The organism is Vibrio sp. 661, from assembly GCF_033339315.1.
Classification (GTDB): Bacteria; Pseudomonadota; Gammaproteobacteria; order Enterobacterales; family Vibrionaceae; genus Vibrio; species Vibrio alginolyticus.
Genome location: NZ_JAWOUJ010000001.1, coordinates 478,049 through 593,391, shown reverse-complemented (window position 1 = coordinate 593,391; position 115,343 = coordinate 478,049). Strand labels below are relative to the sequence as shown.

At 44.3% G+C, this 115,343-nt stretch carries 105 protein-coding genes and 1 pseudogene (1 of these 106 cut by a window edge); 55 read left to right on the top strand and 51 right to left on the bottom strand.

Annotated elements, in window-relative coordinates; genetic code table 11:
* The 6 genes from R7P69_RS02740 to ltnD form a co-directional block, all read right to left on the bottom strand.
* Nucleotides 1-1,303, bottom strand: partial view of a GntP family permease gene (locus R7P69_RS02740; RefSeq protein ID WP_005375369.1) — the 5' portion only. Its footprint begins 191 nt before the window's first position; the window shows 1,303 of its 1,494 coding nt (coding positions 1-1,303); it begins with the start codon at nucleotides 1,301-1,303; its stop codon lies beyond the left edge, outside the window.
* Nucleotides 1,303-2,262, bottom strand: a complete 960-nt coding sequence (gene denD / locus R7P69_RS02735) for a D-erythronate dehydrogenase (RefSeq protein ID WP_005375367.1) — start codon at nucleotides 2,260-2,262, stop codon at nucleotides 1,303-1,305. Before denD ends, R7P69_RS02740 begins: the two co-directional genes overlap by 1 nt.
* Nucleotides 2,263-2,323: 61 nt before the next feature.
* On the bottom strand, nucleotides 2,324-3,100 hold the full coding sequence (gene otnI, locus R7P69_RS02730; protein ID WP_238952527.1) for a 2-oxo-tetronate isomerase: 777 nt from the start codon (nucleotides 3,098-3,100) through the stop codon (nucleotides 2,324-2,326).
* Entirely contained in the window at nucleotides 3,100-3,747 is a 648-nt protein-coding gene (locus tag R7P69_RS02725) for an aldolase (RefSeq protein ID WP_005385078.1), read from the bottom strand. The genes otnI and R7P69_RS02725 overlap by 1 nt, the downstream gene beginning before the upstream one ends.
* Nucleotides 3,748-3,758: 11 nt before the next feature.
* Nucleotides 3,759-5,015 (bottom strand): 3-oxo-tetronate kinase, encoded by a 1,257-nt coding sequence (gene otnK / locus R7P69_RS02720; protein ID WP_031777204.1) that lies wholly within the window; start codon nucleotides 5,013-5,015, stop codon nucleotides 3,759-3,761.
* A 25-nt stretch (nucleotides 5,016-5,040) separates the two neighbouring features.
* Nucleotides 5,041-5,949 (bottom strand): L-threonate dehydrogenase, encoded by a 909-nt coding sequence (gene ltnD, locus R7P69_RS02715; RefSeq protein WP_238952525.1) that lies wholly within the window; start codon nucleotides 5,947-5,949, stop codon nucleotides 5,041-5,043.
* A gap of 274 nt (nucleotides 5,950-6,223) precedes the next feature.
* Between ltnD and R7P69_RS02710 the strand changes: the two genes are divergently transcribed.
* Nucleotides 6,224-6,982: a DeoR/GlpR family DNA-binding transcription regulator gene (locus R7P69_RS02710; RefSeq protein WP_005375354.1), complete on the top strand. Its 759-nt coding sequence runs from the start codon at nucleotides 6,224-6,226 to the stop codon at nucleotides 6,980-6,982.
* Between the two features lie 178 nt (nucleotides 6,983-7,160).
* Here the strand turns inward: R7P69_RS02710 and R7P69_RS02705 are convergent, their stop codons facing one another.
* From R7P69_RS02705 to ppiC, 6 genes are all read right to left on the bottom strand, one after another.
* The gene (locus R7P69_RS02705; protein WP_005375352.1) at nucleotides 7,161-8,915 is read right to left on the bottom strand and encodes an ABC transporter permease subunit; all 1,755 of its coding nucleotides are present in this window, start codon (nucleotides 8,913-8,915) and stop codon (nucleotides 7,161-7,163) included.
* Between the two features lie 4 nt (nucleotides 8,916-8,919).
* Nucleotides 8,920-10,434 (bottom strand): ABC transporter substrate-binding protein, encoded by a 1,515-nt coding sequence (locus tag R7P69_RS02700; RefSeq protein WP_238952524.1) that lies wholly within the window; start codon nucleotides 10,432-10,434, stop codon nucleotides 8,920-8,922.
* On the bottom strand, nucleotides 10,424-11,272 hold the full coding sequence (locus tag R7P69_RS02695; RefSeq protein ID WP_054701280.1) for an ABC transporter ATP-binding protein: 849 nt from the start codon (nucleotides 11,270-11,272) through the stop codon (nucleotides 10,424-10,426). The genes R7P69_RS02700 and R7P69_RS02695 overlap by 11 nt, the downstream gene beginning before the upstream one ends.
* Before the next feature lie 20 nt (nucleotides 11,273-11,292).
* Nucleotides 11,293-12,054 (bottom strand): ATP-binding cassette domain-containing protein, encoded by a 762-nt coding sequence (locus R7P69_RS02690; protein WP_104976471.1) that lies wholly within the window; start codon nucleotides 12,052-12,054, stop codon nucleotides 11,293-11,295.
* A 171-nt stretch (nucleotides 12,055-12,225) separates the two neighbouring features.
* On the bottom strand, nucleotides 12,226-13,530 hold the full coding sequence (locus R7P69_RS02685; protein WP_238952523.1) for an MATE family efflux transporter: 1,305 nt from the start codon (nucleotides 13,528-13,530) through the stop codon (nucleotides 12,226-12,228).
* A 343-nt stretch (nucleotides 13,531-13,873) separates the two neighbouring features.
* Entirely contained in the window at nucleotides 13,874-14,215 is a 342-nt protein-coding gene (gene ppiC, locus R7P69_RS02680; protein WP_080276970.1) for a peptidylprolyl isomerase PpiC, read from the bottom strand.
* Nucleotides 14,216-14,429: 214 nt separating this feature from the next.
* Here ppiC and R7P69_RS02675 point away from each other — a divergent pair, with 214 nt between their 5' ends.
* The gene (locus R7P69_RS02675) at nucleotides 14,430-15,344 is read left to right on the top strand and encodes a chemotaxis protein (RefSeq protein ID WP_005385059.1); all 915 of its coding nucleotides are present in this window, start codon (nucleotides 14,430-14,432) and stop codon (nucleotides 15,342-15,344) included.
* Between the two features lie 80 nt (nucleotides 15,345-15,424).
* Here the strand turns inward: R7P69_RS02675 and R7P69_RS02670 are convergent, their stop codons facing one another.
* The 4 genes from R7P69_RS02670 to hutW all read right to left on the bottom strand — a co-directional run bounded on the left by R7P69_RS02670 (nucleotide 15,425) and on the right by hutW (nucleotide 18,552).
* Complete coding sequence (locus R7P69_RS02670) at nucleotides 15,425-15,961, bottom strand: ATP:cob(I)alamin adenosyltransferase (RefSeq protein WP_005375333.1); 537 nt, start codon at nucleotides 15,959-15,961, stop codon at nucleotides 15,425-15,427.
* 97 nt (nucleotides 15,962-16,058) lie between these two features.
* A complete protein-coding gene (gene hutZ, locus R7P69_RS02665; RefSeq protein WP_005375331.1) occupies nucleotides 16,059-16,589 on the bottom strand; it encodes a heme utilization protein HutZ in 531 nt (176 codons plus the stop codon).
* A 56-nt stretch (nucleotides 16,590-16,645) separates the two neighbouring features.
* The gene (gene hutX, locus R7P69_RS02660) at nucleotides 16,646-17,149 is read right to left on the bottom strand and encodes a heme utilization cystosolic carrier protein HutX (protein ID WP_238952522.1); all 504 of its coding nucleotides are present in this window, start codon (nucleotides 17,147-17,149) and stop codon (nucleotides 16,646-16,648) included.
* Between the two features lie 32 nt (nucleotides 17,150-17,181).
* Nucleotides 17,182-18,552, bottom strand: coding sequence for a heme anaerobic degradation radical SAM methyltransferase ChuW/HutW (gene hutW, locus R7P69_RS02655; RefSeq protein ID WP_238952521.1), 1,371 nt, complete (start codon nucleotides 18,550-18,552; stop codon nucleotides 17,182-17,184).
* A gap of 160 nt (nucleotides 18,553-18,712) precedes the next feature.
* Here hutW and R7P69_RS02650 point away from each other — a divergent pair, with 160 nt between their 5' ends.
* From R7P69_RS02650 to R7P69_RS02625, 6 genes are read left to right on the top strand one after another with little or no spacing between them, the layout of a single operon-like run.
* A complete protein-coding gene (locus R7P69_RS02650; protein WP_064354554.1) occupies nucleotides 18,713-19,459 on the top strand; it encodes an energy transducer TonB in 747 nt (248 codons plus the stop codon).
* Nucleotides 19,459-20,157 (top strand): MotA/TolQ/ExbB proton channel family protein, encoded by a 699-nt coding sequence (locus R7P69_RS02645; RefSeq protein WP_005385044.1) that lies wholly within the window; start codon nucleotides 19,459-19,461, stop codon nucleotides 20,155-20,157. Before R7P69_RS02650 ends, R7P69_RS02645 begins: the two co-directional genes overlap by 1 nt.
* Nucleotides 20,154-20,567 carry an ExbD/TolR family protein gene (locus tag R7P69_RS02640; protein ID WP_047101737.1) on the top strand — a complete coding sequence of 138 codons (414 nt, stop codon included), beginning with the start codon at nucleotides 20,154-20,156 and terminating at the stop codon, nucleotides 20,565-20,567. Before R7P69_RS02645 ends, R7P69_RS02640 begins: the two co-directional genes overlap by 4 nt.
* Nucleotides 20,568-20,595: 28 nt before the next feature.
* Nucleotides 20,596-21,465 (top strand): heme/hemin ABC transporter substrate-binding protein, encoded by an 870-nt coding sequence (locus tag R7P69_RS02635; protein WP_085569330.1) that lies wholly within the window; start codon nucleotides 20,596-20,598, stop codon nucleotides 21,463-21,465.
* Nucleotides 21,466-21,474: 9 nt separating this feature from the next.
* Nucleotides 21,475-22,512 (top strand): FecCD family ABC transporter permease, encoded by a 1,038-nt coding sequence (locus R7P69_RS02630; RefSeq protein WP_047101741.1) that lies wholly within the window; start codon nucleotides 21,475-21,477, stop codon nucleotides 22,510-22,512.
* Nucleotides 22,512-23,294 carry a heme ABC transporter ATP-binding protein gene (locus R7P69_RS02625; RefSeq protein WP_005385036.1) on the top strand — a complete coding sequence of 261 codons (783 nt, stop codon included), beginning with the start codon at nucleotides 22,512-22,514 and terminating at the stop codon, nucleotides 23,292-23,294. Before R7P69_RS02630 ends, R7P69_RS02625 begins: the two co-directional genes overlap by 1 nt.
* 112 nt (nucleotides 23,295-23,406) lie before the next feature.
* Here R7P69_RS02625 and R7P69_RS02620 read toward each other — a convergent pair whose 3' ends face one another.
* Nucleotides 23,407-23,868, bottom strand: a complete 462-nt coding sequence (locus tag R7P69_RS02620; protein ID WP_005385033.1) for a TetR/AcrR family transcriptional regulator — start codon at nucleotides 23,866-23,868, stop codon at nucleotides 23,407-23,409.
* A 607-nt stretch (nucleotides 23,869-24,475) separates the two neighbouring features.
* Here R7P69_RS02620 and R7P69_RS02615 point away from each other — a divergent pair.
* Nucleotides 24,476-24,775, top strand: coding sequence for a YfcZ/YiiS family protein (locus tag R7P69_RS02615; RefSeq protein WP_238952519.1), 300 nt, complete (start codon nucleotides 24,476-24,478; stop codon nucleotides 24,773-24,775).
* An 88-nt stretch (nucleotides 24,776-24,863) separates the two neighbouring features.
* Here R7P69_RS02615 and R7P69_RS02610 read toward each other — a convergent pair whose 3' ends face one another.
* Complete coding sequence (locus R7P69_RS02610; RefSeq protein ID WP_005375306.1) at nucleotides 24,864-25,136, bottom strand: YnjH family protein; 273 nt, start codon at nucleotides 25,134-25,136, stop codon at nucleotides 24,864-24,866.
* Between the two features lie 319 nt (nucleotides 25,137-25,455).
* On the opposite strand from R7P69_RS02610, the gene R7P69_RS02605 reads away from it, so the two are divergent.
* Nucleotides 25,456-26,055, top strand: coding sequence for a hypothetical protein (locus R7P69_RS02605; protein ID WP_017821237.1), 600 nt, complete (start codon nucleotides 25,456-25,458; stop codon nucleotides 26,053-26,055).
* A 74-nt stretch (nucleotides 26,056-26,129) separates the two neighbouring features.
* On the opposite strand, the gene R7P69_RS02600 is transcribed toward R7P69_RS02605, so the two are convergent.
* Nucleotides 26,130-27,239, bottom strand: coding sequence for a 1-acyl-sn-glycerol-3-phosphate acyltransferase (locus R7P69_RS02600; protein WP_053350090.1), 1,110 nt, complete (start codon nucleotides 27,237-27,239; stop codon nucleotides 26,130-26,132).
* 191 nt (nucleotides 27,240-27,430) lie between these two features.
* On the opposite strand from R7P69_RS02600, the gene R7P69_RS02595 reads away from it, so the two are divergent.
* Nucleotides 27,431-28,039 carry a hypothetical protein gene (locus R7P69_RS02595; protein ID WP_005375302.1) on the top strand — a complete coding sequence of 203 codons (609 nt, stop codon included), beginning with the start codon at nucleotides 27,431-27,433 and terminating at the stop codon, nucleotides 28,037-28,039.
* Between the two features lie 109 nt (nucleotides 28,040-28,148).
* Here R7P69_RS02595 and R7P69_RS02590 read toward each other — a convergent pair whose 3' ends face one another.
* Nucleotides 28,149-28,631, bottom strand: a complete 483-nt coding sequence (locus R7P69_RS02590) for a hypothetical protein (protein ID WP_017635276.1) — start codon at nucleotides 28,629-28,631, stop codon at nucleotides 28,149-28,151.
* A 14-nt stretch (nucleotides 28,632-28,645) separates the two neighbouring features.
* Nucleotides 28,646-29,179 (bottom strand): nicotinate-nicotinamide nucleotide adenylyltransferase, encoded by a 534-nt coding sequence (locus R7P69_RS02585; RefSeq protein ID WP_005375300.1) that lies wholly within the window; start codon nucleotides 29,177-29,179, stop codon nucleotides 28,646-28,648.
* Between the two features lie 178 nt (nucleotides 29,180-29,357).
* Between R7P69_RS02585 and nadE the strand changes: the two genes are divergently transcribed.
* On the top strand, nucleotides 29,358-30,188 hold the full coding sequence (nadE, locus tag R7P69_RS02580; protein ID WP_005375299.1) for an ammonia-dependent NAD(+) synthetase: 831 nt from the start codon (nucleotides 29,358-29,360) through the stop codon (nucleotides 30,186-30,188).
* A gap of 100 nt (nucleotides 30,189-30,288) precedes the next feature.
* Here nadE and R7P69_RS02575 read toward each other — a convergent pair whose 3' ends face one another.
* Nucleotides 30,289-32,106: a hybrid-cluster NAD(P)-dependent oxidoreductase gene (locus tag R7P69_RS02575; protein WP_054574459.1), complete on the bottom strand. Its 1,818-nt coding sequence runs from the start codon at nucleotides 32,104-32,106 to the stop codon at nucleotides 30,289-30,291.
* A 267-nt stretch (nucleotides 32,107-32,373) separates the two neighbouring features.
* Between R7P69_RS02575 and R7P69_RS02570 the strand changes: the two genes are divergently transcribed.
* Both R7P69_RS02570 and pyrC read left to right on the top strand, forming a co-directional pair.
* On the top strand, nucleotides 32,374-32,538 hold the full coding sequence (locus R7P69_RS02570) for a YqaE/Pmp3 family membrane protein (protein ID WP_005375297.1): 165 nt from the start codon (nucleotides 32,374-32,376) through the stop codon (nucleotides 32,536-32,538).
* Between the two features lie 155 nt (nucleotides 32,539-32,693).
* The gene (gene pyrC / locus R7P69_RS02565) at nucleotides 32,694-33,722 is read left to right on the top strand and encodes a dihydroorotase (protein WP_238952517.1); all 1,029 of its coding nucleotides are present in this window, start codon (nucleotides 32,694-32,696) and stop codon (nucleotides 33,720-33,722) included.
* Between the two features lie 95 nt (nucleotides 33,723-33,817).
* On the opposite strand, the gene R7P69_RS02560 is transcribed toward pyrC, so the two are convergent.
* Entirely contained in the window at nucleotides 33,818-34,723 is a 906-nt protein-coding gene (locus R7P69_RS02560) for a DUF808 domain-containing protein (RefSeq protein ID WP_062730918.1), read from the bottom strand.
* A 172-nt stretch (nucleotides 34,724-34,895) separates the two neighbouring features.
* Between R7P69_RS02560 and R7P69_RS02555 the strand changes: the two genes are divergently transcribed.
* The 7 genes from R7P69_RS02555 to R7P69_RS02525 all read left to right on the top strand — a co-directional run bounded on the left by R7P69_RS02555 (nucleotide 34,896) and on the right by R7P69_RS02525 (nucleotide 45,332).
* Nucleotides 34,896-35,816 carry a M14 family metallocarboxypeptidase gene (locus tag R7P69_RS02555; RefSeq protein WP_238952515.1) on the top strand — a complete coding sequence of 307 codons (921 nt, stop codon included), beginning with the start codon at nucleotides 34,896-34,898 and terminating at the stop codon, nucleotides 35,814-35,816.
* Nucleotides 35,817-36,577: 761 nt separating this feature from the next.
* Nucleotides 36,578-37,522: an ABC transporter permease gene (locus tag R7P69_RS02550; protein WP_033906772.1), complete on the top strand. Its 945-nt coding sequence runs from the start codon at nucleotides 36,578-36,580 to the stop codon at nucleotides 37,520-37,522.
* Nucleotides 37,519-38,472, top strand: a complete 954-nt coding sequence (locus R7P69_RS02545) for an iron chelate uptake ABC transporter family permease subunit (protein ID WP_275269524.1) — start codon at nucleotides 37,519-37,521, stop codon at nucleotides 38,470-38,472. The genes R7P69_RS02550 and R7P69_RS02545 overlap by 4 nt, the downstream gene beginning before the upstream one ends.
* A gap of 53 nt (nucleotides 38,473-38,525) precedes the next feature.
* Nucleotides 38,526-39,494, top strand: a complete 969-nt coding sequence (locus R7P69_RS02540) for a siderophore ABC transporter substrate-binding protein (protein WP_054701806.1) — start codon at nucleotides 38,526-38,528, stop codon at nucleotides 39,492-39,494.
* A gap of 94 nt (nucleotides 39,495-39,588) precedes the next feature.
* On the top strand, nucleotides 39,589-41,769 hold the full coding sequence (locus R7P69_RS02535; protein WP_132936315.1) for a TonB-dependent receptor: 2,181 nt from the start codon (nucleotides 39,589-39,591) through the stop codon (nucleotides 41,767-41,769).
* Between the two features lie 264 nt (nucleotides 41,770-42,033).
* Complete coding sequence (locus R7P69_RS02530) at nucleotides 42,034-43,644, top strand: ATP-binding cassette domain-containing protein (RefSeq protein ID WP_005375287.1); 1,611 nt, start codon at nucleotides 42,034-42,036, stop codon at nucleotides 43,642-43,644.
* Nucleotides 43,641-45,332, top strand: coding sequence for an ABC transporter ATP-binding protein (locus R7P69_RS02525; RefSeq protein WP_033906768.1), 1,692 nt, complete (start codon nucleotides 43,641-43,643; stop codon nucleotides 45,330-45,332). Before R7P69_RS02530 ends, R7P69_RS02525 begins: the two co-directional genes overlap by 4 nt.
* Before the next feature lie 203 nt (nucleotides 45,333-45,535).
* Here R7P69_RS02525 and R7P69_RS02520 read toward each other — a convergent pair whose 3' ends face one another.
* Nucleotides 45,536-46,324: an AraC family transcriptional regulator gene (locus R7P69_RS02520; protein WP_047101782.1), complete on the bottom strand. Its 789-nt coding sequence runs from the start codon at nucleotides 46,322-46,324 to the stop codon at nucleotides 45,536-45,538.
* A gap of 98 nt (nucleotides 46,325-46,422) precedes the next feature.
* Between R7P69_RS02520 and R7P69_RS02515 the strand changes: the two genes are divergently transcribed.
* From R7P69_RS02515 to R7P69_RS02505, 3 genes are all read left to right on the top strand, one after another.
* On the top strand, nucleotides 46,423-47,328 hold the full coding sequence (locus R7P69_RS02515) for a DMT family transporter (RefSeq protein WP_054574462.1): 906 nt from the start codon (nucleotides 46,423-46,425) through the stop codon (nucleotides 47,326-47,328).
* 145 nt (nucleotides 47,329-47,473) lie between these two features.
* The gene (locus R7P69_RS02510) at nucleotides 47,474-47,959 is read left to right on the top strand and encodes an acyl-CoA thioesterase (RefSeq protein WP_005375279.1); all 486 of its coding nucleotides are present in this window, start codon (nucleotides 47,474-47,476) and stop codon (nucleotides 47,957-47,959) included.
* Nucleotides 47,960-48,130: 171 nt separating this feature from the next.
* On the top strand, nucleotides 48,131-48,376 hold the full coding sequence (locus R7P69_RS02505) for a hypothetical protein (protein ID WP_005375277.1): 246 nt from the start codon (nucleotides 48,131-48,133) through the stop codon (nucleotides 48,374-48,376).
* Nucleotides 48,377-48,743: 367 nt separating this feature from the next.
* Here R7P69_RS02505 and malG read toward each other — a convergent pair whose 3' ends face one another.
* From malG to malE, 3 genes are all read right to left on the bottom strand, one after another.
* A complete protein-coding gene (gene malG, locus R7P69_RS02500; RefSeq protein WP_005375275.1) occupies nucleotides 48,744-49,634 on the bottom strand; it encodes a maltose ABC transporter permease MalG in 891 nt (296 codons plus the stop codon).
* 12 nt (nucleotides 49,635-49,646) lie between these two features.
* Nucleotides 49,647-51,221 carry a maltose ABC transporter permease MalF gene (gene malF, locus R7P69_RS02495; protein WP_005375273.1) on the bottom strand — a complete coding sequence of 525 codons (1,575 nt, stop codon included), beginning with the start codon at nucleotides 51,219-51,221 and terminating at the stop codon, nucleotides 49,647-49,649.
* A gap of 79 nt (nucleotides 51,222-51,300) precedes the next feature.
* The gene (gene malE, locus R7P69_RS02490; RefSeq protein ID WP_005375272.1) at nucleotides 51,301-52,479 is read right to left on the bottom strand and encodes a maltose/maltodextrin ABC transporter substrate-binding protein MalE; all 1,179 of its coding nucleotides are present in this window, start codon (nucleotides 52,477-52,479) and stop codon (nucleotides 51,301-51,303) included.
* A 672-nt stretch (nucleotides 52,480-53,151) separates the two neighbouring features.
* Here malE and malK point away from each other — a divergent pair.
* From malK to R7P69_RS02405, 17 genes are all read left to right on the top strand, one after another.
* Nucleotides 53,152-54,270, top strand: a complete 1,119-nt coding sequence (gene malK, locus R7P69_RS02485; protein WP_005375271.1) for a maltose/maltodextrin ABC transporter ATP-binding protein MalK — start codon at nucleotides 53,152-53,154, stop codon at nucleotides 54,268-54,270.
* Between the two features lie 422 nt (nucleotides 54,271-54,692).
* The gene (locus tag R7P69_RS02480) at nucleotides 54,693-56,093 is read left to right on the top strand and encodes an undecaprenyl-phosphate glucose phosphotransferase (RefSeq protein ID WP_033906767.1); all 1,401 of its coding nucleotides are present in this window, start codon (nucleotides 54,693-54,695) and stop codon (nucleotides 56,091-56,093) included.
* Nucleotides 56,094-56,103: 10 nt separating this feature from the next.
* Nucleotides 56,104-57,309 carry an outer membrane beta-barrel protein gene (locus R7P69_RS02475; protein ID WP_238952514.1) on the top strand — a complete coding sequence of 402 codons (1,206 nt, stop codon included), beginning with the start codon at nucleotides 56,104-56,106 and terminating at the stop codon, nucleotides 57,307-57,309.
* 12 nt (nucleotides 57,310-57,321) lie between these two features.
* Nucleotides 57,322-57,855 carry a polysaccharide biosynthesis/export family protein gene (locus tag R7P69_RS02470; RefSeq protein WP_005375265.1) on the top strand — a complete coding sequence of 178 codons (534 nt, stop codon included), beginning with the start codon at nucleotides 57,322-57,324 and terminating at the stop codon, nucleotides 57,853-57,855.
* A gap of 15 nt (nucleotides 57,856-57,870) precedes the next feature.
* On the top strand, nucleotides 57,871-60,051 hold the full coding sequence (locus tag R7P69_RS02465; RefSeq protein WP_238952512.1) for a GumC family protein: 2,181 nt from the start codon (nucleotides 57,871-57,873) through the stop codon (nucleotides 60,049-60,051).
* Nucleotides 60,029-60,838 (top strand): putative capsular polysaccharide synthesis family protein, encoded by an 810-nt coding sequence (locus R7P69_RS02460; protein ID WP_005375261.1) that lies wholly within the window; start codon nucleotides 60,029-60,031, stop codon nucleotides 60,836-60,838. The genes R7P69_RS02465 and R7P69_RS02460 overlap by 23 nt, the downstream gene beginning before the upstream one ends.
* A 2-nt stretch (nucleotides 60,839-60,840) precedes the next feature.
* Entirely contained in the window at nucleotides 60,841-61,893 is a 1,053-nt protein-coding gene (locus tag R7P69_RS02455; RefSeq protein ID WP_238952511.1) for a glycosyltransferase, read from the top strand.
* Nucleotides 61,859-63,106 (top strand): O-antigen ligase family protein, encoded by a 1,248-nt coding sequence (locus R7P69_RS02450; protein WP_238952510.1) that lies wholly within the window; start codon nucleotides 61,859-61,861, stop codon nucleotides 63,104-63,106. The genes R7P69_RS02455 and R7P69_RS02450 overlap by 35 nt, the downstream gene beginning before the upstream one ends.
* A gap of 15 nt (nucleotides 63,107-63,121) precedes the next feature.
* The gene (locus R7P69_RS02445; RefSeq protein WP_005375258.1) at nucleotides 63,122-63,955 is read left to right on the top strand and encodes a putative capsular polysaccharide synthesis family protein; all 834 of its coding nucleotides are present in this window, start codon (nucleotides 63,122-63,124) and stop codon (nucleotides 63,953-63,955) included.
* Nucleotides 63,952-64,983 (top strand): glycosyltransferase, encoded by a 1,032-nt coding sequence (locus R7P69_RS02440; RefSeq protein ID WP_238952508.1) that lies wholly within the window; start codon nucleotides 63,952-63,954, stop codon nucleotides 64,981-64,983. The genes R7P69_RS02445 and R7P69_RS02440 overlap by 4 nt, the downstream gene beginning before the upstream one ends.
* Nucleotides 64,984-64,991: 8 nt before the next feature.
* The gene (locus tag R7P69_RS02435; protein ID WP_213867405.1) at nucleotides 64,992-66,299 is read left to right on the top strand and encodes an oligosaccharide flippase family protein; all 1,308 of its coding nucleotides are present in this window, start codon (nucleotides 64,992-64,994) and stop codon (nucleotides 66,297-66,299) included.
* Between the two features lie 2 nt (nucleotides 66,300-66,301).
* Nucleotides 66,302-66,697: a VanZ family protein gene (locus R7P69_RS02430; protein WP_053350073.1), complete on the top strand. Its 396-nt coding sequence runs from the start codon at nucleotides 66,302-66,304 to the stop codon at nucleotides 66,695-66,697.
* A gap of 68 nt (nucleotides 66,698-66,765) precedes the next feature.
* Nucleotides 66,766-67,086: a N(4)-acetylcytidine aminohydrolase gene (gene yqfB, locus R7P69_RS02425; protein ID WP_005385855.1), complete on the top strand. Its 321-nt coding sequence runs from the start codon at nucleotides 66,766-66,768 to the stop codon at nucleotides 67,084-67,086.
* A gap of 50 nt (nucleotides 67,087-67,136) precedes the next feature.
* Entirely contained in the window at nucleotides 67,137-67,736 is a 600-nt protein-coding gene (locus R7P69_RS02420) for a TetR/AcrR family transcriptional regulator (protein WP_005385858.1), read from the top strand.
* A gap of 151 nt (nucleotides 67,737-67,887) precedes the next feature.
* Entirely contained in the window at nucleotides 67,888-68,922 is a 1,035-nt protein-coding gene (locus R7P69_RS02415) for an NADP-dependent oxidoreductase (protein ID WP_238952507.1), read from the top strand.
* A 14-nt stretch (nucleotides 68,923-68,936) separates the two neighbouring features.
* Complete coding sequence (locus tag R7P69_RS02410; RefSeq protein WP_222711954.1) at nucleotides 68,937-69,554, top strand: glutathione S-transferase family protein; 618 nt, start codon at nucleotides 68,937-68,939, stop codon at nucleotides 69,552-69,554.
* Nucleotides 69,555-69,845: 291 nt separating this feature from the next.
* Complete coding sequence (locus R7P69_RS02405; protein WP_017821260.1) at nucleotides 69,846-71,285, top strand: catalase; 1,440 nt, start codon at nucleotides 69,846-69,848, stop codon at nucleotides 71,283-71,285.
* A gap of 193 nt (nucleotides 71,286-71,478) precedes the next feature.
* Here the strand turns inward: R7P69_RS02405 and R7P69_RS02400 are convergent, their stop codons facing one another.
* The 4 genes from R7P69_RS02400 to norV all read right to left on the bottom strand — a co-directional run bounded on the left by R7P69_RS02400 (nucleotide 71,479) and on the right by norV (nucleotide 75,575).
* A complete protein-coding gene (locus R7P69_RS02400) occupies nucleotides 71,479-72,357 on the bottom strand; it encodes an NAD(P)-dependent oxidoreductase (protein WP_017821261.1) in 879 nt (292 codons plus the stop codon).
* A 184-nt stretch (nucleotides 72,358-72,541) separates the two neighbouring features.
* Nucleotides 72,542-72,880: a DUF1971 domain-containing protein gene (locus R7P69_RS02395; protein WP_005375231.1), complete on the bottom strand. Its 339-nt coding sequence runs from the start codon at nucleotides 72,878-72,880 to the stop codon at nucleotides 72,542-72,544.
* A 42-nt stretch (nucleotides 72,881-72,922) separates the two neighbouring features.
* Nucleotides 72,923-74,071 (bottom strand): NADH:flavorubredoxin reductase NorW, encoded by a 1,149-nt coding sequence (gene norW, locus R7P69_RS02390; protein WP_238952506.1) that lies wholly within the window; start codon nucleotides 74,069-74,071, stop codon nucleotides 72,923-72,925.
* Between the two features lie 10 nt (nucleotides 74,072-74,081).
* Nucleotides 74,082-75,575 (bottom strand): anaerobic nitric oxide reductase flavorubredoxin, encoded by a 1,494-nt coding sequence (gene norV / locus R7P69_RS02385; RefSeq protein WP_238952505.1) that lies wholly within the window; start codon nucleotides 75,573-75,575, stop codon nucleotides 74,082-74,084.
* Between the two features lie 190 nt (nucleotides 75,576-75,765).
* On the opposite strand from norV, the gene norR reads away from it, so the two are divergent.
* From norR to azu, 4 genes are all read left to right on the top strand, one after another.
* Nucleotides 75,766-77,298: a nitric oxide reductase transcriptional regulator NorR gene (gene norR, locus R7P69_RS02380; RefSeq protein WP_020197159.1), complete on the top strand. Its 1,533-nt coding sequence runs from the start codon at nucleotides 75,766-75,768 to the stop codon at nucleotides 77,296-77,298.
* 399 nt (nucleotides 77,299-77,697) lie between these two features.
* Nucleotides 77,698-78,216, top strand: a complete 519-nt coding sequence (locus R7P69_RS02375) for a hypothetical protein (RefSeq protein WP_005375218.1) — start codon at nucleotides 77,698-77,700, stop codon at nucleotides 78,214-78,216.
* A 256-nt stretch (nucleotides 78,217-78,472) separates the two neighbouring features.
* The gene (locus tag R7P69_RS02370) at nucleotides 78,473-79,123 is read left to right on the top strand and encodes an HAD family hydrolase (RefSeq protein WP_054578640.1); all 651 of its coding nucleotides are present in this window, start codon (nucleotides 78,473-78,475) and stop codon (nucleotides 79,121-79,123) included.
* 335 nt (nucleotides 79,124-79,458) lie between these two features.
* The gene (gene azu / locus R7P69_RS02365; protein WP_005375211.1) at nucleotides 79,459-79,911 is read left to right on the top strand and encodes an azurin; all 453 of its coding nucleotides are present in this window, start codon (nucleotides 79,459-79,461) and stop codon (nucleotides 79,909-79,911) included.
* A gap of 227 nt (nucleotides 79,912-80,138) precedes the next feature.
* Here azu and R7P69_RS02360 read toward each other — a convergent pair whose 3' ends face one another.
* The 6 genes and pseudogenes from R7P69_RS02360 to R7P69_RS02335 form a co-directional block, all read right to left on the bottom strand.
* Nucleotides 80,139-80,489, bottom strand: coding sequence for an ethanolamine utilization protein EutQ (locus R7P69_RS02360; protein ID WP_005375208.1), 351 nt, complete (start codon nucleotides 80,487-80,489; stop codon nucleotides 80,139-80,141).
* Complete coding sequence (locus R7P69_RS02355; RefSeq protein ID WP_238952503.1) at nucleotides 80,486-81,802, bottom strand: NAD(P)/FAD-dependent oxidoreductase; 1,317 nt, start codon at nucleotides 81,800-81,802, stop codon at nucleotides 80,486-80,488. The genes R7P69_RS02360 and R7P69_RS02355 overlap by 4 nt, the downstream gene beginning before the upstream one ends.
* A 12-nt stretch (nucleotides 81,803-81,814) precedes the next feature.
* A complete protein-coding gene (locus tag R7P69_RS02350; RefSeq protein WP_238952796.1) occupies nucleotides 81,815-83,098 on the bottom strand; it encodes an NAD(P)/FAD-dependent oxidoreductase in 1,284 nt (427 codons plus the stop codon).
* Nucleotides 83,087-83,248: pseudogene (locus R7P69_RS02345) on the bottom strand (rubredoxin); the annotation flags it as partial. The gene R7P69_RS02350 and the pseudogene R7P69_RS02345, both read right to left, overlap by 12 nt.
* Nucleotides 83,249-83,390: 142 nt before the next feature.
* The gene (locus R7P69_RS02340; protein ID WP_238952502.1) at nucleotides 83,391-84,827 is read right to left on the bottom strand and encodes an aldehyde dehydrogenase family protein; all 1,437 of its coding nucleotides are present in this window, start codon (nucleotides 84,825-84,827) and stop codon (nucleotides 83,391-83,393) included.
* Nucleotide 84,828: 1 nt separating this feature from the next.
* Complete coding sequence (locus R7P69_RS02335) at nucleotides 84,829-86,016, bottom strand: aromatic ring-hydroxylating oxygenase subunit alpha (protein WP_054577059.1); 1,188 nt, start codon at nucleotides 86,014-86,016, stop codon at nucleotides 84,829-84,831.
* Nucleotides 86,017-86,335: 319 nt separating this feature from the next.
* On the opposite strand from R7P69_RS02335, the gene R7P69_RS02330 reads away from it, so the two are divergent.
* Complete coding sequence (locus R7P69_RS02330; protein WP_021035854.1) at nucleotides 86,336-88,072, top strand: BCCT family transporter; 1,737 nt, start codon at nucleotides 86,336-86,338, stop codon at nucleotides 88,070-88,072.
* Nucleotides 88,073-88,164: 92 nt separating this feature from the next.
* Here the strand turns inward: R7P69_RS02330 and R7P69_RS02325 are convergent, their stop codons facing one another.
* From R7P69_RS02325 to R7P69_RS02300, 6 genes are all read right to left on the bottom strand, one after another.
* Nucleotides 88,165-89,091 (bottom strand): LysR substrate-binding domain-containing protein, encoded by a 927-nt coding sequence (locus R7P69_RS02325; RefSeq protein WP_115386780.1) that lies wholly within the window; start codon nucleotides 89,089-89,091, stop codon nucleotides 88,165-88,167.
* A 247-nt stretch (nucleotides 89,092-89,338) separates the two neighbouring features.
* Entirely contained in the window at nucleotides 89,339-90,703 is a 1,365-nt protein-coding gene (locus R7P69_RS02320; RefSeq protein WP_025768536.1) for a TrkH family potassium uptake protein, read from the bottom strand.
* 1 nt (nucleotide 90,704) lies between these two features.
* The gene (locus R7P69_RS02315; protein ID WP_234499476.1) at nucleotides 90,705-91,358 is read right to left on the bottom strand and encodes a potassium channel family protein; all 654 of its coding nucleotides are present in this window, start codon (nucleotides 91,356-91,358) and stop codon (nucleotides 90,705-90,707) included.
* A 151-nt stretch (nucleotides 91,359-91,509) separates the two neighbouring features.
* Nucleotides 91,510-92,208, bottom strand: a complete 699-nt coding sequence (locus R7P69_RS02310; protein ID WP_234499475.1) for a response regulator transcription factor — start codon at nucleotides 92,206-92,208, stop codon at nucleotides 91,510-91,512.
* Nucleotides 92,205-93,239 carry a DUF4118 domain-containing protein gene (locus R7P69_RS02305; RefSeq protein WP_031778887.1) on the bottom strand — a complete coding sequence of 345 codons (1,035 nt, stop codon included), beginning with the start codon at nucleotides 93,237-93,239 and terminating at the stop codon, nucleotides 92,205-92,207. The genes R7P69_RS02310 and R7P69_RS02305 overlap by 4 nt, the downstream gene beginning before the upstream one ends.
* A gap of 237 nt (nucleotides 93,240-93,476) precedes the next feature.
* Nucleotides 93,477-95,330, bottom strand: coding sequence for an ABC transporter ATP-binding protein (locus R7P69_RS02300; RefSeq protein ID WP_033906862.1), 1,854 nt, complete (start codon nucleotides 95,328-95,330; stop codon nucleotides 93,477-93,479).
* 145 nt (nucleotides 95,331-95,475) lie between these two features.
* Between R7P69_RS02300 and R7P69_RS02295 the strand changes: the two genes are divergently transcribed.
* Genes R7P69_RS02295 through fhuB form a run of 4 tightly spaced genes read left to right on the top strand, consistent with a single transcriptional unit; the run spans nucleotide 95,476 to nucleotide 101,299 of the window.
* Nucleotides 95,476-97,578 (top strand): TonB-dependent siderophore receptor, encoded by a 2,103-nt coding sequence (locus R7P69_RS02295; RefSeq protein ID WP_054578633.1) that lies wholly within the window; start codon nucleotides 95,476-95,478, stop codon nucleotides 97,576-97,578.
* Nucleotides 97,579-97,629: 51 nt separating this feature from the next.
* Nucleotides 97,630-98,415 (top strand): ABC transporter ATP-binding protein, encoded by a 786-nt coding sequence (locus R7P69_RS02290; protein ID WP_238952500.1) that lies wholly within the window; start codon nucleotides 97,630-97,632, stop codon nucleotides 98,413-98,415.
* A complete protein-coding gene (locus R7P69_RS02285; protein WP_017635312.1) occupies nucleotides 98,406-99,335 on the top strand; it encodes an iron-siderophore ABC transporter substrate-binding protein in 930 nt (309 codons plus the stop codon). Before R7P69_RS02290 ends, R7P69_RS02285 begins: the two co-directional genes overlap by 10 nt.
* Nucleotides 99,332-101,299 carry a Fe(3+)-hydroxamate ABC transporter permease FhuB gene (gene fhuB / locus R7P69_RS02280; protein ID WP_005383903.1) on the top strand — a complete coding sequence of 656 codons (1,968 nt, stop codon included), beginning with the start codon at nucleotides 99,332-99,334 and terminating at the stop codon, nucleotides 101,297-101,299. Before R7P69_RS02285 ends, fhuB begins: the two co-directional genes overlap by 4 nt.
* A gap of 95 nt (nucleotides 101,300-101,394) precedes the next feature.
* Here fhuB and R7P69_RS02275 read toward each other — a convergent pair whose 3' ends face one another.
* From R7P69_RS02275 to R7P69_RS02240, 8 genes are all read right to left on the bottom strand, one after another.
* Nucleotides 101,395-102,243 carry a mechanosensitive ion channel family protein gene (locus R7P69_RS02275; protein ID WP_005375171.1) on the bottom strand — a complete coding sequence of 283 codons (849 nt, stop codon included), beginning with the start codon at nucleotides 102,241-102,243 and terminating at the stop codon, nucleotides 101,395-101,397.
* Between the two features lie 95 nt (nucleotides 102,244-102,338).
* Entirely contained in the window at nucleotides 102,339-103,679 is a 1,341-nt protein-coding gene (locus tag R7P69_RS02270) for an HlyD family type I secretion periplasmic adaptor subunit (RefSeq protein ID WP_005383906.1), read from the bottom strand.
* Nucleotides 103,654-105,372: a type I secretion system permease/ATPase gene (locus tag R7P69_RS02265; protein ID WP_238952497.1), complete on the bottom strand. Its 1,719-nt coding sequence runs from the start codon at nucleotides 105,370-105,372 to the stop codon at nucleotides 103,654-103,656. The genes R7P69_RS02270 and R7P69_RS02265 overlap by 26 nt, the downstream gene beginning before the upstream one ends.
* A gap of 152 nt (nucleotides 105,373-105,524) precedes the next feature.
* Nucleotides 105,525-106,115, bottom strand: a complete 591-nt coding sequence (locus R7P69_RS02260) for a calcium-binding protein (RefSeq protein WP_005375168.1) — start codon at nucleotides 106,113-106,115, stop codon at nucleotides 105,525-105,527.
* 206 nt (nucleotides 106,116-106,321) lie between these two features.
* Nucleotides 106,322-106,978, bottom strand: coding sequence for a LuxR C-terminal-related transcriptional regulator (locus tag R7P69_RS02255; protein WP_213905452.1), 657 nt, complete (start codon nucleotides 106,976-106,978; stop codon nucleotides 106,322-106,324).
* A 228-nt stretch (nucleotides 106,979-107,206) separates the two neighbouring features.
* Complete coding sequence (locus R7P69_RS02250; RefSeq protein ID WP_021707603.1) at nucleotides 107,207-107,875, bottom strand: LuxR C-terminal-related transcriptional regulator; 669 nt, start codon at nucleotides 107,873-107,875, stop codon at nucleotides 107,207-107,209.
* A gap of 246 nt (nucleotides 107,876-108,121) precedes the next feature.
* Complete coding sequence (locus R7P69_RS02245) at nucleotides 108,122-108,322, bottom strand: restriction endonuclease subunit S (protein ID WP_005375165.1); 201 nt, start codon at nucleotides 108,320-108,322, stop codon at nucleotides 108,122-108,124.
* A gap of 56 nt (nucleotides 108,323-108,378) precedes the next feature.
* A complete protein-coding gene (locus tag R7P69_RS02240) occupies nucleotides 108,379-110,295 on the bottom strand; it encodes a methyl-accepting chemotaxis protein (RefSeq protein ID WP_318121317.1) in 1,917 nt (638 codons plus the stop codon).
* Nucleotides 110,296-110,605: 310 nt separating this feature from the next.
* Here R7P69_RS02240 and R7P69_RS02235 point away from each other — a divergent pair, with 310 nt between their 5' ends.
* The 5 genes from R7P69_RS02235 to R7P69_RS02215 all read left to right on the top strand — a co-directional run.
* Nucleotides 110,606-111,562, top strand: a complete 957-nt coding sequence (locus R7P69_RS02235) for an AAA family ATPase (protein ID WP_017635415.1) — start codon at nucleotides 110,606-110,608, stop codon at nucleotides 111,560-111,562.
* Between the two features lie 13 nt (nucleotides 111,563-111,575).
* Nucleotides 111,576-112,502 carry a DUF58 domain-containing protein gene (locus tag R7P69_RS02230; RefSeq protein ID WP_025768548.1) on the top strand — a complete coding sequence of 309 codons (927 nt, stop codon included), beginning with the start codon at nucleotides 111,576-111,578 and terminating at the stop codon, nucleotides 112,500-112,502.
* Nucleotides 112,503-112,539: 37 nt separating this feature from the next.
* A complete protein-coding gene (locus tag R7P69_RS02225; protein ID WP_065275458.1) occupies nucleotides 112,540-113,016 on the top strand; it encodes a DUF4381 domain-containing protein in 477 nt (158 codons plus the stop codon).
* Nucleotides 113,009-114,013 (top strand): vWA domain-containing protein, encoded by a 1,005-nt coding sequence (locus R7P69_RS02220; RefSeq protein WP_047103941.1) that lies wholly within the window; start codon nucleotides 113,009-113,011, stop codon nucleotides 114,011-114,013. Before R7P69_RS02225 ends, R7P69_RS02220 begins: the two co-directional genes overlap by 8 nt.
* A partial coding sequence (locus R7P69_RS02215) for a VWA domain-containing protein (RefSeq protein ID WP_318121315.1) occupies nucleotides 114,006-115,343 on the top strand: 1,338 nt, incomplete at its 3' end. The genes R7P69_RS02220 and R7P69_RS02215, both read left to right, overlap by 8 nt.

The window sequence follows — 115,343 nt, the reverse complement described above, 5'->3', positions numbered from 1 at the left end:
GTTTCTTAACCTCAGTCACCCCCATTAATCGATTAACAATATGGAATAGCGAGTCATTAAAGTAGCCAGCAAATAGAGATCCCATCGTAGCTGCCGTCGCTGCGAATAAAAGGTTAACGTCAGGAATATTTACTAAAACTGGGGCAGATATAGAAGCAGCGGTTATCATGGAGACTGTACCAGAGCCCTGAATAATACGAACTAACGTCGCAATAATAAATGGAATCATAACCGCAGAAATAGGAAGCCCTGCAACTTGGTTAGCAATCTCTGCGCCCGCACCCGTTTCACGCAATACGGCACCTAACGCGCCACCAGCTCCTGTTACTAACAAAATGATGCCACAAGTGGAGATTCCTTGTTCCATCTTTTCATTCGCTTCTTCTTTGGTAAGGTTATTACCCAATGTGTAAACCGCTAATAACGTCGCTATTGATAGTGCAATAGTAGGGCTGCCGATAAAAGCGATAAATTGACCAAATGTTGTTGCAGTCAGCCCTTCGAAACCGAAAGTCCCCTCTAATAAACCCATCACTGATTTCGCAAGTATAAGTAAAATTGGGATAATAATTGGAGCGATAGATTTACTTAAAGATGGTAGGTCTTTCGCTTCTTTACTTGCAATGTACTCTTTGTGATCATTAATCAGTTGCTCACTAGACTTCGAGAAATGTTCGGTTGGAATGAATTCAGGAAACTGCTTTTCTAACCATCTTGCATACCAAACAATACCCATGACACAAGGCGCTGCGATCATCAAACCAAAACCTAACATGCTGGCAAGATCGACACCAAAGATACCAGCAACTCCCAAAGGCCCTGGAGTCGGCGGAATAGCGTGATGCGCTACGACCAAGCCGCCCGCCAGAGCAACCGTAAGCGTTAAAATCGAGCGATTGGACGTTTTTGACAAAGACTTCGCTATTGGATAAAGAATGATAAGCGCGCTATCCACAAAGATGGGGATGCTAACAATATAGCCAGTTACAGCAAGAGCGGCCTCTTCTTTCTTTTTTCCTAACCACTTTATAAAATTATAGGCAATACTTTCTCCTGCTCCAGAAGCCTCTAAAATAGCCCCCATCATAACGCCGAGACCGATGACAATCCCTATACCGCCTAATGTTCCACCAAATCCTTTGCTAACGGTCGCAATCGTGTCGTCAACACTTAACCCACCAATAATACCTGCGATACATGCCGCAATTAACATCGCAATTAACACATGTACTTTTGTACGTAATACAAGAAAAACAAGGACTGATACGGCTACTATTAGTCCAATTACTGAGGTTGGTAACATTAGACAATCTCCATATTGTTAACAGAAATAAATTGTTGTAATACATCCTTGAAATTACTGTCTGATTTAAATCCAAGCTCCAGTTCTTTAGTACAATCAATTTTTTGTGGCCAACTACTCACAATACGATCAATACCCGCATCATGCTCATAGGTAATATAATTAGAAAGTTGTTTACCCATTAGAGTGTCCATTGTTTGAATCATCTCAGCTGGTGTAGTTTGAATACCAGGTAAATTAAGCGTTCTATAGGACAGATTATTTAACTGCTCATAAGGCATTAGCCCTGCATATTGAATATTGTCCACCACTCTAGACGGGCTCGATATCCAAAGTTTTAGCGTAGGGTCTACAGGACAATTTGATTCTTGAGCATTCAAAGGCTCACGAATAATTCCGCTTACGAAAGAGCTAGCGGCAAGGTTTGGTTTCCCAGGGCGAATACAAATAGTCGGTAAACGTACGGATACAGCTTTAACAAAGCCTTTACGGGCATAGTCGTTCACCAATAACTCACCTATAGCTTTTTGCGTCCCGTAGGATGACTGAGGATGAAGTGCTGTTATTGGTGTAATCGTTTCCGGAAGATCACCACCAAATACAGCTAAAGATGAAGCAAACGTAAAACGAATATTAGGGTTTACTTTACGGCAACGCTCAAGCAATAACTGTGTGGTCGTCAGGTTTACAGCTACGCCTAAATCAAAATCTTGCTCAGCATGGCTCGATACAATTGCCGCTAAATGAAAAATGTGTGTCGTTTCGGCAGTAATAACTTGGTCTATATTTTCTCGCTTTGTCATATCCATGACTAAAGAAACGACTCGGTCATCAATGCCCTCTAAGCGCGACTTTTGAATGTCGACAATAGTAATACTTTCAGCTTTGTTTTCTTTTAGTAGTGATTTGGCAAGTAGGGTTCCGAGAAAACCCGCCCCTCCAGTTATGATAATATTCATAGTCACGACCCTTTGTTTTTGTAATTGGTTTCAAGTTATTTATGGATAGAAATTAAAATTGTTATAGGTATGGTTTAACCCAACTAAGGCCTAGCTGCGTGCTATGCCTTGGGTTGTATTCACAACCGATCCAGCCTTGGTAACCAGAGTCATCCAAAACATTGAATAGGTGTGGGTAATTCAGTTCGCCTTCCGATGGTTCGTGCCTTTCAGGCACAGAAGCAATTTGAATATGGCCTGTGTATGGCGCCACATCTCGAATCAACGTACTCAGATCACCGTCCATAATTTGTGCGTGATAGAGATCGAGCTGCAATTTCACGTTTGGACGAGACACTTGTTTGATGAGTTCCACAGCTTCACGTTGATGTGCAACAAAGTAGTTCGGTACATCGCGATTGTTGAGTGGCTCGATCATCAGCTCAACACCTTGCTCGGCAAACTTATCCGCTGCATAACGAATGTTTGAGATAAAGGTTTCAATATGCTGATCACGAGTGAAGCGTGAATCAACAATGCCAGACATAGCGTGAACCTTTTTACAGTTCAGTGCCTTGGCGTACATCAGCGCAGTCTCGACGCTCGTTTTAAATTCATCCTCACGCCCCGGAATAGCTGCAAAACCTCGTTCACCTGCATCCCAATCACCTGGAGGCATGTTGAATAACGCTTGCTCAAAACCAAACTGCTGTATCTTGCTTGCTAGTTCTTGCGCTTCGAATGCGTATGGGAAAAGGTATTCCACCGCTTTGAAGCCCGCTTGGTGTGCTTTTTCGAAACGATCTAGAAAAGGAACTTCTGTGAATAACATTGTCAGATTTGCCGCGAATTTAGCCATTACTTACCTCTCCCTTTTAGGTCTTGAATCTCAGTATCCGTTAAGTAGCGGATGTTGCTGTCTTTAAGAATGAACGCTAGCTTCGCTGTCTCTTCTAGCTCTTCTGCGTTATCCACTGCATCTTCAAAGTCCGTACCCGTGATCACTGGACCATGGTTCGCCAGGAGGAAAGCTCGGTAGTCACTTGCCCGCTGCGCAAGTTCTTCAGCAATCTGAGGGTCGCCCGGGCGCAGGTACGGAATCACTGGCAGTTCGCCAATGCGCATTACAAAGTAAGGTGTGAAAGCTTTGATGGCATTCTCGCGATCTAAACCTTCAAGACAAGAAAGCGCCGTCAAGTAAGTAGAATGTAGATGCACAATCGCATTACACTTTGAGTTATTTCGATAAATCGCCAGATGAAAAGCCACTTCTTTTGATGGCTTTTCACCAGAGATATGGTTGCCATCAATATCCACAACCGAAAGCTCTTCAGCAATCAAGCGGCCGAACGAAGAACCAGTTGGCGTTGCCAGAAAGTGTCCATTAGGCAGTTTTAGAGAAAGGTTGCCAGCGCCGCCAGTCGCATAGCCACGTTCAAACATAGAGCGCGCCATAGTGACCATTTGCTCTCGCAGTTGTTGTTCTGTCATCAATTCTTTATTCATCACAACCTCACCTATTCAAAAAACGACTGTGCTTTGGCAAAGAAGTGTTCATCGCCGAAGTTGCCCGATTTCAGAGCCAAAGAAAGCTCGCCTTCAAGTGACTTCACCCAAGGTACACCTGGTGCGATTTGAGGACCGATATGAAAACCTTTTACGGCTAGGCTTTGGGTTACAACCCCTGAGGTTTCCCCACCCGCAACGATGAAATTTTTCACACCGTGCTGCTGAAGTTTGATTGCAAGTTGGCTAAAGAATTGTTCAACCGCGTGGCTTGAAGCATGCGCGCCAAACTCTTGTTGAATCGCTTTTAACGCCGCTGCATCTGCGGTTGCGTAAACCAGTGGTGCGAACTCGCTTTCGATGTTGGTCATGACCCAATCAAACACTTGATTTGAGTAGTCTTCTTCCGTCAGACACGCCTTCACATCAATAGCAAAGTGTGGCGCTTTTTCTTTGTAAACAGCGACCTGTTGGTTGGTCATGACAGAACAAGATCCAGATAACACAACGGTTGGTGCTTTTTTAGGGTTCCCCTCTTGCTTCGCATCACTTTGATCTTCAAGGCTCTCTATCCAGTTCTTAGCAATACCCGCAGCCAAACCAGAACCACCAGTTACCAGTTTTAGAGACTTCGCCGCTTGGCCAAGTGTGACAAGATGCTCTGCATTGAATGCATCAACCACTGCGTAGCGGTTGCCTTGTACTTTTAGCTCTTCAAAGCGCTCAATTACCGCTTTTGGACCTTGTTCAATTATTTGGAAGTTCACCAGGCCAGATTTGCCTTGAGATTGAGCATCCATCATACGAACTAGGCTTGAATCAGTCATTGGTGTCACAGGGTGATTACGCATACCTGAGTCGCTTAGCAAGTCTTGGAATACAAATAGATGGCCGTTGAAAACTGTGCGACCATTCACTGGTAATGATGGGCAGACAATGGTGAACGCTTCACCTAGCTCTGCAAGCAGTGCATCCGTTACAGGACCAATGTTACCTTCTGCTGTGCTGTCAAACGTTGAGCAGTACTTGAAGTAAAACTGCTGACAGCCATTTGCTTGCAGCCACTTAAGCGCCGCTACTGAATCCTCGATTGCCTCATCTACAGGACAAGAGCGAGATTTAAGACTGATCACGACCGCATCTGCGTTTACATCAATCTCTTCTTTTGGAATACCGTTAAGCTGAACTGTGCGCATGCCGTTTTCTACAAGAAAACCTGCGATGTCTGTTGCGCCAGTAAAGTCGTCTGCGATAACGCCTAATAACATCATTTTTTCTCCGTTTTACGTGCGCTTATTTCTGTTTGTTTTCTACACCTGGAAGCTCAATACCATCAAAAATCTTGATAACGGCACTGTCGTCTTCCTGGCCAAAACCAGCATTGCTTGCACTCAAAAACATGTTTAGTGCTGTGCTTGATAGAGGAAGTGGAAATTTGAGATCTTTTGCTGTGTCCGATACGAGGTTTAGATCTTTCACAAAGATGTCGACCATAGATTTAGGGGAGTAGTCACCATCAACTACATGCTTCATGCGGTTCTCAAACATCCAAGAGTTACCCGCTGCATTCGTCACCACGTCGTACATCAGGTCAAGAGGAATGTTTGCACGTGCCGCTAATGCCATTGCTTCAGCACCAGCTGCGATATGAACACCTGCTAGCAATTGGTGGATAATCTTCACAGTTGCGCCTAGGCCAATCGTTTCACCGATGTTGTAGACTTTAGCTGCCGTTGCGTTGAGTACTGGTTCAAGTGCATCAAATGTGCTTTGCGCTCCCGACGCCATAATAGTCATCTCACCTAATTCTGCTTTTGCAGCACCACCAGATACCGGTGCATCAAGCATCACAAGATTGTGTTCTGCCAATTTCGCTTCAATTTGTTTTGCGTCTTCTGCTGAGATGGTTGCTGAAACCATTACTGGCGTATTCGGCTTAAGCGCTGTAGCAAGACCGGTTTTGAACAAGACCGTGTTAACTTGAGCTGCGTTCACAACAAGAACTAGAACCGAATCAAGCTTATCTGCAAACTCAACTGCATTTGTAGAAACAGCTTTTGCACCGAATGAACCTAACTCTTCAAGCGCTTGAGAATTTAAATCGAAACCATAGACATCTAGGCCTGCACGCACACATGACTTTGCGGCGCCCATTCCCATAGAGCCTAAACCGATAACACCTACAGATTGAACTTCACTCATAAAAACAATGCCTTCTGGTCTATTAAACTTTGTTAATTCTTGTTTGGTTGATGTGATTATATGTGAAGATTAATACTAAGACCTCGCTTTGAATCACATTTTTTCACACAAATTAACAATGTCGTGATATATACCTCTTTATAGGCAGAGATATTCCGAGCAGTTAACACAAGCGAAGGCTGTTCTTACAACGTTGAGAACATAATTCACAGATATTCACAACAAATGAAAAGATTGGTAGGATACTGAAAAACAAGAATATAGAAGTGAAACTATGATCCCAGCAGAACGTCAAAGAACCATATTATCCCTGTTATCACATCAAGAAGTGTTAAGCATTTCAGATTTAACCGACCACCTTGGCGTATCACATATGACCATTCGTCGTGATATCGTGAAGCTTGAATCCTCAGGTAAAGTCGTTTCTGTTTCTGGTGGAGTGCAACTCGCTCAAGCTCTACATTCCGAACTTTCCCATGATGCGAAGGTCGAGCAACAAGCGGATGAAAAAATTCAAATTGGTAAGCTGGCGGCTACGTTAATTGGTCAAGACGCTACGATTTACTTGGATGCGGGAACAACCTCTCTAGAAATCGCCCATCAAATAGCAAATCGTAATGATCTTTTAGTGATCACCAATGACTTCTCTATTGCTGCTTTCCTTATGACGCACAGTGAATGTGAGCTTTACCACACTGGCGGAAAAATTGACCGCGAGAACCAATCCACCATTGGAGGAAAAGTCGCAGAGTTCTTGAATGGGCTAAATATTGATATCGCCTTTATTTCGACTTCATCTTGGAGCTTGAAAGGCTTATCAACACCTAATGAAAATAAAGTTCTCGTTAAAAAAGCAATCATCAAGGCGGCACAAACCAATTATCTGATCTCAGACTCAACTAAATACGGTCAGATAGCGAGCTTTCATGCATTAGACATCGAGCAATTGGACGGAATTATTACCGATCGAAACCTATCCGAAGTGGTCACTCAAGAATTAACGGATAAAGGATTACGTGTGTATAAAGAGTAACACTACCTAAATATCTGAGTTCGCGTAACTTTTATACTCGTTAATTTATAGGTGCTTCCAATATACATAGACCGTGCTGTGTACTTTCTGGCAGAAAACACATCCTTTTGTTTTCTAAATTACCAAATTACTGATTACATCTGGGATATGGAAGCTCACTTCGCTTTATCGCTGCTCGTCACTTGTCATCAAAAATCAAATTCACCGCAATTGCCATCAAAACTAAGCCTAAGATTGGCAGCAAGACACCCAATGGTGAGCGCTCGATGTAAGGCAGATTCTCTGCAATCAATAAGCCCCATTCAGGTTCTGGCGGCTTAACGCCAAGTCCGATAAAACTCAGAGAAGTCAGACTGAGCGTAATGTACGGCAAACGCAGAAACGCGTGACGAATCAATGGCGGCAGCACATAAGGCAACAAGTAGTAGCGGAGTACTCGCCACTGACTGGTTCCCCAAATGGGCGCAAGATGCGTGTAAGGCTGCGCTTTGGCTTCCATCAACAAACTTGCACAGTGCGCTGCTAATGGTGCCCATGACACCATAACAATAGCAATCAAGGCACTGTTTGGGTTCATTCCCGTTAGACCAGCAATCAGCAGACCCGCCACAATGTATGGCACACCTTTGGTGATCTCAATTAAGCCTTGGCTATAACGAGTCACAAAGCCGAGCAGCAAACCAATCACCAAACTTAGGAACGTTGCGATGATGCCCATTTTGATTGTCGACATCATACCGCCACCAACGCGAGCAAGCAGATCTCGCCCGACCGCATCGGCACCAAACGGGGCAGCCAAGCTTGGCGATTCAAGGCGGGTAAATTGGATGGTGTAAGGATCGCGCATTAACGCCCATCCCGCACAACCAATCAGCAAGGCAAAGATTATGGCACTGACGATGCGTTTGGTGGTGCTTTGGGTAAAACGGAACGTGCTGTGACTGCTGATCAGCTTGCCACTTGTGACACTGTGCCCGAGTAACCAGCGTTGCAATAAGATGCTCGCACTACTGATCAACATCGAGAACACCAGCAACACCAACAAGCCACCTTGCAGCATCGGCAGATCTTGTGACTTCGCTGCACCTAAGATCAATCGTCCAATACCCGGAATGGAAAACACCTGTTCCACAGCAACCGCACCGCCGGTTAAACCAATCACCGTCATTGCGATTTGAGGAATCAAGTTACTAACGGCACGCCACAAGGCAAAGCGTAAGATTTGAAACTTACTGACGTTCGCCGATAGCCAAGTGATCACCCAAGGTTCATCTAATACACGCTTGAGGCTGTCATTGAGCAAACGACCGAACAAACCAGCAGCAGGCAATGCCATTGCCAAACTGGGTAACCAGAGGTTTTGCACGCCTTGCCAACCATAAGGTGGGAACCAACCCAACCAAATGGAAAACACCATGATCAGCAGCGAAGCAATCACGTATTCCGGCAGTGAAACCAACACCGAACTGAGCGTGTCATGATGTTTGTCTAAACGATTCTGTTGCCAACGACGCACAGTGTAAAGCACGCTCGCCATGCACATTACAAATGCCATGCCCAGCGCTGTAAGCATCAGTAGTAACGACGTTTTTGCGGTTTGTTGAACGCTCTCCATCACGGATGCGCCGCTCACCCAAGAGACACCTAAGTCTCCTTGCATGGCAAGCGTCAACCAATCCCACAATCGCTCAGCAGCGCTGCGGTCAAGTTGAAGATCCTCTCGAATGGCTTGCAGAGCTTCTGCCGTCAGCAATTGTTGAGCACCCGCACGAGCACGGAGGATTGATTGGCTTGGGTCGATACCTGCAATATCCGGCATCAAACCCACCAGCACAACCACTACCCCGAGTGACAGGAAGCGCGACAAAAAACGCGTAAACCATTCAGGCATACAAGCGCTCCAACGAGAGCGCATGTTGGCAACAGACGACATCGAGTTAGTTCACCTCAGTAAACTGGTCGATCAGGCGACGCTCACGTGGGTCACGTTGTACATTCTTCACGCGGTCACTCTCACCTTGGATTACACGCTCGTGAAGCAGTGGAATCACAGCGTATTGCTCAAGGATTTTGCTTTCTGCTTCGATGATCGCTTGTTGGCGTTTCTCACCCAAAGGCTGACGATCAGCGTGTTTCAATGCTGCGTCCACTTCTTCAGAGCAGAACTGACCTAGGTTGTAAGAACCTTTACAGCTAAAGTCACTTTGCATGTACGCCACTGGGTCACCAGAATCCAGCACCGTTGCACGTGACAACAAGAACGCATCGAACTTACCTGCTAGTGCATCGTTTTCGATTTGTGCGTATTCACGAACGTCTAGCTCAACCACAAAGCCAGCCGCTTCAAGTTGTTGCTTTAGCAGCACCGCTACTTCTGGCAACTCAGCACGGTCGGTAAATGTACCGATGGTGATCTTCTCACCGTTCGCGTGGCGCATTTCCATGGTTTCCATACGAGGGTTCGCATCACGAATTGGTTGAGCCCATGCCAATGCTGGACCTAACAGACCTTTCGCTGAATCGGCGTGGTTCTCGTAAACCGTTTTGATGATTTGCTCACGGTTAACCGCTTGAGCTGCAGCTTTACGCAAACCGAACTGGCCAAACACGTCTGATTTATTGTTTAGGTAAAGCGTGTTGGTACGCGGCATTGCGACTTCGTGCAGCTGTGAAGATTCCATCATCGCGATTTGCGATACAGGAACCGCTTCAACGACATCCGCCTCACCGGTACGCAGCGCTGCAGCACGAGCAAAACCGTTTGGTACGTATTCCGCAAAAATGCTATCTACTTTCGCTTTTTCACCCCAGTAACCATCAAAACGCTTCAATTTAGCGCTGGTTGTCCCGTTGATTTCTGTCAGAACGAATGGGCCCGTACCCGCATTGATTGGCACAACACGACCGTTTTCTTGGTATGCAGCACCAGAAAGGATCGCTAACTGTGGACTAGATAGACGACTTGGCAACAATGGATCGTTAAAGGTCGTTTTGATTTCAACAGTGAAGTCGTCCAATGCGCTAACTTGCCATTCGATACCATCCAAAATGCGTGGTTTTGGTGCGGCATCTAATGCTTTTTGTAGAGAGTTCACAACCGCGTTGGCATCAAGGTCAGAACCATCGTGGAATTTCACGCCCTTACGTACCGTAAATTGCCACGTCATCGGGTCAACTTGTTCCCACTCCGTTGCCAGCATAGGCTCTGCTACCGACTGATCGTTTAGGTTCACTAGCGTTTCTGCCGTGCTCCAACGTGACAGTTTGAACGCGTCATCTGAAAGTGGCGACAGACCTGTGCGTGGTGGCTGCATCATGGCAACGCGAATTTTCGTTGCTTGCGGTGCCGCTGCTTTTTCCGCATCTGGCTTACTTTCGCCAGAGTCAAAACAACCCGTCAGTAGTGCGCTTAAAGCCAGCGACAAAGCTAACTTGGGAGTACTAAGGTGCATAAGAAACCTCTCCAATGGTTTTTGTGAATTCATTACTTTTGTGTTGAGCGCTCATCAAGGCTCTCGTGATCAAGTGCGATGGGTTATTTGTCACGTTTTGTGCCGTGCCGTGTTCGACAACGCGTCCTTTGTCTAACACTAGGATTTCATCGCATAGGGTTTGTGCCGCATCGAGGTCATGTGTCACCAAAATCAGGCGCATCTGACGACTCTTTTGAATGCCTGCCAACAAGTCGAGAATCTGTTTACGACTGACGGGGTCTAAGCTGCTGGTTGGCTCATCGGCAACCAATACGCAAGGCTCAACAATCAAAGCTCTGGCGATAGCCACACGTTGGGCTTGCCCAACTGATAATTGCTGCGGGTTACGATCCAACAATGTGAGATCCAAACCGACATCCGCCAACACCTTTTCCACCTTCTCATTGAGCTCTTGTGTCAAACCAATGTTGCTTAGCGGCTCCAGTAAGATCTGGCGAACGGTGTAATAAGGATTCAAGCTCGATTGCGGCTCTTGCGGAATCAATTGAATGTGCTGGCACAACTCTTGGCGCTGCTTAGCCGAGCTACGCGATAGCGGATAGCCACACACATACACTTCACCAGATGTGGGTTTACGAAGACCAAACAGAAGCTCAATCAAAGTCGATTTACCCGCACCAGAAGGACCAACAATCGCAATGTTCTTTGTGTCGATGGAAAGATCCAATTGTTCGAGCGCTTTAAACGGTTTGCCCCCCAACCAACTTGGTTTGGAGTAATAGTGAACACTGGCTTGCTCAAAGCGAACTTCCGCCGATTTAGGCTGCGTGTGCCCGCTCAAGTTGTGCTTAGTCAAAATAGGCTCCAGAGATGAGGTTAAGGCAGCAGTTGCGCAAGTTGTTGGCAGAAAGGATGCGAACTTTGCTGAATGGCTTGCCAAGGTGCGCCATAAGCCACCATGGTGTTGTCCGCAATCACCAAGACTTTGTCACACGCCAAAGCCGCAGACAGATCGTGCGTGATCAACAAACCACTGATGTTGCGTTGCTGAACACTACTGCGAAACAACTCAAGGATCTCCGCTTCGGTGATTGGATCGAGCGCACTGGTGGGCTCATCAGCGATGATCAAGTTGGCACTACCAAGCAACGCAATCGCAATACAAATACGCTGGCGCTGACCACCAGATAACTGGCTTGGATGCTGCGCTAATGCTGCTTTTGGATCCGCAAATCCGAGTTGAGACAACAAGGTCGTCACGGTGTCTCGGTTTGCTGAAGACAAGCGCGTTTTTTTGCCCGTCAATGCCAAACACAGTTGTTGTTCGACAGACGCCAATGGATTCAGCGCTTTAAGTGCATCTTGGAAAATGACCGCGGGACGCTGCAATTGACTACGTTGCAGCATGACAGTTTGTGCGACTTCACTGCTGTTAAGCTGGATACTTCCGTCTACCCAAATATCAGACGGCAAAAAACCTGCGACGGCTTTCGACAACATGGATTTACCAATGCCGGAAGGTCCCATAATGGCAAGAACTTCACCTTGAGACAGCTCAAAAGAAATGTCTTTGAAGAGTGTACGCTCTGAGTCTGTAAGGCTGAGATTATTAACGGAGAGTATTGGTTGAGAAATCACGGCATAAACTAAATGTAATAATATAACATCACAAATAATATCATGCGGGTTAAAGCAAGGAAACCAGTCGGAAAGGTTATTTCATCACCTTTTTCAGATTTATCAACAAGGGCAGATGGCTCCACCCTTGTTATAAGAACATCTAAATTAGGTCGTTTGTGACAGTGTGAATTAAAGACACTTTTGTTTAACTTGACCGAGGTATCGAAACAAGAAGACAAAGCGCCCAACGTAGAACAAAGTGAATGCCAGCCATAAACCGTGGTTGCCCCAATATTGCACCGCAATCAATTGAGTCACTAAGAACAACACCATGGTTAGAAAGGTAGAGTTACGCACTGGTCGCGTCGTCCCTGTACCGGTAAAGATGCCGTAAAACGTAAGACCAAAACCAGCAACCAACGGGAATGCCAATAACCAAGGGCTCATGTCCAAATACAGCTCAACAAGGTTTGGCAAAGTGGTAAACAACGTCACTAATTGGTGTTTGAACAGCACCAACAACAAGGTCAATACAACGACAAACGCCGCGGTCCATTGCGTGTTTAGCTTAATCACGTTATCAAGCAATGTCGGATTCTTCTGCCCTACTGCTTTACCTGCGAAGACGCTCGACGCATTCGCCACACCATCGAACATGTAGCTGACGATGAAGGTCACTTGCATCAAGATTGCGTTCGCCGCGAGCACATCAGAACCTAGTTGAGAGCCTACACGCGCCATCATGTTGAAGAACACCAGTAGACACACAGTACGAAGCAGCAGATCCATATTGGAAGACGCGATAACTTTGAGATCTTTACGCGTCATTTTTGCGGTCTGAATGTAATCAAACAGCGGGAAGCGACAGGTTTTCAACACCAGCACTGCACCGATAACAAACGTCGAGATTTGTGCGATAAGTGTCGCCACCGCAACACCAGCAATCCCCATATCGAAGTACAACACAAATACGATATCCAGCACGATGTTCAGCACGTTACCAAACACTTGCGTGAACAAGGTTTCTTTGGCTTTCGCCTGCCCCATCAACCAACCAATCACGGTGTAGTTCAGCAGCACAAACGGCGCACCAAAGATCATGATATCGAAGTAAATCTTCGCGTTTTCTGCCACGACGGCATCAGGGGAGATAATCAGCTCTGCCCCCATCCAAATCACGGACTGCAACGCAATGAAAATCAAACCAAGGCAGAGCGAAAGCACGAAAGGACGGTATAAGCTGCTCGCTTGATCTTCCGGGCTATTTTTACCTAATGCGATCGCACTTTGCCCAGTCGTACTGACGCGGAAAAAGCCAAACAGCCAATACAAGGTATTCATGATGACGGTGCCGATCGCTACACCACCAATCATCTCAGCCACACCGAGTTTACCGATCACCGCGGTGTCCACCGCCCCCAATAATGGTTGGGTAACAGTAGAAACGATGAAAGGAAATGCGATTTTAAAATAGTCTTTATGAGTCAGGGACATCTTAAATTATGAACAGGGTTAATTTTTATAAGGTCGCTATCATATGCGAATGGCGTCCGAACATGAACCAAAGTTCGCCAGCAAGGAATAGCATTGATAATTGATACAACCAGCAAACGTATTCTCATACCAAAGCTTGAAATAGGATAACGACTTATGAGAAAAGCCAAATTAACTGCATATAAATGAGTTTCTAGTTTGGAAAGATTGGCGTTTGGTGGAGCATGGCAGATCAGAATGTATCTGCCATGTCATAACGGTAGTGATTGGTGAAAAGAGACCGTACAGATGATATTTAATGCTTGTGGGTTTCATCTGACAATGTTTAGGTCGATACCAAGCCTTATGTTCTGTAAAGCACCTTTACAACATGCCAACCGAACTTGGTTTTAACTAAATGCGGCGTTAACACTTCGCCAGAAAAGCACACTTTGTCGAATTGAGGTACCATTTGACCACGGCGGAATTCACCAAGGTCACCACCGCGTTTGCCTGACGGGCAAGTTGAATACTTCTTCGCTAATGTCTGAAACTTTGCGCCTTTTTTCAGTTGCTTGATTATGTCTTCCGCTTGCTCTTTGTGCTTCACAAGAATATGTAATGCGGCTGCTGTATTTGCCATTGATCTATCTCTCACTATTCTGGTCGCGCAAGTGTACCCAATCCTTTTTAACAGACCAAACATTTCTTAATAATAGCTCAGTGGCAAAGGCCAAAATGCACGTGGAATATAAAATCGTCTATATAATGAGTTTAAAATTCAAACAAGTTTTGCTCAGTTAATCACTATTCTCTAAAAGATTGCCTAAAAAGCTCACATTTGTCTCTCCGATGGTTGAAGCCTTCGTCTGATAAGATTAGATTAGACACAATTCGGTGGTATTTATAAGGTTATTTTCATGGCAAAAGTCGTTAGCAAAGCGAATCAGTCTCAGGGCATGTTGATGTTTAAGCTCACCCTGCAACAGAGTTTCGCTATCGGTACGCTAAAAGTCCGTGAAATCGTCCCATACATGCCAACGACGAAGATCCCTTACTCGCATCATCACGTCATTGGAACCGTTACGATACGTAACTTAACAGTACCAGTGATCGATATGTCAGCGGCTGTTGGCTTTCGTCCTATAAGTGAAGAAGAATATAAAAGCTGCTACTTGATCGTGACAGATTGCTTGCGAACCGTAGTAGCTTTTATGGTTCGTAGTATAGAGAAGATCATTGAGTGCGATTGGAAAGCTATTGAAACGCCACCTCCGAGCGCTGGAAAAAATATTTTCGTGACTGGAATTACTCGCTACGAGGACAAAACTGTTCAAATGCTGGATGTGGAACTGCTACTTTCCAAAATTTATCCGCAGTACGAGAATTCAAAGATACCAATGCTGACAGATATTGAGCGAGAACGCCTAAAAGCACTCAGTATTCTATTGGTGGATGACTCTTCCATCGCTCGTAAACAGCTGTGTGACGCACTCGATAGCATCAATATTGGGTATCAAATCTGTAAAAATGGTTTAGATGCATTGGAACTGATGAAAAGTGACGCTGCGGCTCATCGCCCAATTGATATTCTGGTCAGCGATATTGAAATGCCCGGATTAGACGGTTATGAATTAGCATTTGAAGTTCAGAATAATTCCTCTCTGAACCATTCATACCGCATTTTACATACATCGTTATCGAGCGAAATCTGTGTAGACAGAGCTCACCAAGTTGGCGCGCATGAGGCACTTGAGAAATTCAATGCAGGAGAACTAATCGAAGCGATGCTTCGCGGAGCAAAAGAGCTAGAAGCCAAAGCTATGACTTCTTAACTCTTATTGGACGAGTTGATTTGAGAATATAATGCAGTGCTTGTCCTATCCCTGATGCTCACATCCGCTAATTTCTCAGCTCACTTCTTTGGCATCGCGTAACTACGAGAAACGAATTCCGTCTCTTTGACTTGGTGAGCATGATTAATATAAGAAGCTAGGCTGTAAAGTACATTCGCTAATAAGTTCGCGTAACGAAACAAAATAGGTGCGGGCTGCTTCTTACCTGTATGTTCAACGGCAACTAATGCTCGTACCGTTTTTTTAGCTTGGCAACGGCACAAATGCAATTGACTGGCTGCCGGGTGCCCTCCGGGTAGAACAAAGCCTTTGAAGCCGCCATCAATACGTTGCTTGAGCAAAGCATAATCGGCCTTTAACTCTTCAACTTCCGTCTCTGTAATCGCTAATTTCCCGCGAACCGAACCATTTAGATGATAAACATTAGGCTGCATTCTTGTCAGTATATCGCGGCTAAACTCGTCCAACTCCATAGCGAGAACAAGGCCAATACGACTACAAAGTTCATCTGCTGTAATTTCAAAGTCACAAACCGGACTGTCCTCGTAAATAAACGGATAGCAAATCTCGCTCAATTCCTTACTTACAGGTTTCATGCTTTTGTTCCAATATAAAAAAGGGAGTCAGTATAACCTAACTCCCTTTAAACGTTCATTATGCCAAATGATCGACATTCATATGATCGGTTTACAATCAGGCACTTTCGACTTTCTTGTGACCTTCTTGAAGGTGAACAAAATCGACTAAATCATCACCAGACACTTGATACGCCTGACCAAAACCTTTAACAAATAGCCCCGATTCTGGCTTTAAGTTGAACAAAACGAAATCCTCTAGCTGGCTTAGACCATCAATAATCTCACCAAAACGCTCTTTCATTTGTCCAACAACTTGTTGCCACATCTCTGTGTCTCGCTCAACTACATTTGCTACCGCATCAAAAGTTAAGCGCTTACGAGCAAACAGCTGCTTTGAAGACTCTTCATCTTCGATCATCATCAATGAAACATTTGGATTTTCTAAAAGGTTACGGGCATGACGAGCGATTTTAGAAATGAGAACGAAATAACCTTCCTGGTTTTGGACATAAGGCGCGTAGCTTACATTCGGGCGACCTTCTGCATCGACAGTTGCAAGCTGAAGTGTACGGCGCTCCTGACGAAACTCTTTGATCTCTGGCCCTAAACGACCTTGCAAACGCTCTTGTTTAACTTGTTGATCCATATTGATACCTGACTTTACTAATTAGTATTCGAGTTAAGCCTCGATTATGTTTGTGATTACTTTTTTAATTCGGCTTGTAGGGCGCGAAATGCGGTGACTTGCTCTTCAATCAACTCGCGCTTTTCGTTACGGCCTAAATAAATCTTGAAAATATTGCTTCCACACTCTGAGAAAAAACCAAAATAGTGACTCTCTCTACCCATAAACGGTTTACTGACTAATGCGACATTTTTAACGTTATCTAATTTAAGGTGGCCGTGCAGTTCACCTTCTCTACCCATTAAATTGTAATAGCCACGCGCCACTTTTCCTTTTGGAAACGGCGCTTTAACTTCAAAGATAGAACCAAAAGAGTGGACGATGGTCGTCACCGGGCCAAAACCAACCAAACTTTCTAAGATGCTTTGCGCTTGCTCTCCTGGTGCAATAGCCACCATTTCCTGAGGTAGAGCCGCAACAACCTCAAACTCGGAAATGCCAAGACGCTCTGCTATCGCAGCTGGCAATAATTGTGGTTCTTGCTCTAGTAATACTTCAACTTGTTGCTTGATTGATTCCATTGTGTCTTCCGTTTTTGTTCAATTTGTTTTCATTAATTATTGAATGCTTTCGGTACCGTTTCGTTCATCTCTGACGTGAGTACCTGAATACAACTTTGAGCCAATGACACTGCCCAGAAGCTGCCTGCAAGAGTAAGGACTGCGCTACGTTCATGTAGCTGTACTAAGCCTTTCGCTTGCCACACTTTAAATAGAGGCAATAAAAACACGAACGCGTCCTCTCCCATAAATGATGGAAGTTGATTTGCTTGAACAATGCCACGGTCAAACGCAGATTTGAGTGCAGAAAAAAGTGGTTCTAGAGGGCTTTGCTTCATCATCATCGCGATGGTGCTTTGACCTTCTTTGACCGCTTTAATATAGGTCTCTAGTGTGCGGTGTTGCATCATCCCGTAGCCACCGATATTACCTCCAGCACCACAGCCAATTGGCAATACCTCTGCATAAGTCTTGGCTAAACTATTGTATAAACTACGCTCGCGGTTATCGATTGCCCAATGGTTCACGCTAAGTTGCTTCATATGGTGTTTGGCCATAAAGTTCACACCGAGCTCGTACATTCCCGCTTTTTCTGGTGTGGTCGCAGGTGGCGGGATTTTTCCCTTTTCTACGAGGTTGAGCATGGGCGCTGACCCACCAACCACTAACTGATACAAATCCAGTCCGTGTGCGCCAGTCGAGAGGAAATCATTTAAATCTTGCTCTAACACTTCTTTGGTTTGATAAGGTAAGCCATAGAGTAAATCGATAATGACCGGAATTTTGTCTTCTTTGGCGATCTCGCTCACTCGTTTGAGGACATCTTCCCTATCATCTAAACGTTTTGCGCTGCGGCGCACTTGTGTATTAAAACTTTGCACACCAAAAGAGAAACGATTAAAACCACCCTCTAAAGCGCCTTGATACAACTCATCAGAAAAACGATTGATGCGACCTTCTAAGGTGATTTCGCAGTCTGCAGCCAAAGGAAAGTGGTCTCGGATAGCCTGGCCTAACACACGAACCTGTACTGGAGATAAATCCGTTGGCGTTCCGCCCCCGATATATACGGCGTGAAAAATACCATTTTGTGTCCAAGGTAATACCGCTTTCTCTCTAAGCTCCTGCATTAATGCTTCAAAGTACTCATCAACCAGTGTGCGACTTGCAGCATTTTGAAAGAAGTTACAAAAAGTGCAACGAACGCGACAAAACGGAACATGAATATAAAGACAGCGTTTATTGGTCGCTTTAATTGAGTTAGCCGTAATACTCGAAAAAATCGCCTGTTGTTGAGACGAGGGCACAGGTACGCTCGCTCCCCCGGCATGTGCAGAATGCTTCTTAACAAAAGCAAATCGCAATGGATCAGGACTATCACTGCCCAACACTGATTCATCAAGCTTATCGATATCGACGCTCATATATACTCGCTTAACTCCCATCATGTAAGGGATGGAAGCTGATCTTAAAAATTCTGCAAGAATCATAATTTGAGCGTAATGATAATGCAATTGATAATTGATCTTATTTCCATTGTAAGTAATAATCTGCCCAAGTTTTCATAGTTTCCCGAGATATTCCGTGAACGTACAAAGATATGTCATTGCAGGAGGTGCTTCCCTTGCCATCCATGCCGCACTTCTTTTTGTTTCTCAAGAGACAAAGGTGTTCGCGATGCCGGCTGGAAACCCAGCAAGTTCGGTAAGTCTAAATCTTGTGTCTGCTCCTCCCGCTGTCGAAAAATCTACACCAGAAAATGTAGCGCCACCAAAAGAGCAGCAGCCTCAAGACCAACCTGAACCAGAAAAGAAGATTGTAAAAAAACAGGTCGTCAAGAAAGACGCTGTTAAGAAGAAGGTAGTAGAGAAAAAACCTGAACCGGTTAAACAATCTAAACCTAAAGCGGTCGAGCCCACCAAAACCGTAACAAAGCAAAAGGTTCAGCCCGAAGCGAAACCAAAGAAAAAAACGGAACCAGTGAAGAAAGAGACGGTAGCTCAACAATCCGCACCTGCGAGCCAATCCAAAGGGGCAACGTCTCAGCCTGTCTTGGTCGACAAACCAACGTTTGTGAGTCAACCAACACAACCCCGTTACCCAAGATCTGCACAAAGACGCGGTATTGAGGGTGTAGCCTTGTATGAGATATGGCTAGATGAGAATGGTAACCAGATTAAACAGGTTTTGATTGAGTCTTCCGGCACAGAGTCGCTAGATGCCTCAGCACTTCGTGCGATCAAACAGTGGCAATTTACACCACATATTTCAGGTGGGCTAAAAGTCGCTCACCGAGTACAAGTACCTGTTCGTTTTAAGTTGGATGGATAATGGAACAACTACAAGAATTACAAACTCAATTTGGGCTGATGACATGGCCTTTGATCATTTGCTCAGCTCTAACGGTGATGATCATCGCCGAGCGATTATTCCATGTGTTAATTAGCCTTGGTGTAGGAAAGCGAGCCATTCGCCAAAAGCTCACAGGATTAGACCCAACAAATGGGAGCGAGCTTGAAGCACTTGCTGAAGAGTTGTCGAATAAGCGGCCGCTTCTGTACCGTGGTGTTGCGATGTTGCTTGCTCATCATTCTTTCTCGAAATCTTTAAGAGAGGATGCCGCAGGTATTTGGCTGCAAGAAAAACGCCATCAGCTGCATTCCGGCCTTCGTTTGCTGACGCTGATTGGCGTCATCAGCCCTTTAATTGGCTTGCTTGGTACGGTACTTGGCTTAATTGACATGTTTAAAGGCATCGCGGTTTCAACGGGGAATATCACTCCGAATGATTTGGCTGACGGCCTAGGTCTTGCTATGCGCACCACTGCCGCGGGTCTCATTATCGCACTTCCTGCCATTTCAGGAGCGCAGATCATTGGTTTGTGGGCGGATCGTGTAATCGCCAAGCTTGAGCACACTTTAAACTACGTCAACTTATGGCTTGAAGGTATCTCGTTACAGCATGTCTCGCCAGACCACTCAAAAGTAACACTGCGCTCTTCTGAGAAGATTGAGGCTGCAACTCAATGATTAAAACACCACAAGAAAATAGTCGTAACGGTTTAGCCCCCGATTTAACACCGCTGTTAGACATTATTTTTATCGTCATGGTTTTCCTGATGTTAACCGCAGCGGTCAAACTCGATTCATTAGACGTCAATTTACCGAGCACAGAATCTCAGGCTGTTGCAGATGTCGATAAGCAATCCATCACGGTAAATATTCTTAAAGACGAGCCTTACTGGGCTATTAACGGCAAGACATATATCGATTGGGACAACTTTACCCTCGCGCTGTTAGAAGAGAGTAAGTCAAGCGATAAACCGATTGTAATTGGAGCAGAAAAAACCGCGAATATTCAGTCGCTAGTACAACTTCTCGGCTTTTTACAAGAAAACGGAATTCAAGCAACTCAGTTACTCACTGAAGAGCCATCATAAAAATAAGTAAGATAGAGATCCTTTCAAAATGAAGAACACACGCATCACTATTCATGCTGTTGTCACGGCAGCTATTTCCCTACTCGCGAGTAGTCAACTTTTTGCCAATGAAACGCCATCCTCAGAGCGCGTTGTTAGCGCAGGCAGCGCCGTCACTGAACTCTTGCTTGAACTCGACGCTAAAGATAGCTTGGTTGCTATCGACGTCACCAGTCAATTACCAAAAGGGATGGAACTGCCTAAAGTGGGCTACCATCGTCGTCTTTCAGCGGAGGGGTTGCTCGCCTTACGTCCGACAAAAGTCATTGGTTCTGATGAGATGGGGCCGAAAACAACATTGAGCCAATTGAAATCGGCTGGCGTAGATGTAGAAATTGTTAATACTGATGCAAATGTCGAGGGCCTTTATCAACGTATTGATCAAATTGCGAACCTTATGGATCGCAAGGCTCAAGCTGAAAGCTTAAAGCAAGATGTCCAGGCGCAAGTACAAGCACTCAATGCAAACCAGCCTAATCAAGCAAAGAAAAAGAAAGTGCTCTTTCTGCTGATCCATGAAGGGCGACCTGCAAATGTTGCGGGCTCACAAACGACACCCGATGCAATTATTCAACTCGCCGGCGGACAAAACCCAGCCGCTACACAACTCTCGTCTTACAAGCCTCTATCCACAGAAGCGATGGTAGAGATGCAGCCTGACGTGATTCTTGTTAGTGGTCGCAGCTATGAAACGTTGGGTGGTGCCGATGCAATTTTAAAAGCAATGCCGCTTCTTGCTGCAACACCCGCTGGAAAGAACAAAGACATCATAACGATTGATGGCCATGCTCTGGTAGGTGGTTTGGGCCTTAAAAGCCTTGCAGAAGCTAAACGCTTGAATGCACTGCTTTACCCATAGAGACATGACATGTTGTTAAGACGCATCCCCCTTTCAACGACGTTATCAGTGCTTAGTGGATTTTTAGCATTTATTGCTATCGCCTCTATTACCGTTGGCCCAATGAACATTAGCTTTGCTGACAGTTTGCGTAGCCTAACGGGAGGCAGTTCTGATCTCGCTCCTCACATTCAGTTGGTCATTAACGAAATCCGATTGCCTCGCACCATTTTGTGTATGTTCATCGGCGCCATTTTAGCAATTTGTGGTGTGGTTATGCAGGGCTTGTTCCGTAACCCATTAGCCGAGCCTGGTATCATTGGTGTGTCTGCTGGCGCTGCTCTTGGTGGTGCATTCGCTATTGTTGTATTTGCTGAATTTAGCCAAAACTATCCGCAACTAATGAACTTAGCGGCTCTGCCTCTTTTTGCTTTCATTGGCGGTGCACTAACGACTATTCTCGTTTATAAACTCGGCACAAGTAAGTTTGGTACCTCAGTTACAATTATGTTGTTAGCCGGCGTTGCCATCAGCGCGCTCTCGGGTGCTGCGATTGGCTACATGAACTTTATCGCAGATGATCAGATGCTGCGAGACTTGACGCTTTGGTCGATGGGCTCATTAGCTGGTGCAAATTGGTCAGGGATTGCTCTATCTGCTGTAACACTCATCATCCTATTGCTCTGGTTTCAGAAGAAGTCGATGGCGCTGAATGCTCTGTTGTTAGGGGAATCAGAAGCAAGACACTTAGGAGTTCCGGTTCAAAAACTCAAACGTCAGCTTATTTTACTTTCTGCACTGGGTGTTGGTATTACGGTGAGCATCAGTGGTGCAATTGGCTTTATTGGGCTCGTGATTCCTCACTTAGGGCGCATGCTCGCTGGGCCTGACCATCGAACGCTATTACCAATATCTGCCTTAATGGGAGCACTGCTTCTTACTGCCGCAGATATGTTTGCTCGTGTTGCCGTGGCACCAGCTGAATTACCAGTTGGAATCGTGACCGCATTGATTGGCGCGCCCTTTTTCATCTACTTATTGTTCCAGCAAAAAGGGAAGATTTTGTAATGAACCAGATCGTTTTATCGGGGAAAAACATTTCGATGACGTATGGCAACCGTGTGGTGCTCGATGACATCAACATTGATATCCGAGCTGGTGAAGTGACCGCCCTACTCGGCCCCAATGGCGCAGGTAAAAGTACTTTGCTCAAGCTTCTATGCGGTGAGATCTCTTCGAATCATCACATCACCTACTTCGGTAAACAAAAGCATGATTGGGAGCCTGAAAAAAGCGCCAAACATATTGCAATGCTCCCGCAGCACAGCACCTTAACCTTCCCATTTCTAGCCAGAGAAGTCGTAGAGCTGGGGGCAATACCGCTATCACTGTCCAATAAAGAAACCACTAAACTGGCTTTACATTACATGGAACAAACCGACGTATTGCATTTAGCAGAAAGCCTGTACCCGTCTTTATCTGGTGGAGAAAAGCAACGACTGCATCTAGCACGAGTGATGACACAACTACATCAATCTGGCGAAAAACGAATCTTAATGCTTGATGAACCTACCTCAGCGTTGGATCTCGCCCATCAACACAACACGTTAAAAATTGCTCGTGAAACGGCAAAAGCACAGAACGCTGCGGTGGTTGTGGTGTTACATGACTTGAATCTAGCCTCTCAGTACGCAGACCGCCTTGTACTCTTGCATAACGGGAAACTAGTTTGTGATGACACGCCATGGAATGCACTAACGTCAGAGCGCATTGAGCAAGTTTATGGCTATCGATCTATTGTGACAAAACATCCGACGCTAGACTTCCCTCAAGTGCATGCCGCAGCATAAAGCGTATCTCCTCTAAGCCGTCTCTAAAACACTTTGATACGACAAAGGCCCGCAATATGAGAATTGCGGGCCTTTGCTTTGATAGTGGCAGAATTTGGTTCTTTAAAGGCTATTACTTGCTCATTTGGATCAATGAACGACCAATCAACCACTCAAGCTCTTTGTCACCACCCGCACCAAACTGGCTTTCAACCATTTTGTATAAGCGGTCAATACCATTAGCAGCAAATTCTTGCGCATTTTCAGCGGTGACAATGTGATGGAATAGCAGTCGTAAAATCGCGAGGAACTCAGCATCTTCCAGCGCTTTAATCCAACTTTGTGAAAATGCATTTAATCCTTTATCAAACTCTAAGTGTTCAATAAACATTTTAAAGATACGGCCATCCAGTGCGGCGGTGAAGTCCGTTTTCTTAGGGAAGTGATGGCTAATACCGGTACGCGATATACCTGTCTGCTGGCTTAGCGTCGTGTACGACATCTTGTCGTAACCTAATCTGAGTAGCTGATCAATAACGGCATCCATGATCTTTTGGATAGTGATTTCGGTATCTTCTTTACTACGCTTTGGCATATTTTAAGCTCTTCTCTTTGTAAATCCATCTAACTCACTATTAAATGAGGCCAGAATGAAATCATTCTTAGCATTATACCCGGCTCGCCGATGCGGTTCGATTAGCGAAAACCTAGAAATCAGGTTGCTAAGCGCTGCACTTGAAAGCGCTTTGGGTATATGTATTGCGACTATTTAATATCATGTCGAGTTCCAAACCATAACGTCTTTACACTGCGTAATGTGTAATTTTCAGTTATGTTTTTGTCAATACATGCTACTCAAAATAAGGCGAAAAGTTAGTCTCATCAAAACCTTGCGCCAATTATTCATCGAAACTATTCAAAGACCAAGAATGATAATTATTAAAAATAATCAATCAAGAAATAGTCTTATAAATTAACCATTAGTTCAACTGGACTGAGCAAAATCTCGTCACTATGTTCGTTAATTGATTTTAAATGTTGATATATATCACATTAACGTTCTTGATGATTTAGTAATCCAATCTTTAACCCTTACTTAACAAGTGCCTATTCTGTTCCTTTTTTACGCAAAAGTCGTCATTTTTGTAGATACAGATCAAATACCTGATAGAATACCCTTAGTATTTACAAGAGGATTCGTTATGAGTGTCGAATTAGAAAAAAACCAAGTATGTGAGGCCTGCGGCTGTGCTGGCGAGATAGGCTTTATCATCAAAGAAGGTGACGAAGTTGCCGACGTAACGGTTTTCGCACAGACAAAAACAGAGCTAGAGTCTGAACTACAAAAATACATCGAGCTCGCTAAATCAGTATGTGCTGATGTTGAATACAATGTTTCAGAAATAACCGAAGAATCGAACCATGCGACGGCTCGATTCAAATTTGAAGTAAGTGCTGAAAAACTTATCTTTGAATTAAAAACTCGCTCACTCGCGCGTTAATGAAAAAAGCGAGCATGATGCTCGCTTTTTATTTTTCCAATCTCTTAATCTTAAACCGCTCTAAATGAAACAGACAACTTCGGCGCGTTTATTTATCTTTTTTGAACACGACCCACTTTAACGAGCCATTGGTTTCAAAATCGTTCTCAGCGGTACACATCAGTAATACGCCTTCAACATTAATCACGGCCCCTGTGGTGTAGGCTTTATCATCGTAGTAACAGATACGCTGACCTACCTTACCGTCAGCAACTATTAGCGCTTTGTTTTCTGGTGTACTGTATGATTTAGCAAAAACGGAACCCGACAGCAGTACTGCAAAAACACCAGCGGTAAAAATAGATACACTTTTTAACTTCATGAAAATCTCCCTCAAACCTCAATAATACTAACAAGGACCCTTGTGAAGTTCTTGGAAGAATCTCATATTATTCAAATATCTACTGATATTTTTCTCACCTCTACGCTTGAATCTGCTTCACATTCAATCATTTAATTTATCTCATTTTAGTAAGCTTGAAGTTACTTAGCGCAGTAAAGAAGCGCACACTTTTAGCGTGCATCTCTAATTTGAATATTTAAGTTATGAATCAAAAACTGTGAGCAAAAAATGCATAATAGGTTTATTTAAGTATAAGATAAGCACCTGTTGATCTCGGTATTTAACTAACTCTTTGACTATGCGTTTTGTTTCCCTATGCCTTACTTCAATCCTGCTCTGCTCGTCTCCTTTGGCATATGAGCTAGATTACTATTCTAAGTTTGGTCACATCGATAATTACGGCAATCTTGATCTTAGAAACAAGCCTTATACCCAACTACCCTCTGGCCTAGTGGTAAAGGGCAACTTAAACATCTCACAAACCCCTATCAAAACCTTGCCTAAAGGGCTTGATGTTGAAGGCAGTCTGGAAGCAACTAACAGCGCACTCAAAGTTATTCGCTCAGGAACAAAGATAAAAGGCTATGCAAACCTACTAGGTAGTAAGATCGAAAACTGGCCTAAAGGCATCAAACTAGGCGGTTACCTAAATCTGACAGATACACCGTTAAAAGCGCTTCCAGCTAAACTTCGAGTAAAAGGTGATCTAAGTGTTATTCGCACTCCCATTTCTGAACTTCCTGAAGGATTGGTGGTTGATGGTAATCTTTATATTGGAGGATCAGCGCTGAAAGTATTTCCAGACACAATGACGGTGAAAGGGAATATCTATTTAGGTGGTAACAGGATCACCAAATGGCCTAGCAATTTAACCCTTGGTGGCGCCGTCGCACCTTAAAGAGCAGATAAACAAAAGCCCCGGCAGACCGAGGCTTTAAGGCATTCTGAATCAACAGAGTTCAGTGACGAAAGTTACTCTTGGTTATTCACAGGATTGGCATAGCTCGCCACCAAATAAGGTCTTGCGCCTTCAGGTAGCTGATCCAACTTATCCGCGAGATGACGCTTAACTGCTTCCGTAATGATGCTCGAATCTTCATGCCCAGCAGCTAACAAGTTGATTGGGTACAACTTGTAGTTGTTGTGAATTTGGCGGTCGATTTCACCAGCAAGAGATTCCGGCGTTTCAAACTCTTGCTCAATCACATCACCAAACGCAACATGTACACGGCCTTTATAGCCAACGATACCTTGAATGATGCTTTCGATATCTTCAAATTCGCCTTTTTCATAGCGGCCATTTTCTGCTTTTTCGTACAGCTCTTTTGCTTTGGCAATGTCACATGGATCATTTTCATAGGAAATCGAGACAGGAACGATTTTCAGAGAACGCGTGTACTCACCAAAGCTGATCTTTTGTTTACGACCTTCAACATGGAACATTTTTAAAATCGCAGGATCAGTAAAGTCGTTTCCATCTTTAGCACGGCCTTCCTTTTGGGCAATCCAAATTGAATTGCCAGTATCAAGCGAATGTTTGATATAGCTTGAAAGTTGTCCCAATGCTTTCATCATTTCTCTAGGCGCTTTAGCAGAGCGCTTAACGATGAAGCTCTTATTGAGTCGCATCAATTCTGTCGCACATGGCTTCTTCAGCAGGTTATCGCCAATCGCTATACGAACTGTACGGTGCCCACTTTGGTACAAGCCATAATTTACGAGCGCAGGGTCCATCGCAATATCACGGTGGTTAGAAACGAATAGGTATGACGTGTTTTTATCCAGCTTATCCAAACCAGAAAAAGTGACGCCATCCGTTGTCTTATTCAATGTATCTTTCAGATACTTCTTCACTTCAATCTGAATTGCTTCGACAGAATCAAGCTTGCTCCACTTGGCTTTCAGGTAGATGCGCAGGATCGGGCTCATTAGCGTTTTGAACCACGCTGCTTTATTAGCAAAGCGATGTTCTAGGATAGCAGTGATAAATTCATCATCTTGGATTAGACGATCCAGCGCTGCTGGAATTTCTTCGTCGTTGTAAGGACGAATTTCAATATAAGGATCAGTATTGGCTGTCATTGTTCATTACATATCAAAAAAAGCTGGCACATTTTACGCATAGTTTTGCTGACAAGCAGCATTTCAACCCATACTTTTAACATGGTCATACCAGTTAAGCCACCATTTATCATGCTAAAAAATTCTCTCAGCCGGTTGGAATCGTATGGGTTTAACGTTACCCTTAGCGCCAAAAAACACTGGTACTCATAATGAACTACGCAATTGAATTTCACGACGCTAAATACCCCTTTCTTGATGTAGCTGCGCGTAAAAAAGCACTGAAGCACAGTCTACTATCTGTCATCGAAGGGTTAGCCGTCATTAAATTGGGTAAGCAGGAGTATGCCATTGAACCAGGCCAATATTTTTGGATTCCTCAAGGATGTTTGAGCTCCCTCACCTTTTTACCTAATTCTCGTGTATATCGTTGTGATTTTTCTGTGCGTTTAAATGACGACTTCTCACAACAAGCGGGCTTTGTGAAGCCTTCACCGCTACTAAAAGCGCTCGTCGAGAAGCTAGCAACAACTGCCGAACGCTCGGATCTGCAAACCGATCTACTGACAGTAGTAAGACATGAAGTATTGACGCTGTCTCCTAAACTAGCGCACTCAACGTTAACGAGAACCATCAATCAATGGACTCCTGGCTGTGACATGAATATTTCTAAAGAGCTTTGCTTGGTACTAACACTACGTGAAGCAAGAAAAATGAAACTGTCGGGGAAGAAGGAAGAGCAAATTGTTGACTCTCTTTTTGCTGGTAACACCGAAGAATATGAACAGCTTTGCTTTTTAGTCTTTGGAGAAGCGCTATAACTTGCTCTTCAACAAGCTACGTCTTCAGCATTACGGACACAGAAAGTAGATTAAAACAAAAAGGGCGTACATTGATAATGTACGCCCTTTTTTCATTTGCTTGAGGTGTCTAGAAAGGTACCTCTATTTGCATCATCCAGTCAGCGTCATAATATTCGTGCCAACGATAATCAAACCGCATTCTTGGCTGTCCGTCGGATTTATCACCAAAACCAACGCTGAACATCAACCCGTGACTACGAAGCCACTCTTCTGTATCCATTTTACTCTCTTCGTCTCGAAGCTCTTCCGGCATCCAAAAACCAAGACCAAAGTAATTCTTTTCTAAGTTTTGAGTTAGAAGTGGGGTGTCTTCCGGCTTAATCGCCCACTCCTCCCAATAGTTTTCTGTTGGTCCTTCAAGCTTCGCTTCCGCTGCATACCAAATCAATGCTTCAGTACTTAACACGCCGATGGAATCTAAAATTTCTTCACAGATTGGAAGCGTGTTATCTTCAAACACCACGGAACGATCAGAAAAATAGTTACACGCGGAATGAGCTTGTGTCACCACAAGCAGCGCACATGCACTAAATAAAACTACTCTGACCATGAAAATCTGACCTCTCAGTTCCCAGACAATGTTTCTCTGTATAAGCCTTTACTAAGTAATAAATCACGTACGGAAGGTGTTGTATAGGCGCCGATCTCTTCACCCTCGGCCAATGCTTTGCGAATATCTGTGCTTCTGACTTTTACTTTTTCAGGACATGCCATAACAGTCCAACGTTCCGTAATCTCTTCAGCTCTACTAAATTTAGCAAATTTGAAGAAATTATCAGGACCAATGACAAAAGTTATATCGGCAGTTGGGTAAATTTCTTGAATTTTTTCTAACAACGCATAGGTCGTCACACTTTGTCCAGGTTGGTATAAAGCTTGCTCTGCATCAGAACGCTGAACATTAGAAAGCCCCATATCCTTGATGAACGCGTCAACCATTTTGCACCGAGTTGGGTAATCAAGCATGTTCTTGCCCCAAGCGTGTGCAATGCTTGGCTCAAGTAGCACAAGATCAAAGTGGCTCAAAGACTCAATAACACTTTTATGCCCTAAACTAGGTGGGTTAAATGCACTACCAAAAATGGCGATTTTTTTCATATCCGGTGATTACCTGGTTGAAGAGAGTTTTCTAATCTGATGATTTCGGTATGATACTACTAATCTTTACAGCTTTTGACCCTAAAGTCGCATTTAATGAGCCTCAACTGTATGGTTTATCACCATTTGAGCAAATGTGCTTTAGAGTCTGAAATATTTGCAGGAAAAGGAACCCTAAATGGAACAATCCATCCGTGACGAAATGCGCGTACTCCCTTCAATTGATCCGCATTTTGAAATTGAACGCCGTGTCGCTTTTATTAAGCGTAAATTGCAAGAAGCGGGCTGTAAGTCTCTTGTTCTTGGCATCAGCGGTGGCGTTGACTCAACGACATGTGGTCGTTTAGCTCAGTTGGCTGTAGACCAACTAAACGAAGAAGCGGGCAACAATAGCTACCAATTTATCGCAGTTCGCCTGCCTTACGGGGAGCAAAAAGATGAAGATGAGGCTCAGCTCGCTCTGTCTTTTATCCAGCCAACCCATTCTGTATCGGTGAACATCAAAGCAGGTGTTGACGGGCTTCATTCGGCTTCTCACGTTGCATTAGAAGGCACAGACCTTCTACCAACTGATGCAGCAAAAGTCGACTTCGTAAAAGGCAATGTAAAAGCGCGTGCTCGCATGGTTGCTCAATACGAGATCGCGGGCTACGTAGGCGGCCTTGTTCTTGGTACTGATCACTCAGCAGAAAACATCACTGGTTTCTACACTAAATTTGGTGATGGCGCTTGTGACATGGCACCATTGTTCGGATTAAGTAAGCGCCAAGTTCGTGAAGTGGCTGCTACATTGGGTGCACCTGAGCAACTAGTGAAGAAAGTGCCAACGGCAGACTTAGAAGAGCTTGCTCCACAGAAAGCAGACGAAGATGCCCTAAGCCTAACTTACGAGCAAATCGACGACTTCTTAGAGGGCAAACCTGTTCCACAGCAAGTGAGTGACCGTCTGGTAGCGATTTACAAAGCAACGCAGCACAAACGCCAGCCAATCCCGACGATTTACGACTAAGCGATATTTTCAGCTCTCTTTAAAACTCAAAACGCTGCTAAAAATAGCAGCGTTTTTTTGTCTAGGAACAGTTTTTGTCGAAGGAAAAAGGTGCTCTCGCCTAGTTGGTTACTGTTACGTCCGTCTCTGGCACAGCACAACACGCCAATACGGTTCCCATTGCACGTTCCTCATCAGTCAACGCGGGCACGTCCGGATGATGTACTTGACCCGACGTAAGCTGAACTTTACAGGCACCACATAAGCCTGCACGACAGCTATTGCTGATGACCTTCCCAGCATCTTCGAGCTGATCTAACAACGTTTTTTGGTTGTTGCCTACGAATTTAGTTCCATTAAAGTCAATAGCGAGACTCTTCTCTGGCTTTGACGTAAGAGAAGAAACTCCAAACGCTTCTTGATGGTAGTTTTCCTCTGGCAGCCCTTTTCTTAGTAGAAGACTTTTTGCTTTATCCATAAAGCCATCCGGGCCACACACAAACACCTGCCGCTGTTCAACATCTTTGATTTGCTTAATGTGTGACAAACTTAAACGCCCTTTCAAACCAAACCAATCAACAGCAGGTTGCGTTAAACAGACTTTTACTTCTAGCCCTGGGTGCTCACGCTTTAACTGCTCCAACTCTGAGCGACAAGGAATATCATTCTCGGTGCGACATTGATGGTAGAAAACCACATTATCCAACTGATTGTGATCCGCTAAGTAACGCACCATTGATAACATTGGTGTTACTCCGCTACCCGCAGAGAGTAACAGCAGAGGCTGCGCTTCATGCGTTTTAAGGTGGAACTGACCGTCAGGTTGTTCTGCCTCTAAAACATCACCGACTTGTAAGTTGTCTAAGAGTGAGTTAGAGACTCTTCCACCCGCGATACGCTTTACAGAAATAGCATAACGACCCGGGCGAGAAGGACTGGATGATAAGGTATAGCGTCGACCCACTTTCTTACCATCAATATTCACCTCTATTGGCAGGTGTTGTCCTGGCAAGTAATTAGGCAACGAACCTTTGTTTGGCTCTAACCATAAGGTCACAAAGTCTTGGGCAATTTCTTCACGCTCAACACATGTAAGCTTCATGCGCACTGGCGAGTTATCTGCGTAAAACTCCGGCTCTTTGTACTCCAATACTTCAACTTTATCGCCTTGACGAATAATGCCTTCATTTCGCGCGACAAGATTCTGGCCAAAGAACACACCACCGACATCGTTTGCACGGAACTGTTGCAAGGTTTTGAGCGGCTCTTTGCTCTCACGGAATGTGCCTCTTTGGGTATTCACCGTAGTCAGGATACAGCGCTCGCAAGGTTTGAGAGACTCAAACTCTACCTCACCGATTCGTATGCGCTTCCATGAATCTTCTTCAAATGGCTTAGTATCAGAGACAACTAAGTTAGTACGAAACTGATCCATTGAGTGTAGCTCTGAACTTCTTCGGTTCAGCTCATCAAGTGAAGCTTGGCTGATCACTAAAACCGGATAACCATCAGCAAAACTGACGTTTTGACCTAGCTTTTCACGGACACGATTCGATTGCTCACCACTAAACAACAACTCAACGCGCTGCCCCAACACACGACTAAACCAGTCATCTGCATCATCTGTCGTGGTATAGGCAGTAAACGTATCTTTCCAAACCGTTGCAGGTGTCTCCTGCATTTTGAAATCTTGGTAACGGATTTTAAGTGGCTCCATACCCAAACTACTAAACACCACTCCATCGGACAATAAGGCAGACTTAATGGTTACCATTTGCGGATACTTTCGCGCAGTGATCATCGAGCCATCAGCTTTCGCAATCATAAAGCGACGATCGAAGCTCAATCCTTGCTTCTCAACCCATACGGACGACAGCGATAATCCGCCAACTGACTTAACCGGAAAAACATTAATTTGGGATAAAACGGGTTGCGACATAGCCTTCTTCCTACGGGTGTTTTTTATTTGTTGCGGTATTGTATACTCAAATCACATTAAGTTGCAGAGTCTGCTGCCTCTTCATCCATTTCAACTTTCTCGAAACCATATTCTTATAAATTTGGTTTTAGTGACAAGTATTTACTACACTCAATATTCGCGTTTTTTAACACCGTTCTGACCAAATACCGTTTGATAAAGTGTGATACGACACACATAATTCACCCAAGTTATCACTACTCCCATTTATCGATTTGGAGCTTAATTATGGATACAAGAAAACTGGTTCTGATTTTGTTATGTATCTTTCTTCCGCCTGTCGCGGTGTTTATGGAGAAAGGTCTAAATAAGGACTTTTTGATTAATCTAATATTGACGTGTTTCTTCTTTCTACCAGGTACGATCCACGCGCTTTGGTTAACAATGAAGTAACCACTTACACTCTCACTCTTTATAAAATTGAAAAATGGGATGAAATATGAGGGCAATTCCTCTATCATCCTGTCGCCTAAGCGCAAGCGTTTGCTCAAAAGCAAATACGGCGCTTAGGCTCCAATCAGACAACTTTTCAATGGTGGGAGCAATTAATGACAACACTGACTATCACTCGTCCTGACGACTGGCACGTTCACTTACGCGATGGGGAAGTTCTTAAAGACACCGTTCGCGACATCAGCCGCTACAATGGCCGTGCGCTGATTATGCCAAATACCGTCCCACCTGTTACTACAACTGAGCTCGCCCTAGCCTACCGTGACCGAATTCTCAAAGAGCAACATGGCGAGCAGTTTGAGCCTTTAATGGCGCTTTACCTTACAGATAACACGACACCAGACGAAGTACGTAAGGCTAAAGCCACCGGAAACATTGTTGCTGCCAAGCTTTATCCTGCAGGCGCTACCACAAACTCAGATTCCGGTGTGACCAATGCGAAAAACATTTATCACGTTTTAGAAGCAATGGAAGAAGTAGGAATGTTACTTTTGGTTCATGGGGAGGTAACACATCACGATGTTGATATATTCGACCGAGAAAAAGAATTCCTTGATACCGTCCTCGCTCCTATCGTCAATGATTTCCCTAATCTTAAAATCGTACTAGAACATATCACCACCGCCGACGCAGCAAACTTCGTTAACAATGCCTCAGACAACGTAGCGGCTACCATCACTGCCCACCACCTTCTTTTCAACCGTAACCACATGCTTGTGGGTGGTATTAAACCTCATTTCTACTGTTTGCCAATTCTTAAGCGCGGAACCCACCAGCAAGCGCTGATCGAAGCAGCAACTAGTGGTAGCAAGAAGTTTTTCCTAGGTACAGACTCAGCGCCACATGCGAAAGGGGCAAAAGAATCGGCTTGCGGTTGTGCTGGTTCTTACACTGCACACGCTGCGCTAGAGCTTTATGCAGAAGTCTTCGAAAAAGAAGGCAAGTTGGAAAACTTGGAAGCTTTCGCAAGCTTCAACGGTCCTGATTTTTACGGCATTGCACGTAACACAGATACAGTAACGTTAGAAAAATCCGCTTGGGATGTGCCAGAAACGATGCCATTTGGCAATGATATCGTTGTGCCTATTCGAGCAAATGAACAGATCGAGTGGAAAGTGAAGTAAGTACTTTACTGACGTTTCACCTATAAAACAGGGTCATGCTTTTTGTAAAAAGAAGTCATGACCCTTGTTACTATCGTCTCATGTTTTAGATGTGATTATTGACCACGAAGCTTTTCAACCATCGTCCATACCGCAACCACAACTAACCCTGCCACAAAGCCGATAATACCGTTCAATAAAATAGGCAAAATGGCTGTAGCAACCGAATGGCCACTAAAGTTCATAATAATCGGCTCTACAAAGTGATGAATGGCTGGCACGTTGTGCACCACAATTCCTCCACCCACCAAAAACATCGCAGCAGTTCCTACAATGGTTAACAACTTCATCAACTTTGGTGCAAAAGCGACCAAGGCCCCTCCGACTTTCGCCACCCAACCTTTACCGTTTGAGCGACTTTCAAGGTAAAGGCCTAAATCATCTAGCTTCACAATCCCAGCGACTAGTCCATAAACCCCAACCGTCATAATCACTGCAATTAAACTGACAACTAAAATTTGCGTAACAAGACTGGCTCCTGTCACGGTACCTAACGCAATCACGATGATTTCTGCTGAAAGGATAAAGTCTGTTCGAATTGCACCAGAAACTTTACGCCTTTCATACTCTTCTATCGACTCGCCAGTATTAACTAGCTCCTCTTTTTCTTCGTGCGGATGCGAGTGAGGAAACACTTTCTCAAGTACTTTCTCTGCCCCTTCAAAGCAGAGAAATAAGCCGCCAATTAGCAATAATGGCATGATAAGCCATGGAATAATCGCGCTAATAAGTAAAGCTGAAGGAACTAAAATCAATTTATTTTTGAATGAGCCTTTTGCAACCGCCCAAACTACTGGAATCTCTCGCTCAGATGCAACACCAGACACTTGTTGAGCGTTTAACGCTAGATCATCTCCCAACACACCTGCGGTTTTCTTTGCCGCCATTTTTGACATTAAGGCGACATCATCAAGCACCGTGGCAATATCGTCCAACAGTGTGAGTAAACTTGCTCCAGCCATTTTTGGTCTCTTATATGAAATTGAGTAAGTAACAAAATGTAACACCAATGAATCACTCATCAAAGTGATGATTTTGCAAAGAATACCACCCCAAATGGTGTTTTATATTGCCGTAACGATAAGACGGGTCTAGTCTTGTGATACCTTTCAGCAGTCAAAAGAAAAAGTATAGATGAAAAGTGGATACATTTACCCGATCGGTACTCCTGGCCAACCTTGGACCGAAGAAGAACGTAAAGCTTGGTTAGCAACGCAAGAAGTAAAACGTAGCTACCAAGATGAAGTCGTCAGTAAAATCGATGCCCTACGCGGGCATTTTGATGTTGAACAATATGGTGCGCTCTCATACAACGAGGCACGCTTCCCTCTGTTTTGTATCAAAACACGCAATTGGGATTCAACTAAACCTGTTGTGTTGGTCACAGGCGGCGTGCACGGTTACGAAACCAGCGGTGTACATGGCGCATTAAAGTTTGTAGAAACGGAAGCAGAGCGCTATGCAGAGCATTTCAATATTGTCGTTGCCCCCTGCGTAAGCCCTTGGGGTTACGAGGTGATCAACCGCTGGAATCCAAACGCGATTGATCCAAACCGCTCTTTCTATAAGGATAGTCCTGCCGAAGAATCCGCTAACCTCATAAAGCTAGTTGCAACTTTAGGCGATGTGTTAATGCACATTGATCTACATGAAACGACAGATTCTGACGAAACTGAGTTCCGTCCAGCCTTAGCTGCTCGTGATGGTATTGAGTACATTGAAGGTATGATCCCAGATGGCTTTTACACGGTGGGAGATAGTGAAAACCCTCAGCCTGACTTCCAAAAAGCGGTCATTGAGTCAGTTGCAAAAGTGACTCACATTGCACCAGCAGATGAAAACGGCGAAATCATCGGTTCACCCGTCGTACAGTTTGGCGTTATCAACTACCCAATGGTAAAACTGGGCCTGTGTGGCGGCGTAACAAATTGCGTTTACAGCACGACAACGGAAGTGTACCCAGACAGCCCAACGGTGACCGACGAAGAATGCAACGATGCGCAAGTTGCAGCCGTAGTTGGTGGTTTGAATTACGTACTAAGTAAGCTCGAATAACACAGGTTAACAATAAAGCAACTGACGATGTCTTTGAATTGTGAATCAGCTTTACTTTGCTCCGAAAGCAAGTTGAGACATTAATCCGCTAGTTTATTAGAAATTACCGCATTAACATCGCTAACACTGAAGATGCGAAGCATCACGACTTTATGACGCTATTTTAATGCGGTATCTAATAAATCCTAAAATACAAACGACATCTAGACATCATCGTCACTACTAACTCCTCTTCCTGAACAAACTATCGTCATACCATTTAAATCAAACCTCAACCAACGAGCTTCTGAAGCGAAAAACATCCTTAAACAATAAGAAAGCTTAATGCTCTTTGGCTTTATTTTTTAATCACTTACCCAAAAGCACATGCATTAGCCATTGCCTTGTTTTTTATACGCGATTGATCTTTTTAGAGAAACATATATGAACCTCATTGCTTAACCGAAAAAACAAATATACAATGAAAATAATTATCATTTGTATTTTAATTTTAAATCGAGAACCTCTTTCTCTTTGCATTGAAAGCGGCACTTTTCTTTTGCTAGTTAATCCAGTTTTAAAGCTAAATCAGCACGTTGAATTTTTAGGTATGGCCTAGTGATACTTTGAGGGCTGGATTGTGACCTTAATGTTTATAAAAAATAACTTGGTTATGTTTTGTTGGAATTTAGAACCTATATGCGAATAGATATTCATTATTCGTATTCCATCCCCAAGTCATAAGTTAAGAGAAACTCACTTTATTTTGGGGCAGATTCTGTATGAGTATTCACGTAGTAAGCCTGTTTTTTATACTGTGCTTAACTTCAATTTTCGTCGGCGCAAACCAACTAGATTGGTCGTTATTGCTGACCATGGATGACAAAGCTTGGCTACCGATTACTGCTAGCAGATTACCAAGGCTAATCGCACTAATTCTTACCGGATCTGGTCTCGCAATATGTGGTGTTATTCTTCAACATATTGTTAGAAATCGTTTTGTTGAGCCGGGCACCACAGGCGGTATCGATGCGGCAAAGCTCGGTATTTTGGTATCTATCGTCATGCTTCCATCCTCAGACAAGCTTGAACGTATGCTCTTCGCCGTACTATTTTGCTTCGCCGCTGGCCTTATCTACATTGCCATCGTACGAAAAATTAAATTCAGTAACTCTGCGTTAATACCTGTGATTGGGCTTATGTTTGGTAGTGTACTAAGTGCTATAGCGGAGTTTTATGCTTATCAAAACAACATCTTACAGAGTATGTCCGGTTGGTTAATGGGAGATTTCTCCAAAGTGGTCCAAGAACACTATGAAATAATTTTCTTGATTTTACCCATCACCCTACTGACTTACTTATATGCACATAAGTTTACTGTGATGGGAATGGGCGAAGATGTTGCGTCCAACTTAGGAATTAATATTGCGTTCACTGCCGCCTTGGGTCTAATGCTAGTTTCCGTGACAGTTGCTATAACAGTGGTGACCGTAGGTGCCATTCATTTTATCGGTTTAGTCATACCTAACCTAGTCGCACTAAAATATGGCGATCACCTTAAAAACACCCTACCAATCGTTGCACTAGGCGGCGCTTCGTTACTTATTTTTTGCGATGTCATAGGCAGAGTTGTTGCCTTTCCTTTTGAAGTCCCAATTGGATTAACAGCCAGTGCTATCGGGGGAGTCATGTTTCTTGTGTTTCTTTTGAAAGGAGCACGAGTATGAGATCACATTACTCAAACATGCGAGTGAGCATTATACTCGTTTGCATACTGTCTATCGCCTTTATCTTTACAAGCTCTGGGTGGGATTTTGATTACGTCATCCCTAAGAGGCTGATTAAACTTGGTGCCATAGTTATTGGGGGCAGCTGCGTGGCCATCTCTGCTGTTATTTTCCAAGCTTTAGCTGGTAATCGTATTCTTACGCCATCCATTATGGGATATGAGTCGGTTTATCTGGTTTGGCAAACCCTACTCTTATTACTAGGGGGCACTTCTGGCATTGCTACATTAGGTGTTGTCGGTAATTTCGCTGTCTCTGCAATACTCATTCTGTTGTATTCCTTAGCGATTCAATCTTGGGTACTCAATAGATTTAAACATGACATGCACCAAGTTCTGCTGATTGGCTTTGTTTTGACAATGGTGCTGACAACTCTTGCTCAATTTATCCAGCTCAGAATAAGCCCTGGAGAATTCTCTATCCTTCAAGGGTTCAGCTATACCTCGTTTGAGCGAGCGAAACCTTCTACGTTACTTTTTTCCAGTATTGCGTTAAGCGTTTTGGCACTCTTTGCTAACAGATGGTCACGCGAGCTAGATGTGATAGGTCTAGGTCGAGACCAAGCGATGTCATTAGGACTAAATGATAAGCAATATGTACCAAAGTTCTTTGCTGTAATCGCCATTTTAGTAGCAATTTCGACGAGCTTGATTGGCCCAACGGCTTTTATGGGAATTTTTATTGCCAATATTGCTTATTCCGTTACTAGCGCACCGAACTACAGACACATATTGCTCGTTGCTTGTGCTATTGCAATTGTCATGTTCTTGTCTGGTCAACTTCTGGTAGAGCACTTATTTAACTTTAAAACCACCGTCTCTATTTTGGTGAATGTCCTTTGTGGGGGATATTTCCTAGCCATCACGATAAGAACAAGAAGCCAAATATGAAAACTGTTACTCGCCTGTTTAAAGACAACTCACTGACAAAAAGGAAATACCCCATGTTTAAGAGCCCCCTACGTTTGAGCATCGCGCTTGCTTGCTGCGCTCTAGGAACCTTATCAGGTTGCGAGCCGGAAATAACTAAAATTGAAGATACTCAGCCATTAGAAAAGCTCATCGTGATTGAACACAATCTCGGAGCAACTACTATTTCTCATCGCCCTCAACGAGTGGCAGCATTAGATATGAACGAAGTGGACTTTTTAGATCAGCTAAATGTTCCAATCTCAGGAATGGTGAAAGACTTTGTTCCTCACTTTCTAGCGAAATACAAAGACACACCTGAGATAGCGGATCTTGGTGCGATAGTTCAGCCTAATATGGAAAAGATCTATGCCCTAAAACCAGATCTCGTATTGATGACTCCGCTACATGCTAATCAGTATGAAGAACTCTCTCAACTCGCTCCGACTTTACATTTTGACATCAACTACCGTAATAGTCGTGACCATCACGTCGATACCATTAAGAAACACCTTGTAGAGCTTGGTGAGATCTTTGAAAAGCAGGAGCTAGCCCAACAGAAAGTTGCCGAAATCGATGCAAAAGTCGCAGAAGTGCGCGCTGTTACGAAAGAGCGTTCTGAAAAAGCTTTGGTTGTCATGCATAACAATGGTGCTTTCAGCTCATTTGGCGTTGAGTCTCGTTATGGCTTCGTTTTCGATGTTCTGGGGGTAAAACCAGCGAGTGAAAAAGTGGAGACAGGTTTGCATGGTCAGCCAATTTCTAGCGAGTTCATTAGCCAAGCTGATCCAGACATTCTTTACATCATTGATCGAACAGCAGTAATGGAAGGAAAGCCTGTCATTGATGCGGAACACTTAGCAAACCCACTACTCCGTCAAACCAAAGCATGGAAAAACGACAACGTCGTTTTTGTTGATGCCGATGCTTGGTACATCACTTCAGCAAGCATCACATCTCTGAAAATCATAATTGAAGACATCCTAAAAGGTTACCAAAGCTAAATCTAATAACAATGAGTTGGATCTTAAGTAATTCAACACTCAATCGACGTCAGAACGGATGTGAGCTAGCCCAAACAAAGAAAAGGAATCTATAATGACTCATGACTATCATCAGATAGCGATGGACTCTTCACAGAAAAACAAACCAAGCCCATGTCATATCGCCCTCTTTATTTCACTTCAATTTAGTACTTTTGTCGTACCAATTAGTATCGCTCAAGCTGAAGAAGTCGTAGATGAATCAATGACAGTTTATGGTGAAGCAAACAGAGTTTATGCCGCTGGCAAAGTTTCTCACGCGAGTAATATAGGAATGCTTGGCGACAAAAACTTCATGGAAACGCCTTTCAATACGATTGGATACACAGAAAAACACATTCAAGACCAACAAGCACGCGATATCTCAGATGTAATCTCAGCTTCTGATCCCTCTGTTTTCACCAGCGGTGAAACCGGCTTAAACAAAGAAAGTTTCAAAATAAGAGGTTTCAACTCAGACATTAGCGACGTTATGCTTAATGGATTGTATGGTATCGCTCCTTATTACCGAACCTCTCCTGAAATGTATCAACGTATTGATGTACTTAAAGGTCCTGCTTCTTTGCTCAACGGTATGCCACCGAATGGATCTGTTGGTGGCACCATCAACTTAGTGACAAAAAGAGCACAAGAAACACCAATCACATCTTTCACCGGCAGCTACTTATCGGACACTCAATTCGGAGGACATATCGATATTGGACGTCGCTTTGGTACAAATGAAGAATTTGGTATTCGTTTCAACGGTGCATTTAAAGATGGAGACACCGCGATAAACAACCAAAGCAACAAAACTCAACTTGCATCATTAAGCCTTGATTGGCGTAATGACATTGCTTTCCTTGAAGCAGATTTTTACTACAGTACAGAGCGAGTTGAAGGTGCAAACCGTGGGTTAAGCATCGCTTCTGGTCTCAAAATCCCATCACCTCCTCTATCTGACACATTATTGACGCCAAGTTGGGCCTACAATGATAGCGAAGATAAAGGGATGATGATTCGCGGGGAGCTAAGCGTTAGTGACTCTGTAACTGTGTACAGCGCATTGGGTGGTAGCCGTACAGATTTTCATTCAAATGTACCGCAACGAATCAAAATCATCGATAACGAGGGTAACCTAGAGGTATCTCTCGGATCAGTTAAGCTTGAGAACAAACGGACTTCAGGTGAGATAGGTGTTCGTAGCAACTTTGACACTGGCCCAGTAGAACACCACCTTGTACTGAATAGTACTTACTTTAGAGAAGATAAAAATGATTCTCCAACAGGTAATAATAATCCAGCCCCTTGGAACTCGAATATTTATGATCCTGTTTGGGGACCAGAAAATTCAGTTTACGACAACTACTATGGTTTACCTATCGATTCAACTCAGGTCAGCTATGGCATTGCCGATACGTTATCTTTTGTTGATGGGAAATACCAAATCACGCTCGGCTTGCGTTACCAGAGCATTGATTATGAATCTGGAATAATAATGAACGGAATGTCGCTTCCTACCACCAAGTTTAAGGAAAGTACTTACACTCCCGCACTTGCAGCATTATACAAAGTTTCGAGCTCAGTTTCGCTTTATGGTAACTACACCGAAGGCTTAACGAATGGGAAAACAGCAGGCTCTAGCGCTGCAAACGCAGGAGAGGCTTTTGAACCCCAAAAAACCAAACAGACTGAAGCAGGCGTGAAGCTTGACCTGGACGGCTTTGCTCATACGTTCAGTTTATTTGAGATTAAAAAGCCAAATGGGTACCAAGATCCGGATACCAACATTTTTTCTTTCGGTGGTGAACAGCGCAATCGCGGTATTGAATGGGGGTTCTACGGCACACTATCAAAGGACTATACACTCATCGGTGGTATCGCCTATACAGATGCAGAGATTACAAAAGCAACAGATGTGACAGAGGAGGGGAAACAAGCAACTAAGCTACCCGATTTACAAGCTAAACTCGCATTAGAATGGAACCTCCCTGCGATGCGTGATCTCACGCTTATCGGCCAAGCGAACTATATGTCTGAACAATACATTGATGCACAAAACACTCAGGCATTACCTGCACAGACTATTCTTGATCTTGGCGCACGCTACAACTCAAAAATTGCTGAAACAAGCGTGGTTTGGCGCCTTAGCGTAAACAATGTACTGGATGAAGATTACTGGACAACCACCCACTATGCGGACCTAGCTCTTGGCGCACCACGTACAGTGATGCTGTCAGCTACTGCGGATTTCTAATCCCTCCACCTCCCCTTTAGCCTGCCTTCTAAGGGGGACTTACTCCCATTTGGCTGTTCATGAAAATTCACAACAAATCAAAGGAAGTACTCATCTTCAACATTCAAGCAGACAAAGAGCTCGCAACACCTACGGCCAAAGTTAATTCAAAACATAATCCATCAACGTCCACTTCCATAGGCTTTATATGAAAAACGATAAGAGCTCAATATGCTCTACCACGTTCTCCTTATTTTCGCTTGATAGGCTAGATAAGGTGACAATATGATAAGTAAAATCAGCCAACATTACGTTACGCCTAGCTTAATGCCAGCCTTAAAGCCATCGATTAAGAAGCTTGCTTTGGGAACGTTTTGTGAAGCACTTGCCGCTGTGGCAAAAGTTGGTGCACTGCTATGCTTGATAAACCTTATCGATAAATTTGCAAACCAATGGATTTACGGTGCCATAGGACTTTGGGCGGCTAGCGCACTTGCCTCATCAGTGGGCTCGTGGTTAGTTCATGATGCCGAGTCGCAGTTTTCCACTCGATTACGTCGCCAAGTTGCTCAGCACTTGACGCGCTTGCCAAGCAAGACCATCTCTCAATATGGTGATAATCAACTGCGTCGCATAGTTTCCGAAGACATCAGCACGCTTCACCACATGGTTGCGCATTTGCCTTCAGAACTCGTGACATTCATTGTCGTACCCGCAACTTCTATTTTTATCATGTTGAATCTCACAGGTCCGGTAGCGATGCTTACTCTGCTCCCTGGTCTAATTGCATCATTGTACTACCTACTCTTTTTACCTAGGTTCGCCGCTAAACATGGCAAAGAGCGCATGACAATAATGGGTGATATCGTTACCGCAGTAAACGACTACACAAGAGGTATCCGAGTAAATCGAATTTACGGCACGCAAGCAGGAGCACTCGACAGCTATAATGATGCCACAAGACGCTTTACTCACGGCATAGTGAAATGGGTTGGTAGCGTTGCCCTTCCAGCAGCAATTGCTACCGCATTACTTCAAGCGGTTTCGACTTTCGCAATGGCCTATACCATTGGCTATGAATTAAGTCCCGTGGCAATGGCGTCGCTATTCTTTTTTGGTTTGGCCGTCGTATCACCCGCACTGAAGCTTGGCCATGGATTGGACTACGTTAACGCAGGAAAGAATGCTGCAAAGAACATCAGCGACTTTTTACAGCAACCACAAATAGAAAGTGGCAGTTTGAGCGCGGGAGAAAAACCGCTATCACTACAAGCATCAAATATCGTAGTGGCTAATGGAACTGTTAATATTATTGATAACTTCTCCCACTACTTCCCACGGGGTTCATTTACAGCCATCATGGGGCCTAGCGGAGCAGGCAAAAGTACGTTACTACGTCTATTAGCAGGTCAAGAAACACCTCTTTCAGGCTTCGTTACCTTAGGAGGCAATCAACTGTCTAAACTCTCTGAGATATCCCGATACTCCGCCATACGCTATGTACCCCAAGATATCGGTGTACTCAAAACTACCATTAGGCAGAATTTGAAACTATCAACGCCAAGTTCAAGTGACGACGAGCTGAACCAAGCTTTGCAACAAGCTCAATTAAAGATTGACCTCAATTCTGATGCAAGCGTGCTTTCAGGAGGCGAGCAACAACGTGTCGCAATAGCTAACACATTTCTAACTCAAGCCAACGTTCTATTACTGGATGAACCAACCAGTGCTCTCGATAAAAATACGGCCTTCACTGTGATCAGAAATCTCGCGAAGTTTGCGAAAACACAAGACAAGATATTGATCATAATTACTCACGACTCAGAACTCGCGAAACTTGCAGACACTACATTGATGCTCAACAGAAAGGCTCAACGACAGGATGAAGAAGTATGACGGCTCACAATACCCTCTATTCCAATTCGACAATTCCACAAAGTGCAAAGCACCGTCTATATCGAGTCGCTATAGGTTGGGGACTAGTTGCATTATTTGAGGCAACGGCTTACACATTTCTTGCAATATCTATTGTCGAACAAGCTTCACCATTGAACGTCATAATAGCTGCTGTTCTAACTGTGATAGTTACCGTTATTGTAACTCGTTCTGGATTTCTCTCTGGTGCGAAACTGGCTGGGGATCTTTATTCATCAGTAGGTCATTCGCTCAGTAAAGCAAAGTTAGCTTGGTTTAATGATCAGCATAGAACTCAGCTCACTCAACTAGCAGAACGAGGAATACCTGGCTTTATGGCCATTCCTGCTCATCAGCTACAAACATTTTTACACGCTCCAATGTTACCCATATTTTTAATTATCGGTATTGGGGTCGTTGGAGGAGGTGAAATTGCACTACTCAGTGCCGTATTGTTACTAGTTGCACTGCTCGTTCAGTACAAGGCGCAAAGATACCTAAGTCGCTCAGATAGCGACCGACATGACGCAGAGCTTCAAGCGACTAAATCAACACTTGAGCTCATAGATCACCTTGAGTTACTTCGCTCAACAGCGGGGCCTGAGCGCTCAATCGAGCGTATTGAACAGAGTTGGCACGCACAAGAAGAAGCTCATTCAACTATTAATCGTAACGCTTCTATCGCAACCTTAGTATCAGGATTGGCAACGATTTTACCCCTTGCAGGTATCGCCATCTATCTCGTCTTAGAGCCGATTACTCAACCCTTATTAGTCTTGGCTTTATTGATATTGATTACCCGTGCAGCTGCACCTTTGGGTGAACTCGCGTTGGCAGGCTTTGCGATTAACGACGTAAAATCCTCAATTAAAAATTACGCTCAGTTAACGAATGTCCCTGTTCTGCCTGAGCCTAATCCTCAATTTGCAACCTCCCCCAAAAACCATAAGTTCGAACTGAACCTTGTGGGCCATTTAGATCTCTTTGAAGATGCTAGCACGGAGATCAAACAAGGTGATACCGTCGTCATCAATGGAGTCAGTGGCAGTGGCAAAAGCACTTTACTGGGCCTGTTTCTAAGGTTTGATGATCCTGACCAAGGTCTTATTTCGCTCGGAGGGATAGATCTAAAGAATATCCCTTATGACGTGCTCACCCAGCATATAGCCTATGTTGCTCAAGAACCGGTCATTTTTACTGGCACATTGGCGGATAACATTCGGTTAGGTAATCCCAATGCAAGTGATTATGAAGTTGAGAGCTTTGCAAGACACGCACAATTGGACAAACTTATTGACTCATCTCCTAAAGGAATACATCAAACAGTAGGACAAAGAGGCTCAGGGTTGTCAGGAGGTGAAAGACAGAGAGTCGCAATTGCGCGAGCTCTCATTAAAAAGGCGCCAATCCTCATTTTCGACGAAGCGACGGCAGCATTAGACGAAGCAACCGAAAAAAGTATTGCTCAACATATTCAAACATTGAACTCGACCGTGATTATTGTGACGCATCGCGATCAGAATATATGGTCACCCACATTGGAACTCACGATTGAGGGTAGAAGAGTTATAGTTGCACAGTACAACTCTACTTCCTTGAAAAGTAGGGACAAATTGGCGGCTGAAGAAACTAATAACAATCAATACTTAAATCTAAGCGGTGTCAATTGAGTTTTTTGTCACTTTAGCACATTGTATCATCTAAAGAATCTTACAGGCATGTTGTAAAGCAATAATAATAAAGCGAATTCTCAAGGTTATAATTCTGACTCAATCTGACACAAGATAGACGTAAGTCTTTCCAATACCATCAGCTTTTCGAGTCGGTCATCATACAGCGCATTGTCAATTTTTTTAAAATAGACTCTACACTTTTACAACAATCGATTCTTGTATTGCTCCGGTGTCATGCCGGAGTATTTCTTGAACATCGCGATAAAAGGGCTAGCTTGGTTATAACCTAACGTCAGAGCGACTTCTTTTACGGTCTGCCCTTTACGCAGCAACTCCATAGAATGTAAATATCGCACACGTAAGCGCCACTCAGTAAAGCTCATGCCCAACTCACTCTGGCAATGTCTCGCTAACGTGCGTTCTGTGGTATGCACTTTTGCCGCCCACTCCGCCAAACTGATCTCATCCGTCGGCGATTCTTCTACTGCTTTTAAAATCGGTTCAAGATACTTATTGTCGGTAGTCGGTAAAAAGTGATGTTCGACTTCTTGCTTTGCAAGCTGGTCCAATAACACTTGTACCAAGCGCTTGTCTTCATCAGTTTGCGCCACGTTAATGTCTCGCTGACGAAAGTCCTCAATAATAGATGACACGATTGGAGTCACTTTGATCAAGCTCGTTTTAGTTGGAAAATGCGCCGTCAATTCAGGGGCAATGTTCAAAGAACAATATTCGATTGGCTTACGGTTGTAGCTAGTGTGACGAACTCCGGCGGGAACCCAAATAGCAAGATGTGGAGGTGCTAGAAATCTTGTGTCTTCTGCATCCATCTCCAGAATCCCACCGCTGATCAGTTGCACTTGCCCCCAAGGGTGGCTATGAATTCGTGTTTCTGTATTAGAGAGAAACGCTTCGAAATTCATAAATACATCTGATGGCGCACGATCGATTGATAAGGAGGGGTGAAGATTTCTGGCGCTCTTTTTCAAAATTGTCTTCCTATCGCTTACGATGTCTTTTAAGAGATACTTTTTATTATAAAGACCTGCCAGACTAGCGCCATCAATAATTGTGCTATAGGGTTCTCATGATTTATTTACTTCCGTTTTTCACCGTTATGATTTGGGGTGGTAACTCAATTGTGAACAAGATGGCTGCGAGCGCCATTGAACCAAGTGCGATGAGTTTCTACCGTTGGTTTGTCGCAATGGTACTCCTAACGCCATTTTGCCTGCCTGCAATCATCAAACAACGACACATTATTCGACCTTACTTAGCTAAGTTGGCGTTTCTTGCGTTACTTGGTATGGTTCTCAACCAGTCACTTGGATACTATGCCGGTTTAACAACAACGGCCTCTAATATGGCCCTGATCACCTCTTTAGTTCCTTTGATCAGTGTGTTTTTAAGTGTCCCATTGCTCGGTAAATCTATATCAATGTTAAGTATCGTCGGTGGTGTCATTTCGCTCGGCGGCTTGGCATTTATGCTTGGTCACGGTGATATCACTTACTTTTTACATCAAGACTTAACGCAAGGTGACAGCTTAATGCTCGTTGCTGCCATGGTATACGCGGCTTATTGTGTTCTGCTAAAACGCTGGAAAATGCCATTCAGTAGTTTAACTCTGGTTTACATGCAGGGCTTCTTTTCTGTTTTGATGCTCACACCACTTTGGCTCTCTAGTGAGCAACTGTTACCAAGCCAAGATGCGCTACCATTAATCGCTTATGCTGGTATTGCTGCTTCCATTTTCGCGCCGCTGATGTGGGTCAAAGCGATTGATTCAATTGGTGCTGATTCAAGTGCTATGTTCATGAACCTAATGCCTGTGGTTTCCGTCATACTTGCTTCAACACTAATTGGTGAGAAAATTTACGCTTACCACATTATTGGTGGGTTGTTAGTCATCTCTGGCGTTATCCTGTCGCAAGTAAAAGTAAGACAGAGAAAACCATTATCCAATTCTGAGATTGCCTCTACCGCCAATTAACATCTACACCCCAAGCCACAGAACTACGCTGTGGCTTGTCACTTCCAGCGTTCGAATAAAAGTTAAAATTTTGTTTCATTCGCTATTCCCGAAAATTCATCTTGCTGCTAAATTGGGAAAACAATAACCCATCAAGGAAAGACAGATGAGCAGTGGTCAAAGAGACATTACCCTTCGCTTTTTAGCAGAACCCAGCGACGTAAATTTTGGCGGAAAAGTGCACGGCGGCGCCGTAATGAAATGGATCGACTTGGCAGCGTACGCCTGCTCTGCAGCGTGGAGTGGTAAATATTGCATTACCGCATATGCTGGCGGCATTCGGTTTGTTGCGCCGATTCATGTCGGCAACTTAGTCGAAGTTAGCGCGAAAGTCATTTATACCGGACGAAGCTCAATGCACATTGCGATTGACGTGCAAGCTAGTGATCCAAAGCAAATGAAAAACAGACTCACCACTCACTGTATCGTTATCATGGTTGCTGTAGATGAAAACGGAAAACCAACCGATGTACCGAAATGGATTCCAGAGTCAGATGAAGACAAAGCCTTAGAGCAATCCGCTATCCGTCTTATGAACATGCGTAAAGAGATTGGGGAAGAAATGGAAGCACACGTTAAATATCTCAAGTAACTGGCATCCGTTAAGAACGCTATTAAGTACCTCAACGTTACCTAGACCCAGAGTGTGGAGCAACATCATGGTTTCGCCATTTGTTTCACGCTCGCCCTTATCTGTCATAAATCCTTCACCTAGCTTTGCTTAAATCCATCCATTATTTTAGAGTTGGATAGAGTTTGGATCTTGAGACTAAAAGAAACGACCTTAAGTGAAGAGACGTTGACCAATTTAAAAGCGGTCGAGTACCAGTGGGTGAGAACTATGTACGTCGAGGGGTATAACGAAACAGAAATTAATCATTACATTCAAACTTGCTTTGGCGGTGACGTTACCTTTGCTAATCTATTTCGTCGCGTCGCACTGCAGCAAGAAAGTTTGTACACGCTGCTTCAATACGTTGGATGCGCACCTTCCAGCCGAGAGTTTTAATCTCTTCCTTCCCTACCTCAATTTAGCTTTTTACTAAGCTCTAGTTATTTATGTGAAGTGCTACGCAGGGCATTATTCAAGCCCTGTGTAATCCATTGCAAAGCCGCTAATCTCTATCTACTTATTGCAAAATTGCCTTTAACAGGCATAAAAAAACCTGAGTCTAAACTCAGGTTATGGTTACAAAAACTGTTAGTGATTGAATCGTAAGGAACTAAGCTAACAGCCAGCTATGCGTAACGCCAATAAAAGCCAAGATATTACTGATCGGCGGCCAAACCAAAATTGTAATATCCGTGCTAAGTATAAGGGCGACCATGTGGTCGCCCTTTTCTAGTTATTCTTATCAATCTCAGACCACAAGAGATTATCCTTTCACACCACCAGCGGTTAGACCACCAACCAACCAGCGCTGCGCAAGTAAGAATACGGCAGTGATTGGCACTGCTGAAAGTACAGCAGCTGCGGCAAAGTCACCCCACAAGTAGTTTTGTGGATATAGGTATTGCTGCATACCCACTGCAAGTGTGTACGAGTCTACATCAGAAAGCAGTAGTGACGCTACAGGAACTTCACCAATTACCATGATGAACGACAATATGAAGACTACCGCTAGGATTGGCACAGACAGTGGCAGCAATACCAAACGGAATGCTTGCCATGGTGTAGCACCATCAAGAGCCGCTGCTTCTTCTAGAGACGAGTCAATACTTTCGAAGTAGCCTTTAATGGTCCAAACGTGCAGTGCGATACCGCCTAAGTAAGCGAAGATCAGACCGCCATGCGTGTTCAGACCAAGGAAAGGAATGTACTGACCCAGTTTGTCGAACAACGCGTACAGAGCAACCAGTGCCAACACCGCAGGGAACATCTGGAAGATCATCATCGCTTTAAGAATGGTGTTCTTACCTTTGAACTTCATACGAGCAAACGCGTAAGCCGATGTGGTTGATAGCGCCACGATTAGGATTGCAGAAATACCACCCACTTTTACCGAGTTCCACAGCCATGTCATTACTGGGAATGGTGGCGGTGTAACTGTACCGTCTGGATTAGTCACCGAGAAACCTAATGCCAATTTCCAGTGATCAAGTGTTGGGTTGTCTGGGATCAGGCTACCCGTTGCAAAGTTACCTTCACGGAATGAAATCGCGATGATCATCAGTAAAGGGAAAATAATCAGTGCCAAGAATGCCCACATTGCAATATGAGTAGCCCAAACACGATACTTTAATGACTTACCTTGTACCATTGCCATTGTAATTTCTCCTTAGTCCTGAGCTACTTTAGTTACGCGTAGGTTGATAAGTGCCAATGCGCCAACCAATAGGAAGATAAGCGTTGCTACTGCACTTGCTAGACCGAAGTCTTGACCACCAGCACCTTCGAATGCGATTCGGTAGGTGTAACTTACTAGCAGGTCGGTGTAACCCGCAGGCTCTGATGTACCAATCATGTTTGGACCACCGCCAGTCAACAACTGGATAAGTACGAAGTTGTTGAAGTTAAATGCAAAACTCGCGATCAACAATGGTGTTAACGGCTTCAACATCATTGGTAGTGTGATACGTGTGAAGTTCGTGACAAAGTTCGCACCATCAATTGCTGATGCTTCATATAAATCGTCTGGAATCGCTTTTAGTAAGCCCATACACAAAATCATCATGTAAGGGAAACCAAGCCAAGTGTTCACAATTAAGATCATGGTTTTCGCCATGAACGGGTCAGAGAACCAAGCCGGGCTAATGCCGAACAAGCCTTCCAACAACATGTTGATCTCACCAAAGCTTTGGTTAAACAAACCTTTAAAGATCAAGATAGAAATAAACGCCGGAACTGCATAAGGCAGGATTAGCAACAAACGGTAAACTGAGCGACCTTTAAGTGCTTCCCACTGAACCACACTGGCAAGGACAAGACCAATAACAAGCGTAAACAATACGGTTAGCGCAGAGAAAACAATGGTCCAGATAAAGATACTGATAAACGGCTCTTTGATACCATCATCTTTCCAAACACGCTCAAAGTTGTGGGTACCAATGTTCACCACGAAACCTGGTGACACTGTGCTGCCAACAAATTGACCGTTTTCATCGACAGGCTGGTAGTAACCTACTTCCATATTTGGACGTAGCGTTTCTTCAGTCCGGTTGTTGTAAAGCGTTTCACCATCTTCTTGCAATGTGTACAAAGGTACAACTGCAGCAAATTTGCGCAGCCCACTCATGCGGATATCATCACCACTTGGCAAATGTAAATCGACACTGCTCAACGCACTGCGGTTCTTAACAATCGCCTTGATTGATTCTTTTTCACCCGTTACTTCTTCAATTGGTGAAAGATCAAACTCCGATGCTGAAAGGTTATCAAGCTGAAAAGTCGGGCTTGCAAGTAGCTCACCATCTTTTTCAACCACAAGTTGATGGCCTTGCTCCGTTTTATACAAAGTGAACGGGTAGCTATCACCACTTTGGTAAGTTCGGTCCAAAAGTACGTTCTGAGCGCGATCAAAAGAGAGTTGGTTCTTCGCGCTATAGTTGGTAAACGCCAAACCTATGGTGTACGCCAAAGGAAAAAGAATGAAAAGGATCATCCCTGCTATACCAGGGTAGATGTAACGGTGTGCGTACGTCTTTTTGCTACCAAAGATGAACAACGCTAAAGCGGTAAGAATGAGCGTAAGTAGTGCAAACGCAATCTCACCGCGAGAATACATAAGGATTGTTGCGTAGCCATTGATGATGCCGACTGTGCCTAAAAGTGACCATTTCATGAACACTTTTTTGCTGCTCGGAAGGCTGGCTTCTGGTGCTGTCATAGCATTTGTACCTTGAACTGACTGCATAGGGAACCTGCTAGCGAATATAGAATAAATATAGAAAAGTAAGGAGGAGTTGCCTCCTCCTTAAAAAGGTCTTACTTAATTATTTAGTCATTTGTTTTTCTGCATCTGCAAGAGCTGCATCGACAGTTTGACGACCGTCAACTACGTTGATGATTGCGTTCTTAGCCGCACCCCAGAATGCGTTCATTTGAGGGATATTTGGCATGATTTCGCCGTTCATCGCATTGTCCATTGTTGCTGCGATACGAGTATCTGAATCTAGCTCACGTTGGAACGAGTTAAGTGCTACCGCACCTAGAGGCTTATCGTTGTTAACCATACGTAGGCCATCGTTTGTTAGTAGGTAGTTCTCAATGAACTCAACTGCTAGATCTTTGTTTGGAGACGCAGTGCTGATACCAGCCGTTAGAACACCAACGAATGGCTTAGAAGATTGACCTTGGAACTTAGGTAGCGTAGTCACGCCGTAGTTAACGCCAGACTTCTCAATGTTGCCCCAAGACCATGGACCGTTGATCGTCATCGCTGTTTTGCCTTGGTTGAACGCAGACTCAGACACTGAGTAATCCATATCCGCAGAGATTACGCCTTTATCAACTAAGCCTTTTACGAAGCTCATTGCGTCTTTAACGCCTTCTTTCGCGATACCAGCGTCTTTAACATCGTAACCTTCAGAAGTGTATTTGAACGCGTAGCCGCCATCAGCCGCCATTAGTGGCCAAGTGAAGTACGGTTCTTTTAGGTTCCACATGATTGCAGACTTGCCGTCTTTTTTAAGTTTTGCATCTAATGCTGCAACCTCTTCCCAAGACTTTGGTGGGTTTGGAACTAGGTCTTTGTTGTAGATTAGAGATAGAGACTCAACCGCAACTGGATAGCCGATCAATTTGCCGTCGTAACGTACTGCATCCCAAGCGAAATCAACGATACCTTCTTGAATATTCTTAGAAGGTTTAATTTCTGCTAGCAGGCCAGCTTCTGCGTAACCACCGAAACGGTCGTGAGCCCAGAATACGATATCAGGACCGTCGCCAGTCGCTGCAGTTTGAGGGAATTTGTCTTGAAGGCCATCTGGGTGAGCCACAGTCACTTTAATGCCTGTGTCTTCTTCAAATTTCTTACCAACTTCAGCAAGGCCGTTGTAGCCTTTATCACCGTTGATCCAGATAGTAAGTTGTCCTTCTTCGATGGCAGCATTAGCACCAAAAGAACCCAAAGCAACAAGAGTACCTAGTGCTACAGCGCTTAACTTTTTCATGTTCGTATCCTTTTTATATTTTTGATGTAGGGCTAGTCCATTGAGGTTCAGCCGTATTTCGACATATATCATCTGAAATAATCCAATATGTCTCATCCTCCTAATCCCTACGCCCTTACAATTATGACGTATTTTCGTGATCTAAATCGCCAAGGGTAAGAGACTCAAATCACAAAATGGATAGTTCCTGTGATCGGTTTCAACTTTAGGTGGTGCAATAATGTGATTTCCGACCAACTGCTTTCTTCCTCCTCCTTTTTTACTCCTCCCTTTCTACTCCCCCTACAATTATTTCTATTAGGAGGATGTCGCACTACGCACAATCTTAGAAACTGCAGTCATCCAAGAGTGGATGGTAAGAACCCTTTCCCAGCAGTGCCTACGTATTAGGAAAAAGATTTGCTGGTTTTGCATTGCCAGACGAGTGGAATGTCATTATTAGTGTTGTTTGTGGTAATTATTTCACGGGGGAGACAATACGAATAATGTGGGGGAGAGAAACTCGTACTTGGCTATGATGGGTAGCACTTCTATTCAGGACATTTTATTGAAGTGCTACCCTACTTTTCTTACCAACCGCAAGAACTTACCGATTCCTACTGTTACTGCTCGCTAGATAATTCATATAATGATGAGCGGTGAATAATAAAAAATTGATCGAGGACGAGCTACATGGCGAGTGTCACGTTAAAAAATGTTTGTAAAGCGTATGGCGACGTACTGATTTCTAAGAACGTAGACCTAACAATCAACGAAGGTGAATTTGTTGTTTTCGTAGGTCCATCAGGTTGTGGTAAATCTACCCTTTTACGTTGTATTGCCGGTCTTGAAGACATTACTTCAGGTGATTTGTATATTGGTGACCAGCGCATGAATGACGTCGAACCATCCAAACGTGGTGTTGGTATGGTATTCCAGTCTTACGCTCTTTACCCGCACCTTAACTTATATGACAACATGTCATTTGGCTTGAAACTAGCAAAAGCAGACAAAGCAGAAATCGACAAGCGTGTTGAACAAGCAGCAGAAATCCTACAACTAGGCCACTTGCTTGAGCGCCAACCAAAAGCACTTTCTGGTGGACAGCGTCAACGTGTGGCGATTGGCCGAACATTGGTATCGCAGCCAAATGTATTCCTTCTAGACGAGCCACTATCAAACTTGGATGCGGCACTGCGTGTAAACATGCGTGCACAAATTACGAAGCTACAACGCCAACTTGGTTGTACCATGATCTACGTAACGCACGATCAGGTAGAAGCGATGACAATGGCAGATAAAATCGTTGTACTAGACGGCGGTTATGTATCGCAAGTTGGTAAGCCGCTTGAGCTTTACCATTACCCACAAAACCGCTTTGTAGCTGGCTTTATCGGTTCTCCGAAAATGAACTTCATGAGCGTATTCATTGATGAAGTAGAAGCAGAGCGCGTCAAAGTTCAACTATCTAACGGCGTATCTTTCTGGATTCCGGTGGATGGTACAACAGTTAACCGCGGCGACCGAATGTCTTTAGGCATTCGCCCTGAGCACCTATTATCCGCTTCTGAAGCTGATGCAAGTATTCACGGTGAAGTGATGATTGTTGAGAAGCTAGGTAACGAAACTCAAGTATACCTAAATCTAGAAGGCGCGGACGCCGACGTTATTTTCCGTCAGCCTGACACGCTTGCAGTCGACACTGGCGATAAAATCGAGATCGGTATTCCAGCTCATCGTTGTCACCTGTTCCACAGTGATGGTCGCGCATGCCGCCGCCTATACAAAGAAAACGGCGTAGAAGTCGAATAGTTCATTCGTCCTTACTCAAAAAAATCCCTCTCACTTGAGAGGGATTTTTTTATCTTAATAAATATCAGCAATTCGATACTAAATCATTAATCGTTAACGAATCAAATCACCCGTTTCTTCTAACCTCACATAAACCATTGTCTTTGTACTGATACTTCATTTTTAATACTTTTCCTCATTCCTCATAAGTAAGTACCAGCTTTTTCCTAACCCGCCAAACTTAGCCAAAGGGCTAAATATCATTCTTATTTCCACTTACCTCTACAACGCAAATTTTTACACTTATCAACGAAATTACACGTGACAAAAAACTCAGCAGCATTCAACAGAATGCTCTGTGCACCAACTACTAATAACGTTCACGACACGGCAATTGGGGAAGACACCCAAGGGCGGTAGCGTGTCAGAAGGGAAACTGAGTCATGAAACAAAAAGGACTTATCCGCTCTCATGAGATGGAGTTCGCTTTTTTATATCGCATCTCAGATCTTGCTGTCATCGTCTCTTTTATGCTGCTTTTAGTGTTCAAAGACATGAATACTGCGATGGGGAAAGATTACGTCATATTGGCTTTCGTTGGAGGCATCTCTTTTCTATTTATGGCAGAAAGCGGCAATCTGTATCGCTCTTGGCGAACCAGTTCGTTTAAAGAGCAGATGTTTATTGTCTGTGTTGCTTGGGCGGTGACTTCTGCACTTATCTTTATTGTGCTGTATTTTTCTGAAGTCCATACCTTATTTGATAACACAATTTTAGCGCTGTGGTTTGCGATTACGCCCGCTCTGCTCTTAGCATGGCGAGTAACATTCCGTACCGGATTAGCCTATTTGAGAAAAAAAGGATTCAACACTCGCACTGCGATCATCATCGGCCAAACTCCTCACGGCATTACCCTAGCTAACGAAATTCAAAACCACACAGAACACGGCGTGCTTTTTGATGGCTTTTACGACGAACGATCTTCCGACAGATTGCCAAATTCTGATTATCCTATTAAAGGAGCTGTTGACCACGCCCTTGAGCGAGCTAAAAAAGGGGAAGTAGATTACGTCTATATCGCGATGCCAATGCACGCAAAAGAGCGCATTGCGTCACTTCTTAACCAATTCTCAGACACCACCGCAAATACGTATCTGATTCCCGACTTCTTCACTTATAACCTTTTACATTCTCGTTGGGCGCAGATTGGCCAAGTTCAAACTCTAAGTGTCTTTGATACACCTTTTGCTGGAATTTCTTCTTGGGTAAAACGGTTTGAAGACATCTTGTTTTCGAGCATTATTTTGGTCTTAATCGCCCCTATTCTATTCGTCATTGCGATTGGCATTAAGGCAACTTCTAAAGGCCCTGTCATCTTTAAACAACATCGTTACGGTCTTGATGGACGCAAGATTGAAGTCTGGAAGTTCCGTTCAATGACAACCATGGATCAAGGTTCCAACGTGAAACAGGCGACAAAGAACGATCCTCGTATTACGCCTTTTGGCGGATTTCTACGTCGCACCTCTTTGGACGAACTACCTCAATTTATCAATGTACTGCAAGGGACCATGTCTATTGTCGGCCCACGCCCTCATGCCGTGGCACACAATGAAGAATACCGTCAGATCGTGGATCGCTACATGCTACGTCACAAAGTAAAACCAGGCATTACTGGCTGGGCACAGATTAATGGTTATCGCGGCGAAACCGACACCTTAGAAAAAATGGAAAAGAGAGTCGAGTTTGATTTGGATTACATCCACCACTGGTCGGTTTGGATGGACATCAAAATCATCTTTATGACCGTTTTCAAAGGCTTCACTGGTGCTAACGCTTACTAAGGTTGAGATTATGAAGAAACTGACAATGGCAATAGCATTGAGTCTGTTTTCTACTGACTTGCTCGCAGAACCGATGGCTTACCAAACCGAGTCTGGTATAGAGTTGATTCCCCTCGTAAAAACTTTCTACGAGGGAGATGACAACATCAATAAAGCGGAAAAATCCGGCAATGTAGAATCGGTCAATATTTGGGGTATAGAACCAAGCTTACTAGCACGTATAGAACGGAATCGCTATCGCGCAGATATTTTATATAAGTTAAAAGCTGGCTTTTCATCTGACGATCGCAACGACTTCGACGACCACACTTTTCAGTTTTCCAACTTTTTCGAATTTAATCATCGTCATCGTTTAGTGGTTGATTACCGTTTTCGCGCCCAGCATGAAGTTCGAGGAGAAGATATTACCGAAGGTAATGGTAGCGCAATCGACTCACCAATAGAGTTCAACCGTAACGATGTAAAAACCAATTATGTCTTTGGATCTAACGGTGCCAAAGGCAGACTCGAATTCGGTTTAGGCTATAGTGATAAAACCTATCAAAACTATCGTGACGGCTTGCCTGGGCGCCCAAACGCTAAAACTAAATACAACGATTTTCGAGCTCCCAATGCACATTTGGAGTTCTATTTAAGAGCGACGCCAAGAACCTATTGGTTAGTCGGAACAAACCAAATCGTAACCGAGTATCAGCACCGAAATTCTGCGCAGCCATCGAAAGATAACAACACCAGTTTCTATTACACCGGTGCCGAATGGGAAGTCACAGGAAAAACCAAAGGCATCGCTCGACTCGGTTATCAAATCAAAGATTTTGACAGCGCTCAACGAGAGACATTTAAAGGCTTTAGTTGGGATATCGGCTTTGAATGGTTGCCTCAAGAACAAACTCTAGTCAGCGTGAAAACCACTCAAGCGGCGGTTAACCCCGATCAAGATGGCGATTACAACCTACAAACTCGTTACCGACTGAACCTGAAGTACGATTGGAATAGTTACCTTGCAACTCGCTTAGGTGCTGTTTATCAACAAGATGATTACACGGGAATCTCCAGAAACGACGATCGGTACACTCTATCTTTTGGTATCGATTATCAGATCAAACGTTGGATACAGCTGCAAGCCGATTGGCAATACCAAGATAAAAACTCTAGCCGATCGGATTATAGCTTCGAACAAAATATTTGGACTTTAAGCGCACAGTTTTCTCTGTAAAAAGGATTATTAATGAAGGCATTCATCAAATTCATGAGTGTAGCGTTGTTGCTATTTAGCACTTTGGTCAACGCTGACTCAAACGAGGAAGATTACTTACTCGATACTGGCGATACCATTTCCGTGCAGGTCTATGGTGAAGAAGATCTTACGATTAAAAATATTCTAATAACGTCAGATGGCTACTTTGATTACCCCTACCTTGGCCGAATTAAAGCAATCAAAAAAACACCAAAACAACTCAAGTACGAAATAGAAACGGGCTTAAAAGGCGATTATCTCATCAATCCAAAAGTGATGGTCACCATCAATAACTTTCGTCTGTTTTACGTTAATGGCGAAGTCAGGAAACCTGGTGGATTTGAGTACCGTCCAGGGTTAACCATAGAGAAGGCCATCGCTCTAGCAGGTGGCTTGACCGACAGAGCCTCACGCAAAGGCATTAACCTCACCAAGCATAAAACAGGTCAAACGATGGAGGGGGTCAGTATGCACCGCAACGTTGAACCTGGTGACATTGTATTTATTGACCAGAGCTTCTTTTAAGTGACAGGGAATCAAATGAACGGGACTCATCCAAATAATCTCCAGATGAACAAAGTAGAACTGATTCGTTTTGGCCATCACTTCAAAGCGATTAAAAAGAATTGGCTAAGCATCGCAGCATTCACGCTTCTGTTCTCATTAACTTGTACTTGGTATATCTACTCCAAAGCATCGATATACCAAGCTACAGCTACGCTACTCATCCAAGAGGAGCAAAAAAGCGCCCTTTCAATCGAGGAAGTATATGGCGTCGACACGACAAAAAAAGAGTACTTTCAAACGCAAATCGCCATTTTAAAATCGAATCATATTGCAGATAAGGTCATTAGGGAGCTGAACCTCACCCAATTACCTGAATTCACAAGCTCAGGGGAGTTAAATAAAAAAATCGACCAAATAAAGTCGATTCCTTTTGTTCAAGACCTACTGAATGTGGCACCAAGCCCAAAAGAAACCGCACAGTTTTCAGAGTCCTATTATCAGGCACTTCAAGCTTTCAGAAGTAAACTCGATATTGAGCCAGTACGTAACACCCAATTAGTCAGAATTCGCTTTCGTTCTACCGATCCTAAGCTTGCTACGACAATCGCCAACGCGGTCGGCCAAGCCTATATTGACGCAAATTTTGAAGCCAAATTGGTCGTTACACAAAATGCGGCTACTTGGTTGACAAATAACTCTCAAAAATTGGAGGAGCGATTACGTAACTCGGAGCAAGCGCTGCAAGAATTCTTGTTAAAAGAAGGGTTGATCGATATAAACGGTATTGATGAAATTTACGCAAATGAGCTAGAAGAACTCACTCGCAAGCTGAATATCGCTGTTAATAAGCGTATTGAAGCGCAGACGTTAATCCAACTGTTACGACGTAAATCTTCGCAAAGTTTAGACAGCTTGTTGTCAATTGATGAATTCGCTAATCAAGCGCAAATCCGCGATCTAAAATTGTCGGAAGCACAGGCAGCCAAAAATCTCTCTGAACTGGCACAGCGCTACGGACCTAAACATGACCGAATGATTCAGGCGAAAGCACAGCTTGCTGAAATTCAATCAAGAACCCAGCAACTCATCCGTGACATTTCTTTCAGTAAGCAACAAGACCTTCTTGCTGCAAAAGCGCAAGAGGACATGCTTCGAGCAGAACTCGATAACAAAAAGTCAGACTTCCAATCGTTAGGGTCACAAAAAGCGCGTTACGAACAGTTAAAACGCGAGGTTGAATCTAATAAGGCACTCTATGAAGCGTTCTTAAATCGTGAGAAAGAGACCAACGCCACCAGCGACTACAAGAATGTCACTGCTCGCTTTACTGATAAAGCCATCATTCCTCTATTCCCGGTGGCACCACAACGAATCAAACTGGTACTGATTGCCACCTTTTTTGGCTTTGCCATTGCTTGCGCTCTAGTCATCATCTTAGAAACGATGCGAGAAGTTATCCGAAGCACAGCCGATGTGCAGGAAAAACTTGGTGTTACGTGTTTAGGTGTGATTCCTATGGTCAAAAAACGCAATTTGCGTAAAAACGGCGTCAGTTATACCGCGTATTTAGATGATGAAGAAAAGCTATTTAGTGAAGCTTGCCGCTCCGTCAGAACCTCGCTTCTGCTCAGATTAACCAACACGAAGCAAAAGATATTGCCCTTTACCTCTGCTATTCCAGAAGAAGGAAAAACATCGACCAGTATCAATATGGCGGTGTCGTTTTCAAAAATGGAAAAGGTGTTGATCATCGACTGCGATTTACGTCGACCTTCCATCGCAAAGCGATTCGGTATTGCTGAATCAAGCCCTGGCTTAACGCATATCCTGACGATGGATACGCCAATCAAAGATTGTATTACACATATAAAAGAAGCCAACTTAGATGTATTACCGGCCGGCCTAATTCCGCCAAACCCACAGGAATTACTGGCTTCTGATCGCTTTAAAAAGTTGCTCGAACATTTTCAAAATAAGTATGACCGGATCATTATCGATACACCGCCCCTACTGTCAGTGAGTGACGCACTTATTCTTGGTCAATATGCCAATGGTCTGATTACCGTCATTCGCTCAGAATCAACAAAATCATCACTGGTTAACCTTGCGTTATCTAAACAAATACAACACTCAGTTCCATCTCTTGGCGTCTTAATCACACAAGCCAAGGCCAAGGAAGGAGAGACGCTTTATGTCCAGAAATACGCCTACTAACGTAAACCTATCTTGGTACCAAACGTTGAAAAGCCAAGAACAACCGGTATTGATCTATCAAATGGGCAAAGTAGGTTCGAGTGCATTAGAGCATTCCATTCCTAACTCGATTCACTTGCACGACCTTATGACCGTCGATGCGCAAAAACAAATATCCCCCGTTAGAGCGCAATTACATAAACCTCAGATCAATGCTTTAAAGCGACGACTAAAGCGTATAACGATGAGCCATATGTTAAAGCGCAAAAAAAAAGTTCGAATTATCTCGCTGGTGCGTGAACCGATCGGACGAAATGTCTCAATGTTCTTTCAAGCACTTCCTTTTTGGATGGCGGACAAATATCTAAAGGATGACAGCGCAATACGTACCGAACGACCGCAATTACTCCAAGAAGCATTTGATAAGCACATGAATCATCAATATGCGCTGCAGTGGTTTGACAACGAGATCAAACAACTAACAGGGATTGATGTGTTTAACGAGTCTTTTAATCACGAAGTAGGCTATCAAACATACCATAACAATAACTTCTCACTGTTGGTCATTCGAAGTGACAAGCTAACGAAGGCTAACTCCGCAGTTGAAGACTTTTTAGGTTACCCCGTGGATGTTGTTTATGAAAATCAATCAGACAACAAATGGTACTCGCCACTAATGAAAGAATTCAAAACGCAATTTCAACCTACACCCGAGTACGTTGAAGAAATGCTGAATTCTAAATTGACGAAGCACTTTTTCTCAAATGCAGAAATCACCGACCTTAAACAGCAATATCTGACCAATTAATCATGAAAACCAAGATTCTACATATTATTAATGATCTTTCTCAGAACGGCGGTGCTCAGAAGTTCTTAGTCGACCTTGTTTTAGAACATAAGCCTGAATACGAAATCAAAATTTTGGTCTTGTGTGATGAAAATGATTACTTACCAATGCTATCCGCCCAAGGGATAGATTGTTTTAACTGGCGCACTTTGTCATTGAGTGAGAAATTCTCTTTGCTGCGTTGGCCGGATGTCGTTCACGGGCACCTCTACCCTTCCATTTACCTAGCGCTATTGGCGGTAGGTAAAAAACGAATCCAGACTGAGCACTGTTCTTATAACCGTCGACGTGACTATCCGCTGTTTAAGTTCATGGAATACGTCTTGTATTGGGGCCACGACTTGACGGTCAGTATTAGTGAAAAAGTACAAGATGAACTGGTGAAGTTCATGCCTCGCTACCAACACAAATATCACGTGGTGCACAATGGCGTTGATTTAAAAAGGTTTTCTATGACACCAAGATTCGCCAGCCACCTAATCGACAAACCAGTTATCAAGATTGGAATGGTGGGCCGACTTCACCAACATAAAGATCATGAAACGCTTATCCAAGCACTTATCCATTTACCAAGACGATACGAACTCCACCTTGCGGGAGATGGAGAAAAAAAATCGTCACTGCAAGAATTGGCAACAAAAATCAACGTCGCGCAACGTGTTCACTTTCATGGCGTAGTTTCAGACGTTCCAGCCTTTTTGAACGACATGGATATTTACGTGCAATCGTCGCACGTCGAAGGCTTTGGTTTGGCAGCGGTTGAGGCAATGGCAGCAGGCTTACCCGTACTATCGTCGGACGTACCTGGTTTGGATGACGTCACCGGACGTGCCGAATATTTATTTCAAGTTGGTAACGCCACTGAACTGAGCCAAAAAGTGCTCCAGCTGTGTGAAAGTGTTGAGCGGTATGACGCTGCAAGTCAATACTCAGTCAATAGGGCCTCTCTCTACACCATCGATAAATTTCGTGAAGGTTACTATGGAATCTACCAGCAGCTTTGCGCCAACAAATAATTCCGCGCCATCGAGCCATCGCGCCTCATTGCTTGCAGCATGCCTATTAGCATTGTTCTTTATTCCTATGAAGTTTCGTGCTGGAGGAATAGCGCTAGCCCCGTCTGACATCGCAAGCCTTTTGTCCATTGGTTTTACTGCATTAGTGGTATTGGAAGGAAAAGCTGAAAAACTCATGCATCCCTGTATGGGGTTCCTCATATTGTTCACTGGGTATGTGTTCATAAATGGTCTGCTAAATCGCGTCCCTTTAATGCCGCTAGTTATAGAAACTGTGCAATGGTTAGCGATCTTGTGCCTACTGAGCCTAATGTACGCCTATGGCGTGTTTGATGACGAACGGATAATGGTTTATTTCACGTATTTGTTGTTTTTCATCTGTACGCTCGTTGCCTTATGGCACTTTGCTCAGGGCTATCAAAGCGGGTTTAAGTTACTCGGGGTAAGTAAATACGGGTTCGGTGTACTGTGCTCACTACTGTACCTTTATCGAGATAAAATTCGCGCTTTCCACCTTTTGATGCTCGTAGCTTTAGTATTACTGGTGTTGTCACAAGAAAGAAAAGCGCTACTTGGTTTTTGTCTGCTTTTCTTCTTTGACCAACTGCTCGTAAAAAACTTAATGAGAAAATCGCTCAGCGAAACGTACACGTGGACAATTTTATTAGCCTTGAGCTTCATTGTGTTTACTGCCGTCACAACCACACTCTACGTTGGGTTTGAAACGCTAGCAGACACATTGGAAATAACCCAAGAAGACGTCTTATTTGCCAACCAAAGTGAAGCGCGCTGGGTATCGAATCTTCATAGAAAACTTTTACTTGCCAATGGGCTAGATATTTTACTTCAACACCCAGTGTTAGGTGTCGGCGCGAAAATGTTACCCAACTTTATGATCAGTTACTTTAATTATGATGAGCTGGCGATCTACACCCACAACTTTGTGTTAGATACCGCAATTGAATACGGATTGCTTGGTATCGGTCTGCTGTTTGGTGGTTATTTTCTTTTTATTCGCTTTTGCTTCCGTAGTCTTAATGAAAACAGAAAAAGCCTATTACTTGCGATATACGCCCTCATCATGGTGTTTTTCGTTGCGGTAAACACCACCATAATTTTAATACTCTTGTTACCCGTCATGATCAGCATGAGCAAGGACTCAAGGGCCATTGCTCATACTTTTCCGGTAAACCATCACCACGAATATGAATAATCAAGGATAGGATAGATGAAGTATTCAATCTCTCGACAATTTGAAAAGAACCGAGAACTCCAAGCTGATAATTTTGTTTTAGTTTACCAAATGGGCAAAGTTGGCTCCTCATCAATTGAGCACACGCTAGGGGAGAAAAATATCCCGAGCTATCACATCCACACCTTTGATGATCACGAAGAATTTCACATGTATCACAATAAAAAAGACGTGAGTAAATTCTTCGACTTCCGAAACCGCGCACTCTATCGCTTAGTGCTCAAGCAGCGAAAACGTATCTTACAAAAACGCGAGCAGATTAAAATCGTTACGCTGGTCCGCGATCCAATCGCAACTGTCTTTTCTCGTTTCTTTCAAGACCTCCATTTGCAATTTATCGAAGGCAAAAAGAATGATGCAATTCACCGAGATATGGAAGTCACGTATCAGCACCTCGAGCATTGCTTTGATAACTATATCAATCTCAACTATTTTGCGGACTGGTTCGACAACGAGTTAAAGCGTAATTTCAATATCGATGTGATGCGCCAAGAGCTGGACAACACTCAACCTTTCTTCACATTCCAGAACGATCAGGCCAACGTCATGCTAATCAAATGCGAACAGCTCAGTTCGCTTGATAAAGAAATCGGTGAGTTTCTTGAGTTGCAAGACTTCGTACTGAAAAACAGCAACGAAGCGAAAAACAAGTGGTACTCCAATATCCACCAACACTTTAAGAATCACTACGACTTCTCAAAACTGTTCTATATGTACGATCTTCCCTTGTATCGCCACGTTTATTCAGAGCAAGAGCGTGATGCTTTTAAACACAAATGGATGCAAACACCAGGGACAAAATCATCATGAAGAAAGTACTCCATGTTACAGAAGCGTTTGGAGGTGGCGTTCAAACCGCCCTCTATAGTTATGTTCACTCATCCAGAGACGAGCCTTATCAACATTTCTTGCTAGCCAGAGCCCGAGAAAACGACTTGACCAATGAGAACAACCACCACATTTTCGTACAGACAAAGTGGGTAGAAGGCGGCTTGCTTCAATTTATTCGCGATGCAAACCACATGATTGCATCACTTGCTCCCGACGTCGTGCATTTGCACTCGAGTAAAGCGGGATTTCTCGGCCGATTTCTAAAGCTTGGCAAGGCACGCTTGGTTTACACACCGCACTGTTATGCCTTCGAACGTGAAGATATCTCAGAGCTTGCACGCCAGATCTATAAAGCACTAGAGAAAGTAAAACTGAGCAAAATTGATGTGGTTGCAGGCTGTAGCCAACGAGAGTGTGACCTAGCCATTAGCATTGGTGCGAAACATGCCGAACTGCTCAACAACTACGTATCTTATCAAAGTGAAGATCGTATAGAGCGAGACAAGCAAGAAGCGCTGAAGCTCGTTGTACTTGGTCGTGTCGCGCCCCAAAAAGATCCTCTGTTTCTTATCAGCACATTGCAGTTCCTTAATCGGTATGCGCTTAACCGCCCGATAGAGATCACATGGATAGGTGGCGGTGACCAAGTACTCGAACAGAAATTACGTACTGAAAATGTGGATGTAACGGGTATGCTGCCTCGCGATGAGGTAGTTGAAAAGCTCAAAGGTTCAGACCTTTATCTACATACTGCAGCATGGGAAGGGATGCCGTTAACCATTCTAGAAGCATCCAAGTTACATCTTCCTATGGTTATTCGGACCATCGGCGCAACCAAAGATCTCAACTACCCGTTTTTAGCGCTCACACCTGAAGAAATGGCCAAGCAGATCGCGCATTGTGTCAATCATTATGAAGAGATCGATTTTCGCCAATATACAGCAGAATTAAACGATGCCTTCAGTGAAGAAAAACAGCGCCTAGCACTCAATAAACTATACGGTTAAATGCCCCTATGTTTCACACTGTTCAACAAAAATTACTGTTGATGCCCAGCGGTAAAAAAAGCTTGTTATCTACTGGATTAAAAACCGCAATCACGCGTGTGTTGAGTGCGCTATTTGCTTTTTTACTGACTCTGATTGTATCGAAGACCAGTGACGCTTCGACGGCCGGTCAATTTTTCTTTTTATTCAACCTAGTCTCGCTACTCGCTATCGTTTCTCAGCTAGGTTTTGATGTCTCGTTAGTTCGTTACAATGCGATCGCTTTTAATAACAAAGAGAAGCTTGAACAAAGCCAAAACTATAAAACCGCACTTTATCGAAGTATGGCATTTTGCTTGCTCGCCATAGGCGTTTTGTTGGCAGGGTTTAATCTGTTTCCAGAACAGCTAAACCAGACTCAATCACCAATGTATGCGATTACTTTATGCTTGCTTTGCATACCTTTCTTGGTGCTTGCGCAAACCAACAGTCGGGTGCTTCAAGCATGTAGAAAAGTCGTATCATCTCTGTTTGCGTTGCAGCTTGGGGTAAGCATGTTGATGGTCATTTTTGTCTTTGCCCTAGACTATATCGGTCAGCAAAATATCAACAATCTAATGACCGCACTGCTTTTAGCGAGCATAGGTGTCGCGGTCATATCTAGTGCCAATTGGCTTGGCTCAGATCAATATCAAACATCGGCTTTCGTACCAAACAAAAAAATGGTCGCTTCTGCCAAGCAAGTCTGGGTTGGCAGTATCTTCACGAATGTTCTTCAATGGGGAAGCCTTGTTATTGCGGGCTTTTTTATCTCAACAGCGGAAATCGGTTTGTTAGCCGCAGCCCAACGCACATCACTACTGATTGGCTTTGTGCTGATTACCATTAACTTTGTGGTCGCCCCGATGTTTGCCTCTCTCTACAAAGAGCGTCAAATGCGCAAACTGCAGAACCTGAGCCGCTTGGCGTGCCGAGCCAATGTTGGTTTAGCGATTGTACCCGTAATTATTTGCACCCTCTTCCCCGAGTTTGTAATGCAGTTTTTTGGTGAGGAGTTTCTCGCCGCGGCACCACTATTAGTCGTCCTTTCTCTGGGGCAGTTAGTCAATGTTGCGACTGGTTCAGTAGGTTTTTTATTATTAATGAGTGGTCATGAGAGAACCATGAAATACATTACAATTTCCTCCGGTACGGTGTCCATCTGCCTACTTGTTACGCTTTGTCAAATGTTTGGTGTGATTGGTGCAGCGTGGGCAATGGCAATTGGCATGGCTATCCAGAATTTAGCTGCACTGTACTTTGTAAAACGTTACTTAGGCTTCTTTCCAATAGGTTAATTATGGCTTTAATACTGGCACGCACGAGTTTTGTTTTAGTCCTGATGCTAACCGCTTCACTCTCTTTGTGGAAAAGCTCTGACCTACACCATACTGCTTACCTGCAAATGGAAACCTACTTAGGCGGTTCGAGTACGCTTCACTTTACTTTCAGTTTATTGATCGGCTTTTTATCGGTCTTCACGTTCCCTTCTCTGGTGAGCTCGAATAAAACCGACGTATTTGGGATTCGTCTTTTGCTACTGCTGTTGGCTATCGTTTCAATGGAAGAAATAAGCCAACTTTTTATTCCAAATCGATCATTTAGTTTTGATGATCTCAGCACCAACTGGATAGGCGTTATCTCAGGTTACTTTAGTGCCAAGTTAATTCGCTTCATCCGCACTCGATCGTTCTAGTAATACAGGAATCTCTGGGGGGATTTGGGTATATAATTACGCCAAACAACCAGACTAACGAGTACATCATGCCATCTCATCCAACCAAGATTACTTTTTTTGAATTCTTAACCCCGTTGATCACGTCAGGCAAAAAGACGATAACGATTCGAGATGAATCAGAAAGCCATTACGTTCCCAATACAGAAGTCGAAGTTTTTACCTTAGAAACGGATCGTAAAGTCTGCGATATCAAGATACGTTCTGTAGAACCACTTCACTTTGAAGATATTAATGAGTTTCATGCAGAACAAGAAGCCATCGAACTACCAAAACTCAAGCAGTTAATTCGAGAAATCTACCCAAATACCGACACGCTCTTTGTTATTGAGTATGAGCTGATTAAATAACCCACAACAAACACTAGACGACTGGTCTAATTCATTCTATAGTACACTCCATGAACGCAAAGACGAATGACACACGCCAACATATTCTCGACGTCGGATACGAGTTGATCGTAAACCGAGGGTTCACGAGTGTTGGTCTTTCAGAGCTATTAAAAAAGGCCGCAGTGCCAAAAGGCTCGTTTTATCATTACTTCAAGTCCAAAGAACAATTTGGTGAAGCGATGATTCAAGACTACTTTACTAAGTATTTTGAGCGTTTAAACGCACGCTTTACCAATACTGAACTGAGTGGCTACCAACGCCTAATGAGCTATTTCGAAGAAATGGTCAAAGTAGAAGACGACGTGTGTAATGCGAACAAATGTTTATTGGTTAAGTTAAGTGCAGAAGTCTCCGATCTCTCTGAGTCAATGCGCTTGGCATTACGCCAAGGAGCAGACAAAACCATTCAAGCGATAGCGGATTGCATAGACATCGGCATTCAAGATGGCTCAATCCCCAATGGTGACAGTGCGTTATTAGCAAGGCAGATATACTACCTTTGGAATGGCGCTAGCTTGCTGAACAAACTTTATCAAGATCAGGCAGCATTGACGCAAAGTCTGACCTATACTCAACACTTACTGCAGAATACGCGCACTTGTCCATAACAGGCGGCGTGGAAGCAGAATGAACACCCTACACACGTTTCACTGTCAGAAAAAGCATCAGTGTTAACACAGTAAACCTTCCCGCTTTACATAAGCGGGATATTTTGAAACAAATACTAGACGACCGGTCTAATCAACAAGTGAGATAGATATGACTAACGCAACAAATCGCAGAATAGTACTCGCGTCACGTCCCCATGGTGCACCGACACAAGAAAACTTTCGTTTAGAAGAGGTAACGAAACCGACTCCGAAAGAGGGTGAAATGCTATTGAGAACGGTTTATTTATCTCTAGATCCATACATGCGTGGTCGCATGAGTGATGCCGAATCATACGCTGACCCTGTTGCAATTGATGACGTAATGGTCGGTGGTACAGTTTGTCAGGTAGAAGCATCAAACCACCCAGATTACGAAGCAGGTGAATGGGTTCTTGTCTACACTGTTGGCTGGCAAGACTACGCTATCTCAACTGGTGAGATGGTCATTAAACTTGGTAAAGAGCCGAAAAATCCTTCTTACGCGCTAGGCGTTGCAGGTATGCCAGGATTTACCGCGTACATGGGTTTACTCGACATTGGTCAGCCAAAACCAGGGGAAACCATCGTGGTAGCAGCTGCTACGGGGCCTGTAGGCGCAACAGTTGGTCAAATTGGTAAAATCAAAGGTTGCCGAGTTGTTGGTATAGCAGGCGGAGAAGAAAAATGCCGTTACGCTAAAGAGGTGCTTGGTTTCGATGAGTGTATTGATCACAAAGCTGAAGACTTTGCAGAACAACTGAAAAATGCCTGTGACAAAGGTATCGATGTTTACTTCGAAAACGTAGGTGGCAAAGTATTCGAGGCTGTAATGCCACTTCTGAATACAAATGCGCGTATCCCACTTTGTGGTTTGATTTCTCAGTACAACGCGACAGAGCTGCCTGAAGGTACCGACCATCTTCCATTACTAATGGGTAAGCTCCTGACCAAACGAATCAAGGTGCAGGGCTTCATCATTTTTGATGATTACGGACATCGTTACGGTGAATTTGCGCAAGATATTAATCAATGGTTGGCAGAAGGAAAGATCCAATACCGCGAACATCTAGTACAAGGACTGGATAATGCGCCAGAAGCATTCATCGGTCTGTTGGAAGGTAAGAATTTCGGCAAACTTGTAGTACAGATTAACGACCCATTATAAAAAGGGATATGTAAATGATTAAACTTCACCACCTCAATCAGTCTCGTTCAAAGCGCATCATTTGGTTACTTGAAGAGCTAGATGTAAATTACGAAATTGTACCCTATGTCCGTGATTCCGTGACCTTCATGGCACCGCCAGAACTAAAAAGTGTTCACCCATTAGGAAAGTCACCAGTTCTTGAAGATAACGGCGAGATTATCATTGAGTCAGGTGCAATGACCGAATATTTGATTGAGAAATACAGTGACGGAGCCTTTGCTCCTGAGCGCGGTACAAAAGCACACACAGAATATTTGCAATGGATGCACTTTGCAGAAAGCTCCGCAATTTTACCTATGCTGCTAAAAATCTTCGTAAGCAAAGAGCCAAATGAAACTCAGTTTTTATCAGGCTATGCCGACAAGGAAGCAATGAATGTACTAGGCTACTTCGAGCAATCCTTAGAAGGCAAAACTTACCTAGTAGAAGAGCGTCTGACTGGCGCTGACATCATGATGTCTTTCATTGTCGAATTGGTTCAAAAGTTTGGTTTAGTTAATCACTTCCCTAATATTGAACGTTATGGGAAACAGCTCGCGACACACCCAGCATTTGCAAAAGCTGAACAACTTGAAGTGGAGTACTCTTAATTACTTCCCCCCCTTTCGCCCCTTTGATGACACGTAAAACTTCATTTAAGGGGCGATATTACTAGCATCGCAGACACGCTAACTGGATAGCGCTCCCCCCAGTCAATCGCATTCGAGAACGTCGATTGTTATGTCAATCAAGCTAATGTAGTAAATTTCTGATTCTAATATAGTTTCGACCATAGTCACCATCTATTGAATTGATAAGCAATATCAGTTTTCTCCCCCAGCTTTTCCGTAATAACCTCCTCTACAGTTTCTAAGGTATTGAGCCCTGGAGGGGGAAGAAAAATGACAAACAAGAAATTGACTACAGCAGCAGGTTGCCCTGTCGCACATAACCAAAACGTTATGACTGCAGGTCCTCGTGGCCCTCAACTATTACAAGACGTTTGGTTCCTTGAAAAATTGGCACACTTTGACCGCGAAGTGATCCCTGAGCGTCGTATGCACGCAAAAGGTTCTGGTGCTTACGGTACGTTCACAGTAACGCACGACATCACAAAGTACACGCGCGCTAAGATCTTCTCTGACATCGGCAAAAAAACAGAACTATTCGCTCGCTTCACTACCGTAGCTGGTGAGCGCGGTGCAGCAGACGCAGAACGTGACATCCGTGGTTTCGCACTAAAATTCTACACTGAAGAAGGTAACTGGGACTTGGTTGGTAACAACACACCAGTATTCTTCCTACGTGACCCACTAAAATTCCCAGACCTAAACCACGCAGTAAAACGCGACCCTCGCACTAACATGCGTAGCTCTACCAACAACTGGGATTTCTGGACGTCATTACCTGAAGCATTCCACCAAGTGACTATCGTAATGAGTGACCGTGGTATCCCAGCTTCTTACCGTCATATGCATGGTTTTGGTAGCCACACATTCAGCTTCATCAACGCAGAAAACGAGCGTTACTGGGTGAAATTCCACTTCAAAACTCAACAAGGCATCAAGAACCTGACTGACCAAGAAGCAGAAGCAATCGTAGGTAAAGACCGCGAAAGCCATCACCGTGACCTTTACGAAGCGATTGAGCGTCAAGACTTCCCTAAATGGAAGATGTACGTACAGATCATGCCAGAGCTAGAAGCGGATGAAGTCAACTTCAACCCATTCGACCTAACACGTGTATGGTCTCAAAAAGACTACCCACTGATCCCAGTTGGTGAGTTTGAACTGAACCGTAACCCAGAAAACTTCTACGCAGAAGTTGAGCAATCAGCGTTCAACCCAGCTGCAGTCGTACCTGGTATCGGCTTCTCTCCAGATAAAATGCTACAAGGTCGTCTGTTCGCTTACGGCGATGCTCAGCGTTACCGTCTAGGTGTGAACCATCATCAAATCCCAGTGAACGCACCTCGTTGCCCTGTTCACAGCTACCACCGTGATGGCGCAATGCGCGTTGATGGCAACTTTGGTTCAACACTGGGTTACGAGCCAAACTACAAACAAGAATGGGCAGAGCAACCAGATTACTCTGAGCCACCTCTACGCATCAATGGCAACGCTGATCACTACGATCATCGTGTAGACGAAGACTACTTCAGCCAAGCGGGTGACCTATTCCGTCTGATGAGCGAAGAGCAACGTCAAACTCTGTTCGATAACACAGCTCGCGCAATGGACGGTGTGCCAGAGTTCATCCAACAGCGCCACGTTCAACACGCATACCAAGCGGACGAAGCGTACGGCAAAGGTCTTGAAATTGCACTAGGCTTAAACAAGTAAGCGAACGCTGCAATCATTACACTGCGTGATTTAAAGACGAAAAAGGAGGTACTCTACAGCACCTCCTGATTTCAAATCACTAATCCTTAATCACAAGTCACAAAACATGCTCAAGGTGATTCATTATGATTAACTTAGATTTCTTTAAGCTCTTTGATACCAAAGAACTGTTTATCTATTACTGATTCATCAACTACTGATTTTTAGCTACCGCTTTGATCAGTACTGATGTATCCATGCGACCTAAACCATCACGTTGAAGGTCTGCGTATTGCTCATCCACTTTCTTAGTCAGTGGAAGTTCTAGACCCACTCGCTCAGCTTCTTGCAGACAGAAACCTAAGTCTTTGCGCATCCAATCAATAGCGAAGCCAAAATCGAACTTGTCTTCAGCCATCGTATTTGCGCGGTTTTCCATCTGCCAAGAACCTGCAGCGCCATGCTTAAGTGTTTCTACAACTTGAGCGATGTCCAAGCCTGATTTTTGTGCCAGCAACAAAGCTTCACTCAGCCCTTGTAAAACGCCACCAATACAGATTTGGTTTACCATCTTACAGCGTTGACCCTGACCGTTTTCACCCAGTAGTGTCATCTGCTTCGCGTACACATCCATCGCCGGAGACACACGGTCAAAAATGCTTTGTTCACCACCACACATGATGGTTAGAACACCATTTTCTGCGCCCGCTTGACCACCAGAAACTGGCGCATCAATAAAGTGATTACCGTACTTAACACACGCTTCAGCCAGCTCAACCGCTAGGTCTGCAGAAGTTGTCGTGTGATCGACTAGCACTGCGTCCGCTTTCAAGCCGACCAGAATGCCCTCTTCACCGTAAACAACGCTACGAACGTCATCATCATTACCCACACAGGTAAAAACGATGTCACAGCCTTCCGCCGCTTCACGTGGTGTTTCACAAGCTACGCCTTGGTATTCTTCAGCCCATTTGTCGGCTTTCGCTTTTGTGCGGTTGTATACTTTGGTTTCAAAGCCCGCTTTACTTAGGTAACCAGCCATTGGGTATCCCATCACACCCAGACCAATAAATGCTACTCGTTGTTTTTCCATTGCACGCTTCCCTTAGTTCACCTGACTGAAATGTTTCGTAACATGCTACTAAAGAATTGAAATCATTACTCGTGATTTCTCTTTCCACGGTCTCGATGATCCAGTATTTCAGTTCGTTTATTGCGCCTTCTACACCCCTTTACTTGACGATTAGCATAACAGTCAAAGCACTTAAAAAGGTTTACTACTGCTTAGCGTGGAACATCGCTTGCCCACTCTTATCTTTGTTCGACCAGAAATTGATGTTGAACTGAGCATCATCGCTCATCTCAATGCGGTGCCAGTACTGCGGTGGACTTGTAGCAAACTGGCCTGCATTAATCACCACCACTACTTCTGCTTCTGTGGCATTTTCATCAGCAAAGCCGTAGTAGGTCACTTGCCCTTCCATGACGCACAGCTGTCCAAACACTCCCTCAGCAGTATTGTGATGAGTCAGCAGCGCTGGTGGCACATTGTCTTTAGTGAAGAAAGGCGTTGAACGTTGAACAGTCCAGTCTTTAGGAATTCGTAGATGCGACATAATGATACCCTCTCTAATTACAATTCTTTTCGTTTAAATCGGTTAAGCCTGACCGGCTTGAGACAACTCTCGAAGTAATGGAAATGCTTGCGTAACTTGTTCTCCCGTCACGACGAAGCCCATGAGTCGGCTATTTTCATCCTCTGCTTTCGCGGCAGTGCCAGTTTGAGAAATCTGCACGCTCCAATTCGTCACCGAACTAAAATCGCCTGCCAATTGAATTGGATAACTCGGTGTTTTGACCTTTACCATCATAGGCGGTAGTTTCAACTCTGCTTCTTGCCCTAGTAGCTGTTTGCCCAAAGCATTGGCACTTAGCACGATCGGTTGGAGATAAGGCATCATTCGACCTTGGATTTCAGCACAATCGCCTAATGCGAACACATTGGCTGCTGATGTCTGTAATCGGGCATTCACCTCAATGCCTTTATTGACACTCAACCCACAAGCCTTCGCTAACCAAGTGTTAGCACGTAAACCCGCCGCTGAAATCACTACATCAGCTTCAATTGCTTTACCTTGGCTCAAGCTTACCACCAGCGAATCATTTGAGTGATTAATCGCAGCAACTCCAGTCTCCAAGGCAAGTTGAATACCTTGCTGCTTAAGTTGGTTCTCCAGCGGCAATGCGACGAATTCAGGAATCAAGTTAGCGAGCAAACGGGGATTTGGCTCAACCACCGTAACCGCTTTACCACTGGTTGCGAGATCCATGGCGATCTCGACGCCGATCAAACCACCACCCATTACTAGAATTCGTTTCGCACGACTGATTTGCTCTTCCGCTAATTGATATTCTTGTAGCGAGTTCAGCGTTATCACCTCAGGTGCTGCATCACCAGATATTGGCGGCACAAAGGCTTTCGCGCCTGTCGCAAAGACCAGTTTGGAGTAAGGATAGGTTTGGCCGTTGGCTACCACTTGCTGGGCTTGCACGTCGACATGCTCAATCATGGTATGGGCGAACAGTTCGATGTTGTGTTCCTGTGCAAACGCCTCACCACTTTTAACCACTAAGTCTTGGGCAGTTTGTTTGTTACTGAATACATGACTCAAATCAGGCTTGTTGTATTCCGCGCCATCATCAGCAGTAAACACTTGCAGCGGAATATGTGCGTCCAATCGACGCACTGTTTTCACCAATTGGTAAGCCGCAAATCCGCTACCAATAATCACAATAGGTGCTTGCATATTCGCCCCCTTACCCGTTGTATTCGACAAAGACGTCTTTACCCAAATGGCATTCTGGGCACAAGAAGTAATCTGGCACTTCAGACCATGCCGTACCCGGCTCAACGCCTTGATTAGGCTCGCCTTTAGCTGGGTCGTACACCCAATTACAAACGGTGCATACCATGCATTGACAATCTGCGGGATGCGCCTCAGTGCTAGGAACAGCATCTACTACCGCCTGTGTTGTCGCTGGCGCAGCAGGTTGTGATTGAACTTGTGGTGCAGACGCAGCAATCGCCGGAGAAATAACAGGACTTGTCAGGCCATGCTTTGCCCACAATTTCGCGATGTTCTGACCATGTTCACGGCACTCACGCATCGCTTTACCATCTGGTCGCCATTTGGTTTTCAAGCTCACTGCGGTTTCAAAGCCTGCGTCGGTCAATCGAGCATGGATACGATCCACCGCACCACCGTTCCAACCGTAGCTACCGAATGCAGCGGCCTTCTTCGCCTTAAAGCGCAGACCGGTAATTTCTTCTAGCATGCCTGCGATTTTCGGCATCATGACGTTGTTCATGGTAGAAGAACCAACCAAGATGCCTTTTGAGCGGAACACATTGGCGAGAATTTCATTCTTATCATGCTTAGAGACATTAAAGACTTTGACCGCCACGCCAGGATCGACATCGTGAATACCCTGCGCGATTGCATCAGCCATCATTCGGGTGTTGTTTGACATAGAATCGTAGAAAATCGTAATGCGATCTTCTTGATAATTGTCTGCCCATGCTAAGTATTGCTCGATGATTTGAACTGGATTATCGCGCCATACAATACCGTGTGACGTAGCGATCATGTCGACAGGCAAATTAAAGCTCAGCACTTCTTTGATTTTTGCGGTTACCAAGCTGCTAAATGGCGTTAGGATGTTTGAGTAGTAACGCAAACACTGTTCCATCAACTCATTTTGATCCACTTCATCATTGAATAAGCGTTCATCGCAGTAGTGCTGACCAAATGCGTCGTTACTGAATAACACTGCATCGCCCGTTAGGTAAGTCATCATACTGTCCGGCCAATGCAGCATCGGCGCTTCCACGAAGACCAATTGCTTACCGTTACCAATATCAATGCTATCGCCCGTTTTTACGGTTTTGAAGTTCCACTCAGGATGGTGATGATGACCCACAATCGAATCAATCGCCGCTTCTGTACAGTAAATTGGCGTGTTCGGAATCTTCTCCATCAATGCCGACAATGCGCCTGAGTGATCTTCTTCAGCATGGTTTACTACGATAAAGTCGATAGACTTAAGGTCGATTTCCATTTCTAAATTTTGGATGAATTGTTGACTGAATCGATGATCGACCGTATCAATCAATACGGTTTTCTCTTCACGAATTAGATAACTGTTGTAGCTGGTACCTTTTGTCATTTTGTATTCTGTACCGTGGAAGTCTTGAACTTCCCAATCGCGTTGACCTACCCAGTGAATGTTGTTTTTTACGTGAATTGTCATAATTACTACCTTGAATGACGGGATAAACAAAAATAATTTCTTCTTGTATTGCACTGGGCGTGCCAACTTTTAATTACTATATATTTCAACACCTTAATTAAAGCTCAACTTTAACAAGTGTCATTTAGACACAGTTGAAAATTGTCATTAAGACACTACAATAGTCATATTGACACAATCGGTATTGGCTATGACTTCTTTAATCGCGCAATGGCTACACATCACGCAAGACCTTAACTCGGCGCTCACTCAACAGGCTCGCTTCGATACGTTGTTAACCACCATTCGAGACGTATTGAAGTGTGACTCTTCTGCCCTTCTTTTGTATGAAGACCAGCACTTTAAACCTTTAGCGATCAATGGATTGGCGAAAGAGGTCCTTGGACGCCGTTTCTCTATTGAGCAACACCCAAGGTTAGAAGCCATTGCCCGAGCAGGCGATATCGTGCGCTTTCCCTCTGACAGCGACTTACCTGATCCATACGATGGTTTGATCCCTAACCACGATGACAAACTGCATGTCCATTCTTGCATTGGTTTGCCTCTGCTGATCGACGATCAACTGATTGGTGCCATTACGATTGACGCCTTCGACCCCAACCAATTTGATGGGCTACGCAACCAAGAGTTACGTTTTGTCAGCGCGTTGGCAGCAGGTGGCCTACACACTGCACTCCTACTAGAACAACTAGAGACACAAGCGAGCCTGCCACGCGACTCTTACGCCGAGAAACGCACCTTAAGTAATGAAATCATTGGCAACTCTCAGGGGATGAAGAATCTTCAAGAGCAGATTGATGCAGTCGCCGATACGGAGTTGTCCGTGCTGGTTATGGGAGAAACGGGCGTAGGTAAAGAGTTAGTTGCCAGCGCTATTCACCATCGCTCTAGCCGCTCTAGCAATACTTTGGTTTACCTCAACTGTGCGGCACTGCCGGAATCAGTCGCGGAAAGCGAGTTGTTCGGCCATATCAAAGGCGCATTCACAGGCGCGATCAGCAATCGTAAGGGTAAGTTCGAACAAGCCGACGGCGGCACACTGTTTTTGGATGAAGTCGGCGAACTGTCGTTAGAGCTGCAAGCCAAGTTACTTCGAGCTCTACAATACGGCGACATTCAACGTGTGGGTGATGACCGTCATATTCGAGTCAACACACGCATTGTCGCCGCCACTAACCGCATATTGCATGAAGAAGTGACTGCTGGTCGCTTCCGAGCCGACTTGTATCATCGTTTAAGTGTCTTCCCGCTTCATGTTCCACCTCTTCGTGAACGTGAAGACGATGTGGTACTACTCGCAGGCTTTTTTGCCGAACGCTTAAGAAGCAAATTGGGATTGAACAGCATTCGTTTGTCCCCCACTTTAGTTCAAGCACTCAAAGACTATTCATGGCCAGGCAACGTGCGAGAGCTTGAGCATGTAATTAAACGTGCCGGTGTTTTGGCAAAAGCACGTACTCACGCCATAGACATTGAGTTGGTTGAGCAAGATTTTGATATTCGAACGCCGAATCAGAACATCAAGAATGTTGAAGAAACGGAGCAAAACTCTCGGCTTGAGCTACCAGAAGGTGGATTAAAGCCTGCCACAGATGCCTTCCAAAAAGCGATGATTGTTCGAGCACTGGAAGAGAATCAAGGCAACTGGGCAGCAACGGCACGTCAGCTTGAATTAGATAACGGTAATTTACACCGCTTAGCAAAACGCCTAGGGATAAAATAGACACTAACGAATATCACCTAATATGGCATATTCATCGCCAAATAATGTGCCTGATGCCCAACCGCGCACTCAGCCCACCATAAGTAGTGGGCTGAGTGCTCAGATAGAATAGCCACCTAAGTTTGACGGTATTTTCTTCTAAATTTTATTGTCTTGAACCACCTCACAGATTTAATAACCCTTAACAATAAACACAATAATAGTTAAGGTATTTTTATGAGCTAGATCTAATAAAATTAAATATATAGTATTTATTTTAAGAATTTAAACTTTCAAAGTTCATCATAATAAATACAACCTCTATATATACACTTTACCTTCAAAAAACATCAAAATATAATCCCTTCGATAAAAAACACTTAAATGAATTTAACTGTATAAAAGTGAGGAGAATAAAATATGGGATATGGGGCGACAGTATATTCATTAGATACTGAAAAGGTTTTTAACGTACTAAAGAATGAGCGTAATCCAGAGCTAGAAAAAGCCATCATGGAAAGGTGTCAAGACTCCTTTAAAGTGATTAATGAAATGCTGGAAAGTAGTGGCGAAAGCATCCGAGCTGAAGAGCTTCTTATGCAAATGTTATCTGAAGAGATAAAATACAGTCACTTGGGTTACGCCTATGCTTACTTGCTTGAAGCTATATGTAAGATAACTGGTTATTACTTATCCAATAACTCTTGGTATCCTTGCGATGTAAACGATTTCTGCGATATTCCATTCACTAATACCGATTATCCTATAAAATTCCCATTCCCTGACGATTTCCCTGTTGTTTTTATGATAAAAAATCAAGATATTCACCAAGATAACGTTGACTTCGGAGGCTTATCAGAGCAACAAATATCTGAAGTCAAGAGCTGGTACACTCATGCAGTCGTAAACAATCGTGACTTGGTATTATTTTATTATTAACAAATCATTCAATAGTTAAAATAACAATAGGATATTAATAAAGCTCTAGCTTATATTAAGATAGAGTTTTATCTATTTAACTGAAATTTTTCTAATTTTAAAAACATTATATTTCACACCTAGTTTATAGACTCTGTGTATAGTGTGTTCAAAGGCAATGTGAACTCATAGGATCAAAATCAAGTTCTAATTTTTAGAAGAAAAACCGATCTGCTTGTGTCAAAATGCGCCATCCCAACCAAAAAGTCTTAATGTAATGAACTACCAAGCTGCTATTTTTGATATGGATGGTTTGCTCCTTGATACTGAGCGCGTCTGTATGCATATTTTCCAAGAAGCATGTGAAGCCCAGAACCTACCCTTCTATAAAGATGTTTATCTTTCAATCATTGGTCGCAATGCAGCGGGCATTGAAGTGATTTTTCGTAAAGCTTATGGGGATGATCTTGACCGCTTACACCAAGAGTGGCGCGACCGTTACGACGCTGTGGTTAAGCACCAAGCGATACCAGTAAAAGAAGGGGTGATTGAGCTGCTTGAGTGGTTGAAAAGCCAAGGGTTGCCAATTGCAGTCGCCACTTCTACAGCAAAAGAAGTGGCACAGAAGAAGTTGGAATTAGCGGGCCTAAGCAAGTATTTCGACAACTTAACGACAGGCTGTGAAGTGTCACACGGCAAACCTGAGCCAGAGATCTACCTGCTTGCAGCAAGTCGTCTAAGCGTAGATCCAACCAAATGTCTCGCCTTTGAAGATTCAAATAATGGCGTGCGTGCTGCTGTAGCAGCGAACATGATCACTTATCAAATTCCTGATTTGGTTGAGCCTTGCAACGAAATAAAACAATTAGGCCATACCGTCGCACCTTCACTGCATGATGTGTTGCACACGTTAAAGCAAACTCGCTAGGTCTACTTGCCGTCTGTTCTCTAGAAGCTCAGCAATTTAGCTGAGCTTCTTTCTTGAAACCTCTCCAATACCGTAAAACCAAACAGTTCTGCCACCCGTTTAGAGAGATTATTTTCACCTTAACTCTGGCTAATCACGACTTTTGATTTAACTCACGCAATCGCATGAAATAAGGCATTTGAGTGATCAAATAGCGGAACTGACCAGTACAAGCTTGCAACAAAACGTCAATATACCGATTGAAGCACGTTTTTGGAGTGAAAATTGGCTGATAATGAGAACTATTGGATAAGATCAATCCAAGTCAGCCTAAAATACAAAATGGAGAGTGTTATATGTCTTTACGTTTATTAGCAACAACCTTCGCATTAGTAGGAATGAGCTTTGGTGCCCAAGCCAGTGCCGAGTGTGAAGTGTCATTAGATGCTAACGATATGATGCAGTTTTCTACTAAAACATTGAGCGTACCAGCCACTTGTAAAGAGGTAAAACTAACGCTGAATCACACAGGTAAGATGCCAGCGCAATCGATGGGTCACAACGTGGTCATCTCTGACACAGCCAACCTACAAGCAGTCGGTACTGATGGCATGGCAGCTGGAGCAGAAAATAACTACGTAAAACCAAATGATGATCGCGTCTACGCTCACACAAAAGTAATTGGTGGCGGTGAAAGCACCAGCATTACGTTCAGTACTGAGAAAATGAAAGCCGGCGGTGACTATTCATTCTTCTGTTCGTTCCCGGGTCACTGGGCAATCATGCAGGGTAAATTTGAGCTAAAATAAAAGATTCAGCCAAGCCAAAAGAAGACTCATTATAGGGAAGCCAAGGCTTCCCTTTTTTGATAGATAAAATAGCAATTGAGAAAGGTCTAACACGTCTGGAAACGTGACCAAGAAACATAGCAAGTAAGAAACCCTTGCTCCACTGAGATTAAGTTCTTTTACGAAAACTCATGGGTAAAAATCGGTTTTTTGTTTTGCCTTTCCGAGACACTACTAAATGATAAAAGTCATTCAATACCATGTAACTCTTTCCAGTTTCCTGGATGAACCACATAGCCGAACAGAGCATGCCCACCATAAACCAATTCAGTTCCTTCCGGTATCCACAGCATCTGACCTGGGTGCACAAAATGTGTTTCACCATTTGCGGTCAGCTCGAAACAGCCTTCAATCACGAAAATAACTTCATCATAAAGCACTGTCCAAGCCACTTTAGCGCCTTCCCATTTAGCAAAGCCTACGCCAATGTTTGGTGAAATTTCTGGGCTTAACGCCCTGGCAACATACGCCATTCCCGGCGTATCACCACGAACATTGAAATCTAGACTTTTACTATCAACAAGTTTGACTTGCTTCATAATTCACTCCGGCTTTGCCATTTTGCTAATTGGATACGCGTTTTTACTCCCAAACCTAAAAAAGGCTCTGGCGGATTCAAACAAGGCATTCCTGTCACTTGCTGTATGTCATCCAATGATTTAGATGTCGCACCAACGACATAGTCAGCTAACAGTGTTCCAGAAATGGTTCCCCACGCAGCACCAACACCATTGTCACAAGCGCTGGCATAAACACCTTCATCTAATTGACCGAAAAAGTTAGTAAAGTTACGAGAGATGGCATACACCCCACCCCATGTGTGAGTAAATGGTACGTCGGCCAGCTCGGGATAACGCGCCAGAAAGACCTGACGATGATCGTCTCGGATTTGCTCTCTGACTTTATCGTTCATGCTTGAGCCATACTTCGGCACGTATTTGTAAGTATTGCGGATCAAAATACGTCGATCAGCGGTCATACGTAACGTCGTTCCCGCATGATCAGCTGGGGTTAGGCCCCAATTCAGCTCACCTCCGTATCGTTGCATTTCTACGTCGGTCAATGGACGCGTCCAGCTTGCAAACGTCATCACTGGAAGTAGTCTGTTTTTAAGATAACCAAACTCCCGAGTAAAAATGCTGGTCCCAAGCAGCAGTTCAGGGGTTTCAACAGAGCCACTATCTCCATGTAATACCCAGCAACCGTTTTCTTTACTGAGCTTGCGGATTGGCGAGTTCTCTAACACCTCGACGTTCTCTGGAAGGCTTTCCCCTAGCCCACGCACCAAAGCAGCAGGTTGCATTAAATAACCACCTGGCGTGTAAATTGCGCGGCTGTAGTAGTTGGTTCCCAAGACTTTCGCCAGCTCACTGCCATTAACATGGAAGTATGGTTCGCCAAGGTCTTTCATTAGGTGCTCAAAGTGATCGAGATACGCTTCACCGCGCGCGCCTACGGCTCCTTGATATTTGCCCTTTGCTGACCACTGACAAGAAATACTGTGCTTCGACACTAAAGTGTTTAGCTGAGCAATCGCAGAACGGTTGAGTGATAATAACTTTTGCTTGTGCTCAGGGTCGGGATGCTCAAGTGAAAACTTATGAGGCAAATCGATAACAAAGCCCGAATTTCTTCCTGAAGCCCCTTGGCCGATACGTTGCGCATCAATCAGTATAATTTGTGCATTAGGCATAAGTTCAGCTAAACGTCTTGCCATAGCTAAGCCTGCGAAACCGGCACCTAACACGGCATAGTCAGCACTTTGTTTACCTTTTAACGCCGATTTTTCTGGAATACTTGGCAACGCATGGTACCAACCACACGTCACGTCATCATTGGGTAAATGAATCATCTTTTTTCTCCGCTACGCTGCTGACAGTTTCAATGACAATTGATCTAGCCAAGGGCCGCGTAATAACTGTACTTTTCTTCCTAGCAACGCAAAACCGAGCATTGCTCCTTCTGGTGAATAAAACGCAGCGGTCAATTCATCTGCTTGGTTCTCGATGTACCATTGTCCCTGTTCTTCAGCGGCTACCGGGAAAATCGTGAGTGGAAGAATCGGCGTTTTTACAATCACTGGAGTTGGTGTTAACGAGATAGGAGCGACATCGCCTAGCAAGCTTTTCGCTACAGAAGGGATCATTTGATTAATCGGCGCAATATAGGGCTGCCAACCTTGCTCAGTTTCAACACAATCACCTAGCGAGTAAATATTCTCATCACTCGTCTGGCCGAATTGATTCACTTTAATGCCCCGGCCTACTTCAAGCCCCGCGCGCTCAGCCAGAGAAACATTTGGCTTGAGTCCAACCGCGCTCAGCACTAGATCTGCTTCAATCTGCTTGCCACTGTTTAGATGTAAAACCGCACTGGATGCGGACCTTGGCTCGATTCTGGTGATACTGTCTTGTAGAGCCCATTGCACGCCTCGATCGGCAAGTGCGCTTTGTAATGATTCACCCAACTGTTGCGGGATCAAACGCTCCATTGGCCATTGACCCAACCCGATAACTGTTACTTCATAACCGCTTTCGATCAGATCATTTGCGAACTCACAGCCAATTAAGCCATCACCTAGGATCGCGATGCGCTTTTTGTCTTGCAGCTCCGCTCTGAAACGGCGGTAATCAACTAAGTCGTTCACACTCATAACCCAAGAGCGATCGCCCTCAATTGGGATTTCAATCGGTGATGCACCTGTTGCCAGTACCAAGCGGCTGTAGGCGTATTTACCGATGCAGGTATATAGCGTTGAATTGGCACGATCGATCTGTTCAACACGGGTATGCGGATAAACTCGGATATTGAGACGGCTTTCCCACTCCAACGCGCTCTCACTTTGTAGCGCGTCGCCGTCTTTATTCATGACCAGTGCATTAGACAATGCTGGTTTGCTGTACAAAGCGCCATCATCAGCGGTAAAGACAGTGATCGGAACCGTCTCAGATTGCGCTCTAAGTGCCGCCGCCAACTGGTAACCACTGTGGCCACTACCGATGATAACGATAGGGTCATTTGAGAATACAGGTTGAGTAACTTCAGATGGAAGAGGCTGAGCAGTATTTGGCTGAACAGACGCTTCTACCGACACCGAAGACACCGCTGCAACCTCTTCTAGTGGCGCATCGTCGGTGATTTCGATCATTTCAAAATCGGCCTTACCCACTAAACAGTCAGGACATAACCAGTCATCCGGTACATCTTCCCATGCTGTTCCTGGTGCAATGCCATCGGATGGCCAACCTTGTGCTTCATCATAGATTAAGCCGCAAATAATACAGAGCCACTTTCTCATCACTTATACTCCAACTACCTTGTTCAGAATTTCCGTGTTTACAAACCGTTGTCAGATTTGTTGTGATTCCATCAACCTCGCCCTAGCTTGTGGTCTGAAATCCAAGCCGGTACGAGGTGATGAAAATACAGTTACACGGTACCTATACGTTGCTGTCTTGCTGCAAACGAATGGCAATATTGCGTGTCTGGACATAGCTATAAATCGCTTCTTGTCCTTTTTCTCGCCCAAAACCGGACAAGCCCACGCCACCAAATGGTGTTTCGATACCACCAGCAAACCATTCATTGATGAACACTTGCCCACCACGCAGTTGCTGCGCCACACGCAATGTTTGGTTTAGGCTTTCACCAAAGACACCAGCAACCAGGCCAAAATCGGTGCAATTCGCGATTTCAACGGCCTCTTGCTCGGTTTCAAACGGTGTAATTACCAGTACAGGACCAAACACTTCTTCTTGAGCAATACGCATATCTGGTGAGGCTTCAATCACCGTCGGTGCCACAAAGTAACCCGACAAATCAGGGGCGTAGCCACCCGTTAGGATGTTCGCGCCGTCGGCTTTTGCTTGTTCTATCATTTCAAGCACGCGCGCTTGTTGATCAGCCGATACCAACGGTGTTACATCCGGCTGGCTTTCACCTTGACCAATGGTTAGGTCTTGCGCCATTTTCACTACCGCCGCTTTTACTTCTTCATAACGCTCTTTTTGAATTAGCAAACGAGACATTGCCGAACACACTTGACCAGCGTTAAAGAAAATACCGACTTGAACGCTTTGTAAAAGCGTTTCGAGACTCACATCTTTCAGTGCGATAGCGGCCGATTTACCACCCAGCTCCATCACAGATGGTGTGGCGCGTTGCGCTGAATCTTTCAGTATGCGTTGGCCGGTCGGCACAGAACCTGTAAAGACAATTTGATCAACGTCTTGATGCTGCACCAAGTGGCTGCCAACTACGGAGCCTTTGCCACATAGCAAGTTAATCGCGCCTTTTGGGAAACCCGCTTTTTCAATCGCTTTAATCAACAACGTCATAGCGAGTGGGGAAATCTCTGGCGATTTGATCACCACTGCGTTACCAGCAGCTAATGCAGGTGCTAATGAGCGTGCACAAATAGAAACTGGGAAATTCCACGGCACAATCTGCACTGACACACCAAACGGCACATATTGGGTGAAATCGACATAATCTTTACCCAACGGAATTGACGTGCCTTCCAGCTTGTCGGCCATGCCAGCGTAGTATTCGAAGTAACGTGCCGATTCTAAAAACTCATCTTTGGCATCTTGCAAAGATTTCCCATTTTCACGGCAGGCAACTAACCCACCTTCATCAACCATTTCACGAATAGCCGCGGCGGCTTTTAACATCCACTCGGTTCTGACGGCTGGACGAACGTCCGAAAGAACGCCTTGATTGACTACTCGACGTGCCGCTGCCATTGCGCGATCGGCATCGGTGATAGTGGCTTCTGCAACCGTCGCATACGCTTCGGCTGTGCCAGGGTTCATGACGGTCAGCGCTTGCTCTGAATCGCACCACTCACCATCAATATAATTAAGGTAATGCATCATATTACTGCTCCAGTGCCGCTTTCACTTGCTTTGCCAACCAGGTTTGAAAGAAATGCGTTGGAACATCCATTTCTGGTGAGAACACACCACCACCAAAGCCAGGTGAGTAACGACCTTCCTGCATGCCCTCGACCGCTCCAATATCTTCGCCGAATACGACTCGCCATGACTCAACGGTAGCAGTACGGCACGCAGCGAACTCATCTTTCGTTGCTTCATCACCCACATAGAAAACACGTAGGTGCTCAACACTTTTATTCGCAGTGATTGGTTCAATCATCATTGCAAAGGCATGATCGGCTTGAATACCAAGCAACACGTTTGGAAAGAGTGCAACATATTCTGCATGACGCAGTTTATCTTCTGGCCAGTTTGGAAATTTAGGTAAGTGTGTTCCTGCAGTATCAGAGAGGTTGTATGCGAGACTACCTTGGCCAGCAAAACGCTCTGCAAACATGATGTTGTAGTGATCCTCTAGGCGAGAATAACTGTTCAAACTCGGATGCACCCAAGGTAAGTGGTAAGCTTCACAGTAGTTTTCTACGGCAAGCTTCCAGTTACTTTTCACTTCTATCTCTAGGTTGCCACCCATGTTCACGCGGCGAAGAAGCCCTAATCCTTCTTCACCTAAGAATTGCTGCCAACGTTGCTCTAGCGGCGCGATATGCTCTTCAAAGCTTTCTGCATTGCCCGATAAGTTGACGAACACCATGTCCATCCAAACGGCTGAACGAAGTGGCTTAAGGCCATGTTTTTCACACTTAAATCGGTCATCTTTGTGTTTTGCGATACCACCAATGTGTGGTGTGCCTTTTAGATTGCCGTCAAGATCGTACGTCCATGAATGGTAAGGACAGCGAATCATGCCTTGAACTTCGCCTGCCTCATGCACCAGCTTCATACCACGATGACTACATACGTTGTGGAAGACTTGGACTTCACCTTGACGATTTCTCATCATGAGTAGTGGAAGATTCATGAAATCAAGTGGCATCACATAGCCATTTTTAAGCAGGTCTGATGCAAAACCAATGCATACCCAAGTGTTACCAAACACCTGATCACGCTCAAAAGTAAAATACTCTTCGCTGGTGTAGGCCTGATTCGGCATTCCTGTTGCTTCACTGATTGGGTTCAGTACATTATCAACAAGTTCAACAGGAATAATGGTTTGGTTGACATTACTCATATTCTTATCTCCGAGAGTCGAGTTGCATCCAGTGCGTACAACATCGTGTTGTGTTAGTGGAGATGATTTTGATTAACAACCCGGCAACAAACAAACGACTTTTTCGCCGGGCTTGGATGAGTTTTTGTCATTCATGCATTGATCTCGAACAAAAAAATAACCTTTTAATTAACAATGATCTTCTTGTCATGATTAATACTCATTAACCGATGAGTATTAATCAGTTGAAACACAAAAGCCCTCTCTCTACTCTCTTTCAAAAATTAACAATAACGCAACAAACAATAACGCTAAAACAAACGCACTGTGAGGGATGCCTATGAGAGCAACATCTGGGATATTGAAAGGACTCAATCCGACTGTGACTATCGCATCAAAGATCGTCGTTATCGGTTTTGTACTTTTCTGCGCCATTCTCGCCAACCAAGCGGGCCAATACTTCGAAACGATTTCCGGCATTTTGCTGCAGAATATGAAGTGGTTTTACATCGGACTTGTTTCACTCGTTGTCGGTTTTCTTCTTTACCTTATGGTTAGTCGATATGGGCATATTCGTTTGAGTAAAGATGACGAAAAACCAGAGTTTAGTTATTTGTCTTGGGTATCCATGCTTTTTTCCGGAGGCATGGGGATAGGCTTGATTTTCTGGTCGGTCGCCGAACCGATGTGGCATTACGCTGACAACCCATTTACTCAAGGCCTGACCAATGAAGCCGCAACAACATCAATGAAACTGACATTCTTTCACTGGGGCCTACATCCTTGGTCTGTCTTTATCATTGTGGCACTCGCATTAGCTTACTTTTCCTACCGTAAAGATCTGCCTTTTACCCTACGCTCTATCTTGTACCCTTTGATTGGTGATCGTATTTATGGGCCTATCGGACACACGGTTGATATCCTAACAGTCGCGGTGACCGCTTTCGGTATATCTCAAACCTTGGGGATGGGAGTTATCCAAATAAACTCTGGTTTGAATCAAGCCTTTGGTCTAGATATTAGTTTGGGGATTCAACTCTTTATTATCGTTTCCCTTTGTACTTGTGCGGTTGCGTCGGTGCTATCTGGTGTAGGAAAAGGTATTCGCCGTTTATCAGAATGGAACATGCTGCTCTCACTCGCACTCGTGCTAGTCGTACTTTACATTGGCCCAACTCGCTATATCTTAAATACGCTACTCGAAAGTACGGGGCTTTATGCACAAAACATTGTCGGTATGAGCTTATGGAGCGATGCACAGAATGACTCTGGCTGGCAAAACTGGTGGACGGCTTATTACTGGCCTTGGTGGATGACTTGGGCACCTTTCGTTGGCATGTTTGTGGCTCGTATCTCTAAAGGACGCACAATACGTGAACTTATCGGCGGTGCTCTCATCGTACCCACGCTGATCACGTTTTTATGGATTTCAGTATTTGGTGGTGCAGCGTTGAAGGTAGAGCAAGACGCTCGTGTTGCTCATCAAGAGCAAGTCACTGCGGCACAAGAAGCCAAACAAACACCACCTGCGGATTTCTCTGGCGGCCCGATTCTTGAAGCGACTAAAGCCGATACGACACGCGCTTTGTTTACGCTATTCGACAATCTAGATACAGGTATGTTTGGTAAACTCCTTAGCGTGCTTGCGTGTCTATTGCTCGGTACTTATTTCATTACCTCCGCAGACTCGGGTACCTTGGTTCTATGTACCCTCGATGCCGCTGGGCACAGTGAGCCTCCTACGTCTATACGCGTATTGTGGGGAATCATGATCGCTGCCATTGCGGGAGTGCTTCTATATGCAGGAGGGTTAAAAGCAATGCAAACAGCCTCCATTATTGCCGGTTTCCCTATCGCGATTTTTATCGCGGTGATGAGCTTAACGCTGTTCCATAGTATTCGACGCGAACCTAAGCCATGGGCAATGCTTCCTGAGCATGTTCACCCAGAGCAAGAGAAACTTGATGGTCCTGTTGAACCGCTTGTTGAAAGCAAAACTGTGGCTTCCGAGCCTATCGCTTCAAGATCCTCGCTGAAAGATGATTCCACACTTAATCAGGGACCAGTACTAAGTTAGTGCGTCGTTTCATCCATCAATTAAAAAAGCGGGAACTGATATTCCCGCTTTTTTAACATTACCAAACTCTGTTATTTTCTCTGCTTATTGATTTAAGCTAAACCTCGATCACCCACCTCATCTGGCAACTGTTGCAAAAGCCACTCTCTAAAACGCTTGACGCTTGCTGGGATTAAACCTCTATTTTTAGGTTCAAGCATAGAGAAATTGGAAGGTGTTGAAAGCACGTGTTCGACTGGCCTAACTAAAGCACCGCTTTGTAAATAGTCGTCCACTAATGACCCCCAGGCTAACGCGATTCCCTGACCATTAATTGCCGCTTGTAACAGCATTGGATAGTTATTGATGTTCATGCGATTACGAGGCGAAATATTTGGCAATCCTACACTCGCAAACCACTGCTCCCAATTCACCCAATCTCTTTGAGACTCTTCCAGATAGAGTAACGTTTTATTGAAGATTTCTTCTGGCTTACTAGGCTGGCCGATTTTCTCTAAATAAAGCGGGCTACACACAGGGAATACTTCTTCTGAAAATAGCGTTGTCACATCCATTTCCGCAGGTGGAGTGCGACAATAAAACAAGGCGAGATCGCAATCTAATCTGCGTAAGTCCAACACATTATCTGAGGCCAATATTCTTATATCGATGTCATCATGTTCATTTTGAAATTGAGCAACCTTAGGCAACAACCACAAGGCTGCCATTGCATTTGTCGTCGCAACCGTGATCTTTTGTTCGCCCTGCCACTTCTTCACTTCACCAGTTATTTGAGCAATATCGAGCAAAGATTGGCTGACAGCTTGATAATATTGAAGACCTGTAGGCGTTAAATTAATGCTTCGATTGGCTCGCGTGAACATAGCCTTGCCTAAGTATTCTTCTAATTGTCTAATTTGGCGACTTATAGCACCTTGGGTCACGTTTAGCTCGTCAGCGGCTAACGTAAAACTCAAGTGCCGCGCCGACGCTTCAAACGCAACGAGGCTATTTAAAGGTGGGAGGGGTTTGATTTTCATGTATCTTCCAGTAAGGCAGTATTGTAATTATTTTTATTCCCGGCAATCTTATGTTGCACGTGGATAATGCCATTCTGGACAACACCTCAAAAACGACAATTTATAAATGATAAAAAATAGAGATGAATCATAAATTGTTGTGAGAGAGACTGCCGTATACAGTTTCGTGGCTACAACGAGCACAAAAAGAGGAGCAGTTACTCCTCTTTTGTCTAGCCTTTTGCTCACTTTGTACGAGTTAGCCCATTTACCCTATTGCCAGTTTAGTACTCGCGTAACGCGCTTTTTTCTTTCTTGGACTGGCTAAGAAGTACGCTAATGTAAGAGGCCCTAATCGTCCCATAAACATCATGAAGATGATCACTAACTCACCCGGTTCGGACAAACTGCCCGTTAAGCCTCGCGATAACCCAACCGTACCCAGTGCCGAGACCGCTTCGAACATAATGTCTAACATAGACGCTTTCTCTGTCAGTAACAGCGTGAATATGGCAAACCAAGTCACCCCCACCGAGATCAGAGTCAGCGCCAATGCCTTGCTGATGGTCTCTTTGGGAATCTCGCGTTGAAAGGCATAGGTTGCTTCATCGCGACGCAAATAGCTGTAAGTCGCCAAGACTAACACTATAAATGTCACAACTTTAATGCCACTTGCCGTACTCAATGATCCACCGCCGATAAACATCAACACCAGAATGATCGCCGTTGTGGCATCTTCCAACTGATCGATAGCTAAAGTGTTGAACCCTGCCGTTCTTGGCGTCACCGCTTGAAACCACGATGCCCACCATTTCCCTGCTTCGCTCAACGGGGCAAGCGTGTTGGGGTTGTCATATTCAATCAGATAAATCGCGATAAGTGCCACCACGTTAATGATCATCGTGCCTAAGATCATCATTCGACTGTAAACGGTGAGTCGATGCCAACGGCGATTGCGTTTTAAGTCAATCCAAACCGAGAAGCCTAAACCACCAATAATGAACAAACTGGTAATGGTGAAGTTAACGACCGGGTCGTCCACGTAAGGCATTAAGCTATCGGCACTCAACGCAAAACCTGCATTGTTAAACGCACTGATGGTGTAGAAGAAACCATGGAACAAACTGGTTTCCCAGCCCAGCTCTTCACTCCAATAAACGCTCAAAATAGTGAAACCAATAAGTTCAACGAGCAGAGCGAACATCAATACAGATTTAGCAGTGGCAATGAGTGTCGATGAATCAGTTTGGTTGAACGCCTCTCTCGCGACGGCTCGCTCCAAAAAGCCAATTTTTCCGCCCAGAGCCAGCAAGGTCACGATGGCAAACGTCATTAAACCTAGGCCACCACATTGAATCAGGAAAGCAATAACCACTTGCCCAAAAGGCGTAAACGCCGTGCCCGTGTCTACCACAACTAATCCCGTCACCGTAATGGCCGATGTCGCAGTAAATAGACTTTGAATCCAAGTGATGGGCTCTGTGGTGGCAATCGGCAGTTTGAGTAAAACTGTGCCGAGCATGATCAAGCACGCAAAGCTGAGGCTAAGTATCAATGGCGGTGCGCCCAACAGTTTTTTGCCCGCTTTGGGCTTTCGTTCTATTGGGATAATAGAGGGATGCCACAAAACCATGTTACACCAACCTTGGCGCGACGTATTTCAGCTCAGCGCGACTACCACAAAGCAACAGCGTGTCGAACTCATTAAGCACAAACTCATCATTGATATTGGTGTAGACGGCTTCTTCGCGCTTCACCAATATCGGCTGAATGTTGTAACTACCTTGGCTGATCAACTTAGAAAGCGGCGTATCGTGCAGATTAGATTTAACGTGGATTTCCACCACATACAAGCCATGCCCCATTTCTAAATAGTTGTTCACCATCGGATAGTTGAGTGCCTGCGCGACTCTTACGCCCATCTCCTCTTCCGGATGAATAATGCGTTGTACACCAAGCTTAGACACGATGGTGTGGTGCGCTTTGGTGCTCGCTTTGACCCAAATGGATTTCACACCCAGATTTTTAAGCGCCAGCGTACACAACAAACTGGCTTCCATGTCTTCGCCAATCGCCACCAACACCACATCACTGTTCGCTAGCGCTAATTCTCTGAGTGCACCTTCGTCTGTCGCGTCACATATGACCGCTTGCGTTAACTCTTCGACGTATTTTTCGACGATTTTCGGGTCGCTATCCACCCCCGTTACCGTGTGTCCAAGATGAATAAGTTCTAAGCTGGCGGCAACGCCAAATCGCCCTAAACCAATTACTGTAAAGTGAGCCATATCAATCCCTAACTGTGTTTTATGTATAGAAAATGCTAATGCGTTAAGGGCTAGACTGATTTTCCGTCACGGAAAATAGGCAACACGAATCCTGTTCGAGTGCCGATAGCCAGCACTAAACCTTGGCATTAACGTTGATTAAATTTGGAATTTAGTGGTGCTTGGACGTCTCAAGCACTAAACGATAACCCAGCCCCGGCTCGGTTTTTAATAGCCGCTGTTCGTCAGCACTATCGTTCAGTTTTTTGCGTAGTTGACTCACTAACACGCGTAAGTAGTGAGTATCTTCGACATGACTTTTTCCCCAAATCACCGCTAGCAAATGAGTTTGCTCAATGAGTTTTCCCGGCTTGAGAATCAACTGTTCCATGAAGGAAAACTCTTTCTTGGTGAGTGGAATTTCCCTCTGATCCAACCAAAATTGGTGAGTACTTTTGATGATTTTGACTCGGCCAGCCACCAGCTCATCAGCGACGGTTTGCTCATCCACCAAATCTCGAACCAGCACTTTGATGCGCGCGATGAGCTCTTTTACGCCAAAAGGCTTGCTCAAGTAATCATTCGCGCCCGCTTCTAAAAGGCGGATTTTTTCCTCTTCTTGATCGCGAGCTGTCAGCACTAGCACTGGCGTTTTATACGTCTGACGAAGCGTAGTGAGAAACTCCGCCCCATCGCCGTCGGGCAAGCCTAAATCTAGCAGAATGACGTGCGGCGAATACGCTTCGAAACACGCTTTGGCTTCTGCAATGGTACTCGCGCCAATGTAATCAAACCCTTCAGCAGACAGCGAAATTCGAATAAAGGTATGAATGCGAGGCTCATCGTCCACGACTAAAACTTTGTAACTCACGCCTGCTCTGCTCCTTGATTGAGTGGAAGTCGAATGCGGATCAGCGTCCCTTCTGATACTGGCATAGATTGAATATATCCTTGGTGTGCGGTGATGATGCCTTTGGCAACCGCGAGTCCCATTCCGGTGCCTGAATCGGCCGATTTGTTGTTCACACCGGAATAGAAAAGGTTGAAAATTTTTTCCGCATCTTCAGCTTTGATGCCAATCCCCATGTCCCGAACATCAATCACGCACGACGACCCCTGCTTAGAAAGAGAAACCTCAACAGATTCATTCTCTGGTGAAAATCGCATGGCATTATCCAACACATTAAAAATCGCTTGTTCGATGAGCGAACGACTTACTGACAAATAATCAACGGAATCATCCATATTCATGGACACTTTCTCGGTGTAATTTGGCAAACGAGAAACCGCATCCCGCACAATATCTGCAATCAGCTCATCTTTTTTGGTAATTTTTAATGTGCCGTGCTGGAGCTTAGTCGCCTGTAAGAGGTTCTCGATATATTGATGCAAGCGATGGCTTTCTGAAGTCGCACTGTCGAGCAATTCTTTGCGCTCTAAGTCATTGAGCTTGGGCATGTACTCGTTGAGTGTGGTCAGTGTTCCAATAATGGTTGCCAGCGGCGTGCGTAGGTCATGGGACACCGATAGCAGGATGCTGTTTTGCAGCTTGGTTTGTTTTAACTCTCCCTGCTGGCGACGATAAAGATCCGCAAAGGTGCTGGTGATAAATGCCACCACCATAAACACGACTAAATTAAAAATGTCTTCCGGACGAAACATCTGCAAAGAGTAACGAGGCGTCGTGAAAAAGAAGTTGAAGCTCAACGCTTCGATCACCGCCGCCGCATAAGCGAATCGCGAGTTGCATTGAAACGCCACTACCACGACCGCTAACTGTAAAATCAGCAGGACTGCGGCTGTAGAGCCAAACAGTTGGTCTAACAACCATGAGACGACAACCGCGCCAACAATCACGGTAGTAGAAAAGAGAAAGGTGTTATCTCGCCATTGAACAAACATAAAATACATCAACCAAAATTCGATGTAGAAAACTTTAGCAAAAGCCCATTCGGAGTTCGCGTAAAAAAAGCGTAAAAAATTCAATAACGACAGTGAGTTATAAACATAATCATCATTAAGTTGGCCTAACTCAATGAATAATCACAAGTTAACGTTGCCCATTAACGCCTACTTACTCGGTATAAACGACAGACACAAAAAAGAGGAGCATTTGCTCCTCTTTCGTGTAGCGTCATATTAGATGACTTGCAGTTGAGCATCACCTTGCTCAGACAAAAAACCGCCGGTTTGATGCTTCCACAACTGAGCGTAAACACCACCCAATTGCAGCAGCTCGTAATGCGAGCCTTGCTCAATGATTTTGCCGTCATCCATTACAATCAAACGATCCATCGCGGCAATCGTTGATAAACGGTGAGCAATCGCAATCACTGTTTTTCCTTCCATCAGAACTTCAAGGTTTTCTTGAATTGCCGATTCTACTTCTGAATCAAGTGCAGACGTTGCTTCATCCATGATCAAAATTGGCGCGTTTTTCAGCAGAACGCGAGCAATCGCCACACGTTGACGCTGACCACCAGACAGCTTCACACCGCGTTCACCCACTTCAACGTCATAGCCAACGTTACCTTGCTCGTCTCGTAGAGATTGAATGAAATCATGAGCATGTGCTTTCTCAGCAGCTGCGATAACGGCATCCATTGAAGCATCTGGATCACCGTAAAGAATGTTCTCTTTAATTGAACGATGCAGCAAAGAGGTGTCTTGCGTGATCATACCGATGTGTTGGCGAAGCGACTCTTGTTCGACTTGAGAAATGTCCTGTCCATCAATGCAAATCTTACCGGTATTTACGTCGTAAAAACGCAGCAACAAGTTGACCAACGTGGATTTACCTGCCCCAGAACGACCGACAATGCCGACTTTTTCGCCCGGTTTGATAGTCAGGTTCAAGTTCTCAAATACCGCCTTCTCGTCACTGTAGTTAAAACCTACGTGATCAAAGCAGATCTCACCTTGGGAGATTTGCAAAGGCTTAGCATTTGGTACGTCTTTCACTTCAACATCGTTTGAAATCGTATTAATACCGTCTACTACTGTACCGATGTTTTCAAACAGTGCGCTAACTTCCCACATGATCCACTTCGACATACCTTGTACACGCAATGCAATACTGATGGCAATCGCAATAGCACCAATTGTTACAGCGTGATCTAGCCATAGATAAACCGAAATGGCACTAATAGACATCAGCAGCAAATAGTTGATGGCATCCACACTAAACAGTAAACAAGTCACCATGCGCATTTGGCGGTAAACCGTCACCAAAAATTGCTTCATGCTGCTTTCTGCGTATTCCAACTCTCGTTGCGAGTGCGCGAATAGCTTTACGGTAGATATGTTGGTGTAAGAATCGACAATGCGCCCAGTCATTACAGAACGAGCATCCGCTTGCTCTGTCGCTACTTGTTTCATTTTAGGGATAAAGTAGAACTGGATAACCGCGTACATTCCTATCCAAATCACAATAGGTAGCATTAGCAAACCATCGGCTTCGCCCATCATCCAAAGCATCGAAAGAAAATAAACGCTGATATAAACCAGTACATCCACCAGCTTCATGACCGTTTCTCGTACCGCTAACGCACTTTGCATCACTTTGGTCGCAACTCGGCCTGCAAAGTCACGCTGGAAAAATCCAACCGCTTGTTTTAGCAAGTAACGGTGAATCAACCAACGGATAGACATCGGGTAGTTACCCAATAACGTTTGGTGCATCACCATTGAGTGGACAAAACCGAGAGCTGGCATCACAACCGCCACTAAGAACAGCATCATTAGCATGCGATCACCCTGGTCTTGCCAGAATGTTGCGCGATCTTGATTAGAGAGAATATCGACGAGCTCGCCCATATAACGCAACAGCGTCACCTCAGTAATGGCAATAAGCGCACTGAACACAGCCATAACGAGTAAAGGGGCTTCAAAGCCACGAGTGTAAAAACGACAAAAGCCAAATAGCGTCTTCGGTGGCTTTTCGGTTTCCATCTGGGGAAAGGGTTGGGTCAGCTTTTCAAACCAATTGAACATAACAATGACTTTAGGTACCGCGAATGAATTTGCGAACGTTTTACTATCTTTTGATACAAAAGTCAGTAAAATACCGAAACAAAAGCTCAAATGATAATAATTACAATTAAGCTTAGCGTTAATCATAATTATCGGGAATAGATTTATGCAAAAGAATAACTCACTGACCATCGCTATCCGCAACGCGTTGGTTTGTGCTTTAGCACCTACAGCAGTGGTTGCATTCACAGCACAAGCTCAAGAAGACGTCGTACAAGATGACGTGATTGCCATGGAGACCATAACGGTCACCGCGCAAGCACTTAAAGTAGAAACCCCGGCAGCAGAAACGCCGCGCAGCGTATCTATCATTTCTGAAGATGAACTTCGTGTTCGTGCACCGAAAAAGCTAGATGAAGCATTACGCTACACGTCTGGTGTAACCGCTCAGCCTTATGGCGCAGACAACGACACTGATTGGTTCAAAGTTCGTGGATTTGATGCAGCGACTTACCTAAACGGCAACCGCCTATTCCGCGATGGTTACTACACATGGTTGGTCGAACCTTACGGCCTAGAAAGTGTAGAAGTCGTTAAAGGTCCATCGGCTATTCTGTTTGGTGAATCGGCACCAGGCGGTATCGTGAATGCTGTTCAGAAAAAACCAACGTTTACGCCTCAAGGCGAAGTAAAAGTCGAAGTTGGCAACAACCAACACCAATCCGTAGGTTTTGACATTGCTGACGAAGCAAACGACGCAGGCACTGTGCGCTATCGTTTGGTTGGCTTGATGACAAGCCAAGATGGTGAACTGGACGGCACAAATAACGAGCGTTTCTACCTAGCGCCAAGTGTCGAGTTCGACATTTCTGACCGTACAATGCTGACCGTTTTGGCAACTTACCTTCATGATGACGGTGTACCAACTAACCCATTCTTCCCGGCAGCAGGTACTCTGATTGGTTCTAACTTTGGCAAAATCGATCCTTCGACTAACCTTGGTCAGCCAAACTACGATAAATACGAACGCACGCAGTTTTCTCTAGGTTACTTACTAGAGCACGACATCAATGACATGTGGTCACTCTCGCAAAACCTCAACTACGGTTCGAATGAGTTGTACTTGCGCAGCTCTTACGCGTTCTCAAACAACGATCCAGCGAAAGAAGAGTTAACGCAAGGCATCGTATTCCGTGACGGAAAAAACCAGAGCATCACGTTCGATAACAATGCTGTCGGCAACTGGATGACAGACAACGCAGAGCACACAGTGCTTATCGGTATGGATCTGCAATTCCACAAAACCGATGGCGACGAGCAAGACAACTATGCATTTGGCACTATCAACCCGTGGAACCCAGTTTACGGCAACTTCACCCCTCTTGATCCTGCCAACAACGTGAAACGTGAGATTGAGAAATCTCAAGCAAGTCTCTATTCACAATACCAATTGAAACTGCATGAACAGTGGATTGGTAACATAGGTGCTCGTTACGACTGGGTGAAAACAGAAAACTCTGGCAAAGGCGCTACCGTTGATCAAAGTGAATCTCGTGATGATGGTCAGCTCTCTCTAAGTGCGGGTGTGATGTACCTTGCAAACAATGGCCTGTCACCTTACGCAAACTACTCTCAGTCGTTTGAAGTGATCAGCACTATTGATGCGGCAACCAATGAACTTTACAAACCGCTGGAAGGCGAGCAAGTAGAAGTGGGTGTAAAGTATGAGCCAAGCTTTATGGATGGCTTTATCAACCTTGCATGGTTCGACATCACGCAAAAGAACGCGTTGGTCACTAACCCATCAACATGGATTGCGACACAAACAGGTGAAGTGACATCTCAAGGTATTGAGCTAGAAAGCACGGCGCAGCTAACCGACGATCTAAAACTGATGGCAAGCTACACCTACACTAAAGCGAAAACAGATGAGAGCTTTGGCCAAGGTAAAAAACAAGCCGCACTTATTCCTGAGCATCAAGCGTCTGCATGGGTAGACTACAGCGCCTACAGCCTGATTCCAGGCCTCAATATCGGTACTGGTGTGCGCTACGTAGGTGAGTCAAAAGATAACCCTAAGAGCTCGAACCTAACGGTTCCTTCTGTCACTCTTTGGGATGCGTCAGTCACTTACGACATCACTTCACAGTGGCAAGCACAGCTAAACGTGAACAACATCCTAGATAAAGAGTTTGTTTCAGGTTGCGATTACTGGTGTTACTACGGCCAGTCTCGCTCTGTTATGCTAAACGCAAACTACCGCTGGTAATTGTACTTCTACTCCCCTCTATTGAGGGGAGTTTTCTCCTAAGAGCCATCCATGTTTCAACTGTCTAATATTGGGATCGTGCGAGGTGGACGTCAGATCCTCGGCATCGAACAACTTAACATCCCAACAAATGAGCTAACGGTCGTTTTAGGCCATAACGGTTCAGGTAAGTCGACACTGGTGAACCTGCTTTCTGGTCAAATGCCACCAGATAAAGGCACGGTAACACTAAACGATACTTCCCTTTCATCACTCAAAACCAAAGAGTTGGCAAAACAGATCGCCTATTTGCCACAAAAGCTGCCCTCTTCGGCTGGTTTAACGGTAGAAGAGCTAGTGCGCTTAGGTCGCTTTCCGTGGCGTGGGGCACTTGGTCGTTGGAAAGCTGAAGACAAACAGATCATCACGCAGGCTATGGAACGAACAGGGGTTACACCTTTTGCTCAAGCTTTGGCGGATGACTTATCGGGCGGCGAGCGCCAACGTGCTTGGGTGTCTATGCTACTGGCTCAACAATCGCCAATTTTAATTCTCGATGAGCCAACCTCGGCGCTCGATGTTCACCATCAGTTTCAACTAATGGCGCTGCTGGCAGAACTGAATCGAACCGAGAATGTAGGCATTATCGTGATCCTGCACGATCTGAACTTAGCACTGCGCTACGCCACCCACATTGTTGCGCTCAAAAAAGGTAAGATTGCCTTTGAAGGCAACGCCGACATGTTGTTAGACGAGGCACGCCTTTCTAAACTATATGAGTCACCAATTAAGCTGATTGAACACCCAAGCCCGGCTAACACATTAGCGAGCCAAAAGGTGGCTGTTGTATGCGCATAATAGCTCGTTTACTTACTGTGGTTACACAATCTGCTTTTCTCCTCGCATTTTTTATGACCAATGCACATGCAGTCATCACCGTTACCGATGAATATGGCGAGCATAGTTTTGAGCAAGCGCCTCAACGCGTTGTAGCCTTAAACTGGGACATCTTAGAACAAGTTTTGGCGCTAAACGTAGAACCAATCGCAGCCCCAAATTTACCAGGCTACCGCCAATGGGTCGTCAATCCAACTGCACCAGAGTCAATTGAAGATATTGGAACCCGAGCAGAACCCAACTTAGAAAAAATAGCCAGTTTGAAACCAGATGTCATCCTTGCTGCGTCTCCACAGCAAGACTTGATTCCGTTACTCAAACAAATTGCTCCGGTAATCTATTTACCTAATTTTTCTGAAAATGAGGCCGCAGCTGAAACGGCCATTCGTCACTTTCGTACGCTCAGCAAGCTATTCAATAAAGAGGCACTTGCTGAACAGAAACTGGCAGAATTAGATGCTTCATTTGCGCAGATGCGCCAGCGAATTCGCCACTATTACTCTTCTCCACTCAGCGTTCTTGTGATGCGATTTTCAACTCCGAATACTGTATTACTTGCAACCGAAAACTCCACCACTGACTACGTGGTTAGAAAACTGGGATTACAGGCTCCAATTAAAGAGGACCCACGAGCGTGGGGAGTAAAGCAAGATCGAATCAATCGGCTTCAGGGCCTTCAAAACAGCTACGTTCTCTACGTACAACCTTTCCCAGAAGAACGAAAACTGAAAGAGTCGCCACTTTGGCAAGCGATGCCGTTTGTGAAAAAGCAGCGGGTAAATTCAGTCAGAGCAGTGTGGGCGTATGGCGGTGCCATGTCTTTGCAATACACCGCTGAAGCGATTACCGACAGTCTAATAGAGTTGGCACCAGAACAATGAGAACGAAACATTATATTGGTTATCTGGCGCTGATTACGTTACTTAGCGTCTTTAGCCTACAAATTGATACTAATTTATCACTTTTCGAACAATGGCAATTATTAACAAAACCAGAGGTAGCAACCGAGTTTCGTGATGTATTCTTTACGCAAGCGCAACTTCCTAGGTTAAGTATGACCCTGCTTGTTGGTGCCATGCTTGGTCTCACCGGCAGCTTAATGCAGCAATTAACGCAGAATAACCTCACCTCGCCGTTGACTCTTGGCACCTCTTCTGGTGCTTGGCTTGCATTAGTCGTGGTAAACATTTGGTTCGTCGATTGGGTCGCCGATTACTCTGCATTAGCCGCAATGTTTGGGGCTTTAGTGGCGTTTGGCCTGATCGTATCAATTGCCGGTGTGCGTAATATGACAGGTTTGCCGTTGGTCGTTTCGGGGATGGTGATCAATATCTTGCTCGGTTCTATCGCCACAGCCATTATTATTTTAAACGCCCAGTTCGCACAGAATATTTTTATGTGGGGAGCAGGAGACCTCTCTCAATACAGCTGGGATTGGTTTGAGTGGTTATTGCCTCGCTGCGCTATCGCAATCGTAATTTTGATCGTCGCACCACGTATTCTGACCTTAATGAAACTAGGACAAGAAGGCGCAGCAGCCCGAGGCTTAGCGGTATTACCCGCGTTTGGTGCGTTAATGGTGATGGGTATTTGGCTGGTATCTGCCTCCATCACCGCAGTTGGTATTATCAGCTTCATCGGATTACTGACACCCAATATTGCCAGAGCGATGGGGGCAAGAACACCGCGCGACGAATTGATCAGCAGCATGCTTTTGGGCGCAATGCTACTAATCATCACAGACTCTGCCGCTATCTCGCTGAGCTTATGGTTAGAGGAAACCATTCCTAGCGGCGTAGCGGCTGCAGCTATTGGCGCTCCCGCTTTAATTTGGTTTACTCGTAAAAAACTGACGGCAACCGATCAACTTAACCTTTCAATGAGCCAAGGAAAAACGGCGCTTTCTAAACGCGCGGTATGCAGCATTGCGCTATTCAGTCTGGTTGGGATTCTAGCTTACTCATTCGTTACCCATGGTATAAACGGAATTCAATGGTCTGTGCCAGGTGAGTTCCAATGGCAATTGCGCTGGCCGCGCATGTTAACCGCACTTTCTGTCGGTATTGCGCTATCCGTTGCCGGAATCATTTTGCAACGCATAGTTTACAACCCTCTGGCAAGTCCCGATATTCTCGGTGTGTCTTCCGGAGCCACGTTTGCCATTATTACGACAGGAGTCATCGCTGGGTCGCTTCTCTCCGCATTTAGCTGGGGTATCGCTTTTTTCGGAAGTATGTCCGTATTGATGTTATTGCTGGTTATCGGTAAACGAAGCCATTTTAATCCATCTAACTTCGTGTTGTCCGGCATCGCACTAACGGCACTATTAGAAGCCCTCGTTCAATTTTCGCTAGCTCAAGGCTCAGGTGACAGTTACAAAATTTTATTGTGGCTAACTGGTTCTATTTATCGAGTCACAGCCGACACCGCACTGATGTTATGTTTGGCCATAATAGTTCTGCTTGCCGCTGTATTCTCGATTTCTCGTTGGCTAACACTAATTTCCATCGGGCGACAATTCTCAAATGCACGAGGGCTTAACCCTACCGTAGCCAATACGCTTATGCTCACCATCGTTGCTTTGTTATGCGCCTTTTCTACCGCTACAGTTGGTCCAATATCTTTTGTTGGCTTGGTCGCTCCCCATATGGCGATGATGTTAGGAGCAAGAAAAGTGAAAGAGCAACTGTGTGTCGGTGCCTTAATTGGCGCAACCCTAATGTTGTGGGCAGATTGGCTAGGACAAATCGCTATTTATCCAAGTCAGGTCGCAGCTGGCACGTTGGTCGCTATTATAGGCAGCACTTACTTCCTATTTTTAATGCTGAAGAGTAAATTCAGCTAAGTTGGGAATATTGTTACTGCCTAAAAATACGCTAAGAAACACAAACCCCGCTATTTTGATAGCGGGGTTTGAAATGAAAGGCGAAGTACGATGCTCTATTCTTCTCGCACTACAGGAAAACGCTGCTCATAAAGTTCCATAAAGTCCTTACGAATTAAGTGCTCTAAGTGGTTCGCTTTATCGGTTGGGCAGAAAATCATCACGTGCAGAATTTGTTCACCATTAATGTTGCTAGAAATATGCATATGTGGCTCAGAACCAGGAAGGTCAACACCGGCATGTTTTTCAATCATCGCATTGTAACGATGTGCAACATCAGCAAAGTAACTGCAATGTTCTTCAATTTTATCAGTTAAAATCGGTAGCAGTGGATACAAATTGACGAAGTCTTTCACCACTACAGAAAAGTTGTGGTAAACGTACCGCTTCATGAAGTTGAGGTTCTTTACTGGATAGGTAAAGAACATACTATTAGGCAATGTCGCTGTTTTGCCGGTGTAATGATATTGCCCATGATGCAGGTCGATCTCTTGAATCACCGTCGCCATCATATTGTGCTCAATCACTTCACCGCATAACTTCCCGACCTCAATCCAGTCCCCAACGCGAAAAGAACGTGAACTTGCTCTTTGAATCGAACCCGTAAAACACAAAATGATTTCTTTGGATGCCACTACAATGGCAACGGCAATCGCCGTTACACTCAGAGCAAACTCGTTAATTTCTGATTGCCATAAAATAAATAAAATCAGTAATGTAACAGCAAAGGTGCCATTTTTAGTTCTGGACATCCAACTACGCTGATCTTCTGAGAGAAAAGCGTGATCACCACGAATCATCGATAAAATTGCACGACGAATTAACCACATAATCGCAAAGATCAGTGCGGTAAAAATCAATTTATGAGTGAGAAGAAAATCGACAACTAACTGCACTTTCTCCATTCCACGGCTCCCTCGAATAAAAATACGGCCCAGTAACAGCTAACGATAACAAATTATTTTGTCTGTTGTCCGTGCTCACTCAAGTCTTTTTGAAATTACTCCTCTCTGAAGGCGCGATTCATGCTTTCTGTAATTGGCTTTATTAGGTAGCTCAATGGCGTTCGTGGCTCAGATAAAATAAGCACTTCGGCATTCATACCTGAGGTTAAACGATGTTTTGTCACATCTTCCGGTGAAATTGCAATTCTAGCGAGATAAAAATCTTCTTGGTTTTCTTGCGAGAGCTTATCGGCAGAAATCGTCAGCACTGTACCGTCTAAAGGTGCCAACGTCCGTGCATTCAGAGCGGTCAGACGAACATGCGCTTGCTGGCCTGGATTCACTAAATCAATATCCTGAGGATTAACACGAGCCTCGACTAACAACTTATCGTCTTGCGGGACGAGTTCTAGTAACGTTTCACCCGAGCCAATCACACCTTTTTCGGTAAACACTTGCATGTTGACTACGCGACCAGAAATAGGTGCGTTGATCGTTGTTCTTGCGACAATATCTTGAGCGGAGCGATATTCTTCCCGAATTGCGACAATTTCCGTTTTGGTATTTCGTAGTTCCTCGACAATCTCATTCAGCCTTTCAAGCTTCAACTCTTCAATTTGCGCTAGGTTCTCATCTAACCTTTTTCTAACGGTGAGCGATTGCCTGTCTAACTGGCTTAAGGTACTTCTCACCTCCGCTGCTAAGCGCTTGAGTTGAAGTAAGGTAGATTTTCCCGAGAAACCTTTTTGCACCAAGGCTTGGTTGCTGTCTATTTCTTCAGCAATAAAGTTGAGCCGTTCCGTCTCAATCACTTTGGTTTGCTGAAGGTTTTCAAGCTCTAAATTTGCTCCAGAAATACTCTGCTCAATGATACTCAGTTTACTATCAAAGAATCGCTTTCTCGCTTCAAAGATCTTGTTTTGAACCAGTTGTGCTTCTTGTACGATATCGACACGGGGAATGCTTTCAAGATCATCAGACCATACAATCGTTGGAAGCTCATCAAGCTCCGCACTTAAACGGTTTTCCTTTGCTAGAGTATGGATAAAACGACCACTTAACGAGTCCAACTTAGCCATAGCTTGACGCTTAGAAAGTTGAATTAATAACTGACCTTTTTCGACTAAATCCCCTTCCTGTACATATAGCTTTTCAATAATACCGCCTTCTAAATGCTGAATTTCTTGTCGCTTAGTGAGAACTGACAAATCACCATAAGCAATCGCTGCACTTTCTAATTTGGCTGTTGCAGCCCAGTAGCCAAGACCTCCAAGAAAAACACTTAAGGTCACCACACCGAGTAAAATTGGTTTTCGAAAGCTTAGTCTCGCTTTGGGGCTAAAACGATATACGATCTCGGTAGAACTCTGATTAACGGTTGGCAGTTGATTGCTCATTTCTTACCCTTGGGATATCTGTTCTTTCTTCGCCCATCAAACGTTTTAATACTTCATCTTTAGCGCCGTATAACTTGACTCGGCCGTCAGCCAAATACAACAGCCTATCCATTTGTCGTAACGTACTCGGATTGTGGGCTATGACGATAATCGTTGTACTCTGTGCTTTTAAATGGGCAATCAAACGTTGATACGCAGCCTCTCCCTCACCATCGAGGTTGGCATTCGCTTCATCGAAAATCACAATAGATGGGTCGCCATAAACGGCTCTTGCAAGAGCGATTCTCTGCCTTTCCCCCCCAGATAAACCACGGCCATTTTCACCAATAATGCAATCATAGCCTTTGTTTTTCTTGAGTATTAATTCATGACATCCTGCTAGTTGCGCCGCCTTGATGACTTTAGCGGGGTCTTCTTCTTTAAAGCGCGCGATGTTCTCTCGAATTGTGCCAGGAAATAACTCCACCTCTTGAGCGAGATACCCAAAATGCACGCCGCGATCTTCAGATGCCCATACGGAGACTTCCATTCCATCAAGAGTCACTTTACCCGCTAATGGCTTAACCGTACCTAATAACAGCCGAGCAAACGTCGATTTACCCGTACCAGAAGGGCCAATCACCCCAACAGCAATACCCGGAGGAATCGATAAGCTGATCGATGAGAGCACTGGTTCGGTTGCTCCAGGATGGCGATAGGCCAGTCCGGTAAGCTCATAGTGTCCTTTTGGTTTAGGCAGTGGCATATCTGATTCATCTTGGCGCACGATCGCATCGATTTCTTTCAACCTTTTATAGGCGCCTTTAGCAGACATCGCGCTTCGCCACGTGCCTATCGCCTGCTCCATCGGCGATAATGCCCGACTCATTAATATGGAGCTCGCGATCATCGCCCCTGCCGTTATCTCATGTTGGATAACTAACCATGCACCACCTCCCAGTAAAAATATCTGTAATGAGCCACGCACAAACTTAGAAAAGTTAGCCATGTAGATAGACTTACCTGCAACTCGCTCTTCAAGCACATTCACTTCGCTCACGCGCGACTGCCACTTCTCTAAAAATGCATTCATCATCCCCATTGCGAGAATTGAATTGGAGTTTTGCGTGGCTAATTCTGCGTTGTTGATATGAGAAATCGCCCTGACTTCGCTCTCTTGCATTGTTTTACGCGTCATCAGCTCATTGAGTAGACCTAGGCTAAACAATACGATAGATCCAAGTAACGCGATGTGACCTAGTATCGGGTGCAATAAATACACAAATAAAATAAACAGCGGTGTCCAGGGCGCATCCAACAGTGGATAAGGTGCTTGACTGCTCAAAAAGCTTTTGATGTTCTGAATGTCTCTCAGAGTTTGCGAGGTATAACTCTTCCCAGTATGTGATTGATATTGAATCGTGCGCTTGAGCATGAAAGCGGAGAGTTTTGTGTCCATCCAATAACCAAAAGATTTACTCATTTGTGCTCGTGCAATGTCGATGATGGACATGGTTAACAGCGCGACAATTACGATGACAGTGAGCAAGAATAAAGTATCGGTTGAGTAGGAGGATATCACTCGGTTGTACACTTGAAGCATGTACAGCGGAATCGAGAGAACCAATAAGTTGATAAAAAGGCTAAAAACGATCAGCAAGCCCGCAAGCGTGCATAGTTTTTGTTTCACTTCTTTGAAAACCGTTTTTTGCACGACTACTTCCGTTTAATGTGAAAATTGTAGGCGCCAGAAATACTAGCGCCTAACTTAAGGTAACCTCAAATCGCTCTAGAGTGTCCGATTAGTTCACCTCAGCATGGCAGAGCCACGCAAACTAATTCCCATCCAGAGTTATTTTCAGTCGTTTAGATTACGAACAGATCAGCACCATAGGTGTTGATGTCAGTTTCAGTCACGCCAATAAGTTTCACTGTTAGATCAGCCCCATCGGTAAACACTGCATTCCCAACTGCATCGTAGCTAAAGCTTAAATCACCAAAGTCTGTGACAGAGTCGCTAATGATGTGCAAAGAGTCTTCACCAATGGTGAAGTCAACAACTTTGGCTTCGCCATGGCCACCAAACTTATCCGTGAACACAAACTTATCGCCATTGCTGCCGCCAACTAAAACGTTGTCACCAGAACCAGCAACAAGAATATCTTCACCGACACCACCATTTAATTTATTGTCGCCCAGCAAACCCAACAGCAAGTCATTACCGGTACCACCGCCGAGGTAGTCGTTTCCTGTACCAGCCCTAAGGATGTCATCTCCAGCACCACCAGTTAGGCGATCGTCGCCGTCGCCGCCGATCACATAATCATTACCGCCACCGCCAACAAACGAGTCATTACCACCAAAACCGATAAACAAATCATCGCCGCCATCGAAATCAGCAAATTGGTTATTTACACCTGCATCGCCTAAATACGTGTCATTGTCACTTGCGCTCATTTTTATTCCCTCTTAGCTTATTAATTGAATAGACCTTCTGTTCCACGTCTGACTAGATTCGTCACGACATGAGAAGTCTAATAGTCAACTGAATAGGAATAAGTTTGAATATGGGATGATATTTCAGACTGACATTTTAATAATAAATATAAAATTTAGTACTTTATAGAGTATTTTCTTTTTATTACAGCAAGTTAATACTAGTACTACAGGTTTCTCTTAGCCCAACTTGTAGCTTGCGTACGGTTCTTTACTTCTAACTTTCTAAAAATATTGTATAGATGTGATTTAATAGTATGCTCGCTGATAAATAAAGAATCAGCGATTTCCATATTTGAACCACCTTCTTTCAACATTTTTAAAACCTGAACTTCACGCCGAGTAAGCTCAACCTCAATAGCAGGTTCGATAATGCTATTTACTTCTCTGCCTCGATAATAATTTACTAGCTGATCAAGTAATCTTCGAGACAGCCAATTATCCCCTTTTATTATTGCTTTTAATCCCTGACAAACCTTGTCCATTGAATCTCCTGGACCAAATATACCTTTTACATGAGGCCAAGAAGCGAGTTCTTCTGTGTCTAAGTCATAACCTAGATTAAGCATTATAGTTCCTAGCACTTTATTACTATCTTTTAAATAAACTAAAGTTTCGGAAGGAATCTCAACTGAAAAATCAACAAGCAAAAAGTAGCGTTCCGGAATGAGTTCATGATAACTAGGGTTTTTAGTATCAATGATCGTTATTTTAGTTTCTGTATTTTTAGAAAGCATTTCCTTAAAGTTTTCACTCTGTAAACTTTGTTGAGTGAGCATTAGGATTTCAGGCTTTTCCATATACTGTCCCATAATGTTTCTCATACTTTCAGTGACTTAACATTCTTAAATTAGTAGTTAATCGTCAGCACTTAGTTTGATATGTAAGTGCTAGTTCACAGAGTAAAGTTATTTGCTACTTTTTTAAATTCTAAAGTTATTAAAAAGAGAACCAAAAAAAGTGTTTCTCATAAAAGAAACACTTTTAACACATTCAGGTCACAGAAATTATTAAGAGTTTACTAAATTAGGCAACCTAATATTGCAATAGCATTACACCGTTAACGAGTTGTCTGAAATATTTTCCTTTGCCCAAATAAGTGCTTGAACTCTATTTTTCACATCAATCTTCTTGAAAATATTATGTAAATGCGTTTTTACCGTATTCTCGCTGACAAATAATTGTTCGGCGATTTGTTGATTGGACGCCCCCATGGAAAGAAAGGTAATTATTTGTTGCTCTCGTTTGGTCAGAATAGCGGAAACATTCTTATTTATAGGTTTGCAATGTCGACGAAGGTAAGTAATGTACTGCTGAGAAAACTTACGGCTGAACCACATATCTCCTTGAAGCACCTTACCAATACCAACTTGCAACGTTTTTATATCATCAGAGGTATAGAAAATACCGGCCAAAGTACGCCAAGCAAAGAGATCTTCTGTCGATATGGATTGCTCACAATTAATTAAGATTTCAAGCGTGTCTTTCTGCTTGGCCGCTTTAAACTCCGCATAACGGCGAAAAATTTCATCCGTGATCACGCTGCAATCAACAATAATGGCTGATGCAAGAGATTCATGTAACACTCCGTGAATCAGATTATCTGGCGTGATTAGAGCAACACTAATACCGAGTTTGGTCTCCAATACATCTTTCAACAGAGATGACTGTAGACTTCCCTCCGTGATTAAAATAACGTTTCTTTTTTTTTGCTGCTCCATCCTGATCGCATTCCCTTGGTCGTTTTTATTGAAATACGCAATAGATTTAGATAGAGCGGTAGTATTGTCAAGTATGAAAATCACTAGTACTAATTAATAACTCATTGAAGTGTCAATAATTTTTAAGTGGCAAGTATATGAGAGGTATTAGCATTTTTCAGACATTAAAAAAGGGAGTATAAACTCCCTTTTTGTGTTTGAGCAGGTGATTTAATCACGCACGTTAGAGGCAAAACACCACCTAACTTAGTGGATTGGAACTGCGTTTTTTTGGTTAAACTTACCAAAGTGTTGTTCTAACACTTCTGGCGTCAGCTTACCTTCCGCTTCCAGCTTTTTCAGCTCAGCGACGATCGCTTTTTGCTCTTCTAGCGACGGCAGTTTTACTTCTGGCTCCTGAGCGGTTTCTTGAGAAATTTGCTCTAGTTCTTTTTCGAAGTCATTCATAGTACTTACCTAAAATTAATGATTGAACTTTTAAACTTCGCCTATTCTATCCAACTCTATAACTTGAAGCTACCAACCATCTTGTCCAAACGAGAAGAGAGCGCTTGAAGATCGCGACTTGCATCCGCCAACTCTTCTGCTGTCGCGGTTGTCATTTCATTTATCGCGTTGATTTCTTCGATATTTTGATTAATGGTATGCACCACCGTGGATTGCTCTTCCGTCGCCGTTGCAACCTGTGTATTACGATCAGAGATGTCGGTGATTCGTTCAGAAATACTGATTAATACCTCGACTGCTTCATCGGTAGAAGTAACCCCTTCTATGGTGACCGCTTTGCCCGCTTCCATAGCACTTACCGCGTCTTGTGCGTCACTTTGAAGCTGATTGATCATGCGCTGAATCTCTTCTGTAGAATCAGCCGTGCGTGAAGCTAGGTTTCTTACCTCATCAGCAACAACCGCAAAACCACGTCCCTGCTCACCAGCACGAGCAGCCTCAATTGCAGCGTTTAGCGCAAGTAAATTCGTTTGCTCAGAGATGTCACGAATTACACCCAGAATCGAGCCAATATCTTTGGTTGTCGATGCCAACTGCGTAACAACAATATTGGTTGTTTCAACATCATCGGCTAGGCGGCTGATCACCTCTTTTGCTTTCATCACAACTTCTCGACCAGTTTGAGTGTTATCTGAAGCCTGATTTGCCGTATCAGCAGCGGTAGCAGCGTTCGATGCAATTTCACTGATGGTCGCACCCATTTGGTTGATAGCTGCAACTACTTGAATGGTTTGATCACGCTGCTCTTGGCTGTTGTCGTGTGTGGATGTTGCTTTCGTTGACACACTTTCTGCCGCTTGACTTAATGAGCCACTGGTTAAAGCAACCTCTTTAATCGTGGCATGAATCTTCTCAATAAATCCATTAAAGCCTTTTGAAAGCTGAGCAATTTCATCATTACCCTTAATTTCAATACGCTGCGCCAAATCGCCTTCACCTTGCCCAAGGTCGGTAAAACGATCGGCAATCAGTCGGATTGGTTTCGTAATGCTGTTTGCTAACCATACGCCCATGAGGATGAATACAACGGCAACAATGATGGTCGTAAACAGCATTTTTTTAGCTGTCGCATTCAGGTCAGCGAATACTTCATTAACGGGAACCACGCCAATAACAAACCAGTTCATTGAAGGAACATACAAACTAGAAACAAAAGTATCCTGCCCTTCAAACTCCACATTAATTAGGTTGAAGCTATTTTTGTTCAACAGCGCACTTGCGTCACTACCAAATAGTTTAGTGATAGAAGTTTGGTTCTTACCTTGTTGGCGGTGTATTTGAATCTGGCCTTGTTCATTAGTGAGGAACACGTAACCCGTATCTTCAATTTTAAACCCATTGAGCAAAGTAACCATGTCTCCCATAGATTTAGAGAGACCTGACATTGATGTACCATTAAGCTCTTGGAAATTGGCAAACATTTTCACTTCGCCATTTGCCTCTTGGAACACACTCACGGACGTTTCTTGACCAGACGACGTAAATCCAAAGAACCAAGCATCTTGCGTTCGGTTAAGTTGACGTAAGAATCCGTTTTGATTCCAGTAATATGCCGTTTGACGATTCGCTACCGACGCATCATTAAGACCATACTGTGATTTAACGTTATTGAGCTGCTGAACCAACTGAACTTCTACTGACGGATCACGGTCTGTATTAGATAGGGCTTCAACAATAAATTCGTTTGTAGCCAGCTGTTTTGCCGCTTGTTGCATTTCGACAACTTCGCGGTCAATTTCGGTATTGATTTGCTGCAACATCGCAGGTAGCTCGATGTCAATAAGACGATGGCTCAATACATCTCTCGCATGACGCTGAGCCATAACACCAACAATGATTGTTGATGCTAGAACAGCAAACGTAATGCCAAGTACAACCTTCTGTTTGATGCTCAAGGAATGAAGTTTCAACATATTCGGACCTTTTAAAAGAATCACTTGTTATTGGCCCCACAAGGGGAATCAGGTGCATATCTCATGACACGCACACCACGGAATCTTTATCGGCTCATATGTACAAAACTAGAGGCATTTCTCATTATATTATGAAAAATAAATGTAACACACTGTCAAATAAGCACTTTCAGAGATAGCACGTACTTGCAATTCTCTGTAGCGTCCCAATATTGAAAAGATAAATTGCAATAGAGCGTTGGAACTTTTTTCACATGGAAAATGACCAATACTCAACACGAAAATCACATGGATACCGAGAGTCCAAAGCATGCATAAATCTAACTTCGAAACTCTTCAGCAATACTTAGAGTCGCAGATCATCGGACAGCAAGATCTGGTAAAGCAACTGCTTGTTGCGCTTCTTGCGGATGGGCATATTTTAGTTGAAGGCCCTCCTGGGTTAGCAAAAACCCGTGCAGTAAAATCACTCTCAGACTGTGTTGAAGGCGACTTCCACCGCATTCAGTTCACCCCTGATTTGCTGCCAGCCGATTTAACCGGCACCGATATCTTCCGTCCCGAAACCGGAGAATTCACTTTCCAATCAGGTCCTATCTTCAACTCGCTTATTCTTGCGGATGAGATAAACCGTGCACCAGCCAAAGTACAAGCGGCAATGCTTGAAGCAATGGCAGAGAAACAAGTCACAGCAGGTCGTCATACCTACCCGCTGCCAGAGTTGTTTTTGGTTATGGCAACTCAAAACCCGATAGAGCAAGAAGGGACCTACCCCCTTCCTGAAGCGCAGCTAGACCGCTTTTTATTGCATTTAGAAGTGGAATACCCAGATGCGGAGCATGAGCTATCTATCTTGCGTATTAACCGCGGAGAAGCAAAAGGCGAAGCAAAGGTTGAACGCCCAATGTTAAGCCAACAAGATATATTCACCGCACGTAAAGAAGTGTTGGATATTCATATGGCAGAAACGATAGAGCAGTACATCGTCCGTTTAGTTATGGCGACACGTCAAGCCAACAAATATGACACTGAGTTGGACAAATGGTTGTCAATGGGTGTGAGTCCGCGTGCTACCATCGCTCTTGATCGCTGTGCACGTGCGCACGCTTGGCTTGCTGGTCGTGATTTTGTCTCTCCGGAAGATGTTCAAACCATGGCTTATCCGGTACTGCGCCACCGTTTATTATTGAGTTACCACGCTCAAGCGGAAGGCATTACGGCAAACCAGGTCATCGATAAACTGCTAAACCTTGTTGGCAGTGCATAAACGAGTGAGTGATATGTCCGCTACACATTCATTACCACCTCATGCGAATGGGGTGACATTAACCCTTGAAGAGCTGCTCCAATATCGCACTCAATCTGTACGTTGGTTACCACCAGCACAGAGTCTCTGGTCGCAGATGAGTGGTAACCATACCAGTCGCCAAAAAGGGCGAGGTATGGATTTTATGGAGGTGCGCCAATATCAACCTGGCGACGATATTCGCAGCATTGATTGGCGAGTCACCGCTAGGACCGGTAAAGCACATACAAAATTGTTTGCAGAAGATAAAGAGCAAGCGGTCATTCTTTATCTTGATCTAAGTTCTAGTCTACATTTTGGATCTAAGTATGTACTCAAATCCGTTCAATTGGCCCACTTTGCCAGTGTTCTAATTTGGCTAACTCTAGCTAAAAAAGATCGCATCGGCGCAGTGATTGATGACGGACATCAATGTCTTGAATTTCGCCCCTCTTCTTTACAAAGACAAGGGCTGCGGATTCTTAACGCCATAGTCGACATACATAATGCGCAAGTAACTCGTACTGCAAGCAACGACACTCGTACACTGCCTTATACACAAGTATTGGAGACACTTCATACGCTCACCCCAAAAGGCAGCGAATTGATTATGCTCAGTGATTTTGCCCACGTAACACCAACGGAACTGGCACAACTACGTCGACTCAAACAACACAATAGCGTAAGGGCCGTTCAGTTTTATGATCCGTTAGAAAGAGGCGAAACAGACTTTAGAGGTCAAGTGAAAGCTTCGGATGGGCTGCATAGTCAATGGTTTAACTTTGGCTCTAAAGGACAACGAAGAGAACTCGAAAGCCACTTTACCCAACATCAAGAAACCATTAAGCAGCAGTGCCATTCGATAGCAATTCCATTTAACACGCTATCAAGTGGCTGGCCCTTAATTTCACAATTAAGCTAACAAACTGACAAGCAGTATTTATTAAGCAGTAATAATAATGACAACAAACAACCAAAGCCTAGACCTTGAACCTTTGATTTTGCCAAACGCTCCGGATTGGTTTCCGCTCGCTTGGGGATGGTGGGTGGTGCTTGCAGCCACCTTGCTCTTCGTTTTCGGCATTTGTCTTTATGTGAGATGGCGTAAAAAACACTTACGCGCAAAAAAGACAGCATTAACACTTTTAACTCAACCTACCGCGCCTCATACCCCCTCTTCTGCTCTGGAAATATTGCGCCAGGCAGCATTGAGTTACTTTCCGCGTGAAGAGATCGCACCATTAACCGGAATCGCTTGGTATAAATTTCTCGATAGCCATACCAAAGAAAGTCGATTCGTAGACAAACAACATCAGTGGCAAGAAGCGTTGTATCAGAATTCTTCCCAAGGGCAGCATCAAAGCTTGGTAGACGATTGTGTCTTTTGGATAACCTACGCTTTGCCACCAAAGAAAAAGGCAAATAACCGTGACTGAGCAAACACTCATAACCGATCTTGCCCAATGGCTAAACATTGAATTTGTCTGGTGGTGGGCACTGTTTTTGTTGCCCATCCCATGGCTGGTATACAAGTTCCTGCCACAAGAATCTCAACAAGCCGAGATCAAATTGGCGTACTTACCAACCAATGAGAATCGCAGCAAGCCTAAGCAAGCGCTGCAAAAAGCACTTTCAATCGCGATCTGGGGCCTTCTTGTCGTCGCGTGTGCGCGTCCAGTTTGGTTTGGCGATCCCGTTGAATTCCAACCCAAATATCGGGACTTGATGTTAGTCGTCGATCTGTCCGGTTCGATGCAGCAGGAAGACATGGAACTCAACGGCGAATATATCGATCGCCTCACAGCAGTCAAAAAAGTTCTGTCTGATTTCGTAGCAAAGAGAAAAGGTGACCGTCTCGGAGTTGTTTTGTTTGGCGACCATGCTTATTTGCAAACACCACTCACTGCAGACCGCAAAAGCGTCATGCAACAGATTAATCAAACCGTCATCGGCTTGGTTGGTCAACGAACCGCCATTGGTGATGGTATTGGGTTAGGCACAAAAACCTTTGTAGACAGTGATGCTCCGCAACGAGTCATGATTTTGCTCAGTGACGGCAGCAATACTGCAGGGGTGCTCGAGCCGCTAGAAGCAGCGGAAATTGCGAAAAAATACAACGCCACTGTTTACACCGTGGGCGTGGGCGCTGGTGAAATGATGGTAAAAGAGTTTTTCATGACTCGCAAAGTAAACACCGCAGCCGACTTAGATGAACAAACACTGACTAAAGTGGCAGAGGTGACAGGTGGACAATATTTTCGAGCGCGAGATACGGAAGAGCTCGAAAAGATTTATGACACCATCAACCAGCTAGAACCCGTATCTAGCGACACACAAACTTGGCGCCCTCAGTCTGAATGGTTTCCATATCCATTAAGCGCTGCATTTGTATTGTCGGTATTGTTATTCCTATTAAGGAGAAAACATGGCTGAGTTTACTTTCCTCAATCCTTATTGGCTTTTGGGGCTCATCGTGATCCCTATTGCACTCTTGCTTAATCACAAATTTAGAGCCCAAAAGTCCACACTGATTGCCCCTCATCTAGCGCGGATGCTCGGACAAAACACGCAGTCTAAGCATTACTTCACTCTATGGGGTTTAGCTTGGGCAATAACTTGCATTTCATTAGCGGGGCCAAGCTGGCAGTCCAATGCTCGACCAAGCTTTGAATTAAACCAAAACCGTATCTTGGTGCTTGATATGTCTCGCTCTATGTTTGCTACAGACATCAAACCCAATCGGCTAGCACAAACACGTTATAAGGCGCTCGATTTGCTGCCTAAATGGAAAGAGGGAGCCACTGGACTTATTGCTTACGCTGGCGATGCCTATAACTTAAGTCCACTGACAACTGATTCCAGCACGCTTGCGGGCATTATCGAAAATTTGTCACCAGAGCTGATGCCTTTTCAAGGAGCAAACCTGCCTGCCGCGATTGAACTTGCGATCAACCAGTTTTCTCAAGCCGGCACGCAACAAGGCGATATCATCGTGTTAGCGGATGATCTTGATACGTCAGAGCTGTCTCGCGCGTTAGATTTAGTCCAAGGTACAAAGTTTCGCATTTCTGTTCTTGCCGTCGGGACTCCTAACGGTGCGCCTATCGCGCTGCCCGATGGCTCTCTGCTAAAAACGGCACAAGGCACAACCGTCGTAGCGAAAACAAACCTGAAAAACCTACAGACGCTAGCGAATAAAACTGGCGGTCTATTTGTTCCTATTCAGCACACCAACCGTGATGTTGAAAATATCGCGGCCTTTACTAATAACATTGGTAGCCAGCTTTCTGCGACCCAAAGCGAAGAAGTTAAAACTGATTCTCGTCTCAACAGTGGCTTTTGGTTACTGCCGTTGTTACTTCTTCCTGCGGCTTTACTGTTTCGACGCGGCCTGATTTGGATGGTAGTTGTGACTGTAGTCCCAGTAACGTGGATACCGCATGCAGAAGCTAATCCGTTCTTAAATGCCGACCAACAAGGAGCGGAACTCTACAAGCAAGGTGAGTATGAACAGGCGCAAAACCTATTTACAAACCCAAGCTGGAAAGGAGCCGCCAGTTATCAAAAAGGTGACTACGAAGCCGCTATCGAAGCATTTTCTCATGATGCCTCCCTTAACGGCCGCTATAACCTCGCCAACTCGCTCGCTCAAAATGGTCAATTAGAAGATGCGGCTGATTTGTATAAAAAGCTGCTAGAGGAAAAGCCTAACTTTGAAGCCGCGAAGAAAAACCTATCGGTTGTAGAAGAAAAGCTAAAACAG

Coding starts and splice junctions, on each gene's coding strand:
- denD (WP_005375367.1), bottom strand. CDS start 2,262: ATGAATATTATCATAACTGGAGGGGCGGGTTTTCTCGGAACCCTACTT.
- otnI (WP_238952527.1), bottom strand. CDS start 3,100: ATGGCTAAATTCGCGGCAAATCTGACAATGTTATTCACAGAAGTTCCT.
- R7P69_RS02725 (WP_005385078.1), bottom strand. CDS start 3,747: ATGAATAAAGAATTGATGACAGAACAACAACTGCGAGAGCAAATGGTC.
- otnK (WP_031777204.1), bottom strand. CDS start 5,015: ATGTTATTAGGCGTTATCGCAGACGACTTTACTGGCGCAACAGACATC.
- ltnD (WP_238952525.1), bottom strand. CDS start 5,949: ATGAGTGAAGTTCAATCTGTAGGTGTTATCGGTTTAGGCTCTATGGGA.
- R7P69_RS02710 (WP_005375354.1), top strand. CDS start 6,224: ATGATCCCAGCAGAACGTCAAAGAACCATATTATCCCTGTTATCACAT.
- R7P69_RS02705 (WP_005375352.1), bottom strand. CDS start 8,915: ATGTCGTCTGTTGCCAACATGCGCTCTCGTTGGAGCGCTTGTATGCCT.
- R7P69_RS02700 (WP_238952524.1), bottom strand. CDS start 10,434: ATGCACCTTAGTACTCCCAAGTTAGCTTTGTCGCTGGCTTTAAGCGCA.
- R7P69_RS02685 (WP_238952523.1), bottom strand. CDS start 13,530: ATGTCCCTGACTCATAAAGACTATTTTAAAATCGCATTTCCTTTCATC.
- ppiC (WP_080276970.1), bottom strand. CDS start 14,215: ATGTTTGGTCTGTTAAAAAGGATTGGGTACACTTGCGCGACCAGAATA.
- R7P69_RS02675 (WP_005385059.1), top strand. CDS start 14,430: ATGGCAAAAGTCGTTAGCAAAGCGAATCAGTCTCAGGGCATGTTGATG.
- R7P69_RS02670 (WP_005375333.1), bottom strand. CDS start 15,961: ATGAAACCTGTAAGTAAGGAATTGAGCGAGATTTGCTATCCGTTTATT.
- hutZ (WP_005375331.1), bottom strand. CDS start 16,589: ATGGATCAACAAGTTAAACAAGAGCGTTTGCAAGGTCGTTTAGGGCCA.
- hutX (WP_238952522.1), bottom strand. CDS start 17,149: ATGGAATCAATCAAGCAACAAGTTGAAGTATTACTAGAGCAAGAACCA.
- hutW (WP_238952521.1), bottom strand. CDS start 18,552: ATGAGCGTCGATATCGATAAGCTTGATGAATCAGTGTTGGGCAGTGAT.
- R7P69_RS02645 (WP_005385044.1), top strand. CDS start 19,459: ATGGAACAACTACAAGAATTACAAACTCAATTTGGGCTGATGACATGG.
- R7P69_RS02640 (WP_047101737.1), top strand. CDS start 20,154: ATGATTAAAACACCACAAGAAAATAGTCGTAACGGTTTAGCCCCCGAT.
- R7P69_RS02635 (WP_085569330.1), top strand. CDS start 20,596: ATGAAGAACACACGCATCACTATTCATGCTGTTGTCACGGCAGCTATT.
- R7P69_RS02630 (WP_047101741.1), top strand. CDS start 21,475: ATGTTGTTAAGACGCATCCCCCTTTCAACGACGTTATCAGTGCTTAGT.
- R7P69_RS02625 (WP_005385036.1), top strand. CDS start 22,512: ATGAACCAGATCGTTTTATCGGGGAAAAACATTTCGATGACGTATGGC.
- R7P69_RS02620 (WP_005385033.1), bottom strand. CDS start 23,868: ATGCCAAAGCGTAGTAAAGAAGATACCGAAATCACTATCCAAAAGATC.
- R7P69_RS02615 (WP_238952519.1), top strand. CDS start 24,476: ATGAGTGTCGAATTAGAAAAAAACCAAGTATGTGAGGCCTGCGGCTGT.
- R7P69_RS02610 (WP_005375306.1), bottom strand. CDS start 25,136: ATGAAGTTAAAAAGTGTATCTATTTTTACCGCTGGTGTTTTTGCAGTA.
- R7P69_RS02605 (WP_017821237.1), top strand. CDS start 25,456: ATGCGTTTTGTTTCCCTATGCCTTACTTCAATCCTGCTCTGCTCGTCT.
- R7P69_RS02600 (WP_053350090.1), bottom strand. CDS start 27,239: ATGACAGCCAATACTGATCCTTATATTGAAATTCGTCCTTACAACGAC.
- R7P69_RS02595 (WP_005375302.1), top strand. CDS start 27,431: ATGAACTACGCAATTGAATTTCACGACGCTAAATACCCCTTTCTTGAT.
- R7P69_RS02590 (WP_017635276.1), bottom strand. CDS start 28,631: ATGGTCAGAGTAGTTTTATTTAGTGCATGTGCGCTGCTTGTGGTGACA.
- R7P69_RS02585 (WP_005375300.1), bottom strand. CDS start 29,179: ATGAAAAAAATCGCCATTTTTGGTAGTGCATTTAACCCACCTAGTTTA.
- nadE (WP_005375299.1), top strand. CDS start 29,358: ATGGAACAATCCATCCGTGACGAAATGCGCGTACTCCCTTCAATTGAT.
- R7P69_RS02575 (WP_054574459.1), bottom strand. CDS start 32,106: ATGTCGCAACCCGTTTTATCCCAAATTAATGTTTTTCCGGTTAAGTCA.
- R7P69_RS02570 (WP_005375297.1), top strand. CDS start 32,374: ATGGATACAAGAAAACTGGTTCTGATTTTGTTATGTATCTTTCTTCCG.
- pyrC (WP_238952517.1), top strand. CDS start 32,694: ATGACAACACTGACTATCACTCGTCCTGACGACTGGCACGTTCACTTA.
- R7P69_RS02560 (WP_062730918.1), bottom strand. CDS start 34,723: ATGGCTGGAGCAAGTTTACTCACACTGTTGGACGATATTGCCACGGTG.
- R7P69_RS02555 (WP_238952515.1), top strand. CDS start 34,896: ATGAAAAGTGGATACATTTACCCGATCGGTACTCCTGGCCAACCTTGG.
- R7P69_RS02550 (WP_033906772.1), top strand. CDS start 36,578: ATGAGTATTCACGTAGTAAGCCTGTTTTTTATACTGTGCTTAACTTCA.
- R7P69_RS02545 (WP_275269524.1), top strand. CDS start 37,519: ATGAGATCACATTACTCAAACATGCGAGTGAGCATTATACTCGTTTGC.
- R7P69_RS02540 (WP_054701806.1), top strand. CDS start 38,526: ATGTTTAAGAGCCCCCTACGTTTGAGCATCGCGCTTGCTTGCTGCGCT.
- R7P69_RS02535 (WP_132936315.1), top strand. CDS start 39,589: ATGACTCATGACTATCATCAGATAGCGATGGACTCTTCACAGAAAAAC.
- R7P69_RS02530 (WP_005375287.1), top strand. CDS start 42,034: ATGATAAGTAAAATCAGCCAACATTACGTTACGCCTAGCTTAATGCCA.
- R7P69_RS02525 (WP_033906768.1), top strand. CDS start 43,641: ATGACGGCTCACAATACCCTCTATTCCAATTCGACAATTCCACAAAGT.
- R7P69_RS02515 (WP_054574462.1), top strand. CDS start 46,423: ATGATTTATTTACTTCCGTTTTTCACCGTTATGATTTGGGGTGGTAAC.
- R7P69_RS02510 (WP_005375279.1), top strand. CDS start 47,474: ATGAGCAGTGGTCAAAGAGACATTACCCTTCGCTTTTTAGCAGAACCC.
- malG (WP_005375275.1), bottom strand. CDS start 49,634: ATGGCAATGGTACAAGGTAAGTCATTAAAGTATCGTGTTTGGGCTACT.
- malF (WP_005375273.1), bottom strand. CDS start 51,221: ATGCAGTCAGTTCAAGGTACAAATGCTATGACAGCACCAGAAGCCAGC.
- malE (WP_005375272.1), bottom strand. CDS start 52,479: ATGAAAAAGTTAAGCGCTGTAGCACTAGGTACTCTTGTTGCTTTGGGT.
- malK (WP_005375271.1), top strand. CDS start 53,152: ATGGCGAGTGTCACGTTAAAAAATGTTTGTAAAGCGTATGGCGACGTA.
- R7P69_RS02480 (WP_033906767.1), top strand. CDS start 54,693: ATGAAACAAAAAGGACTTATCCGCTCTCATGAGATGGAGTTCGCTTTT.
- R7P69_RS02475 (WP_238952514.1), top strand. CDS start 56,104: ATGAAGAAACTGACAATGGCAATAGCATTGAGTCTGTTTTCTACTGAC.
- R7P69_RS02470 (WP_005375265.1), top strand. CDS start 57,322: ATGAAGGCATTCATCAAATTCATGAGTGTAGCGTTGTTGCTATTTAGC.
- R7P69_RS02465 (WP_238952512.1), top strand. CDS start 57,871: ATGAACGGGACTCATCCAAATAATCTCCAGATGAACAAAGTAGAACTG.
- R7P69_RS02460 (WP_005375261.1), top strand. CDS start 60,029: ATGTCCAGAAATACGCCTACTAACGTAAACCTATCTTGGTACCAAACG.
- R7P69_RS02455 (WP_238952511.1), top strand. CDS start 60,841: ATGAAAACCAAGATTCTACATATTATTAATGATCTTTCTCAGAACGGC.
- R7P69_RS02450 (WP_238952510.1), top strand. CDS start 61,859: ATGGAATCTACCAGCAGCTTTGCGCCAACAAATAATTCCGCGCCATCG.
- R7P69_RS02445 (WP_005375258.1), top strand. CDS start 63,122: ATGAAGTATTCAATCTCTCGACAATTTGAAAAGAACCGAGAACTCCAA.
- R7P69_RS02440 (WP_238952508.1), top strand. CDS start 63,952: ATGAAGAAAGTACTCCATGTTACAGAAGCGTTTGGAGGTGGCGTTCAA.
- R7P69_RS02435 (WP_213867405.1), top strand. CDS start 64,992: ATGTTTCACACTGTTCAACAAAAATTACTGTTGATGCCCAGCGGTAAA.
- R7P69_RS02430 (WP_053350073.1), top strand. CDS start 66,302: ATGGCTTTAATACTGGCACGCACGAGTTTTGTTTTAGTCCTGATGCTA.
- yqfB (WP_005385855.1), top strand. CDS start 66,766: ATGCCATCTCATCCAACCAAGATTACTTTTTTTGAATTCTTAACCCCG.
- R7P69_RS02420 (WP_005385858.1), top strand. CDS start 67,137: ATGAACGCAAAGACGAATGACACACGCCAACATATTCTCGACGTCGGA.
- R7P69_RS02415 (WP_238952507.1), top strand. CDS start 67,888: ATGACTAACGCAACAAATCGCAGAATAGTACTCGCGTCACGTCCCCAT.
- R7P69_RS02410 (WP_222711954.1), top strand. CDS start 68,937: ATGATTAAACTTCACCACCTCAATCAGTCTCGTTCAAAGCGCATCATT.
- R7P69_RS02405 (WP_017821260.1), top strand. CDS start 69,846: ATGACAAACAAGAAATTGACTACAGCAGCAGGTTGCCCTGTCGCACAT.
- R7P69_RS02400 (WP_017821261.1), bottom strand. CDS start 72,357: ATGGAAAAACAACGAGTAGCATTTATTGGTCTGGGTGTGATGGGATAC.
- R7P69_RS02395 (WP_005375231.1), bottom strand. CDS start 72,880: ATGTCGCATCTACGAATTCCTAAAGACTGGACTGTTCAACGTTCAACG.
- norW (WP_238952506.1), bottom strand. CDS start 74,071: ATGCAAGCACCTATTGTGATTATTGGTAGCGGATTTGCGGCTTACCAA.
- norV (WP_238952505.1), bottom strand. CDS start 75,575: ATGACAATTCACGTAAAAAACAACATTCACTGGGTAGGTCAACGCGAT.
- norR (WP_020197159.1), top strand. CDS start 75,766: ATGACTTCTTTAATCGCGCAATGGCTACACATCACGCAAGACCTTAAC.
- R7P69_RS02375 (WP_005375218.1), top strand. CDS start 77,698: ATGGGATATGGGGCGACAGTATATTCATTAGATACTGAAAAGGTTTTT.
- R7P69_RS02370 (WP_054578640.1), top strand. CDS start 78,473: ATGAACTACCAAGCTGCTATTTTTGATATGGATGGTTTGCTCCTTGAT.
- azu (WP_005375211.1), top strand. CDS start 79,459: ATGTCTTTACGTTTATTAGCAACAACCTTCGCATTAGTAGGAATGAGC.
- R7P69_RS02360 (WP_005375208.1), bottom strand. CDS start 80,489: ATGAAGCAAGTCAAACTTGTTGATAGTAAAAGTCTAGATTTCAATGTT.
- R7P69_RS02355 (WP_238952503.1), bottom strand. CDS start 81,802: ATGATTCATTTACCCAATGATGACGTGACGTGTGGTTGGTACCATGCG.
- R7P69_RS02350 (WP_238952796.1), bottom strand. CDS start 83,098: ATGATCGAAATCACCGACGATGCGCCACTAGAAGAGGTTGCAGCGGTG.
- R7P69_RS02340 (WP_238952502.1), bottom strand. CDS start 84,827: ATGATGCATTACCTTAATTATATTGATGGTGAGTGGTGCGATTCAGAG.
- R7P69_RS02335 (WP_054577059.1), bottom strand. CDS start 86,016: ATGAGTAATGTCAACCAAACCATTATTCCTGTTGAACTTGTTGATAAT.
- R7P69_RS02330 (WP_021035854.1), top strand. CDS start 86,336: ATGAGAGCAACATCTGGGATATTGAAAGGACTCAATCCGACTGTGACT.
- R7P69_RS02325 (WP_115386780.1), bottom strand. CDS start 89,091: ATGAAAATCAAACCCCTCCCACCTTTAAATAGCCTCGTTGCGTTTGAA.
- R7P69_RS02320 (WP_025768536.1), bottom strand. CDS start 90,703: ATGGTTTTGTGGCATCCCTCTATTATCCCAATAGAACGAAAGCCCAAA.
- R7P69_RS02315 (WP_234499476.1), bottom strand. CDS start 91,358: ATGGCTCACTTTACAGTAATTGGTTTAGGGCGATTTGGCGTTGCCGCC.
- R7P69_RS02305 (WP_031778887.1), bottom strand. CDS start 93,239: ATGTTTGTTCAATGGCGAGATAACACCTTTCTCTTTTCTACTACCGTG.
- R7P69_RS02300 (WP_033906862.1), bottom strand. CDS start 95,330: ATGTTCAATTGGTTTGAAAAGCTGACCCAACCCTTTCCCCAGATGGAA.
- R7P69_RS02295 (WP_054578633.1), top strand. CDS start 95,476: ATGCAAAAGAATAACTCACTGACCATCGCTATCCGCAACGCGTTGGTT.
- R7P69_RS02290 (WP_238952500.1), top strand. CDS start 97,630: ATGTTTCAACTGTCTAATATTGGGATCGTGCGAGGTGGACGTCAGATC.
- R7P69_RS02285 (WP_017635312.1), top strand. CDS start 98,406: ATGCGCATAATAGCTCGTTTACTTACTGTGGTTACACAATCTGCTTTT.
- fhuB (WP_005383903.1), top strand. CDS start 99,332: ATGAGAACGAAACATTATATTGGTTATCTGGCGCTGATTACGTTACTT.
- R7P69_RS02275 (WP_005375171.1), bottom strand. CDS start 102,243: ATGGAGAAAGTGCAGTTAGTTGTCGATTTTCTTCTCACTCATAAATTG.
- R7P69_RS02270 (WP_005383906.1), bottom strand. CDS start 103,679: ATGAGCAATCAACTGCCAACCGTTAATCAGAGTTCTACCGAGATCGTA.
- R7P69_RS02260 (WP_005375168.1), bottom strand. CDS start 106,115: ATGAGCGCAAGTGACAATGACACGTATTTAGGCGATGCAGGTGTAAAT.
- R7P69_RS02255 (WP_213905452.1), bottom strand. CDS start 106,978: ATGAGAAACATTATGGGACAGTATATGGAAAAGCCTGAAATCCTAATG.
- R7P69_RS02250 (WP_021707603.1), bottom strand. CDS start 107,875: ATGGAGCAGCAAAAAAAAAGAAACGTTATTTTAATCACGGAGGGAAGT.
- R7P69_RS02245 (WP_005375165.1), bottom strand. CDS start 108,322: ATGAATGACTTCGAAAAAGAACTAGAGCAAATTTCTCAAGAAACCGCT.
- R7P69_RS02240 (WP_318121317.1), bottom strand. CDS start 110,295: ATGTTGAAACTTCATTCCTTGAGCATCAAACAGAAGGTTGTACTTGGC.
- R7P69_RS02235 (WP_017635415.1), top strand. CDS start 110,606: ATGCATAAATCTAACTTCGAAACTCTTCAGCAATACTTAGAGTCGCAG.
- R7P69_RS02230 (WP_025768548.1), top strand. CDS start 111,576: ATGTCCGCTACACATTCATTACCACCTCATGCGAATGGGGTGACATTA.
- R7P69_RS02225 (WP_065275458.1), top strand. CDS start 112,540: ATGACAACAAACAACCAAAGCCTAGACCTTGAACCTTTGATTTTGCCA.